The 98,236-nt window shown below is 73.6% G+C and carries 79 protein-coding genes and 2 pseudogenes; 24 read left to right on the top strand and 57 right to left on the bottom strand.

All coding sequences use genetic code 11. The features are described from left to right. The 16 genes and pseudogenes from AC4MBH_RS23330 to AC4MBH_RS23255 form a co-directional block, all read right to left on the bottom strand. Nucleotides 1-186: pseudogene (locus AC4MBH_RS23330) on the bottom strand (sugar ABC transporter ATP-binding protein); the annotation flags it as partial. Between the two features lie 148 nt (nucleotides 187-334). After that, entirely contained in the window at nucleotides 335-1,342 is a 1,008-nt protein-coding gene (locus AC4MBH_RS23325) for a sugar phosphate isomerase/epimerase family protein (RefSeq protein WP_491797806.1), read from the bottom strand. 11 nt (nucleotides 1,343-1,353) lie between these two features. Next, nucleotides 1,354-2,763, bottom strand: a complete 1,410-nt coding sequence (locus tag AC4MBH_RS23320; protein WP_491797805.1) for an alkaline phosphatase family protein — start codon at nucleotides 2,761-2,763, stop codon at nucleotides 1,354-1,356. After that, a complete protein-coding gene (gene eboE, locus AC4MBH_RS23315; protein WP_491797804.1) occupies nucleotides 2,760-3,968 on the bottom strand; it encodes a metabolite traffic protein EboE in 1,209 nt (402 codons plus the stop codon). Before eboE ends, AC4MBH_RS23320 begins: the two co-directional genes overlap by 4 nt. Further along, the gene (locus tag AC4MBH_RS23310; protein WP_491797803.1) at nucleotides 3,965-4,825 is read right to left on the bottom strand and encodes a TatD family hydrolase; all 861 of its coding nucleotides are present in this window, start codon (nucleotides 4,823-4,825) and stop codon (nucleotides 3,965-3,967) included. The genes eboE and AC4MBH_RS23310 overlap by 4 nt, the downstream gene beginning before the upstream one ends. Next, on the bottom strand, nucleotides 4,825-5,448 hold the full coding sequence (locus AC4MBH_RS23305; protein ID WP_491797802.1) for an EboA domain-containing protein: 624 nt from the start codon (nucleotides 5,446-5,448) through the stop codon (nucleotides 4,825-4,827). The genes AC4MBH_RS23310 and AC4MBH_RS23305 overlap by 1 nt, the downstream gene beginning before the upstream one ends. Nucleotides 5,449-5,450: 2 nt before the next feature. Beyond that, nucleotides 5,451-6,314, bottom strand: a complete 864-nt coding sequence (locus AC4MBH_RS23300; protein ID WP_491797801.1) for a sugar phosphate isomerase/epimerase family protein — start codon at nucleotides 6,312-6,314, stop codon at nucleotides 5,451-5,453. Next, nucleotides 6,311-7,183: an SCO3242 family prenyltransferase gene (locus tag AC4MBH_RS23295; protein WP_491797800.1), complete on the bottom strand. Its 873-nt coding sequence runs from the start codon at nucleotides 7,181-7,183 to the stop codon at nucleotides 6,311-6,313. Before AC4MBH_RS23295 ends, AC4MBH_RS23300 begins: the two co-directional genes overlap by 4 nt. Next, on the bottom strand, nucleotides 7,180-8,358 hold the full coding sequence (locus tag AC4MBH_RS23290) for an inositol-3-phosphate synthase (protein ID WP_491797799.1): 1,179 nt from the start codon (nucleotides 8,356-8,358) through the stop codon (nucleotides 7,180-7,182). Before AC4MBH_RS23290 ends, AC4MBH_RS23295 begins: the two co-directional genes overlap by 4 nt. Before the next feature lie 180 nt (nucleotides 8,359-8,538). Next, nucleotides 8,539-10,845, bottom strand: a complete 2,307-nt coding sequence (locus AC4MBH_RS23285) for an MMPL family transporter (RefSeq protein ID WP_491797798.1) — start codon at nucleotides 10,843-10,845, stop codon at nucleotides 8,539-8,541. Continuing rightward, nucleotides 10,835-11,869: a hypothetical protein gene (locus tag AC4MBH_RS23280; RefSeq protein ID WP_491797797.1), complete on the bottom strand. Its 1,035-nt coding sequence runs from the start codon at nucleotides 11,867-11,869 to the stop codon at nucleotides 10,835-10,837. Before AC4MBH_RS23280 ends, AC4MBH_RS23285 begins: the two co-directional genes overlap by 11 nt. Then, nucleotides 11,859-12,773, bottom strand: coding sequence for an NAD-dependent epimerase/dehydratase family protein (locus AC4MBH_RS23275; RefSeq protein ID WP_491797796.1), 915 nt, complete (start codon nucleotides 12,771-12,773; stop codon nucleotides 11,859-11,861). Before AC4MBH_RS23275 ends, AC4MBH_RS23280 begins: the two co-directional genes overlap by 11 nt. 22 nt (nucleotides 12,774-12,795) lie before the next feature. Continuing rightward, nucleotides 12,796-13,905, bottom strand: coding sequence for a pyridoxal-phosphate-dependent aminotransferase family protein (locus AC4MBH_RS23270; RefSeq protein WP_491797795.1), 1,110 nt, complete (start codon nucleotides 13,903-13,905; stop codon nucleotides 12,796-12,798). A gap of 9 nt (nucleotides 13,906-13,914) precedes the next feature. Next, nucleotides 13,915-14,436 carry a DUF2243 domain-containing protein gene (locus AC4MBH_RS23265; protein WP_491797794.1) on the bottom strand — a complete coding sequence of 174 codons (522 nt, stop codon included), beginning with the start codon at nucleotides 14,434-14,436 and terminating at the stop codon, nucleotides 13,915-13,917. 18 nt (nucleotides 14,437-14,454) lie between these two features. Continuing rightward, entirely contained in the window at nucleotides 14,455-15,018 is a 564-nt protein-coding gene (locus AC4MBH_RS23260; protein WP_491797793.1) for a TetR/AcrR family transcriptional regulator, read from the bottom strand. 120 nt (nucleotides 15,019-15,138) lie between these two features. Continuing rightward, complete coding sequence (locus tag AC4MBH_RS23255) at nucleotides 15,139-16,809, bottom strand: hypothetical protein (protein ID WP_491797792.1); 1,671 nt, start codon at nucleotides 16,807-16,809, stop codon at nucleotides 15,139-15,141. A gap of 158 nt (nucleotides 16,810-16,967) precedes the next feature. Between AC4MBH_RS23255 and AC4MBH_RS23250 the strand changes: the two genes are divergently transcribed. The 3 genes from AC4MBH_RS23250 (at nucleotide 16,968) to AC4MBH_RS23240 (ending at nucleotide 20,712) form a co-directional block, all read left to right on the top strand. Then, nucleotides 16,968-17,171, top strand: coding sequence for a hypothetical protein (locus tag AC4MBH_RS23250; RefSeq protein WP_491797791.1), 204 nt, complete (start codon nucleotides 16,968-16,970; stop codon nucleotides 17,169-17,171). Between the two features lie 7 nt (nucleotides 17,172-17,178). After that, nucleotides 17,179-17,661, top strand: coding sequence for a Clp protease N-terminal domain-containing protein (locus AC4MBH_RS23245; RefSeq protein ID WP_491797790.1), 483 nt, complete (start codon nucleotides 17,179-17,181; stop codon nucleotides 17,659-17,661). A gap of 129 nt (nucleotides 17,662-17,790) precedes the next feature. Further along, nucleotides 17,791-20,712 carry a PKD domain-containing protein gene (locus AC4MBH_RS23240; protein WP_491797789.1) on the top strand — a complete coding sequence of 974 codons (2,922 nt, stop codon included), beginning with the start codon at nucleotides 17,791-17,793 and terminating at the stop codon, nucleotides 20,710-20,712. Between the two features lie 6 nt (nucleotides 20,713-20,718). Here AC4MBH_RS23240 and AC4MBH_RS23235 read toward each other — a convergent pair whose 3' ends face one another. Next, nucleotides 20,719-21,861, bottom strand: coding sequence for an ROK family protein (locus AC4MBH_RS23235; RefSeq protein WP_491797788.1), 1,143 nt, complete (start codon nucleotides 21,859-21,861; stop codon nucleotides 20,719-20,721). A 76-nt stretch (nucleotides 21,862-21,937) separates the two neighbouring features. Between AC4MBH_RS23235 and zwf the strand changes: the two genes are divergently transcribed. Genes zwf through eda form a run of 3 tightly spaced genes read left to right on the top strand, consistent with a single transcriptional unit; the run spans nucleotide 21,938 to nucleotide 25,923 of the window. After that, nucleotides 21,938-23,428: a glucose-6-phosphate dehydrogenase gene (gene zwf / locus AC4MBH_RS23230; RefSeq protein ID WP_491797787.1), complete on the top strand. Its 1,491-nt coding sequence runs from the start codon at nucleotides 21,938-21,940 to the stop codon at nucleotides 23,426-23,428. Further along, nucleotides 23,421-25,301 carry a phosphogluconate dehydratase gene (gene edd, locus AC4MBH_RS23225; RefSeq protein WP_491797786.1) on the top strand — a complete coding sequence of 627 codons (1,881 nt, stop codon included), beginning with the start codon at nucleotides 23,421-23,423 and terminating at the stop codon, nucleotides 25,299-25,301. Before zwf ends, edd begins: the two co-directional genes overlap by 8 nt. Next, on the top strand, nucleotides 25,288-25,923 hold the full coding sequence (gene eda / locus AC4MBH_RS23220) for a bifunctional 4-hydroxy-2-oxoglutarate aldolase/2-dehydro-3-deoxy-phosphogluconate aldolase (RefSeq protein ID WP_491797785.1): 636 nt from the start codon (nucleotides 25,288-25,290) through the stop codon (nucleotides 25,921-25,923). Before edd ends, eda begins: the two co-directional genes overlap by 14 nt. 10 nt (nucleotides 25,924-25,933) lie before the next feature. Here eda and AC4MBH_RS23215 read toward each other — a convergent pair whose 3' ends face one another. From AC4MBH_RS23215 to AC4MBH_RS23200, 4 genes are all read right to left on the bottom strand, one after another. After that, entirely contained in the window at nucleotides 25,934-27,040 is a 1,107-nt protein-coding gene (locus tag AC4MBH_RS23215) for an alpha/beta hydrolase family protein (protein WP_491797784.1), read from the bottom strand. Nucleotides 27,041-27,090: 50 nt separating this feature from the next. Beyond that, nucleotides 27,091-28,464: an FAD-binding oxidoreductase gene (locus AC4MBH_RS23210; RefSeq protein WP_491797783.1), complete on the bottom strand. Its 1,374-nt coding sequence runs from the start codon at nucleotides 28,462-28,464 to the stop codon at nucleotides 27,091-27,093. A gap of 68 nt (nucleotides 28,465-28,532) precedes the next feature. Then, on the bottom strand, nucleotides 28,533-29,960 hold the full coding sequence (locus AC4MBH_RS23205) for a sulfatase-like hydrolase/transferase (protein WP_491797782.1): 1,428 nt from the start codon (nucleotides 29,958-29,960) through the stop codon (nucleotides 28,533-28,535). Between the two features lie 75 nt (nucleotides 29,961-30,035). After that, nucleotides 30,036-30,431 (bottom strand): RidA family protein, encoded by a 396-nt coding sequence (locus AC4MBH_RS23200; protein WP_491797809.1) that lies wholly within the window; start codon nucleotides 30,429-30,431, stop codon nucleotides 30,036-30,038. A 128-nt stretch (nucleotides 30,432-30,559) separates the two neighbouring features. Between AC4MBH_RS23200 and AC4MBH_RS23195 the strand changes: the two genes are divergently transcribed. After that, entirely contained in the window at nucleotides 30,560-31,531 is a 972-nt protein-coding gene (locus tag AC4MBH_RS23195) for a helix-turn-helix transcriptional regulator (RefSeq protein WP_491797781.1), read from the top strand. 394 nt (nucleotides 31,532-31,925) lie between these two features. On the opposite strand, the gene AC4MBH_RS23190 is transcribed toward AC4MBH_RS23195, so the two are convergent. After that, nucleotides 31,926-32,183: a WhiB family transcriptional regulator gene (locus AC4MBH_RS23190; RefSeq protein ID WP_491797780.1), complete on the bottom strand. Its 258-nt coding sequence runs from the start codon at nucleotides 32,181-32,183 to the stop codon at nucleotides 31,926-31,928. Nucleotides 32,184-32,331: 148 nt separating this feature from the next. Here AC4MBH_RS23190 and AC4MBH_RS23185 point away from each other — a divergent pair, with 148 nt between their 5' ends. Beyond that, nucleotides 32,332-35,244, top strand: a complete 2,913-nt coding sequence (locus tag AC4MBH_RS23185) for an AfsR/SARP family transcriptional regulator (RefSeq protein ID WP_491797779.1) — start codon at nucleotides 32,332-32,334, stop codon at nucleotides 35,242-35,244. Here the strand turns inward: AC4MBH_RS23185 and AC4MBH_RS23180 are convergent. Next, a complete protein-coding gene (locus AC4MBH_RS23180; RefSeq protein ID WP_491797778.1) occupies nucleotides 35,216-35,602 on the bottom strand; it encodes a hypothetical protein in 387 nt (128 codons plus the stop codon). The two genes, AC4MBH_RS23185 and AC4MBH_RS23180, sit on opposite strands and share 29 nt — an antisense overlap. Before the next feature lie 154 nt (nucleotides 35,603-35,756). Between AC4MBH_RS23180 and AC4MBH_RS23175 the strand changes: the two genes are divergently transcribed. After that, nucleotides 35,757-36,755 carry an Ig-like domain-containing protein gene (locus tag AC4MBH_RS23175; protein ID WP_491797777.1) on the top strand — a complete coding sequence of 333 codons (999 nt, stop codon included), beginning with the start codon at nucleotides 35,757-35,759 and terminating at the stop codon, nucleotides 36,753-36,755. Next, entirely contained in the window at nucleotides 36,752-38,353 is a 1,602-nt protein-coding gene (locus AC4MBH_RS23170; RefSeq protein WP_491797776.1) for a thermonuclease family protein, read from the top strand. Before AC4MBH_RS23175 ends, AC4MBH_RS23170 begins: the two co-directional genes overlap by 4 nt. A 103-nt stretch (nucleotides 38,354-38,456) precedes the next feature. Here the strand turns inward: AC4MBH_RS23170 and AC4MBH_RS23165 are convergent, their stop codons facing one another. Beyond that, a complete protein-coding gene (locus AC4MBH_RS23165) occupies nucleotides 38,457-38,615 on the bottom strand; it encodes a hypothetical protein (RefSeq protein WP_491797775.1) in 159 nt (52 codons plus the stop codon). A 138-nt stretch (nucleotides 38,616-38,753) separates the two neighbouring features. Between AC4MBH_RS23165 and AC4MBH_RS23160 the strand changes: the two genes are divergently transcribed. After that, entirely contained in the window at nucleotides 38,754-38,981 is a 228-nt protein-coding gene (locus tag AC4MBH_RS23160; protein ID WP_491797774.1) for a hypothetical protein, read from the top strand. Nucleotides 38,982-39,006: 25 nt separating this feature from the next. On the opposite strand, the gene AC4MBH_RS23155 is transcribed toward AC4MBH_RS23160, so the two are convergent. The 3 genes from AC4MBH_RS23155 to AC4MBH_RS23145 are packed head-to-tail and all read right to left on the bottom strand — an operon-like array spanning nucleotide 39,007 to nucleotide 41,892. Beyond that, complete coding sequence (locus tag AC4MBH_RS23155) at nucleotides 39,007-39,171, bottom strand: hypothetical protein (RefSeq protein WP_491797773.1); 165 nt, start codon at nucleotides 39,169-39,171, stop codon at nucleotides 39,007-39,009. A gap of 9 nt (nucleotides 39,172-39,180) precedes the next feature. After that, the gene (locus AC4MBH_RS23150) at nucleotides 39,181-40,500 is read right to left on the bottom strand and encodes a PP2C family protein-serine/threonine phosphatase (protein ID WP_491797772.1); all 1,320 of its coding nucleotides are present in this window, start codon (nucleotides 40,498-40,500) and stop codon (nucleotides 39,181-39,183) included. A gap of 21 nt (nucleotides 40,501-40,521) precedes the next feature. After that, on the bottom strand, nucleotides 40,522-41,892 hold the full coding sequence (locus AC4MBH_RS23145) for a GntP family permease (RefSeq protein WP_491797771.1): 1,371 nt from the start codon (nucleotides 41,890-41,892) through the stop codon (nucleotides 40,522-40,524). Nucleotides 41,893-42,416: 524 nt separating this feature from the next. Between AC4MBH_RS23145 and AC4MBH_RS23140 the strand changes: the two genes are divergently transcribed. After that, nucleotides 42,417-45,455 carry an amidase family protein gene (locus AC4MBH_RS23140; protein WP_491797770.1) on the top strand — a complete coding sequence of 1,013 codons (3,039 nt, stop codon included), beginning with the start codon at nucleotides 42,417-42,419 and terminating at the stop codon, nucleotides 45,453-45,455. Between the two features lie 56 nt (nucleotides 45,456-45,511). On the opposite strand, the gene AC4MBH_RS23135 is transcribed toward AC4MBH_RS23140, so the two are convergent. The 3 genes from AC4MBH_RS23135 to AC4MBH_RS23125 all read right to left on the bottom strand — a co-directional run bounded on the left by AC4MBH_RS23135 (nucleotide 45,512) and on the right by AC4MBH_RS23125 (nucleotide 47,779). Continuing rightward, nucleotides 45,512-45,931 carry a nitroreductase/quinone reductase family protein gene (locus AC4MBH_RS23135; RefSeq protein ID WP_491797769.1) on the bottom strand — a complete coding sequence of 140 codons (420 nt, stop codon included), beginning with the start codon at nucleotides 45,929-45,931 and terminating at the stop codon, nucleotides 45,512-45,514. Nucleotides 45,932-45,995: 64 nt separating this feature from the next. Continuing rightward, nucleotides 45,996-46,844: an ABC transporter permease gene (locus AC4MBH_RS23130; RefSeq protein ID WP_491797768.1), complete on the bottom strand. Its 849-nt coding sequence runs from the start codon at nucleotides 46,842-46,844 to the stop codon at nucleotides 45,996-45,998. Beyond that, nucleotides 46,844-47,779, bottom strand: coding sequence for an ABC transporter ATP-binding protein (locus tag AC4MBH_RS23125; RefSeq protein ID WP_491797767.1), 936 nt, complete (start codon nucleotides 47,777-47,779; stop codon nucleotides 46,844-46,846). Before AC4MBH_RS23125 ends, AC4MBH_RS23130 begins: the two co-directional genes overlap by 1 nt. 211 nt (nucleotides 47,780-47,990) lie before the next feature. Between AC4MBH_RS23125 and AC4MBH_RS23120 the strand changes: the two genes are divergently transcribed. Further along, nucleotides 47,991-49,178, top strand: coding sequence for a sensor histidine kinase (locus AC4MBH_RS23120; protein WP_491797766.1), 1,188 nt, complete (start codon nucleotides 47,991-47,993; stop codon nucleotides 49,176-49,178). Beyond that, entirely contained in the window at nucleotides 49,175-49,855 is a 681-nt protein-coding gene (locus AC4MBH_RS23115) for a response regulator transcription factor (RefSeq protein ID WP_491797765.1), read from the top strand. The genes AC4MBH_RS23120 and AC4MBH_RS23115 overlap by 4 nt, the downstream gene beginning before the upstream one ends. A gap of 33 nt (nucleotides 49,856-49,888) precedes the next feature. Here the strand turns inward: AC4MBH_RS23115 and AC4MBH_RS23110 are convergent, their stop codons facing one another. Together AC4MBH_RS23110 and AC4MBH_RS23105 are read right to left on the bottom strand one after the other, a co-directional pair. Continuing rightward, a complete protein-coding gene (locus AC4MBH_RS23110; RefSeq protein WP_491797764.1) occupies nucleotides 49,889-50,926 on the bottom strand; it encodes an alcohol dehydrogenase catalytic domain-containing protein in 1,038 nt (345 codons plus the stop codon). Nucleotides 50,927-50,964: 38 nt separating this feature from the next. Beyond that, nucleotides 50,965-53,055, bottom strand: coding sequence for a hypothetical protein (locus tag AC4MBH_RS23105; protein ID WP_491797763.1), 2,091 nt, complete (start codon nucleotides 53,053-53,055; stop codon nucleotides 50,965-50,967). Nucleotides 53,056-53,131: 76 nt separating this feature from the next. On the opposite strand from AC4MBH_RS23105, the gene AC4MBH_RS23100 reads away from it, so the two are divergent. Continuing rightward, nucleotides 53,132-53,527, top strand: a complete 396-nt coding sequence (locus tag AC4MBH_RS23100; protein ID WP_491797762.1) for a cupin domain-containing protein — start codon at nucleotides 53,132-53,134, stop codon at nucleotides 53,525-53,527. A gap of 57 nt (nucleotides 53,528-53,584) precedes the next feature. On the opposite strand, the gene AC4MBH_RS23095 is transcribed toward AC4MBH_RS23100, so the two are convergent. From AC4MBH_RS23095 to AC4MBH_RS23075, 5 genes are all read right to left on the bottom strand, one after another. Beyond that, nucleotides 53,585-54,637, bottom strand: coding sequence for an aldo/keto reductase (locus AC4MBH_RS23095; RefSeq protein WP_491797761.1), 1,053 nt, complete (start codon nucleotides 54,635-54,637; stop codon nucleotides 53,585-53,587). 67 nt (nucleotides 54,638-54,704) lie between these two features. Beyond that, nucleotides 54,705-56,063, bottom strand: coding sequence for an LLM class flavin-dependent oxidoreductase (locus AC4MBH_RS23090; RefSeq protein WP_491797760.1), 1,359 nt, complete (start codon nucleotides 56,061-56,063; stop codon nucleotides 54,705-54,707). Beyond that, nucleotides 56,060-56,902, bottom strand: a complete 843-nt coding sequence (locus AC4MBH_RS23085) for an ABC transporter ATP-binding protein (RefSeq protein WP_491797759.1) — start codon at nucleotides 56,900-56,902, stop codon at nucleotides 56,060-56,062. Before AC4MBH_RS23085 ends, AC4MBH_RS23090 begins: the two co-directional genes overlap by 4 nt. Then, nucleotides 56,878-57,735, bottom strand: coding sequence for an ABC transporter permease (locus AC4MBH_RS23080; RefSeq protein WP_491797758.1), 858 nt, complete (start codon nucleotides 57,733-57,735; stop codon nucleotides 56,878-56,880). The genes AC4MBH_RS23085 and AC4MBH_RS23080 overlap by 25 nt, the downstream gene beginning before the upstream one ends. After that, on the bottom strand, nucleotides 57,732-58,814 hold the full coding sequence (locus AC4MBH_RS23075) for an ABC transporter substrate-binding protein (protein ID WP_491797757.1): 1,083 nt from the start codon (nucleotides 58,812-58,814) through the stop codon (nucleotides 57,732-57,734). Before AC4MBH_RS23075 ends, AC4MBH_RS23080 begins: the two co-directional genes overlap by 4 nt. Nucleotides 58,815-58,923: 109 nt before the next feature. On the opposite strand from AC4MBH_RS23075, the gene AC4MBH_RS23070 reads away from it, so the two are divergent. The 4 genes from AC4MBH_RS23070 to AC4MBH_RS23055 all read left to right on the top strand — a co-directional run bounded on the left by AC4MBH_RS23070 (nucleotide 58,924) and on the right by AC4MBH_RS23055 (nucleotide 62,038). Next, on the top strand, nucleotides 58,924-59,667 hold the full coding sequence (locus AC4MBH_RS23070; protein WP_491797756.1) for a hypothetical protein: 744 nt from the start codon (nucleotides 58,924-58,926) through the stop codon (nucleotides 59,665-59,667). Nucleotides 59,668-59,671: 4 nt separating this feature from the next. Then, complete coding sequence (locus AC4MBH_RS23065) at nucleotides 59,672-60,454, top strand: ABC transporter permease (RefSeq protein WP_491797755.1); 783 nt, start codon at nucleotides 59,672-59,674, stop codon at nucleotides 60,452-60,454. 278 nt (nucleotides 60,455-60,732) lie between these two features. Continuing rightward, nucleotides 60,733-61,440, top strand: a complete 708-nt coding sequence (locus AC4MBH_RS23060) for a hypothetical protein (RefSeq protein WP_491797754.1) — start codon at nucleotides 60,733-60,735, stop codon at nucleotides 61,438-61,440. Nucleotides 61,441-61,537: 97 nt separating this feature from the next. Next, nucleotides 61,538-62,038: a hemerythrin domain-containing protein gene (locus AC4MBH_RS23055; RefSeq protein WP_491797753.1), complete on the top strand. Its 501-nt coding sequence runs from the start codon at nucleotides 61,538-61,540 to the stop codon at nucleotides 62,036-62,038. Between the two features lie 19 nt (nucleotides 62,039-62,057). Here the strand turns inward: AC4MBH_RS23055 and AC4MBH_RS23050 are convergent, their stop codons facing one another. From AC4MBH_RS23050 to AC4MBH_RS22990, 13 genes are all read right to left on the bottom strand, one after another. Then, nucleotides 62,058-63,515 (bottom strand): GntP family permease, encoded by a 1,458-nt coding sequence (locus tag AC4MBH_RS23050; protein WP_491797752.1) that lies wholly within the window; start codon nucleotides 63,513-63,515, stop codon nucleotides 62,058-62,060. Between the two features lie 111 nt (nucleotides 63,516-63,626). Beyond that, nucleotides 63,627-65,258, bottom strand: coding sequence for a helix-turn-helix domain-containing protein (locus AC4MBH_RS23045; protein WP_491797751.1), 1,632 nt, complete (start codon nucleotides 65,256-65,258; stop codon nucleotides 63,627-63,629). A 71-nt stretch (nucleotides 65,259-65,329) separates the two neighbouring features. Beyond that, nucleotides 65,330-66,436, bottom strand: coding sequence for an o-succinylbenzoate synthase (gene menC / locus AC4MBH_RS23040; protein WP_491797750.1), 1,107 nt, complete (start codon nucleotides 66,434-66,436; stop codon nucleotides 65,330-65,332). Next, the gene (locus AC4MBH_RS23035; RefSeq protein WP_491797749.1) at nucleotides 66,433-67,329 is read right to left on the bottom strand and encodes a GNAT family N-acetyltransferase; all 897 of its coding nucleotides are present in this window, start codon (nucleotides 67,327-67,329) and stop codon (nucleotides 66,433-66,435) included. Before AC4MBH_RS23035 ends, menC begins: the two co-directional genes overlap by 4 nt. Next, nucleotides 67,326-68,450: a M20 family metallopeptidase gene (locus AC4MBH_RS23030; RefSeq protein ID WP_491797748.1), complete on the bottom strand. Its 1,125-nt coding sequence runs from the start codon at nucleotides 68,448-68,450 to the stop codon at nucleotides 67,326-67,328. Before AC4MBH_RS23030 ends, AC4MBH_RS23035 begins: the two co-directional genes overlap by 4 nt. Next, entirely contained in the window at nucleotides 68,450-71,767 is a 3,318-nt protein-coding gene (locus AC4MBH_RS23025; RefSeq protein WP_491797747.1) for a serine hydrolase, read from the bottom strand. Before AC4MBH_RS23025 ends, AC4MBH_RS23030 begins: the two co-directional genes overlap by 1 nt. Further along, nucleotides 71,764-72,510 carry an ABC transporter ATP-binding protein gene (locus AC4MBH_RS23020; RefSeq protein WP_491797746.1) on the bottom strand — a complete coding sequence of 249 codons (747 nt, stop codon included), beginning with the start codon at nucleotides 72,508-72,510 and terminating at the stop codon, nucleotides 71,764-71,766. The genes AC4MBH_RS23025 and AC4MBH_RS23020 overlap by 4 nt, the downstream gene beginning before the upstream one ends. After that, a complete protein-coding gene (locus AC4MBH_RS23015) occupies nucleotides 72,507-74,465 on the bottom strand; it encodes a dipeptide/oligopeptide/nickel ABC transporter permease/ATP-binding protein (protein WP_491797745.1) in 1,959 nt (652 codons plus the stop codon). Before AC4MBH_RS23015 ends, AC4MBH_RS23020 begins: the two co-directional genes overlap by 4 nt. Before the next feature lies 1 nt (nucleotide 74,466). Next, the gene (locus AC4MBH_RS23010) at nucleotides 74,467-75,465 is read right to left on the bottom strand and encodes an ABC transporter permease (protein WP_491797744.1); all 999 of its coding nucleotides are present in this window, start codon (nucleotides 75,463-75,465) and stop codon (nucleotides 74,467-74,469) included. A 3-nt stretch (nucleotides 75,466-75,468) separates the two neighbouring features. Continuing rightward, entirely contained in the window at nucleotides 75,469-77,031 is a 1,563-nt protein-coding gene (locus tag AC4MBH_RS23005) for an ABC transporter substrate-binding protein (RefSeq protein WP_491797743.1), read from the bottom strand. A 28-nt stretch (nucleotides 77,032-77,059) separates the two neighbouring features. Beyond that, nucleotides 77,060-78,442 (bottom strand): serine hydrolase domain-containing protein, encoded by a 1,383-nt coding sequence (locus AC4MBH_RS23000; protein WP_491797742.1) that lies wholly within the window; start codon nucleotides 78,440-78,442, stop codon nucleotides 77,060-77,062. Nucleotides 78,443-78,549: 107 nt separating this feature from the next. After that, a complete protein-coding gene (locus AC4MBH_RS22995) occupies nucleotides 78,550-78,708 on the bottom strand; it encodes a hypothetical protein (protein ID WP_491797741.1) in 159 nt (52 codons plus the stop codon). Between the two features lie 122 nt (nucleotides 78,709-78,830). Further along, nucleotides 78,831-78,995 carry a hypothetical protein gene (locus AC4MBH_RS22990; protein WP_491797740.1) on the bottom strand — a complete coding sequence of 55 codons (165 nt, stop codon included), beginning with the start codon at nucleotides 78,993-78,995 and terminating at the stop codon, nucleotides 78,831-78,833. A gap of 109 nt (nucleotides 78,996-79,104) precedes the next feature. Here AC4MBH_RS22990 and AC4MBH_RS22985 point away from each other — a divergent pair, with 109 nt between their 5' ends. The 5 genes from AC4MBH_RS22985 (at nucleotide 79,105) to AC4MBH_RS22965 (ending at nucleotide 85,003) form a co-directional block, all read left to right on the top strand. Further along, the gene (locus tag AC4MBH_RS22985; RefSeq protein WP_491797739.1) at nucleotides 79,105-80,337 is read left to right on the top strand and encodes a sensor histidine kinase; all 1,233 of its coding nucleotides are present in this window, start codon (nucleotides 79,105-79,107) and stop codon (nucleotides 80,335-80,337) included. Beyond that, nucleotides 80,334-81,008, top strand: a complete 675-nt coding sequence (locus tag AC4MBH_RS22980; RefSeq protein WP_491797738.1) for a response regulator — start codon at nucleotides 80,334-80,336, stop codon at nucleotides 81,006-81,008. Before AC4MBH_RS22985 ends, AC4MBH_RS22980 begins: the two co-directional genes overlap by 4 nt. Before the next feature lie 105 nt (nucleotides 81,009-81,113). Next, the gene (locus tag AC4MBH_RS22975; protein ID WP_491797737.1) at nucleotides 81,114-81,869 is read left to right on the top strand and encodes an ABC transporter ATP-binding protein; all 756 of its coding nucleotides are present in this window, start codon (nucleotides 81,114-81,116) and stop codon (nucleotides 81,867-81,869) included. A 1-nt stretch (nucleotide 81,870) separates the two neighbouring features. Next, a complete protein-coding gene (locus AC4MBH_RS22970) occupies nucleotides 81,871-83,775 on the top strand; it encodes an FtsX-like permease family protein (protein WP_491797808.1) in 1,905 nt (634 codons plus the stop codon). Then, nucleotides 83,768-85,003 carry a serine hydrolase domain-containing protein gene (locus AC4MBH_RS22965; protein WP_491797736.1) on the top strand — a complete coding sequence of 412 codons (1,236 nt, stop codon included), beginning with the start codon at nucleotides 83,768-83,770 and terminating at the stop codon, nucleotides 85,001-85,003. Before AC4MBH_RS22970 ends, AC4MBH_RS22965 begins: the two co-directional genes overlap by 8 nt. 103 nt (nucleotides 85,004-85,106) lie before the next feature. On the opposite strand, the gene AC4MBH_RS22960 is transcribed toward AC4MBH_RS22965, so the two are convergent. From AC4MBH_RS22960 to AC4MBH_RS22930, 7 genes and pseudogenes are all read right to left on the bottom strand, one after another. Further along, nucleotides 85,107-85,346: a DUF6458 family protein gene (locus AC4MBH_RS22960; RefSeq protein ID WP_491797735.1), complete on the bottom strand. Its 240-nt coding sequence runs from the start codon at nucleotides 85,344-85,346 to the stop codon at nucleotides 85,107-85,109. A gap of 95 nt (nucleotides 85,347-85,441) precedes the next feature. Then, nucleotides 85,442-86,848 (bottom strand): xylulokinase, encoded by a 1,407-nt coding sequence (gene xylB / locus AC4MBH_RS22955; protein ID WP_491797734.1) that lies wholly within the window; start codon nucleotides 86,846-86,848, stop codon nucleotides 85,442-85,444. After that, nucleotides 86,845-87,852 (bottom strand): sugar phosphate isomerase/epimerase family protein, encoded by a 1,008-nt coding sequence (locus tag AC4MBH_RS22950; protein WP_491797733.1) that lies wholly within the window; start codon nucleotides 87,850-87,852, stop codon nucleotides 86,845-86,847. Before AC4MBH_RS22950 ends, xylB begins: the two co-directional genes overlap by 4 nt. A gap of 77 nt (nucleotides 87,853-87,929) precedes the next feature. Beyond that, on the bottom strand, nucleotides 87,930-89,138 hold the full coding sequence (locus tag AC4MBH_RS22945; protein ID WP_491797807.1) for an inositol-3-phosphate synthase: 1,209 nt from the start codon (nucleotides 89,136-89,138) through the stop codon (nucleotides 87,930-87,932). Between the two features lie 256 nt (nucleotides 89,139-89,394). Further along, nucleotides 89,395-96,690: an OmpL47-type beta-barrel domain-containing protein gene (locus tag AC4MBH_RS22940; RefSeq protein ID WP_491797732.1), complete on the bottom strand. Its 7,296-nt coding sequence runs from the start codon at nucleotides 96,688-96,690 to the stop codon at nucleotides 89,395-89,397. 202 nt (nucleotides 96,691-96,892) lie between these two features. Beyond that, on the bottom strand, nucleotides 96,893-98,059 hold the full coding sequence (gene xylA, locus AC4MBH_RS22935; RefSeq protein WP_491797730.1) for a xylose isomerase: 1,167 nt from the start codon (nucleotides 98,057-98,059) through the stop codon (nucleotides 96,893-96,895). Continuing rightward, nucleotides 98,056-98,236 (bottom strand): annotated as a pseudogene (locus AC4MBH_RS22930) (gfo/Idh/MocA family oxidoreductase); the annotation flags it as partial. The gene xylA and the pseudogene AC4MBH_RS22930, both read right to left, overlap by 4 nt.

Below are 98,236 nucleotides of genomic sequence, written 5' to 3'. Positions count from 1 at the left end.
GTTCTGACCCAACAGACAATGCACCTCACCACGACGCACATCCAGGTCCACCCCACCCAACGCACGCACCGAGGAGAACTCCTTCACGATGCCCGTCATCTGGAGCAGCTCACCACCCGGAACGGCGTCCTTGGCCGGTACGGTCGGCTCGTTCACCGTCGCGTCGGTCTTGCCGAGATCGGGCATCTCGTCCCCTCGTGATGTGCTGTGACTGCGCTCACAGATTTGGGCGCGAGCACAAAGTAGACCGTCTTCTGTCATCAGGGCAAGTAGTTCTGACTAACAACTGTGCAAATGTCCGTTTTGGTTCGTCCAAAAGGGGGTGGTGGGACGCTCAGTCGCTGGTGGAGAACGCTGCGTCGAACGCCGCCGACGGCGGGTCGAACGCCAACCGACGCACGAACTCCAACGCCTCCGGAGCACCCACCAACCGATCCATCCCCGCGTCCTCCCACTCCACCGAGATCGGACCGTCATACCCGATCGTGTTCAACATCCGGAAGCACGCCTCCCACGGCACGTCCCCGTGCCCGGTGGAGACGAAGTCCCACCCCCGACGCGGATCCGCCCACGGCAGGTGCGACCCCAACCGACCATTACGACCATTACCCACCTGACGCTTCGCGTCCTTGCAGTCCACGTGGTAGATCCGGTCCTTGAAGTCCCAGATGAACGAGACCGGATCCAGGTCCTGCCACACGAAGTGCGACGGGTCCCAGTTCAACCCGAACGCCTCCCGATGCCCGATCGCCTCCATCGTCGCCACCGTCGTCCAGTAGTCATAGGCGATCTCCGAGGGATGCACCTCATGAGCGAACCGCACCCCACACTCATCGAACACGTCCAGGATCGGGTTCCACCGATCAGCAAAATCCCGGTAGCCGGCCGCGACCATCTCCTCAGACGCCGGCGGGAACATCGCCACGTACTTCCAGATCGCCGACCCCGTGAACCCCACCACCGTGTCCACCCCCAGACGCTGCGCAGTCCGCGCAGTCAGCTTCATCTCCTCCGCGGCGCGCTGGCGCACGCCCTCCGGGTCCCCATCACCCCACACCCGGCTCGAGAGGATCGCCTCGTGGCGGGCATCGATCGGGTCATCACACACCGCCTGACCCTTCAGGTGGTTCGAGATCGCGTACACCTTCAAGTTGTACTTCTCCAACACGTCCAGCTTGCCCTGCACGTACGCGTCGTCCTCCGCCGCCTGCCACGGATCCAGGTGATCACCCCAGCACGCGATCTCCAGACCGTCATACCCCCACCCCGACGCCAGACGCGCCACCTCCTCGAACGGCAGATCGGCCCACTGACCGGTGAACAGGGTGATCGGACGCGGCATGACGACTCTCCTCAGGACTCGGTGTCGGTGTTGGTACTGGTGTCGGTGGCACCGCCGGTGGCGAGGCGCACCAGCAGGTCGCGGACGTCGGTCGCGGCGATGCGCTCGGCCTTGACCGACGGGTCGGAGCAGATCAGCACCGGCCCCTCCTCGGGGCGCGCAGGCAGCCGGCCGTGGCTGCCGCTGACCGGCGCGGGGTCGAGGGGGACGACGCTCATCGCGTAGCGCAGGCCGACCTTCTTGCGCACCAGGGTCAGCCCCGCCTTGGCCTTGACCAGCTTGTCGTCGGGGTCCAGGAAGAGCTCGGCCGGGTCGTAGCCGGGCTTCTTGTGGATCTCGACGGCCTTGGCGAAGTCGGGCGCGTTGGCGTCGTCGAGCCAGTAGTAGTAGGTGAACCACGCGTCGGGCTCGGCGACCAGCACCAGCTCGCCGGCGCGCTCGTGGTCGAGGCCGTGCTCGGCCTGCGCCTCGCGGTCGAGCACCTGGTCGACGCCGTCGAGGCCCTCGCAGAGCGCGCGCACCCGCGGCAGGTCGGCGGGGTCCTTGACGTAGACGTGGGCCACCTGGTGGTCGGCGACGGCGAAGGCACGCGACGTCCAGGGGTCGAGCAGCTCGCCGGTGGCGTTGTGGTGCACGTGCAGCAGGCCCTCGCGGCGCAGCAGCCGGTTGACGTCGACCGGCCGGGAGGCGTTGGTGATGCCGTACTCGCTGAGCAGGACGACGGTGGTCCCGGTGCGCTCGGCGTCGTCGAGCAGCGGGGCGAGCACGCCGTCGACCTCGCGGGCGGCGGCGACGGCCTGCTCGCTGTCGGGGCCGAAGCGCTGCAGGTCGTAGTCGAGGTGCGGCACGTAGACCAGCGTCAGGTCGTGCTCGGGCATGACCTCGCGGGCGGCGGCGACGATCCACCGCGAGCTGGCGATGCCGGCGGTGGGACCCCAGTAGGTGAACAGGGGGAAGTCGCCGAGCTTGTCGGTGAGGCGGTCGTGCAGCTCGGGCGGCCACGTCCAGCAGTCGGGGGACTTGCGGCCGTCGGCGTGGTAGACGGGGCGTGGCGTGACCGTGGAGTCGACGTCGGCACCCATGGCGTACCACCAGCACACGTTGGCGACCTTGTAGCCCGGTCGCTCGCGGCGGATCACGTCCCAGAGCTTCTCGCCCTGCACGAGCGCGTTGTGCTGGCGCCACAGCAGGACCTCGCCGAGGTCGCGGAAGTACCAGCCGTTGCCCACGATGCCGTGGTCGCGCGGGAGCTTGCCGGTCAGGAACGTCGACTGCACCGAGCAGGTGACCGCCGGCAGCACGGTGCCCAGCTCGGCGGAGAAGCCGGACGCCGCGACGCGCTGCACGCGCGGCATGTGCCGCAACAGGTCGGGGGTCAGGCCGACGACGTCGACGACGAGGAGTCGGTCGGGAACGGTCACGGGGTGGTGGCTCCTTCCATCACGGGCAGCCCCAGCGCGACCAGGCGGTCGCGGGCCCAGGCGATCTCTGCGGCGATCCCGGCCACGAGGCCGGCGTCGTCGCGGGGGCGCAGCTCGGGCGGCAGGACGCCCCAGGTGTAGGTCTCGACCTCGAGGTGGTCGACGACCGGGTGGTCGCCGCCGACCAGCGCCGCGAGGCCGGCCTCGAGGTGCGGGCGGGTGCTCCGCAGCGGCGGCTCGGGGTCGGCGTGCACCGGCACGTGCACGTGGACCCGCCACGGACGGCGTCCGGGCAGCGGCTCGCCGCCGGCGCCGTCCAGGCCGAGTGCCTCGTCGAGGTCGTCGCGGCCGGTCACCCGGGCCCCGACCACCTCGCGGGTCTGGTGCAGGAACCGGCCCTCGGACCAGCCCTCCAGGGCCGTGCGGGTCTCGGTGTCGCCGGGCCGTGCGGCGTGCAGCGCCGCGGAGGCCTGCACCTTGACCACGCGCAGACCGGCCTCGTCAAGTGCCGCGAGCGCCTCGGCGACCTCCTCGAAGCCGACGGCGAGGTGGCAGGTGTCGACGCAGACACCGACCAGCCCGGGGTCGAGGTCGGCCAGCCACGCCAGCCGCCCGGCCGCGTCGGCGGCGGTCTCGACGAGGCAGCCGGGCTCGGGCTCGAGTCCAACCCGGACCGGGCGGCCGACCTCGTCGGCCAGTGCGGCGAGCCCGTCGGAGAGGCGGCGGAGGTGGTCGGCGGCGACGCGGTCGCGGTCGTCGGGCCACGGGGTGCGCCAGGCGAGCGGCAGCGTGGAGACGCTCCCCCGGGCGGCGTCGTCGGGCATCAGGTCGGCCAGCACGCGGGCGCAGTCGAGGGTGAAGTCGAGACGCGCGGCCTCGGCCCAGTCGGGGTGGTAGACGGCCTTCTTGACGACGTCGTCGTGGAAGCCGCGGTAGGGGAAGGCGTTGACGGTGACGACCTCGAGCCGCTCGGCACGGAGCACGGCACGGACCCGGTCGCGCGCGCCGGCGTCGGAGACCAGCTCGTGGGCCACCGCGGCCGGCAGCCAGAGGCCGACGCCGAGGACGTCGGCGTCGAGGGCCGAGCGGACGCCGCCGGCGTAGGTGCGCAGCTGGGCGAGGATGCCGTCGACGGTCTCGGCGGGGTGGACGTTGCTGCCGTAGGAGAGGTGGACGACGCTGCCGTCGGGGTGGCGGAACCTCACGACGTGCGCTCGCCGCGGAGCACCGAGCTCCCCTCGAACGTGTCGGTGGCCTCCACCTGCGGTGCCTCGAGCAGCAACCGGCCGCTCTGGCCGTAGAACTCGACGGGGTTGCGCCACAGGACGCGGTCGACGTCGTCGTCGGAGAAGCCGGCCGCCAGCATCGCCTCGCCGGTCTTGAGCGTGGTGAGCGGGTCGCTGCGGCCCCAGTCGGCGGCGCTGTTGACCAGCACCCGGTCGAGGCCGCGGCGCTCGAGGATGGCGACCATGCGGTGGGGGTCCATCTTGGTGTCGGGGTAGATCGAGAAGCCCATCCACGACCCGGCGTCGTCGACGACGTCGACGGTCACCTCGTTGAGGTGGTCGACCAGGACGTGCTCGGGCGGCAGGCCCACGGCGGCGACGAGGTCGAGGGTGCGGCGGGTGCCGGCCAGCTTGTCGCGGTGGGGGGTGTGCACCATCGCGGGCAGCGCGTGCTCGCCGGCCAGCTCGAGCTGGCGGGTGAACACCGTCTCCTCGGCCTCGGTCATCGAGTCGAAGCCGACCTCGCCGACGGCGACGACGCCGTCCTTGGCGAGGTAGCGCGGCAGGAGGTCGAGCACCGGCAGGCAGCGCGGGTCGTTGGCCTCCTTGGGGTTGAGCGCGATCGTGCAGTGGTGGCTGATGCCGAACTGGGCGGCCCGGAACCGCTCCCAGCCCAGGAGGGCGTCGAAGTAGTCGATGAAGGAGTCGACGCCCGTGCGGGGCTGCCCGAGCCAGAACGCCGGCTCGACGACGGCGCGCACGCCGGCGGCGTACATCGCCTCGTAGTCGTCGGTGGTGCGCGAGGTCATGTGGATGTGCGGGTCGAAGATGCGCATCAGGACTCCTGGGGGTGGCTGCGGTCGAGCAGGGCCTGCGCGTCGTCGGGCACGGCCCGGCCGGCGGCCCGGCGCTCGGTTGCGTAGGACTCGACCATGGTGAGCAGGGCGGGGTCGGTGCGCTCGCCGAGCCCGGAGACCAGGTGGAGCGGGACCCCGACGAACAGGCACTTGAGGACGGCCTGGCGGAACGCGTCGGTGTCGAGGAGCCCGGCCCCGGCGGGCGCGAGGGCCGCGGCGACGAGGCGGACGTCGTTGGTGCGCAGCGCGTCGTGGACCAGCGCCTCGGCCGGGCCGGCACGGTCGGCGTCGACCAGCACGCCGAGGCCGAGCAGGACCGCGCGGCGCTCGGCGGCGTCGCCGAAGCGGTAGAGGTCGGCGACCTCCTGCGCGAGCCGGTCGGGGTCGTCGGCCAGCGCCTCACCGAGCGCGGCCAGCAGCCGCACGCGGACGACGTCCTCGATGCGCTGGTCGCCGGGTGCGGCGTCGGCGGACGGGGCGGCCGGGGTGCGGCCGATCTCGCGGGCGGCGGCGGGGAAGCGGGTGCGGATGCGGGCCGGGTCGGCGCGCACCTCCTCCAGCGCGGCGTCGAGCCGGGCCTGCACCTCGTCGTCGATGGACACGGTCACCGGCTCACCAGCTCTCGGGAGTTGTCCTCGGCCTCGCGCAGCAGGCGCAGGGACCGCTCGGCCACGACGGGGGCGGCGTGCGCCTGCCGCGGCAGCTCGAGCGCGGCCAGGCCGGCGTAGCCGACGTCGAGGAGCGCGCCCAGCGCCTCCACGAAGTCGACCTCGCCGGTGCCGATCTCGAGGTGCTCGTGGACGCCCTCGACCATGTCGTCGACCTGGACGTTGGCGATCAGGTCGCCGGCACGGTGGATGGTCTCGGCCAGCCCGCGCGGCTCGTTGCAGACGACGTGGCCGAGGTCGAGGGTGACCCGCAGCGAGTCGGGGTCGCCGAGGCGGCGGCGCAGCTCGAGCACACCGTCGAGGGTATCGACCAGCATCCCGGGCTCGGGCTCGAACGCGCACACGACGCCGCGCTCGGTCGCGAGCGCGAGGACGGCGGCGACGCCCTCGACCAGGCGGTCCCAGCCGGTGTCGTCGTCGACGCCGGCCGGCAGCACGCCCGACCAGAACGACACGGCCTCGGCGCCCAGGTCGGCGGCGACCTCGACCGCGCGGTGGAGGTAGTCGACGCGGCGGTCGCGGCCGTCGTCGGAGACGAACGTCGGCTCGTGCTTGTGCCGGGGGTCGAGCAGGTAGCGGGCGCCGGTCTCGACGACGACGGCCAGCCCGCGCCGCTGGAGGTGGTCGGCGACCGCGGCGGTGCGCGCCGGCAGCTCGGGGGCGAACGGGTCGAGGTGGAGGTGGTCGAGGGTGAGCGCGATGCCGTCGTAGTCGAGGTCGGCGAGCAGGTCGATCGCGTCGCCGAGGCGGTGGCTGGTCAGCCCGTTGGTGCCGTAGCCGTAGCGCAGGCCGGGGCTCATGTCGGCGAGAGCTTCTTGGACGCCAGCGACGCGGCGGGGGCGGCGGCCAGCAGTGCGACGGCCGTGCGCGGGGCGTCGGAGCCGGCCAGCAGGCCGGCCTGGAGAGGCACGAGGCCGCGGATGCCGGCGCCGGTGGCGGCCCGGACCGTGCCGGCGCTGGGGTCGGAGATCGCCTTGGCCTGCGCCCGGCCCACCGCCACGGCGTACGCCGCCGCGAGGGCGGCCGGCAGCAGCCCGCGCACGCCGCGTCCCTTGCCACGGGCGCGCAGGGCGGTGAGGCCGGCGACGGCGCTGGTGGCGGCGGTGACGGCGGCGGCCGTCGAGGCGCGGGTGCCGTGCACCTCGCCCCGGCTGAGCGCGGTCACGCCGGCGGTGTGGGCGGCGACCAGCAGCGCCGGCGCGGCGGCGGCGCGTGCCGACCCGCCGGCGCCGAGGACGACGTCGAGCCCGCGGGACGCGGCCATCGCGGCCGGTCCGGCGGGACCCTCCTTGAGCACGAGGTCGTAGGACCAGACGACGGCGGTGAGCAGGGCCGCGGTGCGGGCGGCCGGGCGGCCGCCGGCCAGCGCCGCGGTGGCGATGCCGGCGACGGAGAGGCCGCCGGCGATGCCGAGCGCGGTGGACGGCGCGACCCGGCCCGACGGGATGGGCCGCTCGGGCCGCTCGACGGCGTCGAGGTCGCGGTCGGCGTAGTCGTTGAGGGCCATGCCGGCCCAGTAGAGGCAGATCGAGGCGACCGGCATCAGCGCGGCGCGGGGCGTCAGGGCCCCGAGGGCGGCCGCCCCGGCAAGGGTGTCGCCCGGGACGCTCAGCGCCGCGGGGGCGCGGACCAGCTCGGCGAGGTCGGCCAGGCTGGGTCGAGGGGTCACCGGGCGAGTCCTGCGCACCAGGAGACCAGGGCGTCCCACTGGGCACCCAACCGGTGCTCCCCGGTACCCGCAGGATCCTTGAAGAAGAACCCCAACGCACCCTGGGGACCACTCCGCCCCGCCTCGTGGGCCCGAGCGGTCAACCGCGCCAGGTCCAGCACCAACGGAGCCGCCAACGCCGAGTCACACCCCGACCACGTGAACTGCAGACTCATCCGCACCCCCAAGAACCCCTCGAAGGACACGTGGTCCATCGCGGTCTTCCAGTCGCCCAGGTCGGCGACGTAGTCGATGTGCATCGGCCCGTCGACCGGATGACCCAGCATCGCCTCCAGACCACCCCGCTTCGAGGCCGTCTTGCTGGCAGCGGCGGCGGGGTCGGCCAGTGTCGCTCCGTCCCCGCCGCCGAGCATGTTGTACGACGCCCACGACCGCACCCGCAGCGCGCGGGTGGCGAACATCGGTGCCAGCGCCGACTTCACCAACGTCTCACCCGTCTTGCCGTCACTACCGGCCCACGGCACCCCAGCCCGCTCCGCGGCCTGCGCCAACGCCGGCAGCCGCGACCCCGGGCTCGGCGTGAACGACACATAGGAACACCCCGCACGAAACGCCGCCAGCGCATAGACCGACGACACCGGCAACGGCGAGTCCCCCGCGGCCAGGGCCGCGTCCAGGACATCCAGATCAGCCAACGCACCCACCGGCGCAGCCGGAGCCTCGGTACTGGCCACGTCGACCACCACCACCCGGTCCAGGCCCTCGGCCTCACCGAACGCCACCAGGTCCGCGACCAGCCGGTCCACCTCACCACCCTGGGTGGTGCCCTGGGTCGCACTAGCGCTGGTCTCGATGCCCGGACGGATCCGCCGATCAACGGCCTCCAGCTCCTCGGCCACCAACGGCAACAACCCCGCCGGCAGCACCCCACCATGAGCCAGCTGCTCAGCCCGCTTGGTCAACGAACCGTCCGCCACGTCATGGCCACCGAAGACCAGGCCACCCACCGCGGGCAACCCGGCCCGGGCCACCTCCGGCAGCTGGGAGACCAGCCCCACGCTGTCGGTCAACCCTGCGCGCAGCGCCAGGGCGCCGACGATCGTGGTCGTCGCCACCGAGCCGCGAGCACCCACCAGCCAGATCCCGGTCCGGGCGACCCGGTCCTCGGTCGTCAACGTGATCGCCCCTGCATCGTGGTCTCGTGGTGGCGCAGCTCAGTCCCGGGCCGCGACGGCCGGTGACGCCCGTCACTACCGAAGTTAGGAGTCTTTCGCTCCTGCGTCAAGCAAAAGTAGGTCACATCCCGACGTTAACTCCGGGGCGGGGTGTGGCTCCCAGGATGGCACAGCCGGCGGTCACCGGGCCCGGGGTCGTCCCCTGCCCTGGCTCTTCCCGGCCGGTCGGCCCGCCGGCTTCCCCGCCGACCTCCCCGCCGGCTTCCTGGCTGGGGGGCGCGGCGGCTTCCCCGACCGGCTCGCGACCCGTGCCGCCGGCGGCCCGGCCGGGACCGGCTCCGGGCCGGGGCCGCGGAACGGGCGCCACCAGTTCCACTTGCCGAGCAGCGCCATCACGGCGGGCAGCAGCAGGCCGCGGGCCACGGTCACGTCGAGCACGACGGCGACGACCATGCCCACGCCGACCTCCTTGACCGCGATCAGCTCGCCCAGCACGAAGCCGCCGAAGACGATGCCGATGCACACCGCGGCCGCGGTCACGACCGGTCCGGTGGCGGTGATCCCGGCCAGCACCGCCTGGTTGTTGGCATCGCGGCTGTCGTCGCGCCGCCGGTCCCACTCCTCCTTGATCCGGGAGAGCAGGAAGACCTCGTAGTCCATCGACAGGCCGAAGATGAAGACGAACAGCAGCAGCGGGGTGGTGATGTCGAGGGCACCCCAGGGCTCGATCCCGAGCAGCCCGGCGCCCCAGCCCCACTGGAAGACCGCGACCATCACGCCCAGGGTCGCGGCGAGCGTGAGCAGGTTGAGCACCAGGGCCTTGAGCGGGACGACGACCGACCCGGTCAGCGCCAGGAGCAGCACGAACGTCGCCACCAGCACCAGGCCGAGCGCGACGGGCAGCCGGTCGCGGGTGGAGTCCTTGGCGTCGACGAGCTCCGCGGCCGGACCGGCCACCTGCAGCGGCGGCCCGTCGAGGGCCCGGAGGTCGCGGACGAGCTGCTGGGCGCGCGGCCCGGCTGCCGGCCCCTCGGGGATGACCTCGATCCAGGTGACCTCGGCCGCGGCGGGGATGTAGTCGAGGTGGGCGGCCGAGTCCGCGTCGGGCAGGTCGCCGTAGGTGTCGAGCAGCGCGCGCACCTCGTCGTAGGTGCGCTCGCCGTCGACGAGCACGTCGAGCGGCTGGATGCTGCCCTCGTCGAACTTCTCCCGGAGCAGCTCGTAGGACCGGCGCTCCTCGCTGTCGGCGGGGAGGGTCCGGGCATCGGAGTTGGCGAGCTCGACCTGGGTCAGCGGGACGCTGAGCACCAGCAGGCCCGAGGCCACGGCGACGGCCACCAGCCAGGGCCAGCGCTGGGCGAAGCGGGTCGTGGTCGCCAGGACGCCCGGCCCGCGGCGGCGACGGATCCGCCACACCCAGGTCTGCTGGCCCCGGGCGGGGATGTGGCGGTGGCCGATCGCGACCAGCGCCGGCACCAGGGTCAGTCCGGCGACGGTCGCGAGCGCCACCACCAGCAGGCCGCCGAGCGCCATCGCGCCCAGGAGCGGGTCGGCGAAGACGAACAGCCCGGCCATGGCGGTGGTGACCGCGAGCCCGGAGACGAGGACCGCCCGTCCGGCGGTGGCGGTCGTGCGCCGCAGCAGCACCTCGAGCACGGCGTCCGGGTCGGCCGCCGCCTCCTCGCGGAAGCGGAAGATCATCAGCAGGCTGTAGTCGACGGCGAGGCCGACGCCGAGCAGGGTGACGACGTTGACGGCGTACTCGTTGATCGAGACGACGTCGGCCAGCACCGTCAGCGCGAGCAGGGTCGTGGCGATCACCGACAGGGCGGCGACGAGCGGGAGCGCCGCGGCCCGGAGCCCGCCCAGGATGAGCACCAGCACGACGCACAGGACCACCAGCGCGATCGACTCCCCGCGGACGGTGTCGGCGATGGCCTGGTCGGCAAAGGTGCGCTCGGCCAGCAGCTCACCTCCGACGAGCACCTGGGGCGCGTCCACGGCGTGCAGCGCGTCGGCTACCTGGTCGGCGACGCGGAGCGCCTCCTCGTCGTCGAGCGCCCGGTCGAGCTCGACGATCACCAGCGAGCTCTGGGAGTCCTTGCCGATGACGCCGCCGGCGGTGTAGGCGTCGAAGACCGTGTCGACGCCGTCGATCTCGCGGATCTGGTACATGATCTCGCTGGCCTGGTCGACCAGGTCGATCGAGAAGTAGTCGCGGCCGGCGATGACGGCCACCACCTTCTCGCCCTCGGGATCGAGCTCGGCGAGCCGCGCCTCGGCGACCGACGACTCGGCGTCGGGCCGCAGCCCGTCGAGCGTCTCGGTCTTGTCGTAGACCGCGCCGCCGAGGACGGCGCCAGCGATCGCGATCGCGACCCAGGTGCCGATGACCGCCAGGCGCCACCGGGCCAGCCAGCCGCCCAGCCGGGCCAGCACCCCGCCCCCGCTCTCGGGCGGGCCGGTGCGCGGGCGGTCAGCGCTCATCGAGCAGCGCGGTGACGGCGTCGGAGTGGAAGAACGGCTCGAGCTCGGCGCGCAGCCAGCGCTCGAGGACGCCGGACTCGCGCAGCCGCGCGACCACGGGCGGCGCCACCCGGAGGGCCGCGGCCACCAGGTCGGCGCGCCCGAGCCCGCGCTCGGCGAGCACGTCGTCGGGCGTGTAGCCGCCGTACTGCTCGAGGAACGTGTCGACCACCTTGTGGACGAAGGAGACGGTGTGCGGGTGGGCGAGCGTCGTGGTCACGAGGTCCTGGACGGCGCCCGCGACGGCGACGAGCTCGTCGGCCGGGCCGCGCTCGCCGAGCCCCCGCACGGGTTCGGCGGCGACGAGGTCCCAGACCTGCAGGGCGGCCGCGCGGGTGGTGGGGTCGCGCAGGGTCTCGACCAGGATCGCGTTGAGACGGCGCACGGCGAGCGTGCCGCCCTTGCCGACCGTGTCGCCCAGCATCCCGCCGAGCAGGCCGTCGAGCTGCTTGTCGGCTGCGCCGGCGACCCCGGTGGCGGCGGACAGGCCGAGGGAGAACAGGGACCCGAGCCCCGGCACCCGGTTGGCGACGGCCTGGTTGGCCTGGACGAGCTCGGCGACGACGCGACCCATGAACTGGGTCGCCATCGCACCGACCAGCGGGTTGTCCGTCAGCCGCTCGAGCGCGCGCTCGAGCGCCGGGGTGAGGTCGTCCAGCGCGTCGAGCAGGGCCTCGACCTGCTCGCGCTCGACGACGTCGCTCAGCGGGAACGGCTTCGCCGGGCCCTCGCGCAGCACGTCGCGCACGACCTCGCGCAGGGCCGCGGCGCCGGCGCCGCCGGGGGAGGTGGTCAGGGCGCGGGTGACGGCGTCCTTGACCCGGTCGGCGTCGACGAGGTCGGCGACCTGCTGGTCGCCGACGGCGTCGAGGACCAGGCCGGCCAGGTGGGCCACGAAGCCCTCGGGGCCGGTGTCCTCGAAGCGCGCGAGGTGGTGGGCGACCTGGGCGTCGAGGAGGCGCCCGGCCAGGGAGTCAGCGGACAAGGCCGGCCTCCAGCTCGGCGAGACCGTCGGCCAGCGACACCGCGGGCGTCCAGCCCCAGCGCCGCGCCCGGTCGGCCAGCACCTGGCCGGTCCACGCCGGCTCGTCGACCCAGACCGGCTCGACGCCGACCGCACGGGCGACGGCGCCGAGGTAGTCGCCCCAGGTCGCGGGCTCGCCGGCCACGTTGACCGGCGTGCAGGCACCTGCGACCGGGCCGGTCTCGGGGTCGTCGGTGGTCACGACCCGCCCGCAGGCGAGGTCGGCGGCCAGCGCGGCCAGGTCGGTCACGTGGACCCAGGCGAACGACTTCCGGGGCGAGGCGTGCCGCTCGCGCTCGTCGTCGCGGACGGCGGCCGGGCGCAGGGTGTTCCAGATCGAGCTCTCGCCGGCCCCGAGGATCGCCGGCGGCCGGAGCAGCACCCGGGTGGGGCCGTCGACGGCGGCCAGCGCCAGGTCGAGGTCGCGCTTGGTGGCGGCGTAGTCGCCGGCCTCGTCGGGCGCGAGCGGACCAGACTCGTCGACGTCGCCCTGCCCCGGGGATCGGTCGTAGACGGCCGCGGTGGAGACGTGCACCACCCAGGTGACGCCGGCGTCGGCCGCGGCCCGGGCGAGCGTCGTGGTGCCCTCCACGCCGACGCGCTGCTGGGTCGCGCGGTCCTCGCCCATCGGGTGCACGGTGGTGACGACGGCGTCGGCACCGGCCACCACGTCGGCCGCGAAGTCGGGGTCGGTGAAGTCACCGACGCGCTCGTCGACGTCGCCGGTGGTCGGCGCGGTGCCGGCGCGGCGTACGACGGCGCGCACGGTGGCACCGCGCTCGGCCAGCGCCGCGCAGACGTGGGCGCCGACGAGCCCGTTGGCGCCCGTCACGACGACCACGGGGGTGGGAGCGAGGGAGGTCATGCGGTCAACCCTGGCACGGCGGTCAGCGGCCCAGCACCTCGCGCAGCGCCGCGAGCACCAGCAGCGCCGCGTCGGGCCGGGCGTTGTGGCCCATCAGCCCGATCCGCCAGACCGTGTCGGCGTACGGCCCGGCCCCGGCGCCGATCTCGATGCCGTGCCGCTCCAGCAGCTCTCGTCGTACGCCGGCGGCGTCGACGCCGTCAGGGACCTCGACCGTCGTCAGCTCGGGCAGCCGGCTGCCCTCCTGGGCGAACAGCTCGAGCCCGAGCTCCTCCAGGCCGTCCTGCAGCTGGCGACCGGCGGCCTCGTGGCGCGCCCAGACCGCCGGCAGGCCCTCGTCGAGGATGCGGGCCAGGCCCGCGTGCAGGCTCACGACCATCGCGACCGGGGCGGTGTGGTGGTAGGTGCGCTTGGCGGTGCCCTTGCTGCTGGCCTCGCCGACGTAGCCGCCGAGCAGGCCCAGGTCGAGGTACCACGAGCGCGGCCTCTCGACCCGCCGTTCCCACGCGCGCTCGCCGATGGTGAACGGCGCCAGGCCAGGCGCGACGCCGAGGCACTTCTGGGTGCCGGCGTAGCCGAGGTCGACGCCCCAGTCGTCGGCGCGCAGCTCGATGCCCCCGATCGAGGTGACGGCGTCGACCAGCAGGCACGCGTCGGGGAGGGACGAGCGCAGGGCCGCACCCAGGGCGGCGATGTCGGAGCGGGCCCCGGTGGAGGTCTCGGCGTGCACGGCCGCGACGACCTTCGGCGACGGGTGCGCCGCGACCACGCGGTCGACGTCGACCGGCGTGCCCCAGTCGTGCTCGACCGGCACCACCTCGGCGCCGCACCGCGACGCCACCTCGACCATCCGCTGGCCGAAGAGCCCGTTGACCGCGACCACCACGACGTCGCCGTCGGAGACGGTGTTGACGAACGCCGCCTCCATCCCGGCCGACCCGGTGGCCGACAGCGGCAGCGTGCGCGCGTTGTCGGTGCCCCAGACCTGGCGCAGCATCGCGCAGGTCTGGTCCATCAGCTCCACGAAGGCCGGGTCGAGGTGGCCCAGCAGCGGGAGGCCGAGGGCCGACGTCGCCTCGGGGTAGGGGTTGGACGGGCCGGGTCCGAAGAGCTTGCGCTCGAGCACGGTCATGCCGGAAACCTACCGACCCGCGCGGTGCGCCAGGGCCCGCGCGCCGCTGCGGTGCACCACCCACCCGGCGACCACCAGCAGCGCGCCGAACGCGAGGAACGCGAGGTCCCACGACAGGGGTGCGCCGAGGTCGTCGCGCAGGTGGTGCACCCCGAGGAGCTGGTGGTTGACCAGGCCCTCGACGAGGTTGAACAGCCCCCACCCCGCGAGGACCAGTCCCACGTGGAAGCGCCACGTGGGCGCGAGCCTGCCCCGCTGCCACGCCGACAGCGCCAGGAGCGACGCGGCCAGCAGACAGACCCACGTGGCGACGTGGAACAGCCCGTCGGCCAGGGTGTTGGCCTCCAGGCCCGCCAGCGTCGTCGTCGGGTAGTCGTCGACGTCGCTGACCATGTGGTGCCACTGCAGCACCTGGTGCAGCACGATCCCGTCGACGAACCCGCCGAACCCCACGCCGTACAGGAGCCCGAACGTCTTGGTGGGTGGGGCGCCGCTGGTCCCGGTGGTGCGGCTCTGGAGAGGGGTGGCCATGCCGGGCGGTACCCAACCTCAGGACGCCGGCGCCACCGACCTGACCCACATCGAGGCGATCTGGTCGACGCTGGACTCGTCGAGACGGTAGAGCGTGAGCGAGAAGATCACGGCGGTGCCGAGCGCGGTGCGGGCGACGACGTAGTCGAGGCCGGGGTCGATCTCGCCCCGCTCGACGCCGCGCTCCCAGATCGGGCGCATGTAGACGTCGGACGACCCGCCGACGGTCTCCTGGAAGACCCGGTTGGCGGCGTCGTCGGCGATGGCCCGGCCCAGCTGCGGCCCGAGCGTGGCACGCTGGGACGGCGTGTTGACGGTGGGCACCACCCCGCGCACCACGGCCCGGACGTCGCCGAGCAGGGTGCCGGTGTCGACCGGCTCGACCGGGATCGAGGCCCGGGCGTTGACCGCCATCACCACCTCGTCGCGGTTGCGGAACCGTCGGTAGACGGTCGGCTTGCCCACCCCCGCGCGCTCGGCGATCGCATCCATCGTGAGCTCGGCGTAGCCGTGCTCGGTGATCAGCTCCTCGGTGGCGTCGAGGATGCGCTCCTCGATGCGTGGATCACGCGGGCGGGCCATCGTCGTCCTCCTGGTGGTCGCGGCCATCGTCTCGTGCCGCCGGTGCCGTGCTGGATCCGGGTACGCCGACAGCGGCCGGGCCGTGGAGGCCCGGCCGCTGCCGGCGGTGCTCGTCGATGATCAGGCCTTCCCGACCTTGCCGGTGAAGGGCGAGTAGCGGACCACGCTGTTGTGGCCGGCGAGCGAGCCGGTCACGCGCACCCGGATCCGGTCGCCCTTGTCGGCCTTCTTCAGCTTGTAGGTCTTGGCGGTCGCACCGGCGATCGGCTTGCCGTTGCGCATCCAGCGGTAGGCGAGCTTGGCGCCCGGCTCCCAGCTGCCGGCCTTGGCGGTGAGCTTCGTGCCGACCTTGAGCTTGCCCTTCTTGGCGATCGACGGCTTGCCCGCGTCGACGGTGAACCAGCGCTGGACGTCGACCGCGAACAGGGTCGGCTTGCCCTCGACCACGGTGCGGTAGATGACCTTGGAGCCGACCGAGAGCAGCGCCTGGGCCAGCCCCTGGTTGGCCGGGACCACGTCGCGGACCCGGTCGGTGCCGGCGGCGTTGCCGTTGCTGACCCACGGCTCGGTGCCGCTCACGCCGTCGTTGGCGCCGAAAGCCACGAACCGGCCGTTGGCCACGAGCCGGCCGGTGACGCCGCTGTCCGAGCCGGGACCGACCTCCTCCACCTTGACGGTGCCGGCCGCGGTGCCGTTGGAGCGGTAGAGCTCGCGCCCACTGAAGGGCACGTTGGCGGTGAAGTAGGCGGTGCCGGCGACGTCGACGATGGAGGCGGGGCCGCTGCCGCCCTGGCCGGCGAGGTCCTTGACGATGCCGGTGGTGGCCGCGGTGCCGCCGGTGGCGAAGAGCTCCTCGCCGGTGCCGGCGGCCGAACCTGAGTAGAAGACCTTGCCTCCCACTCGGACCAGGTCCTCGATCGAGCTGCTGCCGTTGCCGATGATGGCGTCCTCGACCAGCGTGGTGCTGTCGGCGGTGCCGTTGCTGCGGAAGAGCTCGTAGCCGGTGGCCGGCGTGGTCGCGGCGAAGACGACCGTGCTGCCGGACAGGTGGGTGATGTGCCCGGGCTGGCTCGAGGGGGCGCCGTTGACGATGTCGATGATCTGCGTCCCGCCGTCGGTGCCGTCGGTGCGCACGAGCTCGGTCCCCAGGCCCTGGACGAACGCGCTGAAGTAGGCGACGCCGTTCGCGGCCGTCAGGTCGGTGACGGTGGTGTCGGTGGCGCCGGGCGCGAGGTCCTCGACCATCGACGTGGTCGCTGCCGTGCCCCGGCTGACCCACAGCTCCTTGCCGTGTCCGCCGTCGTCGGCCGCGAAGAGGAGCTTGTCGCCCAGGGCCGTGAGCTCGGTGGGGAGCGAGCTGAGGTCGTTGCCGGGGAGGATGTCCTCGACGAGCTTGGTCCCGGCGGTGGTGCCGTCGGTGACGTAGAGCTCGCGGCCGGTCGGGAAGACGTCGGCGGAGAAGAAGACCTTGTTGCCGACCCGGGTGAACTCGGTCGGCACGCTCCCGGTCGCACCCGGGACGAGGTCGCGCAGGATCTTCGTCCCGGCCGCGGTCCCGTCGGAGACGAAGGGCTCGAGCCCGCCGGTCTCGGCCTGGGCGGCGAAGAAGAAGCGGTTGCCGAGGACGGCGACCTGCTGGTCGGCACTGACGCCGGTGAAGGACTTGAGGATGACGGGCGCGGCGTTGCCGTGGGCCTGGGCCGGCGCGACGCCGGCCGAGACGGCCAGCGTCGCCAGCCCGAGGGTGGCGGCCGAGACGGCGGCCGCGGTGCGGAGGTGCTTGGCGTTCATGGTGAGGCTCCTGAGTTCCGAGTGGGTTTCTTTACGTGTCGTAACGTAACGGAATGGAACCGCCAGGGGCAAGGGGGTATCCATCGCGGTCTAGACCGGTCACGGCATGGCGTCAACCAAAGTTGACGCGGCAGCGGACATCAACCTAGGTTGATGGCATGTCGTTCACCGTCCCCTCCCCCGAGGAGCCGGAGGAGGCGCTGGCCGCCGTGATCGCCCTGCGGCGCCTGGCGGCCGACCTCGAGGCGAGCGCTGTCGACCACGCCCTGGAGCTCGGCTGGACGTGGCACCAGATCGGGCAGGCACTCGGCATGTCCGCCCAGGCGGCCCACAAGCGGCTCGCCCCGAACAAGCGAAGGTAGGTCGACCATGTGGTTCAGGAACCTTGCCGCCAACAGCCGTGCGCTCAAGGCCCTGCTCGAGACGGCGGAGGCCCGGTCCCACGAGCTGGGCGACGCCCGACCCGGGCCCGAGCACCTCCTCCTGGCCGCCCTCGAGCTCGAGGACGGGTCAGCCCGCGCGGCGCTGGCCGCGTACGACGTCGCCCCGGCCGACGTACGCGCGGCTGTCGCGCGATCCCACCTCGAAGCCCTGGGCGTCCAGGGCGCCACGGACTCGCCACCCACGCGTGCCGTGACCAGGCGGGGTGCGGTCTACCAGGGCACCGACACCTTCCAGCAGACGTTCCGACGGACCACCGAGCTGGCCAAGCCGGCCGGCCGGCTCCGGGGCGCCCACGTCGTGCTGGCCGTGGCCGAGCTCGAGCACGGCACGGCGGCCCGCGTGCTCGACTCCCTCGGCCTCCCACGCGCCGGGCTCGTCGACGCGGCCCGCGCGGCGCTCCGCGACTGAGTCGCGCCGCCGCCCGTCATCAACCTGGGGGATCTTCGCCGCCGCGCCCGCCATCGCGGTCCCGACGTTCCTAGGGTGCGAGCGTGGGACCCGTCCGGGCTCCGCTCTGCGTACTCGGGTGAGGCTCCCTTGCGATCCATCGTCGTCGTGCTCGTCACCAGCGCTCTCCTCTGGTGCGGACTGACGACCCCTGGAACCGGGGCGACCGCCGTCGCCGACACCCCGGCCGGACGTCTGGTCGAGGACAAGGCAGCAGCGGCAACCCCGCACGTCCTCGACGGTCGGGTGCTCACGGTCGCGCAGGTGGGCAACACCGTCGTGCTGGGCGGGACGTTCACCCGGGCCCGAAACGACAGCGGGGACACCACGCCCCAGGTGCGCGACGGGCTGGTGGCCTTCGACGCCACGACCGGCAAGATCCTGCCCGGCTTCGCGCCCGACCCCGACGGCGACGTCCACGCCGTGGTCCCGGCCGGCGACGGCGCCTCGGTCTACGTCGGTGGCACGTTCACCACGATCGGGGGCGTCGCCCGCCAGCGGGTGGCCCGGATCCGCGTGTCCGACGGCGCGGTGGTCCAGGGCTTCGACGCCGGCGCCGTCACCGGCGCGGTCAAGGACCTACGCCTGCGTGACGGCCGCCTGTGGGTCGCGGGGGCGTTCACCCACCTCGGCGGTCGGGCCCAGAAGGCCCTGGCGACGCTCGACCCCGCGACCGGTGCGCTCCTGCCCTACATGTCGCTGGCCGTCGACGGCGTCCACAACGGTGGTGTCACGCAGGTCCTGAAGGTCGACGTCGACCCGTCCGGCGACCGGCTCGTGGCGATCGGCAACTTCGACACCCTCGCGGGCGTGCGCAACCGCCAGCTGCTCACGCTCGACCTCTCCGGCTCGACCGCGAGGCCGGGCCCGCTGCGCACCGACTTCTACCTCACCCCGTGCTCGCGGTCCTTCGACACCTACCTGCGCGACGTCGACTACTCACCCGACGGCCGCTACTTCGTGGTCGGCACCACCGGCGCCTACGGCACCGCCACCAACGCCTGCGACACCGTGGTCCGCTTCGAGGCCACGGCCGCCGGCACGGCCGTCCGGCCGTCGTGGATCGCCACCACGGGCGGCGACACCACGCACAGCGTCGAGGCCACCGACAGCGCCGTCTACGTCGGCGGCCACCAGCGCTGGTGGAACAACCCGTTGGCCGCCAACAAGGCGGGGCAGGGCGCCGTCTCGCGGGAGGGCATCGCTGCCCTCGACCCGCTCAACGGCCTGCCGCTGAGCTGGAACCCCGGGCGCGAAAAGGGCGTCGGTGTCTTCGACTTCCTCCACACCTCGCAGGGCCTGTGGGTCACCTCCGACACGGACCGGATCGCCGGCGGCCAGTACAAGGCGCGCGTCGCCCGCTTCGACCCCGACGGCGTCTCGCTGCCGGCCGTCCGCACGACGACGCTGCCCAACGACGTGTACGCCGCCGGCGGGACACCCACGCGCGCCACCAACACCCTCTCCCGGCGCAGCGTCTCGGAGACCTCGGCGGGCGCGCAACGGGCCGCCCCCACGGGCGGGGTCGACTGGAGCCAGGTGCGGGGCGCCTTCATGGTCAACGGCGCCCTGTACGTCGCCCACGCCAGCGGCTCGTTCACCAGGCGCACCTTCGACGGCTCGACGTACGGCCCCGCCTCGGCGGTGAACGCCGCCGACAGGCTGGTCCCGCTCGCGGACTGGAAGGCCGACGTGCGCGCCGCGACCGGGATGTTCTTCGACGACGGCCGGATCTACTTCACCCGCGGCGACAGCGACGACCTGTACTACCGCTACTTCAGCCCCCAGAGCGGTGTCGTCGGCGCCCTGCGCCTGGTGGCCTCGCCCGACGTCGCCGGCTTCGCGCCGCGCTCGGTGCGCGGCATGTTCGTGACGCCGTCCCACCTGTACTGGGCGGCCCCGGACGGCACGCTGCGCCGTACCGGCTGGGCGCGGCGGGGCGCCTCCGGCGTGCCGCTGGCGGACACCACCGAGGTCGTCTCGGGACCGGCCGTCGACGGCGCCACCTGGGCTGCGCCGGCCCTGTTCGTCTTCCAGGGCCCGGGAGGCGCCGCGGCCCCGCCCGCGTCGTTGTCCTTCGTGGGCGCGGCTCGCGCCGGCGCCAACGCCACCACCCACGAGGTGGCCGTGCCACCGGGCGTGCGCGCCGGCGACACGCTGCTGCTCACCCTCACCCTCAACGACTCCGCCGCGACCCCGACGACCCCCGCCGGGTGGAGCGCGCTCGACTCGGTCGCCGGTGACGGCGTCCTCGGCCGCAGCTGGACCCGCACCGCCACGGCGGCCGACGCCGGCAGCACCGTTGCGGTCACCACCGCGGCCCAGGCGAAGGGCGACCTGGCGGTGCAGGCCTACCGCGGCACCGGCGGGGCCACCCGGGTGACGGCGCACGCGGCGTCGGTGGACGAGACGGTGGGCACCAGCCACACCGCGCCCGCGGCGACGGCCCCGACCGGGTCCCAGGTCGTCATGCAGTGGGTCTCGAAGTCCTCCGTCGACCACACCTGGTCCACCCCGCCCGGTGCCCTCCGCCGCAGCGCCGCCACCGGCACCGGGGGCGGGCGGCTCACCTCGGTCGGCGTCGACACCGACGCCCCCGCCGCCGCGCCCGCCGCTCGCACCGCGGTGTCGAGCGCCGGCGTGGGCGCGACCGTCATGTTCACCACCGTGGTGGGCTTCGCCGGCCCGCCGAAGGTCGACCCGCCGACGCCGCCCGTCAAGCGCCGGACCACGGTCCGCATCGCCAGCGCGCGGCTGCCCGTGCGCAAGCCGGCCGCGGTGGCGGTCCGGGCCTCGGTCCGCGGCACGGTCCGGGTCTCGGTCCGGCTCGGCGGACGGACCACCACCAGGACCGTCCGGGTCGGCGCCGGCACGCCCACCCGGGTCCGGCTCGGCCCGATCGCCCGCAAGGCCGGTCAGCGGGCCCGGATCCGGGCCGTCCTCACCCCCCGCGCGACCGCGTCGTTCCGCCCCAGCGCGGTGGTGCGGCACGTCCGGGTCACCCGACGCTGAGGCGCCTCAGGCCAGCAGGCGCGCGTCGACCGCGGCAGGGCTGAGCACCTGGTCGAGGGCCATCGCGGCGCAGCCGACCAGACCCGCGCGGTCGCCGTACGTCGAGGGCAGCAGCCGCAGGTCGCGGGTGGCGAGGGCGGCGGCGCGGGCGTAGACGGTCTCGCGGACGCCGGCGGCGTAGGAGTCGAAGGCGGCGGCCATGTCGCCGCCGATCACCACGGCCTGCGGGTTGAGCAGGTTGATGGCGACGGCGAGCACCTCGCCGAGGCGACGGCCGCTCTCGCGCAGGTGCCGCTTGGCGTCGGGGTCGCCGGCGACGGCGAGCGCGGCGAGGTCGCGGACGTGGCCGACCGGCAGGCCGGCCGCCTGCAGCTCGGCGACCAGCGCCCAGCCGCCCGCGATCGTCTCCAGGCACCCCACGTCGCCGCAGCGGCACCGGCGGCCGGCGGCGGCGTCGACCTTGGTGTGCCCGATCTCACCGGCGGCGCCGAGGTGGCCCGTGACGACCCGTCCCTCGGCGATGATGCCGAGGCCGAGGCCCGTGGAGGCCTTGACCACGACCAGGTCGCGGTAGGTCGCGGCGTGGCCGAGCCGTTCGGAGCGGGCGAGGACATCGGCGTCGTTGGCGACGTACGTCGGCCCGGGGCTGTCGAGGTAGCCGACGAGGTCGACGCCGTCCCAGCCGGCCATCGCCGGGGAGTCGATGCTGACGCCGCGGACCGGGTCGACGGTGCCGGGGAGGCTGATGCCGGTGCCGAGCACCGGGCGGTCACCGACCCCGGCCACGAGCCCCGCGAGCCGGTCGGCCACCTGGGGCATCACGTCGTCGGGCGCCGCGCCGACCTCGTGCTCGGCCGCGCTGGTCGCGAGCTGGAGGCCCTGCAGGTCGAAGACCCCGACCTGCGACCGGGACCGCCCGACGGCCGCGGCCAGGACGACGCCGGCGGCGGCGTTGAACGCCAGCCCGCTCGCGGGACGGCCCCCGGTGGAGGCCAGCTCGTCGCCGGCGACGACGAGCCCGGCGTCCTCGAGCGCCGCGAGGCGGGTGTTGACCGCCGTGCGCGAGAGCCCGGTGAGCCGACCGAGGTCGGACCGGCTGCCGGCCTCACCACGGCGCACCAGCTGCAGCAGGTCGCCCGCGGTCGTCATGCGTTCATCGTACTTATGTTTGTCGAATACGGAAGTTCGCTTGCGAAGGACACACATCGGCCTTACCGTCGATGAGGTGACGACTTCCACCACCGACCCCGCTGCGGTCCCGCCCTGCGACTTCACCATCGTGGGTGCCACCGGCGACCTGGCGCTGCGCAAGCTGGTGCCCGCGCTCTACCACCGTGAGGTCGAGGGCCAGCTGGCCGAGACGACCCGCGTCATCGGCGTCTCCCGCTCCGACCACGACGACGACGCCTACCGCGCGATCGTCCGCGACGCCCTCGAGCAGTACGTGCCCGGCCACGACGGCGCGGCCGTCGAGCGGCTCCTCGCCCGCATCCACTACCTGTCCCTCGACGCCTCCGTCCCCGACGACTGGCACCTGCTCCACGGCCTGCTCAAGGAGAGCCGCGACCCGGCGACCGTCCGGGTCTTCTACCTCGCCGTCGCGCCCGCGATGTTCGGCCCGATCTGCGAGCGGCTCGACCAGGCCGGCTGCGTCGACAGCACCTCGCGGGTCGTGATGGAGAAGCCCATCGGCACCGACCTGGCCTCCGCCCATGCCGTCAACGACGCGGTCGGGGCGGTCTTCGAGGAGCACCAGATCTACCGGATCGACCACTACCTCGGGAAGGAGAGCGTGCAGAACCTCCTGGTCACGCGCTTCGCCAACACCTTCCTCGAGCCGCTGTGGAACTCCCGCTGGGTCGACCACGTGCAGATCACGGTCGCCGAGACGCTCGGCGTCGGCGGCCGCGGCGGCTACTACGACACCTCCGGCGCCCTGCGCGACATGGTGCAGAACCACCTGCTCCAGCTGCTCTGCCTGACCGCCATGGAGCCCCCGACGTACGTCGGCAGCGAGAGCGTGCGCGACGAGAAGCTCAAGGTGCTCCAGGCCCTCAAGCCGATGACCCCCGACGACGTCGACCGCGACACCGTGCGCGGGCGCTACGGCCAGGGCCTGATCGACGGCGTCGCCGTGCCGTCGTACACCGAGGACCTCGGGCGGCCCGGCAGCTCGACCGAGACCTACGTCGCCATCCGCGCCGAGGTCCAGAACTGGCGCTGGGCCGGCGTGCCGTTCTACCTGCGCACGGGCAAGCGGATGGACCGCAAGCTGTCCGAGATCGTGGTGGTCTTCAAGGAGCCGCCGCACGCGATGTTCCCCCACCACGAGGGCGTGCAGACGCCCAACCGGCTGCACATCCAGGTCCAGCCCGACGAGGGCATGCGGCTGCACATGACGGCCAAGGAGCCGGGCCCCGGCGGGTTCCGGTTCAAGCCGGTCTCGCTCGACCTGAGCTACGCCTCGGCGTTCGACGCCCGGATGCCCGACGCCTACGAGCGGCTGCTGATGGACGTCGTCCGCGGCAACCCGACGTTGTTCATGCGCCGCGACGAGGTCGAGGCCGCCTGGACCTGGGTCGAGCCGATCCTCCAGCGCTGGGCGGTCTCCGCCGAGCGTCCCAAGCGCTACCCCGCCGGCACCAGCGGGCCGACCGCCGCCGCCTCGCTCATCGAGCGCGACGGCCGCACCTGGCAGGAGTCCGACAATGACTGACCACCGACCCGGCATGCACCCGGTCGTCGCCGAGGTGACCGACCGGATCATCACGCGCAGCGCGGACACCCGTGCGGCGTACGTCGCCCGCATCCGCGCGGCCTCGGCCACCGGCCCCGCGCGCGGCGACCTCGGCTGCGCCAACCTGGCCCACGGCTTCGCGGCGTCCGCGCCGTCGGACAAGCTCGCGCTGCGCGGGCGGGTCAAGCCCAACCTGGCCATCGTCACCAGCTACAACGACATGCTCTCGGCCCACCAGCCGTACGCCGCCTACCCGCCGGTCCTCAAGCGGGCCGCGGCCCGCGCCGGCGGCCTGGCCCAGGTGGCGGGCGGCGTGCCGGCGATGTGCGACGGGATCACCCAGGGTCGCGACGGCATGCAGCTGAGCCTCTACAGCCGCGACGTGATCGCCATGTCGACCGCGATCGCGCTCAGCCACGACATGTTCGACGGCGCGCTGATGCTCGGCGTGTGCGACAAGATCGTGCCCGGCCTGCTGATCGGCGCCCTGTCGTTCGGCCACCTGCCGACGGTGTTCGTGCCGGCCGGGCCGATGGCCTCGGGCCTGCCCAACTCCGAGAAGGCCAAGGTGCGCCAGCTGCACGCCGAGGGCAAGGTCGGCCGCGACGAGCTGCTCGAGGCCGAGGCGGCGTCGTACCACTCGGCCGGCACCTGCACGTTCTACGGCACCGCCAACTCCAACCAGCTGCTGATGGAGATCCTCGGCCTGCACCTGCCGGGCTCGTCCTTCGTCAACCCCGGTACCCCGCTGCGCGAGGCGCTGACCCGCGCCGCGGCCGAGCGCGCCGTGGCCATCACCCGCCAGGGCGGCGAGCCCACGCCGGTCGGCGACATCGTCGACGAGCGCGCGATCGTCAACGCCTGCGTGGCGCTGCTGGCCAGCGGCGGCTCGACCAACCACACGATGCACCTGGTCGCCATCGCCCGCGCGGCCGGGATCCACCTCACCTGGGACGACCTCGCCGACCTGTCGGCCGTGGTGCCGTCGCTGTGCCGGATCTACCCCAACGGCCAGGCCGACGTGAACCACTTCCACGCCGCCGGCGGCATCGCGTTCCTCGTGCACACCCTGCTGCGCGCGGGCCTGCTGCACGGCGACGTGCTCACCATCATGGGCCGCGGGCTCGAGCACTACACCCGCGAGCCGCGGCTCCACGGCGAGACCGTGACCTGGGAGGAGGGGCCCAAGACCAGCGGCGACCTCGACGTGCTGCGGCCCGCCACCGACCCGTTCGCCCCCGACGGCGGCGTCAAGGTGCTGCACGGCCCGCTCGGCGCCGCCGTGCTCAAGACCTCCGCGGTCAAGCCCGAGCACCGCGTCGTGACGGCGCCCGCGCTGGTCTTCGACGACCAGAGCGACTTCCTCACCGCGTTCGGCGAGGGCCGTCTCGACGGCCGCGACCTGGTGGCCGTGATCCGCTACCAGGGCCCCGCCGCCAACGGGATGCCCGAGCTGCACAAGCTCACGCCCGCGCTCGGCGTCCTGCAGGACCGCGGCCAGCGGGTCGCGATCGTCACCGACGGCCGGATGTCCGGTGCGTCGGGCAAGGTGCCGGCCGCCATCCACGTCACCCCCGAGGCTGCCGTCGGCGGCCTGCTCTCGCGGGTGCGCGACGGCGACGTGATCACCGTCGACGCCGAGCGCGGCGTCCTCGACATCGACGACGCGTACGCCGTCCAGCAGCGCCAGCCCACCGGCCGCGCCCCCGAGGGCCCCGAGTGGGCCGGCACCGGCCGCGAGCTGTTCGCGGCCTTCCGGGCCACCGTCGGCGCAGCTGACGCCGGCGCCTCGGTCTTCGCCACCCACCCCGCTCCCGCCGCACCCTCGGAGGTCTCCGTTGCCCACGCCTGACGCCACCGTCACGTCCCTGCTCGACGTCGTCCCGGTGCTGCCGGTCGTCGTCGTGCACCGCGTCGAGGACGCCGTCCCGATCGCGCGCGCCCTGGTCGCGGGCGGCCTGCCGGCCATCGAGCTGACCCTGCGCACGCCGGTCGCCCTCGACGCCATCGCCGCGGTCGCGGCCGAGGTGCCCGAGATCCTGGTCGGCGCCGGCACCATCACCAACCCGGGCCAGGCCAAGCAGGCCCACGACGCCGGCGCCCGCTTCCTGGTCTCCCCCGGCTCGACGCCCGGCCTCCTCGCGGCGATGGCCGAGACCGGCCTGCCGTTCCTGCCCGGCGTCGCCACGGTCTCGGAGGTGCTCGCCGCGCTCGAGGCCGGCGTTACCGAGATGAAGCTGTTCCCGGCCGAGGCCTCCGGCGGCCGCGCGTTCCTCTCGTCGATCTCCTCCCCCGTGCCGGCCGCGCGCTTCTGCCCCACGGGCGGCGTCACCCCCACCACGGCCCCGGACTACCTCGCGCTGCCCAACGTCGGCTGCGTCGGCGGGTCCTGGCTCACCCCCGGCGACCTGGTCGCGACCCGCGACTGGGAGGCGATCTCGGTGCTGGCGCGCGACGCCGCCGCCCTGCGCTGACCCCGGCGGGTCAGACGCCCTGGTTGCCGAAGAACTCGATGGTGCGGTCCATGGCCGCGAAGAACGCCGGCCCGAAGGCGTGGCCGTCGTCGTACCACTCGAGTCGTGAGTCGACGCCCGCGGCGACCAGCGCCCCCTGCGTGGCCTCGGCCCACGGTGGCGGGCAGGTGTCGTCGAAGCGTCCGTGCACCATCAGGACCGGCTCGGTGATCCGGTCGAAGTAGGGCCGCGAGGAGTTCTGCCGCCAGAACCTCGGGTTGTCCTCCGGCAGGCCCCAGCGCCGGGCGAGCTCGCCGGTGTCACGGCCGTCGGTGGGGTCGTCGCGCTGGAACTGGTCGAAGTTCTGCGCCTCCAGCGACGACACCGAGGCCCACGGCGCCGCGGCGCGCACGAGCCCCGGCTCGGCCACCAGCGCCTTGAGGATCACCCCGCCGCCCATCGACCGTCCGAAGAGGGCGATGCGGTCGTCGGCGACCGGCACGTCGCGCGAGGCACGCAGGGCCTTGACCGCGTTGATCACGTCGGCGGTGTAGCCCAGGCGCATCCGCACCTGGTAGTCCGGGTCGTCGGTCGACTCGGCGTGGTTGCGGTAGTCGACGTGCAGCGCGACGTAGCCGCGCTCGGCGAGGTAGCCGCGCTCGCGGGTCATCCCCTGCCCGCGCACGTAGACCGCCGGGTCGATGTAGCCGTGCGCCAGCACCACCGCCGGGAACGGCCCCCGCCCCGTGGGCACGTTGAGGACCCCCGAGATCGTGTACGTCTCGGTCCCGCCGCGCGCGAGCGTGCTGCGGCTGCGGTAGGTGACGTCGTACGACGTGTACGACGCGGTCTCCTCCCGCACCGCCCCCAGCCGCAACCGGTCGCCGGTGTGCTCCTGCTCGGCCAGGCCGAGGACCGAGACCGCCGGGGCGGGGGGCTCGGGGTCCGGCTCCTGGGTGGGGGGCTCGGAGGGCGCCTCGGACGGCGCCTCGGTCTCGGACGGCGGCGCCGGCTCGGTCGGGTCGGACGTCGTCGAGGCGGACGACGGCGACGGTGCGGCGTCCGGCTCGGGGTCCTCCCCCGAGCACGCGGTCAGGACGAGGACGGTCGCGACCAGCGCCACCAGCGAGCGAGCCATGCCGCCACGGTACGGAGGCACTGCAACGGCGGGCGGGGCCGGCGCGAGGCCTACAACCCCAGCGCCCCCGGATTCAGGATCCCCGCGGGGTCGAGCGCGGCCTTGACCCGCCGGGTCAGCGCCATCACGTCGGGGCCGAGCTGGTCGGGCAGCGCGGCGGCCTTGGCGCGGCCGACGCCGTGCTCGCCGGTGATGGTGCCGCCGAGCTCGATCGCGGCGCGCATCACGGCGGCGAAGGCGGCTCGCGCACGGTCCTCGGAGTCGGGCGTGTAGACGATGATCGGGTGGGTGTTGCCGTCGCCCGCGTGAGCGACGACGGGGATCTCGACGTCGTGCTCGGCGGCGATCGCGGCGACCCGGGCCAGCAGCTCGGGGAGCAGCGGGATCGGGACGCCGACGTCCTCGAGCAGCAGCGAGCCGCGGGCCTCGATCGCGGGGAACGCCATCCGCCGGGCGGCGACGAACATCTCGCCCTCGTCCGGGTCGTCGGTCACGAAGACCGCGGTCGCGCCGGCCGCCTCGCACGCCGCCTGCATCACCGCGATCTCCTCGGCGCGCGCGGCGCCGGGGGCGTCGGACTGGGCCACCAGCAGCGCGGCCGTGGAGCGGTCGAGGCCCATCGGCTGGTGGTCCTCGACGGCGTTGATCGAGGCCTGGTCCATCAGCTCCATCATCGACGGACGCAGGGTGCGGCCCACCGCGACGACGGCGTCGGCGGCCCCGACCACCGTGCCGAACGACGCGACCAGCGTCGACCGCGCGGCCTGCGCCGGCACCAGCCGCAGGATCGCGCGGGTGACCACGCCGAGCGTCCCCTCGCTGCCGACGAACAGCTTGAGCAGCGACAGCCCGGCGACGTCCTTGATCCGCTTGCCGCCCAGCGTGATCAGCGTGCCGTCGGCCAGCACGACGTCGAGGCCGAGCACGTAGTCGGTGGTGACGCCGTACTTCACGCAGCACAGCCCGCCGGCGTTGGTCGCGACGTTGCCGCCGATCGAGCAGATCTCGTACGACGACGGGTCGGGCGGGTACCACAGGCCGTGCCGGCCGGCGGCGGCCTTGACGTCGATGTTGAGCGCGCCGGGCTCGACGACCGCGACCCGGCATGCGGTGTCGATCTCGATCGCCCGCATCCGCTCCAGGCTGAGCACGATGCCGCCGTCGACCGCCGACGACCCGCCCGACAGCCCGCTGCCGGCGCCGCGCGGGACCACCGGCACCCCGTGCTCGGCCGCCCACCGCACCGCCGCCTGCACCTGCTCGGCCGTCTCGGCCCGCACCACCGCCACCGGCGTACCGGCCGCGACGTCGTGGGACCAGTCCCAGCGGTAGGGCTCGACCACGTCGGGGTCGGTGGTCACGACCCCCTCGGGCAGGGCGGCGACGAGCTGGTCGAGGGGGGCGGCGACGGCGTGGTCGGACACGCCGGTCATCACACCACGCCGCGCCGCCCCTGACAGCCCTCGTCGTCACCGGCCGAGGGGACGGCGCCTCAGGCCGGGTACGGCAGCAGCGTCCGGTCGACGGCCTCCCAGGCCGAGCGGAGCGCGGCCAGGTCGTCGGGACGCTTGCGGGCGAGGTCCGCCTGCTCGCGGACGTCGGCGTCGAGGTCGTAGAGGCGGTCGACGCCGTTGATCCGGGCGTACTTGAGGTTGCCACGGCGCAGGGCGCGGCCGCCCCGGGTGCGCCAGAACAGGTCACGCTCGGGCACGCGTCGGCCGCGGAACAGGTGCGGGACCAGGCTGGTGCCGTCGAGCGGGTACGCCGGGTCGGGCCGGGCGCCGCCGAGCTCGAGGAACGTCGCCATCCAGTCGGTGGTGTAGACGGGGGTGTCGTCGACCTGGCGGCCGCCGAGCCGGCCGGGCCACGACACGATCATCGGGACCCGGATGCCGCCCTCGTTGACGCCGGCCTTGTTGCCCGACAGCGGCCAGTTGTAGGAGAACCGCTCACCCCCGTTGTCGCTCTGGAACAGCACGATCGTGTCGCGGTCCTGACCGGTGCGGCGCAGCTCGTCGAGGACGCGTCCGATCGACCGGTCGAGGTCCTCGACCATCTCGACGTACTTCTCGATCGAGCCACCGTCCTCGTGGAAGAGGACGCGTTGCTCGCCGGCCTGGAGCCGCGCGGTGAGCTCGTCGCTGACGGCCTTGTCGCCGCGGCCCTCCCACGGCCAGTGCGGGGTGGTGAAGTTGAGGTTGAGCAGCCACGGCTGCGACTGACGGGCACCGCGGCGGACCACCCCGACGGCCTTCTCGGTGATGATGTCGGTGTAGTAGCGCGGGTCCTGGACCTGCTGCTCGCCCTCCCAGAGGTCGTAGCTGTCCTTGGCCTGGTACTTGCTGAAGTAGTCGATGCCGCCGGAGTAGTTGCCGTAGAAGTAGTCCCACCCCGACTTCAGCGGCGAGAAGTGCGGCAGGAAGCCGCCGTGCCACTTGCCGACCATCGACGTCGAATAGCCGGCCGAGCGCAGCAGCGACCCCAGGGTCGGGTGCTCCGGCGGGATGCCCTGCGTCGGACCGACGGCCGTGATCGGCTCGGCCAGGCCGCCGGGCGTGCGCCCCGGGTGTCGGCCGGTGTAGAGCGCGACCCGGGTCGGCGAGCAGACCGCACCCGCCGAGTAGCCCTGCGTGAACCGCACCCCCGACTTGGCCAGCCGGTCCAGGTGGGGTGTGCGGATGTTCGGCGAGCCGTAGACGCCGAGGTCACCCCAGCCGAGGTCGTCGGCCAGGATCACCAGGATGTTGGGCCGGGGTGTGCGGCCGTTGCGGGCGATCGCCCGGAACGGCTCCTCGGCGTACGCCGGGCCGGCACCGGCCGCGGCGGCCGCGCCGAGGGCGCCGACCGCCCCGACGGCCGCGCCGGCGATCGTGCGGCGCGTGATGCCGGTGGCGGGAGAGGCGGAGGGACGGTCGGGCATGCGGACTCCTGGTCGTCTAAGTCGAGTGAATCACTCGACACAATAGTGCAGGAGGTCTTGCCGCGGACGACCGCCTCAGGCGACGGCGGTCCCCTCGAGCTCGACCAGCTGTCCGGGAACCGCCAACCGGGTCACGCCGAGCATTGTGGTGGTCGGTGCCACCCGGGCCGCCCCCAGCCGGGCCGCCAGGACGCCGTAGTGCTGGAAGAGCAGGTCGACGTCGGTGGTGTAGACGTTGAGCCGGACGAGGTCGGCCAGCGTCATGCCGGCCGCGCCGAGCACCGCCTCCAGGTTGTCCAGGCTCAGGGCGAGCTGCGCTGCCAGGTCACCCGCGTGCTGCGGGGTGCCGTCGGCGCCCATCGCGGTCTGCCCGGAGCAGTACAGGGTCCGGGTCTGACCGGTGACCACCTCACCCTGGTTGAACCCCATCTCCACCGACCACGTCACCGGGTTCACGGCCGTTCGTTCGATCGCCACATCAGCTCCCCTCGTCGCGTGGGCACACCCACGACCTGCACCATCGCCGCCGGCCGGCGACGCACCCGAAGCCTCTCGACCTTTCACGACACCCTGTGTCAGGTATTCGCTAGGTTCGTCGGGTGCGCGCCGACCGGTTGGTCTCCCTGGTGCTGCTCCTGCGCCAGCGCGGTCGGCTGACCGCGGACGCACTGGCCGGCGAGCTCGAGGTCTCCACCCGCACGGTCCTGCGCGACATCGAGGCACTCTCGGCGGCAGGCGTCCCGGTCTACGCCGAGCGCGGGCGGCACGGCGGGTTCGCGCTGCTGCCCGGGTTCCGGACCGAGCTCACCGGGCTCAACCACGACGAGGCCCTCGCCCTGCTCACCGCGGGGTCGGGTCGCGGCGACCAGGTCTTCGGGCTCGGCTCCGCTCTCGCCTCGGCCATGCGCAAGGTCGTCGACGCGCTCCCCGAGGGCCACCAGGTGGCGGCGAGCAACGCGACCCAGCGGTTCCTCGTCGACCCCGAGACCGACCTGCTCTCGCGGCCGCTGTCCACCAGCGAGGTCCCCGACGCCACCATGGTCGAGGTCCGCCGTGCGGTCCTCGACGGGCACCGGCTCCGGATCCACTACGCGTCCAGGGGCCAGGACCCGCAGTGGCAGACCGTCGACCCGATCGGCCTGGTCACCGTCCGCGACCGGGGATACCTCCTCGCGACGCAGGCCGGCACCGACCGCACCTTCCGGATGTCGCGCATCCTCGCCGCCGAGGGGCTTCCCGAACCTGCCGCGCGTCCCGACCAGGTCGACCTCCGGCGGATCTGGGCCGAGCGTTGCGCCCGGTTCCTCTCCGAGGGCCACCTCGCCGTCCAGGTACGGGTCGACCCCGCCCGCCGGGACGACCTGCTGGACCTGGCGGAAGCCGTCCGCGCCGAGGAGCCCGAACCGGACGGCTGGCTACGCCTCGACGTCACCTTCCAGGACCAGTGGCACGCGGAGTGGGCCCTCTGGCAGCTCGGCACCCACGCCGAGGCCCTCGCCCCGCCCGAGCTCCGCGCCTCGCTGCACGACCGCGCCCGGAGGGTCGCCGACCGCTACCGAGACCCCTCCTGAGCCAGCAGCCCGGCCCGGTCGGTGGCGGCGCGGCCCACGCCGGTCGGTTCGAGTCGGCCACCGCACCGGGTGCCGCCGCCCTGGTCGAGCAGCTCCACACGGCCCATCGGACCGTCATGGTCCAGCCCTACCTCGACGGCATCGAGACGCACGGCGAGACCAGCCTGATCTACCTCGGCGACCGGTTCTCCCACGCCGTGCGACGCGAACCGCTGCTAGCGCCGTCGTCGTCGCGGACGTGCTGGCCACCGTCCGGCCCGTCAGCACGACCGCCGAGCAGCTCGCGACCGCCGACGCCGCGCTCGACGCCGTCCCCGGCGGACGACGGCGAGAGGCTGGCCCGAGGAACATCGCGTTCCAGTCGGCCGCCTGGACGTCGCGGTCGACCTCGAGGTCAGCGGTCGGTACGACGCGGACGGCCGCGCCCGCGCTTGCTCGCGACGACCTGACCGTCGACCAGGATCCGGCCGCCCCACACGCCCCATGGCTCACGGCGCTCGAGAGCGCCCTGGAGGCAGCCGTCGCGGCGCGGGCAACCGCCGCACCGCGCCTGGGCGACGGCGAGCGGCTCGGGCTTCTCGGCGAACCACAGGTGCAGGTCGGTGCTGCAGGGGAGCGTCTCGACGACGGGCTTGGCGGTGGTGGTGGTCATGGCGGACTCCGCGGTGACAGTGGGGACGACACCACCGTGGCGCGACGGGCTTGCGGCCGGCTGACACCCGGCTGGGACTCCTCTGCCAGCGGGCACCAGGCGGAAAAAGCCCGGCGCGCACCCGCTGTGTCTTCCTACACTCCAGCACGTGAGCCACGATCTCGCCGTCACGGTCCTCGGACCCGTCGAGGTCGTCTCCGGCGGCGACGCGTCGCCGCTGATGCCGGCCCTGCGCGCCCTCCTGGCCGCCCTGGCCGTCGACGCGCCCCGCGTGGTCTCGGCCGACGCCCTGCTCACCCGCCTGTGGGACGGCGACGCCGGCGAGGGCTCGATGGCCACCCTGCACAGCTACGTCTCGCGGCTGCGTCGCCGCCTCGGTCCCGACGTGCTGATCACCCAGGCGCCGGGCTACCGGCTCGACCTGGCGCCCGGCGCGGTCGACGCCGTCCGCTTCACCTCCCTGGTGCGGGCCGCCCGCGAGGAACCCGACGCGGCGCTCGCGCGACCGTTGGTCGCCGAGGCGATCGGGCTGTGGCGGGGCGAGGCGTACGCCGACGTGCCGCAGCGCTTCGCCCGGGTCGAGGCTGCCCGGCTCGGCGAGCAGCTGCTCGAGGCGCACGAGCTGACCGCCGCGATCGACCTGCGCCTGGGCCGCCACCGAGACGTCGCCGAGGACCTCACACCGCTCGTCGAGCGAGAGCCGTTGCGCGAGGGACTGCGCGGCGCACTGATGGTCGCGCACTACCGCTGCGGGCGGCAGGCGGCGGCGCTCGAGGTCTACGAGGAGGGCCGGCACCGCCTCGCTGACGAGCTCGGCGTGGATCCCGGACCGGCGCTGCGTCGGCTGCACGAGCAGGTGCTGCGCCAGGACCCCGCCCTCGACGCGCCGGAGGTGCCGGCGCCGGCAGCGCCCGCCGCCCCTGGCCGGGCGACCCCGCCGGCGGGCAGCGCGACCCTGGTCGAGCCGCCGACCGCCCTGGTCGGGCGCGAGCGGCACGTCGACGACGTCGTCGCGGCGCTCGACGACGGCGCCCGCCTGGTGACCCTCACCGGCGCGGGCGGCGTGGGCAAGACCCGTCTGGCCCTGGCGGTGGCCGGCCGCGTCCGGCAGCAGTACGCCGACGGCGTCGCGCTCGTCCCGCTGGCGACGTTGCACGACCCGCAGCTCTTGCTGCCGACGATCGCCCACGCCCTCCAGCGCGTGCTGCCGGCCGTGGCGACCGACCCCGGCACCGACCTGCACGACGAGCTCGCCGCGCTGCTCGCCGACCGCCGGCTGCTGCTGGTGCTCGACAACATGGAGCAGCTGCTCGACGCCGCACCCGAGGTGTCCCGGCTGGTCGCCCGCTGCCCGGGGCTGGTGGTGCTGGCGACGAGCCGGGCGCCGTTGCGGGTGGCCGGGGAGGAGGAGCGGCTCGTCGAGCCGCTCGCCGTCCCGGCCGGGCGCCGCGACGTACCGATGACGCCCGAGGAAGCGGCGCTCTCGCCCGCGGTGTCGCTGTTCGTGACCCGGGCGCGGTCGGTGGCGCGCGGGTTCGTCCTCGACGAGCTCAACGCCGAGGCAGTCGCCGAGATCTGCCGTCGGCTCGGCGGCATCCCGCTCGCCCTCGAGCTCGCGGCGGCCCGGATCCGGTTGCTCAAGCCGTCCGTCCTGCTCGATCGGCTCGACGAGGCACTCGCCTCCGGTCCGCGCGACCTGCCCGAGCGGCAGCGCACGATGCAGGCCACCCTCGACTGGAGCTACCGACTCCTCGACGAGCCCGCGCGGCGGCTGTTCCGCGCGCTCTCGGTGTTCTCGGGCGGCTGGACCCTCGACCTGCTCCTCGACGTCCTCGGTCCCGAGGCGGTCGGCCCCCTGGAGGACCTCGTCGAGCACTCGCTCGTGACCGTCACCTGGTCGGTGGAGGGGCGGCCGCGCTACGCGATGCTCGAGCCGGTCCACCAGCACGCGAGCCGGCTGGCCGGCTCGGAGGAGCACGGCGACGCCGCGCGCGCCCACGCCGTCGCGTGCGTCGCGCTGGCCGAGCGCGCCGCCCGCGGCTACCGCGACGGCGAGCAGGTGCACTGGCTGCAGGTGGTCGACGACGAGCACCCCAACCTGCTCGCGGCGATCGAGCGCTCGATCGTCTCGGGCGACCACGACGCTGCGGCGCGGATCACCTGGTCGCTGTGGCTCTACTGGTGGTTCCGCGGCTACTTCGCCCTCGGCCGGCGGACAGCGACCACGGTCGTGTCCCTGCCCCGTGCCTCCGAGGCGGCCCGCACGCGCGCCACCATCGGCCTGGCCGCGATGGCCTTCGCCCAGGCCGACCACGTCGCGGCGGGCGAGGCGTGGCTGTCCTCGCGCGACGCGGCGGCCCGGATCGGTGACGTCGAGGCCGAGGCGCACTCCGAGGCCGGGCTCGGCATCGTCGCCCTCACCCGAGGCGATCTCGCCGGCGCCGAGACCCACCAACGCCGCGCAATCGCGCTGGCCGAGATGCTCGGCGCCCACACCGACGGTCCGTGGATCCTGGCGATCAACCACGTGTGGCTCGGCACGGCGCTGCTGGAGCAGGGGCACCGTGACGAGGCGCTCGGCCACTTCCGCCTCGGCCAGCGACTGGCCGACGAGCGCGGTGACCGACTCGGCGCGTTCGTGGCGCTGTGGAACCGGGCCCGTGCCGAGGCCGGCACCGACGACGACGCGGCCCACCGCCACCTGAGCGAGGGCATCCGGCTCTCCTGCGAGGTCGGCGACCTCGCCAACCTGTCCTACTACCTCGACGCGCTGGTCGTCCTGGAGCACCGGCGCGAGGTCGGCCGTGACCCGCTGCGCCTCGCCACCCTGCTCGGCGCAGCCGAGGCCTGCCGCGACCTCGGCAACGGCCAGTCCTACGGCGGTTACTACCTGCCCGACGACGCCGCCCGCGACGCCGCCGCGCTCGAGCTCGAGCGCGAGCTGGGCGCCGCGGCGTACGCCGAGCGGGCGCGGGCCGGCCGGGTTCTGGGGCTCGACGGCAGCGTGGCCCTGGCACTGGGGGACGAGGGCCTCAGGATCGCCGGATCAGCGGCTGGGTGAAGGGCCACTCGCGGTCGAGCCAGCCGGGCAGGTGGCCGACCAGCGCGGCCTCGACCGAGGGACAGTCGGGCACCGACCACGCCACGACCACGTCGTACGACGGATCGGTCCCGGGCCCCAGCACCACGGTGCCCAGCACCCGGCGCTCCTCGTCGTCGAAGACCCCGTAGACATACGCCGTCCGGGCACGCGTCGCAGCCGCCGCGGCGGCCAGGTCGAGCCCGTCCGGCAGCCCGGGCAGGCCGTCGTCGGCCTGCCGCAGCGGCCGCAGGTGGTGCCCGCTGGCGAGCTCGGTCCGGCCCGGGTGCTGGAACCAGGAGGCCAGCCACGGGCTGGTCGTGTCGTTGCTGGGGTCCACCTCGCCACCGTGCCTGGCAGTCCCGGCACCGGCCTTGCACTCCGCTGGCAGCGACCCCTCGACACCCCAAGCCGTGGGCAACCGGCGGGCAAGCGGGGGCCACCAGGCTGCGCCACGGCCCCGAGATGCGGGTCCCGTCCCGAGGAGAACAGACATGCACCTCCCCCGCGCCCGCGGCCTCCTGATCGGCCTGCTGGTCCTGCTCGTCCTGCCCGCCCTCGTCGCCTCCGCCTCCGCCCGGGGCGTGGCGGCCGAGTGGCAGAACGGCAAGCACGACGAGGACACCATCTACGACTGCTGGCTCGAGCGGCCACGCACCGGCGTGAGCGCCGACGCCGGCTGGCTGCCGCCCGGCGGTGAGGTGCCGGCGGTCGGCGAGACCTTCTACATCCGCGGCTACGCCGGCCTGGTCGGCCTGCCCTGCAGCGGCACCGTCGCCGTGATCCCGGAGATCCTGCTGCCCACCGGCGTCGAGTGGGCCGACGACGCGGCCCACCCGGTCCGGTGGGCGCTGACCGAGCCAGGTGAAGCCCAGGAGCTGAGCACCGAGCAGCTCGGCTACTTCCAGGGCCGCAACGGCGGGGTCACCTTCGAGGTGCCCGGCGGCGGTCCCTGGACCCTGCGCCAGGGCTACGTCCTGGAGATCCAGGTACCGGTGCGGGCCACCCGCGAGCTCAAGGGACCCGCGACCCAGCAGCCCGAGTGCGACGACCGTCGCGAGGGCGACGCCCCGTGCAAGGTCACCGAGGCCGGCGATCACGTGCAGGTCGCGTTCACCGTCGGGGGGCACGGCGGCGACAAGTACTACGTGACGCCCTACGTCGCACTGTTCGCCGCCAAGCGGGGCACGACGCCGACCGACCCCGCCCCCAAGACGGCGTCGACCACGACCGCCACCTACACCGTGAGCCGACGGGCCGCCGGCCGCGCCGTCGTCACCGTCCGCAGCGCCCACCGCCCGACCGGCCGGGCCGTGGTGCTCGACCGCGGGCGCCGGGTCGGCACCGCCGTCCTCACCGCGGCCGCCCGCGGCCGGGTCACCGTCGTGCTCCCCCGGATGGCCCGGGGCCGGCACGTCCTGGTCGCCAGGTACGCCGGCTCGACGCGCGTGAAGCCGTCGCAGTCGGCCCCCCGCACGGTGCGTGTCCGATGAGGCGCGACCGCACCCGCGGCCTGCTCGCGCTGGCCCTCGGCGTCCTGACCGCCCTCGCCGGGCTGCAGGTCGTCGCCGCCGGGTCCGCCTCGGCCGGCCAGCTCGGCCTGACCATCGAGATCAAGGGTGCCGCCAAGGTCACCGTCATCGAGGGCACCGTCGAGGACGGCGCCTCCACGGTCTGCGACTTCCGGCACTCCCTCGACGACCGCGTCGTCAACACCTGCCCGCGGATCCGCAGCTCCGCGGTGTTCAGCGCCGTCGTGTGGCTGCGCATCGAGGTCGCGCAGTCCGACACCGACGTGTGGGTGCCTGACAACTGGTCGGGTTGCACCACCGTGCGCCACGTCAGCGGCGACCAGTACGACTGCAAGGTCGAGTCGGAGGCGTTCAGCAGCACCGAGAAGACCGTGCGCGCCGAGGCGTACGACTCCACCTCACCGGAGATGACCTCGTGGACGCAGCGGCGCTCGACGACGCAGGACCGGACCTCCACCTACGAGTTCGCCGCGACCCAGGGCGAGCTCGAGTGCAGCGTCGACCGCGCCGCGTCCTTCTTCCCGTGCACCAGCCCCTACACCCACACCTGGCCGTCGCCCGGCGAGCACGTGCTCCTCGTGCGCGCCTACGACCTCTCGCGCCACACCACGGGTGTCGAGAACCTGACCGACACCCACCTCGACACCTCCGTGCGCACCGCCCCACCCGCCGAGTCGGCGTCGCGGACGGCCGGGTTCGTCGTCGACGCCCCGCTCGCCACCGGGCTCCGGTGCTCACTCGACGGTGCGGCGTACGACCCCTGCGGCGGGCCGGGTCAGCCCTTCGAGCTCACCGGTCTCGCCAACGGTCCGCACGAGCTGCGGGTCTACGCGGTCAGCCCGGTCTCGCGCGACGAGGTCCCCGCGGTGCACCGCTGGAACGTCGGCGTCTTCCCGGAGACCGTGCTCGAGGGCACCTCGTTGCTCGGCCGGACCGCGCAGTTCTTCTTCGGCTCACCCGACGGCGTGTCCTTCACCTGCAAGGTGACCGGCCCGAGCCACTCCTCGGACTGGCTGGGGTGCCAGTCGCCGGTCGCCCTGGAGGGCCTGGCCGACGGCGACTTCACCTTCGAGGTGCGCGCCCACGACGCCGTCGGCAGCGTCGACCCGACGCCTGCGAGCCACGCCTTCACGGTCGTCGGCCCCACCGACCCGGGGCCCGACCCGGTCACCCCGCTCCCCCGCACCGCCAGGGTGGTCAAGGTCGTCGACGCCGACACCCTCGTGCTGCGTGCCGACACCCGCACCTTCCGCGCCGACCTCGCGGGCCTGACCCCGCCGACCAGGCCACGGTGCACCGTCACCCGTGCCCGCGCCGCCCTGGCCAAGGCCACGAGTCCCGGCACGGCCGTGCGGCTCGTCGCCCGACCGGCCTCCCGCGCGACCGGCTCCAGCCCCTGGACCGTGATCGTCGGCAAGCGCGACCTGGCCCGCCAGCAGCTCTCCGCCGGTCACGCCCGCCTCGACCGCCGCGAGGCCCCCGCCTCGCGTCGTGCGGCGTACGCCGGAGCGCAGCGGCAGGCGCGGAAGGCGCACCGCGGGTTGTGGGGCCGCTGCTGATCCCCTCGCGGTCGACCGAGCGTCCCCGGTGCGGAGCCATCCGTGCCGGGGACGCCCGCGTCCGGGAGACCCGGGCCCCGCGCCCGGCACACCGCCGGCGCAGCTAGCCCTCGTCGCGGACGCCCTTGTGGGGCTTCTTGCTCACGCTCATGATGCGGCCCGTCTTGGTGTTCCGCTTCACGAACGTGCCGTTCGGGTGCTTGAGCTCGCTGCGGCTCCTCACGGCGCCGCGTCGCGATCCCTTGCCTGTGTTGGTGGCCATGTCGTCACCTCCTCCACCGGCATCGAGACCACCGTAGGTTCGACCACCGACAATCTGCTCGTCGATCCCCCGGGAGTGCTGCGCCGACGTGCTGGATGTACATGGGCGCCGGTGGGAGGGTGGCCCGAGGAGGTCGCCATGAACCAGTCGCACGTCTTCGACCCGGAGCTCCACGAGGCCGGGTCCCCCGCCGCACAGGGCCGGTGCTCCCACCACGCAGAGGGCGGTGCGGGCAGCGGCTCCTGCGCGGGCGAGGCCATCGTCTCGTTCCAGACCGGCGACGGGCAGTGGGAGTCGGGCTGCTCGCTCGCGCTGGAGCAGCTCGTCGAGCAGGGTGAGATCGAGCCGCTCGGGCAGGGCGGCTGACGGGGCCGACAGCTCTGGCGGGCGCTCAGGCGCCGTTCGTGGCCTCGTGCCAGTCCCAGTGCGCCTTCGGGTACTCCCCCGACGCCGCCACCAGCGACCCGCACACCCGGCACACCAGGCCGCGGTCGGTCTCGGTGTCGAACATGTCCATCACGTCCGGCCCGGCTGCGTCCATGCTCTCGTCGGCCATCGACCCACCCTAGCCCCGGCTCGCGCGCGCCGGCTCGGCGCCGGAGACGGCGTCCCGCGGCTCGTCGTGCATCCCGTGCCAGTCCAGGCACAGCATCGTCGCGTCGTCCTGGAGGGCGTGGCCGGCGGCGGCGAGGGCGTGGTCGGCGAGGGCGCGGACGACCTCGCGCGGGTGCAGGTCGGCAGTGCTGCGGATCGCGCTGGGCAGGTCGACCGACGCCACGTTGCGCTCGAGCATGCCGTCGGTGACCAGGACGAGCCGGTCGCCGGGCTCGAGCGGCACGACGGTGCCGGCGTACGTGCTGTCGGCGAACATGCCGAACGGAAGGTCGGCGCGCAGCTCGAGAGCGGTGAGCTCGTCACCGCGCAACAGGTACGGCGCCACGTGACCGGCGTTGACGACGTCGAGGTGGCCCGAGCGCAGGTCGAGGCGACCGACCAGTCCGGTGACGAACTCCTCGTCGAGGGAGCGTGCGGCGTGCTCGCGCACCGCGGCGTTGGCCTCGTGCGCCTGGGCGAGCAGCGACACCCCGCGACGGCGTCCGCCGCGCAGCCCCGCGAGGCACACGCTGGCGGTCAGCGCGGCGTCGACGCCGTGGCCCATCGCGTCGGTGAGCGAGAGGTGCAGCGCGTCCCGGGCCAGGCTGTAGTCGAACGTGTCGCCGCCGATGCTCGCGGCCGGCTCCAGCCACCCCGCCAGCGTGAAGGCCGCGGCCTCGCAGGTGCGGGCCGAGGGGAGCAGTCGCTGCTGGATCTCGGCTGAGAGGCTGAAGGACCGGGTGCGCTGCCCCCACTCGAAGAGGTCGGTGTGCCGGCGGTTGGCGATCAGCACGAACGCCAGCAGGTGGGCGACCCGTCCGATCTGGGCCACCACGTCGGGGTCCGGCTCGTCCGGGACGTAGAGCTCGAGCACCCCGATGGACTCGCCGCGCTCGGTGACCGGCGCCAGCACCGCCCACTTCCCGGCTCCGGCGCCGTCGCCATCGCCGTCGACGTGCGGCTGCGGCCGCACCACCTGGGCGGTCTGGGTGCGCACGGTCTGCTCGTGCGGGCCGCCGTCGAACGGTTGAACCGTCGCCGACTCCTCGTCGTCGCGCCGCTCGCCCGCCACGGGTACGTCGGCGCCGGCGGCCGCGGCGGGCGCCAGCGGCACGTGGGCCAGGCGCACGAGGGCCCGCCCGGACAGGTCGGTGACCAGGAACGACACCGCGACCGCGCCGAACGCCGTACCGAGCTCGCGGGCGACCGCCTCCACCGCCTCGACCGGGGACGCCGCCTCGGCCGCCGCCAGGACGCTCTCGACGTCCACGACCGTCCTCGACCTCGCCACGGCAGGAGCCTAGGGGTCGGCTCAGGTGGCTGCCGCCACCAGGCTCGCCAGGAGGACCAGCGGGAGGGAGACGACGGCGCCGAGCGACGTCGCCAGCGTCAGCGTCTTCAGGCTGCCCTTGGTGGAGAGGTCGAGCAGCGTGGTGAACATCCAGAAGAAGTTGCTGTTGACGTGCAGGGCGAACATCGCGCCCGAGGCGATCGCCAGCGCGATGACGACCGGGTCGACCCCGAGCGAGCCGACCACGGGAGCGATGATGCCGGCGGCGGTGATCGCGGCGACCGAGACCGACCCGATGGCGAAGTGCAGCAGCGCGGCCACGAACCACGCGAGCAGGATGCTGAGGATCACCGGGGCGCCCTCCTCCACGGAGAAGAGGTCCTCGAGGACCTCCTTCATCCCGCTCTCGGAGATGACCGCGCCGAGCGACCCGCCGACGCCGGTGACGAGGAGGATCTCGCCGGTCGTGTGGAACCCGGCCCCGAGGACGTTGCCGACCGTCTCGGCACCCGACGCCGCCCGGACCATGGCGAAGGCGATGAGCAGCCCGAGGAACAGGGCGATGTTGGCGTCACCGAGGAAGTCGAAGACCGGGTTGGTGGCGTCGGCCACGTCGAGGATGGCCCCGGTGGCGATCAGCACCAGCGGCACCAGGATCGGCAGCAGCCGCACCCCCAGGCTCAGCCGGGCCGCGCCCTCGACGACGGGTACCGCCTCGGCCTCACCGTGGCGGTGGCCCTCCTCGTCGACGACCGCGTCGGGGTCGAGGTCGGTCTTCTCGTTCCAGAGGCCCCGGCCGAGCAGCAGTCGGAAGAGGAACGTGGTGATCAGCGCGGTCGCCAACCCGATCGGCAGCCCGTACAGCAGGTAGGTGCCGAGGGGGACGTCCATCAACCCGGCGATGGCGACCGCTGCGAGGCCCGGCACCACGAAGACGTAGCCGGCGAAGATGCCGATGCCCATCGCGCCGGCCAGCCACGGCAGGCCGTGGCGGCGGTCGACGGCGGACGCGGACTCCTTGGCCATCGGCGCCGCCAGGACCACCTGCACGTCGACGTAGATGGAGGGGAAGATCGTGGCGAGCGCCGCGGCCATCGCGTACGGCAGGCGGCCGCCCACGCTGCGCGCGAGGATCGCCACCAGGTCGTCGAAGGTGCCCATCGCGTGCAGCAGCGCCCCGATGAGCACGCCGAACCCGATGAGCAGGCCGACCTCGGCCATGATCTCGCCGAACCCCCCGGTGATCAGCGAGACCGTGCCCTCGGCACCCTGCGACGTGGCGAGGCCGAGGTAGATGCACGCCAGGAGCAGCGAGATCACCGGGTCGATCTTGAACCTGATGATCAGCACGATCGCAGCCAGGATTGCGACGGCTGAGTGCACGATCTCCATGGGCATCCCGATCTGTCGTGTGACGAGCGGCACCACCGTAGGGGATGCCGTCGGCGAACGGGCTCAGGAGACCAGGGCGTAGAGACCGGGTCGCCGTTCGGCGTAGTGGTCCCGGGGTCGCTGCCGGGTGGCGCGGGCGCGCGGGAGCGGTGGCGGTGGCCGGTCGGGGCCCTGGTCTCGACCTGGTGGGCGGCGACGACGTCGGCGCTGGCCCAGGCTCCGGTGGCTGACGCCAGGCTGGAGGTCGGCGACGCGGGCGACGAGCCTGGCCTGCCGCGCGCTCAGCGCAGCCTTGAGGCGTTCGACCTCCGCGATCTCGTCGATGCACGCGGCTGCGGCACCGGGGTGGTCGTCGGGTGGGAACAGGTGCTCGATAATTGGACAGATCCGCACACCGTGCCAGACCTCGACACGAGGTGGTTGAAACGTCACACAGCGGAAACGCGACCGAACGCGGCCGGTGACGCGGCGTACCTAGAACGGAGGACGACACACCCACCTGCCCGAAAGGCGCTGCTACCTCCATGCCCACTCGTCCCTCCGGGCGCCGTACCGCCCGCCTCGTCGCCGTCCCGGCGGCCCTGGCGGTCGGCCTCAGCGCGCTCGCGGTCACGCCGTCCTCCCAGGCGCTGACCTCCGTCACCACCGCCAACGCCGCGACCATCTCGATCAACGACGCCCGCCGCCCCGGCCTCGACACCGGCTCGATCCGCAACGTCAGCGGCTCCCGGTTGGAGGGCTTCGGCAACGTGTTCGTGCACGTCGACGCGTCCTCGGGCGAGGCGCCGCGGATGAACGGCCAGATGCTGCGCGGGTTCGGCCTGACGCCCGCCGCACCGGGGTCCTACCGGTCGACGCGATCGGTCCGCCTCGGCGGCGTGCTGGTCTCCCGCAAGGTCCAGGTGGCGACGGCCAGCAGCACCACCAGCTTCTTCGACACCTTCACCAACACCGCGACCGAGCCCGTCACCGTCGAGGTCTCCTTCGGCGGGTCGCTCGGGTCGGGCTTCTCGACGCCGGCGACCGGCACGGCGAGCCCCAACAAGGCCACGATCAGCGCGACCAGCAGTGGCGACACCGCCGTCGACCCCGTCGACACCTGGGTCGCGGCGACGACGCCCGGCAACACCCGGCCCACCGGCGTCGTGGTCGGCGCCGACGTCGACGCGATCGGCGACCAGCAGTCCGACCCGTTCACCACGGCGTACGTGCCGACCGGGAGCCGGGCCAACGACCTCGGTTTCGTCCGCGAGCTGACGATCGAGCCGGGCGAGACCGAGTCGCTCGTGCAGTACGTCGTCGTCGGCGACCTGCCGGCCACGACCGGCGCCCCGGCTATCGACGCCACGACCGCCGCGCTGGCCGCCGACCCGGACTTCACCGGCCTCACCGTCGACGAGATCTGCACCCTGCAGAACTGGGACCTCGCGTCGTACACCGCCGCCTGCGCCGGCGCCGAGCCGCTGCAGCTAACGGCGGCGGAGCCCGAGGCGGAGCACACCACCGACGTCGCCTACGACGTGACCGGCAAGACGATCGCCGACCTGCAGGCCGACCTCGTCGCCGGCGAGGTGACCTCGGTGCAGGTCACCAAGGCCTACCTCGACCGGATCGAGGCCTACGACGGCGGCGCGATGGGCTTCCAGTCGTTCATCACCGTCGCCAAGGACGCCGTCGCGCAGGCGATGGCCGCCGACGAGGCCCGCGCAGCGGGCCGCACCGGTGACCTGCTCGGCATCCCGATCGCGCTCAAGGACCTCTACGACACCAAGGACATGCCCACCTCCGGCGGCACCCTGGCGTTGCAGGACTGGGAGCCCGGCGCCGACGCCTGGCAGGTCGCCCGGCTGCGCGACGCCGGCGCCGTGATCATCGGCAAGACCAACCTCTCGGAGTTCGCCAACTCGGGCTCGTTCAGCGAGAGCGGGTTCAAGCAGACCTGGAACGCGCTCTACCCGTCGAAGACCTCCTTCGGCTCCAGCGGCGGCTCGGCCACCGCCGTCGCGGCCGACCTCGCCCCCGCGGCGATGGGCACCCAGACCGGCGTCTCCCTCTACGCCCCGGCCACCGGGGCCGGCCTGACGACGTTCCGTGGCACCGACGGCCTGACCAGCACCAACGGCGTGATGCCGCTGACCTGGGCCACCGACTACGCCGGCCCGATCGCCAAGTCGGTCACCGACGTCGCCTCGATCCTCGACGCGACCGCCACCCGCACCACCGGCAACGACCCCGCCGACCTGCTCACCTCGCGGGTCGACAACGCCCTGCGCCCGGCGGAGTGGAAGTCGTCGCTCGACGCGGATGCCCTGCAAGGCAAGGTGATCGGCTTCGTGCCCACGGCGTTCCGGTCGACGGCGATCGCCGACGACGACGCCGGGGCCGTCGCCCTCACCCAGGCCACCGCGGCGATCGAGGCCGCCGGCGGCCGGCTCGTGCCGCTCGCCGACGGCCCGACTGCTCCGCCCGCGCCCACCGGCAGCTTCCCGACGACCGGCAGCGCCGGCGCCGAGGGCTGGGAGCGCTACCTCGCCGAGCCGCGGCCGGCGACCTTCCCGCTGACCACCGAGCAGCTGATGGAGAGCCCGCGCAACCTGCCCTACAACGTCTCCGGCAACTACACCGCGCAGCCGATGGACGACGCCAGCGTCACCAACCTGCTCGCCCGCCGCGACGCCTACAAGCAGACCGCCTCGGCGTGGATGGACACGGCGTTCGGCGACGAGCCGGTCGACGCCGTCCTCTACCCGGGGTTCCTCACCAGCGTGGGCAACAACGACGCCGCCTCGGCGATCTTCAGCTCCGACCGCGCCTCCGGCGTCATCACCCAGACCGTCGGACTCCCCACCGCGATCCTGCCGATCGGCACCAGCGGCGAGGGCTACTCCAACAACGTCCAGATCGTCGGGCGCGCCTGGGACGACGCCGAGGTGCTCGGCATGGGCTACGCCCTGGAGCAGCAGGCCGACGCCGCCGTGCACACCGAGTTCGCCCCGCCGCTGGCCTGGAGCGGGCCCGCGGCGTCGGTGACGTCGCTGGAGCTGGGCACGACCGCGACGACGTATGGCAAGCCGGCCACGGCGACGGTCGCCGTCGCCGCCGACCCGGCCGCCACCGGCACGGTCTCGGTGGAGGTGGCGGGCTCCTCGGTCACCGGGACGCTCGCCGACGGTGCCGTCACGCTGCGCCTGCCGGCGTCGGTGCCGGTGGGCACCCACCTGGTGACGGCGACGTACGCCGGCTCCTCGACGGTGGCTCCGAGTGCGGCGACGGCGACCCTGAAGGTCACCCGCGCCGCCCCGAGCATCGCCGTCGGCCTGGTCAGGGCCACGGTGCGCCAGGGCCAGAAGGCGGCGATGACGGTGCGGGTCGGTGCGCCGGCCACCGTGCTCGTCCACGACGGCGCGAAGGTGCTGCGCACGGTCAAGGTCGGCTCGGCCAAGACGGTGGTGCTGCCGGTGCTGAAGCCGGGCGTGCACAAGATCCGCGCCTACGTCGTCGCCGGTGAGCAGTACGACGCGACGTGGAGCAGGACGCTGACCCTGCGGGTGCGGAAGAGGTAACCCCTCCCCTTCCCCATCGCGAGCGGCGCCGCGGACCTGACGGTCCGCGGCGCCGTTCAGCGTGGGGACAGCCGCACCACCGGGATGGTCCGACTGGTGCGCTCCTCGTACTGCTTGAACCCGTCGCTCGCCGCCTTGAACCGCTCCCACGCCGCGTCGCGCTCGCCGCCCTGCAGGTCGGTGGCCCGCACCTCCACCGTGCGCAGCTGCGTGCCGTCGCCGGTCTCGAGCGTGGCGTCGGGGTGGGCGAGGAGGTTGTGGTACCACGCCGGGTGGTCCGGCGCCCCGGCCTTCGAGGCGGCGACCAGCCACCCGTCGCCGTCCGGCAACCCCATCACCGGGTGCATCCGTGGCTGGCCGGACCTCGCGCCCGTGGTGTGCAGCACCACGAGCGAGTCGCCGAACGGCGCCACCTCGGTGACGACCCCGTGGCGGCGGTGGAACTCGTCGAGGACCTTCTGGTTGAAGTCGTTCATGTCGACAGTTTCCCCCGCGAGGTCGGCACCGAGGCAGTGACGTCCTCGGGCTCGGGTGGTGCGGTCAGACAGGTCGCCGCTTGAGCAGGACGGCGGCGGCCACGAGCGGCACGACGATCCAGGCGGCGAAGACGGCCGCACCGACGGCCGGGCTGAGCAGGGAGGCCTCCGGCGCCACCGAGGTGAACGAGCTGCCGGCCATGGACGGCAGGTACTGCAGGACGTCGTTCCGCAGGCTCTCGGGGAGGAGGATCATGCCAAGGCCCGGGACGACGAAGACGAGGCCGAACAGCGCCGAGATCGCCCCCGCCGTGCTGCGCAGGATGATGCCCAGCGCGAGACCGATCAGGGCCGTGCCCGTCAGGAAGGCAGCGACACCGATCACGGCGCGCAGGACGCCGGGATCACCCAGCGTCGCCGTGTCGTACCCGCCGCTGCCGATCAGGGCCTGACCGGCGAAGAACGCGACGAACGCGCTCAGCCCGAGCACGGACAGCGTCGTGACGGCCAGGACCGCGACCTTCGCCCGGAGCACGGGCAGCCGGGACGGCACCGCCGTCAGGGTGGTCCGGATCGTCCCGGTGCTGTACTCGCTGGTGATCGCGAGGACACCGAGCACGCCGATGATGAGCTGCGCGACCTGGACCCCGGCGAGGGCTGCTCCCGCCGAGTCACCCTCGGCATCCATGGGTGACCTGCCGAGCACCCCGCCGACCATGGCGGAGAAGATGAGGCCGATGAACAGGACGGCGCCTGCCGCCGCAGCGAGCGTGACGATGTTGCTCCGCACCGACCTGAGCTTGGTCCATTCCGAGCGCATGACGTGGCGCATCGCGGTGTGGCTGGCAACGGCGTGGGGGCGGGTGCCTGGCGCAGCGGCCACGGTCCGCCCAGGGAGGGTCCGGGTGGTCATCAGGCTGCCTTCTCGTCTGTGGGGTGGACGGTGGTGGTGTCGCCGGCGTACTCGACGGCGTCGCGGGTGAGCTCCATGAAGGCCTCCTCGAGCGAGGCCTGGTTGCTGCTCAGCTCGTGCACGGGGATGGCGGCGGCGCTGGCTCGGGCGGCGATCTGCTCGGTCGTGAGGCCGATGACGTCGAGTGATCCGTCCGGCTCCGTCGTCACGGTGACGCCGTCACCGGTGAGGAGCGGCTGCAGGTCGGCTGCTCGGGGGCTGCGGACGCGGACGCTGCGGACGGACCTGCTCATCAGCTCGGCCACCGGCAGGTCCGCGATCAGCTTGCCGCGGCCCACGATCACGAGGTGCTCCGCGGTCATGGCCATCTCCGTCATCAGGTGGGAGGAGACGAAGACCGTCCGGCCCTCGGAGGCGAGGCTGCGGAGCAGCTCGCGGATCCACCGGATGCCCTCGGGGTCGAGCCCGTTGACCGGCTCGTCCAGCATGACCGTCTGGGGGTCTCCGAGCAGGGCGCCGGCGATCCCGAGGCGCTGACCCATGCCGAGCGAGAACCCGCCGACCCGGTCCTTGCGGACCTCGGTGAGTCCGACCAGCTCCAGCATGTCGTCGACCCGGCGCGCGGGCAGGCCGTGGGTGTGCGCCTGGGCCAGGAGGTGGTCGCGGGCCGAACGGCCGGGGTGCGTCGCCCCGGCGTCCAGCAGGACCCCGAGCTCGTGGATCGGCAGGGCGTGCTCGCGGTAGGGGCGGCCGTTGACGGTGGCGCGACCGCTGGTGGGCTCCTCGAGGCCGACCAGCATCCTCATGGTGGTCGACTTCCCCGCGCCGTTGGGCCCGAGGAAGCCGGTGACGACACCGGGCCTCACCGTGAAGGTGAGGTCGTTCACCACCGTCTTGGAGCCGTACTGCTTCGTCAGGTGCTGCAGCTCGATCATGATGTTCTCCTCGTGTGGCCGGAGCTTCCGGCGTCGAGGAAACCCTGGCCGTCCGGGGTGCCTCCGGGCATCGTGCTGCCGCAGACACCTCTGCCTGCCACGGGCGCAGCAGGGCACGGCTCGCGAGCGCCGCGGGTACTGCGCCGGCAGTACGCACGGCGTACTGCGGCCGAGCGACGCCTCGGGCCCGGATCGTCCATAGGCTCCGGGCATGACGCTGCTCAGTGACCTACGCGCACTCCAGCGGCGGCACCCAGCGGTGTTCGATGCGCTGCTGGTGCTGGGTCTGGCGCCGATCGTGATCCTCCTACCCGACCCCGACCGACCGGACGGGTCGGCGTTGTCCGGCGCGGCTGCCGTCGTCGCGATCCTGACGTGCGCGCTCCTGGGTGTGCGTCGCCGTCGACCCGGCGCCGTGCTGGCCGGCACCGTCGTGGGTGCCGTCACCGTCATCCTGCTCGCCGACGGGGCGTCGTGGGTCGTCCTCGCGCCGTTCGTGGCGTTGTACACGTTCGCGGTCGCCCACGACCGACTCAGCACGGTAGTGGCCTTCGTGGCGTCGCTCGCGGCGGTGACGGTGTCCGTCGCGCTGGTGACGACGCCGTGGCCGCCCGATCCGACGTCGTTCCAGTACATCTCCTCGTTCGCCGTCGCGGCCGCGGTCGGCGCGGCGGTCCGTTCTCGTCGTGCCTACGTCGTGGCCGTCGAGGAGCGTGCCGAACGGGCTGAGCGCGGCCGCGAGCAGGAGGCCGCCCGGCGGGTGGCGGAGGAACGGCTGCGCATCGCCCGCGAGCTCCACGACGTGGTCGCGCACCGGGTGGCGATCGTCAACGTCCAGGCCTCGGTGGCTCGTCATCTCGTGCTCGCCGACCCGCACGCGGCCCTGACGGCGATCGAGCACGTCCGGGACGCCGGGCGGGCGATCCTCGACGAGCTGGGCGACGTGCTGAACGTCCTGCGTCAGCCGGACGAAGCGGTGGACCCTCACTCGCCTGCGCCCGGTCTGGACGACGTGCACCGCCTGGTGGCATCCTTCCAGGCCGCCGGCCTGCGCATCAGGCAGTCGGTGTCCGGCAGTCCTCGCGCTGTGGCGGGGGGAGCAGACCTCGTGGCGTACCGGGTCCTCCAGGAGGCCCTCACCAACGCCCACAAGCACGGAACCGGGACGGCGACCATGACCATCCGCTACGGGCCGACCGGAGTCGGCCTCGAGGTCACCAATCCGGCTGCCGGGGTGTCGGGATCGCCGGAGGACGCGCCCAGCAACGCCGGCTTCGGACTCGTCGGGATGCGCGAGCGCGTCGCGGCGGTGGGCGGGGAGATGGAGGCGCGCGACGACCCGGACGGGCGCTTCCGCGTGTCGGTCCGACTGCCCGACCGGTCAGGGGTGGAGGCGTGAGCATCCGCGTCGTCATCGCGGACGACCAGGGGCTCATCCGTGCCGGCTTCAAGGCGTTGATCGACTCCGCCCCGGACATGTGCGTGGTGGGGGAGGCCGCCAACGGGCGGGAGGCGGTCGACCTGGTCCGCGAGACCCGCGCCGACGTCGTCGTCATGGACATCCGGATGCCCGAGATGGATGGGCTGGGGGCGACGCGCCTGATCAGCGCCGACGAGGACATGGCCGGGGTCCGCGTCCTCATCCTGACCACCTTCGAGCTCGACGAGTACGTCCTGGACGCGGTCGAGGCCGGCGCCAGCGGGTTCCTCGGCAAGAGCGTCGATCCCGAGGAGCTGGTGCAGGCGATCAGGACGTTGGCGGCGGGCGACGCCCTCCTCTCGCCCAAGGCGACCAGGGCCCTCATCAGCCGCTACGCGAGGGTGGGCGGGACCGAGGCTGCCGGAGCCCTGGACCCGGCACTCCTGCCCGGGTTGACCGACCGGGAGCGCGAGGTCGTCGCCCTGGTGGCTCACGGGTTGACCAACGACGACATCGCCGAGCGCCTCTTCGTCTCACCGCTGACGGCCAAGACCCATGTGAACCGCGCGATGATGAAGGTCGGCGCACGTGATCGGGCGCAGCTGGTCGTCGCCGCCTACCAGAGCGGTCTCATCCGGCCGGCGCCGAAGCCCTGAGGGACCAGGCTCGGAGCGACGCAGAGCGGGCGCTCAGCGCAGGGGGTCGATCATCGTCATGCCGGCAACGGTGGCCTGGTCGAACCCCGGCAGCAGGACCGCGGCGTCGTCCAGACCGATGGTCCGCTCGATGAGCCGGTGCGGCTGCAGCGACCCGTCCTCGATCAGCGCCAGCATGTCGGGGTAGTCGGCCGCGGCCATCCCGTGGCTGCCCAGGACGTCGAGCTCCCAGGCGATCACGCGGTCCATCGGCACCCTCGGGTGCCCGCCGACCGGCGGGAGCAGGCCGACCTGGACGAGGCGGCCGCGACGACGGAGGCTCAGGATGGCGTCGGCGGAGGTCTGCTCGCTGCCGACGGCGTCGATCGCGACGTCGGTGCCGCCCACGACGAGGTCCCCGACGGCCGCGGGGACGTCCGTGCCGTCGGCAAGGAGGGTGTGGTCGGCGCCGAGGTCGGCGGCCACCGCCAACGCCGCCCGGTTGCGGTCGACCACGACGACGTGGGCGCCGAGGGCGCGGGCGATCATCACCGTGCTGAGGCCGACGCCGCCGGCACCGATGACCGTGACCCACTCGCCCTCGGTGACCCGTGCTCGCCCGACGAGCGCGCGGTACGCCGTGGCGAACCGGCAGCCGAGACCGGCCGCCGTCGCGAAGCCGACCGACCCGGGGACGGCGACCAGGTTGGTGTCGGCGGCGTGCAGGGCGACGTACTCGGCGAACGAGCCCCAGTGGGTGAACCCCGGCTGCTGCTGGTCGGGACAGACCTGGGCGTTGCCGCTGCGGCACCAGGAGCAGCGACCGCAGCCGCAGACGAACGGGACGGTGACCCGGTCCCCGACCTGCCACAGGTCGACGCCGGTGCCGACCTCGACGACCTCGCCGGCGAGCTCGTGGCCGGGTACGTGCGGGAACGCGATCTCGTCGTGCCCTGCCCACGCGTGCCAGTCGCTACGGCACATCCCCGTGGCGACGACCCGGACGACGACGCCGCCGGCGGGGGCGGAGGGCTGCGGCACGTCTCGGACCTCGGGCCGCGAGCGGGCTGCGTCGACCACGACTGCGCGCATGCGCCCATCCTCGCAAGCGCCCCGCGGCACCCGCGACGTCAGTGCAGCGCGACCTCGCCGCCGAGCTCCCAGCGCACCGGGGCGAGGGGGTCCGGCTCGTAGCTGCAGTAGGTCCCGGTGCGCACCGTGCGGTCCAGGTGGGTGCCGAGGTCGGGGTGCGACTCCCCGAGCTTGCGCAGGGCGTAGCGCAGCGCGCGAGCCACGCTCGTGCGGGCTCGCTCCGACGTACCCCCGACCGTGCGGGCGCGGCCGCCGAGGCCCACGGCTCGGGTCAGCTCCGCGACCAGGTAGTCACGGTCGCGCTGCGCCAGCGACAGCCGCGCCAGGTCGTGCATCTCCTCCGCCTCGGCGATGTCGTCGTCGACCTCGTCCAGGCGTCGGCGGTAGGCCGCCCGGGCCTCGTCGTCGAGCACCGGCAGGCCGACGTCGGGCACGGTCACGTCGCCGTGCGTCTGCGTCCCGGCGCGCGGCGCACGCAGCGTGCCGTGCTCGACGGCGACCAGGTCGAGGACGTGGAACTCGCGACCCGGCTCGGCCAGGAGCCGCTCCAGGTAGCGCAGGCCCTTGAGGTCGGGCACCAGCACCTCCCGACCCCGGAAGCACACCGAGCGACCCTGCCCCGCCCGGCGGAACGTGGCGGTCACCGCTGCCGCCCGCTCGGTCGCGACGGCGGCCACGACCGGCGTCCCGGCCGCCAGGAGGCCGCGCGTCTCGGCCGCGCGACCAGCTGCGCCGAACCCGACGAACCCGGCCAGCGCGGCCTCCCACTCCAGGCGCGCGCGAGCAGTGCTCCCACTGCGTTCGTGGGCCTGGCCGAGCACGACCCGGGCCGCCGCCGTCTCGTACGGCGCACCCATGTCCGCCCACGCCGCCACGGCCCCGGAGGAGGCGTCGATCGCAGCATCGGTGTCGCCCGCGAGCAGCGCCTCGCGGGCGGTCGCCAGCGCGGCTGCCGCCGCGAGTCCCGGGCTCGGGTAGCGGTCGGCGACGTCGCGCAGCGCCGCCGCAGCGACCGCCAGGGTCGCCGCATCGCCCACCACGCCGGCGATCTCGGCCTGGGCGTCGTACAGCGGTGCCAGACGCAGGTCGCCGAACGGCGGCCGCTCCTTCCACGGCACCTCGACGGGGTGCTCGATCGCGTTCGCGACCAGGTCGGCGGCCGCCGCCGCGTCTCCCTGCCTCAGGCGCAGGAGAGCCAGGCCCGGGTGCGGGCTCCAGGCGTGCTCGTGGGCGGCGAGGAAGGCCTCCTCCGCGCCGTCCAGGTCACCCTTGCGCAGTCGGATGTTGCCCAGCTCGACCAGCGGCCAGCCGAACTCGCGCCTCATCCAGGGCCGCAGCTCCTCGCAGGCGCCGAGCGCCTCTGCCTCGGCCAGGTCGCACGGGCCGGTCACCCTCAGGATCTCGGCGCGGTGCACCCGGCAGCGGCCGTGGATCCCGCCGTACGCCGAACCGTGGCGCCACCGCTCCATGACCTCGGTCCACTCGCGGGCGCGGTCGTGCAGGGCCAGGCCCTGCGCGGCGCAGATGAGCTCGCAGTACATCATCCCGGTCGTCAACGGATCGACGTCGTCGGACATCAGCTGCACCGCGACCTCGTCGAGGAGGTCCAGCCCCTCGGCGACCTGTCCCTCCGCGATCAGCACGCGGCCCGTCGCGGTCTGGCCGATCGTGACCGCGGCGGGGACGGCGAGGCGCCGGCCCAGCTCGATCGACCGGGCCGCGGCGGCCATCGCACCCACGGGGTCACCGCACATCACGCGCTCGTAGGTACGGGTCATCGCGACGACGGCGTGGGCGGGTGCCTCCGGGTGGTCCGCGAGGAGCCGCTCGGCCCGGCGCAGCCAGCCGCGCACCGGTGCCATCAGGCCGGTGTCGATCATCAGGAACATCGCCACCATGCCGGCCGCCCACGCCGCCTCCGCCTGCGCACCCTCGCCGAGGCGGAGGGTGTAGAGGTCCTCCCAGGAGCCGATCGACAGCTCGAGCTCACCCACGCCGTACGCCGCCTGCGCGCGCACCTGCAGCGCCTCCGGGCCGTCGGACGGCGAGCGGTCGCGCCCGACCGCCTCGAGGGCGGCGGGCCAGTCGCCGTGCTCGAGTGCCGCTCGCGCGGCCCTCAGGTCGGTCACCGTCGCATTGTGACACCGCTTGTCACGCCCTGGTCGTCGACGGACGCCTCGTCCGTCCCGACGAGAGGACCGACCCATGCACCTCCCCAAGAACCAGATCCCCACCCGCATCGACGTGCCCGGTGCGGTCGCCCGCCAGCTGCCCGACTTCGGCTCGACCGCCGCGGACGAGGCCATCGGGGCGGAGTACTTCTCCCTCGCCGCCGGCACCGACATCGCGCCCCTGCTCGTGGGTCTGGAGGGCGACCTGTGCCAGTCACCGCACTGGGGCTACCTGATCGCGGGCGAGGTCGTCGTCAGCTACCGCGACGGCGAGGTGGAGCAGGTCACCGGGGGAGACGTCTTCTTCTGGCCCGCGGGACACAGCGTCGCGGTCCGGACGGACGCCGAGATCGTCCTGTTCTCTCCCCAGGTCGCGCACGGACGCGTGATCGACCACCTGCGCGGGCAGCTCGTGCCGGCCGGCTCCTGAACCGACACCTCCTCGACCACCGCCGGTCGACGCTGACCGACGGTGGCCGGGGAGCGACTACCGGCCGTGACCGCCGCGGCGGAGCGTCGCGTCGGTCAGCCACGGCGGTGCGTAACCGCGGTCGGCGTCGTTGAGGGTGGTGCCGGGCGGGACGATCTCGTCGATGGCGTCGAGCACGTCGCGCGAGAGGGTCACCTTCTCCACGCCGAGCTGCGACTCGAGCTGCTCGAGGGTGCGGGGGCCGATGATGGCCGAGGAGACCGCGGGGTGCTCGAGGACGAACGCCAGCGCCAGGTGGACCAGCGACAGGCCGGCCTCGTCGGCGAGGTCGGTGAGGCGGTGGACGGTGTCGAGCTTGGCGGCGTTCTCGGGGCTCGACGGGTCGTGCCGGGCGGGCTGGCGCTGCAGGCGGCTCGACGTGACGGCCGGCGCCTCGCCGCGGCGGTAGCGGCCGGAGAGCCAGCCGCCGGCGAGCGGGCTCCAGGGCAGGACGCCGATGCCGTGCTTCTGGGCGGTCGGCAGCACGTCGCGCTCGACCTCGCGGGCGAGGATCGAGTACGGCGGCTGCTCGGTGACGGGCCGCTCCCGCTGGCGCTTCTCGGCCACCCACTGCGCCTCGACGAGCTGCGAGGGCAGGAACGTGGAGGTGCCGACGTAGCGGACCTTGCCCTGGCGGACCAGGTCGGTCAGCGCACCGAGGGTCTCGTCGATCGCGACCTCGGGCCGGGGGCGGTGCACCTGGTAGAGGTCGATGTGGTCGGTCTGCAGGCGCCGCAGCGAGGCCTCGACCTCGCGCACGATCCAGCGCCGTGAGCTGCCGGCCTGGTTGGGGTCGTCGTCGTGCATGGCGCCGTGGAACTTGGTGGCCAGCACGACGTCGTCGCGGCGTCCCTTGATCGCCTTGCCGACGATCTCCTCGGACTCACCGCGCGAGTAGACGTCGGCGGTGTCGATGACGTTGATGCCGGCGTCGAGCGCACGGTGGATGATCCGGGTGCTCTCGTCGTGGTCGGGGTTGCCCCAGGCGCCGAACATCATCGCGCCGAGGGTCAGCGGGCTGACCCGGACGCCGGTGGTGCCGAGCGGGCGGTACGTCGTGAAGTCGGTCATGCGGGGTCCCCTCGGCGTTGCTCGGCGGAGGAGCGAAGCGGGGGAGGCGAGGAACGTCGTGGGGTGCTCATGCGATCTCCTGGTCGGTGGCAAGAGTGGAGCGGACAGGGGCGGGGCGGTCGAGCCCGTAGTGGTCACGCAGGGTGCGGCCGGCGTACTCGCGCCGGAACAGACCGCGCTCCTGCAGCACCGGCACCACGTGGTCGACGAAGACCTCGAGGCCCGAGGGCAGGACCGCCGGCATCACGTTGAAGCCGTCGGCGGCGCCGGCCGATGACCATTCCTCCAGCGCGTCGGCGACCTGCTCGGGCGTGCCCGAGAAGGTGCGGTGGCCGCGGCCGCCGCCGAGCCGGCCGATGAGCTGGCGCACGGTGAGCCGTTCGCGCCGGGCGAGGGTGACGATCAGCGTGTAGCGCGACTTGGCGCCCTCGATCTCGTCCTCGTCGGGCAGGTCGGCGGGCAGCTCCTGGTCGAGCGCCAGGTCGACCGGGTCGACGCGCAGGGTGCGCGCGAGCTGGTCGCGGGCGTACTCCGGCCGGATCAGCTCGTCGAGCTGCCGCTCCAGCGCGATCGCCTCGGCCTCGGTGCTGCCGATGACCGGGACGATGCCCGGCAGCACCCTGAGGGTGCCGGGGTCGCGGCCGTGGCGGCGGGCGCGGGCCTTGACGTCGGCGTAGAACGCCTGCGCGTCGGCGAGCGTCTGCTGCGCGGTGAAGATGGCCTCGGCGTGCCGGGCGGCGAAGTCGCGACCGTCCTCCGACGACCCGGCCTGCACCAGCACCGGGCGGCCCTGCGGAGAGCGCGGCACGTTGAGGGGCCCGGCGACGCCGAAGTACTGGCCGCGGTGGGCGGCGGGGTGCACCCGGTCGCCGTCGCCCCAGCGCCCGGCCGCCTTGTCGGCGAGCACCGCGTCGTCGTCCCAGCTGTCCCAGAGCTTGGCGCTCACCTCGACGAACTCCTCGGCCCGGCGGTAGCGCTCGCGGTGGCCGGGCAGCTCCTCGAGGTTGAAGTTGCGCGCCGCGTCGAGGGTGGCGGTGGTGACGATGTTCCACCCCGCGCGCCCACCGCTGAGGTGGTCGAGCGAGGCGAAGCGCCGCGCCAGGTTGAACGGCTCGTTGTACGTCGTCGACGCCGTCGCGATCAGGCCGACCCGCTCGGTGGCCATCGCCATCGCGGCCAGCAGGACCGTCGGCTCGAGCGAGCCGGCGGGACGGCGTCCGACGTCGCTGAACAACGCCGGGGAGTCGGCGAAGAACACCGAGTCCATCAGGCCGCGCTCGGCGGTGCGGGCCATCGCGACGTAGTGGTGCACGTCGGTGTTGGCGGTCGGGTCGCTCTCGGGCAGCCGCCACGACGCCTCGTGGTGGCCGGTGCTCATCAGGAACGCGTTGAGGTGCAGCTGCGTCCTGCGGGTCGCGTCGCTCATGAGGCCTCCTTGCGGTCGACGCCGTGGCTGCGGTCGGGACGGTTGCCGGCGAGGTCGTCGGGGTCGGGGTCGTGCACCAGCCCGTCGTCGTCGACGTCGACGCCCAGGGCGTTGAGGAGACGGCGGCGCAGCGCCGCGAACCCGGGGGCGGCCGGGTCGCGCCGCGACCCGAGCTCGACCGGTACGTCGCTCTGCACGACGCCGCCGTCGAGCACGATCACCCGGTCGGCCAGCACGATCGCCTCGTCGACGTCGTGGGTGACCAGCAGCACCGCGGGCCGGTGCCGCTCGCACAGGGCGCGCAGCAGGGTGTGCATGTTGAGCCGGGTCAGGGCGTCCAGCGCCCCGAACGGCTCGTCGGCCAGCAGCAGCTGCGGGTCGCGCACCAACGACCGTGCGAGCGCCGCGCGCTGGGCCTCGCCGCCGGACAGCTCGTGCGGCCAGGCCCGCTCACGCCCGGCCAGGCCGACCTCGGCCAGCGCCGTGCGGCCGCGCTTCCTCACGTCGGCGCCGTCGAGGCCGAGGACGACGTTGTCGAGCACCCGGCGCCAGGGCAGCAGCCGCGAGTCCTGGAAGACCATCGACGCCTTCTCCGGCACCCGCACGGTGCCCCAGCCGTCGACGCCGCGGTCGAGCCCGGCCAGTGCACGCAGCAACGTGCTCTTGCCGCTGCCGCTGCGCCCGATGAGGGCGACGAACTCGCCCTCCGCGATCTGCAGGTCGAGGCCGTTGAGCACGCCCCCGGCCTTGTTGAAGCTGCGGTGGAGCCCGGTGACCTCGACGGCCGGCGCCGTCGCCGACCCGCCGAGCCCGGTCAGCTCTCGAGTGTCCGTCGCCATGTCAGCGCCTTCCTTCCGATGAGGCGTACGACGCCGTCGGCCAGCAGGCCGAGGACGGCGTACACGACGAGGCCGACGATGATCACGTCGGTCTGTCCGTAGCTGGAGGCCAGCGTGATCATGTAGCCGATCCCGCTGGTCGCGTTGATCTGCTCGACCACGACGAGCGCCAGCAGCGCCGAGGTGACCGCGAAGCGCAACCCGAGGAGGAACCCCGGCATCGCGCCGGGGATGACCACGTGCCGCACGAACGCCACCCGGCCGACGCCGGTCGTCTCGGCGAGCTCGGCGTAGCGGCTGTCGATGCTGCGCAGCCCGTTGTGGGTGTGGATGTAGATCGGCACCAGGACGCCGAGGGCGATCGTGTAGACCTTCATCTCCTCGCCGATCCCGAACCACAGGATCAGCAGCGGGATGAGCGCCAGGCTGGGGATCGACCGCTTGATCTGCACGGGCCCGTCGATGACGCTCTCGCCGAGCCGGGACAGCCCGGCCACCAGCGCGAGGACCAGGCCGACCGCGATGCCGAGGCCGAGACCCAGGAAGGCGCGGGTAGCGGAGGTGACCAGCCCGTCCTGCAGGCGGCCGTCGGCCCACAGGTCGCGCGCCGTGGACACCACGGTCCACGGCGCCGACAGGGTGCGCTCGTCGAGCAGGCCGGTGGCGGAGCCGATGATCCAGGCCCCGAGCAGCAGCACCGGGCCCAGCAGGATGCCGCCGGGGACGCCGTTGCCGGGGCCGAGCCGCCGGAGCCGGACGCGGTCGTCCGCGCCGGGCGACGTCGGGGGCGACCCGGGTGCGGTACCCGGGGCGTCGAGGGTGGGGACACTCATGCGGCGTCCTCCTCGGCCGGGGCCTCGGCGCCCGGCTCGAAGCGCCGGTCGTAGAGGTCGTTCAGGTCGAGCGGCTCGTGGCCCTGCTCGGTGGCGAGCAGGTCGGCGACGGCCTGGTGCTCGGTGATCACGGCGTCCCAGTCGGTGGGGATCTCCTTGTCCCCGAGCGCGTCGACGAGGAAGGCGGCGTCCTCCTCGGAGAGGCCCTCGTGCTCGACGTAGTAGCCCTGGGCGTACTCCTCGGGGTTCTCGTTGACCCAGTCGACGGCCTCGGCCCAGACCTCGGTGTACTTCTTCAGCGCCGCGGCCTTGTTTGCGTCCTCGAGCACCTCGGTGGGCACGTAGAGGTGCCAGAAGTCGTCGCGGACGCCGGGCGAGATGGTCGTGGCGCCGTCCTGCTCGTACTTGGCCAGGAACGGCGGCACCAGCGTCTGGCCCAGCGGCGCGACGTCGACCTGTCCGCTGCCGAGGGCGTTGACGTAGACGTCGTCGACGCTGGCCATCTCGACCAGCTCGACGTCGTCCTGGGTCAGGCCGGCCTCCTGCAGGACCTTGAGGACGATCGCGCCCTGCGCCTGGCCGGGGCTGTAGGCGATCTTCTTGCCCTCGAGGTCGGCGAGGTCGGCCACCTCGACGCCCGGCGCGATGCCCAGCTCGTACGTCGGGTGCTCGAGCGGGTCGACCGTGTAGCGGGCCGCGATGATCTTGACGTCGGTGCCGGTCCACTGCGCGAACAGCGGCGGGATGTCGGCCACGGCACCGACGTCGATGGCGTCGGCGCGGAACGCCTCCAGGGTCTTGGGTCCGCCGCTGATGTTGGCCCACTCGACCTCGAACGGCAGCTCGTCCTCCAGGCCCGAGAGCTCGAGGGCGACCTGCGTCGCCGGGTCACCGACGCGGAGCACGACGTCGTCGGGCACGTCGTCGGGGATCGCGGCGGTCAGCTCCAGCCGGGGACCCTCGTCCTCGGAGCCGCAGCCGGAGAGCAGGAAGGGCAGGGCGGTCGCGAACGTGGCGGCCAGGGCCAGGACGCGTGGTCGGCGGCGCGGCCGGCGCAGGGTCGTGCGGTGCTCGGGCACGGGGTCTCCTCGGGGAACGGAATCGAAGTCAGGTAACTGTATAAACCCACTTGAGTTACTTATCAAGTCACCGTGCCGAGGGTCACCAGGTCCCTGCCAGCATGTGCGGGTGACGTACGCCGTCCGCGTGGCGAACCTGTCGGTGCGCAACCGGCAACCCCAGGCCGATGCCGTCACGCTGGTCGCCGGGCGGCCGGACCTGGTGGCGGTGTGCGAGGTCTCGCGCAGCTGGGAGCCGGTGGTGCGGTCGGTGCCGGGCTACACCTACGTCGGCCGCGACGGCCCCACCCACGGCAGCCGCGAGGTCGGGCTGCTGGTGCGCGACGACGTCGAGGTCGTCGACAGCGACGTCGTCCAGATGTCGGCCGCCGTGCCTCGCTCGGTGATGGCGCACGACCGGTGGGGTGCGTGGGCGCGGGTGGTGCTGCCCGGCGGGGTGCGGGCCCTGGCCTACTCGACGCACCGCAACGCCTGGGTGCAGGGGCCCCGCGGCGGCGTGCGGCCGCTGGCGCGCGGCACCCGCGAGTACCGCGCCCACGTGCGCGCCGAGCGCGCCCTGCTCATCCGGCACGGGGCCGCGGGCTGGCCGCTCCTGGGCGGCGGCGACTTCAACTTCCGCGTGCCGCGCGGCTCGGTGACGACGGTGGCGCAGGCGTGGGGGCACTCCCCGCACCGGGCGTTCGCCGCGATGGGCCTGACCTACGTGCCGCACGGCTGGGACGGCGCCTGCTTCGACCCGGCCGCCTTCACCGCCGTCGGCGGGCTCGAGGTCATCCGCCGCGAGACCACCGGCTCCGACCACGACTGGGTCACGCTGTCCGTCGAGCGGCGCCGGCCGCCCGTGGGACCCTGACCGGGTGCCGTACCCGCCGCCCCTGGCCGTGGCGCCCGACGTCGACGTGCGGCTCGCCGTCGTGCTCGTCGTCCTGCTCGTGCTCGCGGTCGGCGCGTCGTGGCTCGGCGGGCTCGGCACCGGGCGGCAGCAGGTCACCGCGGTGGCGCGGGCGGTGGCGCAGCTGGCCGTGGTCTCGCTGCTGCTGGCCGCCGCGCTCGAGTCGGTCGCCGGCGCGCTCGCGTTCGTCGCGGTGATGCTCGTCGTCGCGACGCTCACGGCGGGCCGGCGGCTCGGGGTGACCCGGGCGCAGACGGCGTGGGTGGGGCTCGCGATCGTGGCCGGCGCGGCGCCGGTCATCGCCCTCGCGGTCGGGTCGGGGGTCCTCCCCCGCAACGGCGTCGGCATCGTGCCCTTCGCCGGCATCGTCATCGGCGGTGCGATGACCGCCGCCACCCTGACCGGACGCCGGGCCGCCGACGACCTGCTGGCCCAGCGCGGCGCCTACGAGGCCGCGCTCGCGCTCGGCATGAGCGGCGCGGACGCCGTCCTCCTGCTCGTGCAGCGCACCGCCCGGGAGGCCCTGCTGCCCGGGCTCGACCAGACCCGCACCGTCGGGCTGGTGACGCTGCCCGGTGCGTTCGTCGGGGTGCTCCTGGGCGGCGGCAGCGCCGCGCAGGCCGGCGCCGCCCAGGTGCTGGTGCTGGTCGGGCTGGTCGCGACGCAGGCCGTCACCTGCGCGCTGGTGCTCCACCTGGTCGCGACGGCGCGAGTACGCCGCCGCGACCTGGTCGACCTGCCGGCCTGACGGCGGTGCGCACCTCACCGGGTCTCGACTCGGGCTCGCTGGCGCTCGCCCGGCTCGACCAGCGTCAGTCGCCGACGGGGCCGTCGTACGGCGGCCGATCACCGACGGTGGTCGAGCCGCGGGGACGAAGTCTCCACGAGTCGAGACCCCCGCAGGGCGGTCACCTCGCCGGGTCTCGACCCAGGCTCGCTGGCGCTCGCCCGGCTCGACCAGCCCCGATCGAGGCTTCACCCCGTCGAGGGCCGTCAGGAGGCGCCCATCTGGGTACGGGTAGTGGCATGAGACCGCTCCGGGAGACCCAGGAGGCCGTCGACGAGTTCGGACCGTTCGGGGTGGACGAGGACCTCGTCGAGCAGCTGACCCGGTCGGCCGACGAGGTGCGCCAGATCGTGCCCACCTGCACCGGCATCACGCTGGCGATGGTGCGCGAGGGCGTGGCCTTCACCCTGGTCGCGACCGACGACGAGGTCGCCGCGCTCGACGGCGTGCAGTACGTCGACGACGGACCCTGCGTCGCCGCGGCCGCGGAGGCGCACCGCATCACCTTCGACGCCGGCGACCCGACCGACGAGCAGCGCTGGGACCTCTTCGCCCGGGCCACCGCCGCCCGCGCGGTGGCCAGCACGCTGACGCTGCCGATCACCGACCACGACGTCGTCACCGGCAGCGTCAACCTCTACGCCGCCGTCCCGCACGCCTTCGACGGCCACCACGACGAGGTCGCCAACGTGTTCGGCGCCTGGGCCGGCGGCGCGGTGACCAACGCCGACCTCGACTTCACGTCTCGCCGAGAGGCGGAGCGGGCGCCCGAGGTCCTGCGTCGCCAGCTCCGGATCAGCCAGGCGGTGGGCCAGCTGGCCGCGACGCGCCGCCTCGACCCCGACGCGGCGCTCGCGCTGATCGAGGACGCGGCGACGCGCGCCGGCGTCGACGCCGTGATGATCGCCGACCTGGTCATGGAGACCTGGGGCACCGGCGGGATCTAGCGTGCTGGGTCCGTGCGGGTGTATCAGGCCCGCCGCCCGGCTCCCTAGCGTCGAGGCACCAGCTTGCCGCGAACGACCGAGACGGGACGGAGACACCATGTCGACCGACGCCATCGTGCTGCTCAAGAACGACCACAAGGAGATCCTCAAGACCTTCAAGGACTTCGAGAAGCTCGGCCCCGACGCCCACGTCCGCAAGGGACAGCTCGTCGACAAGATGATCGAGCTGCTCACCGTGCACACCTACATCGAGAACGAGGTCATGTACCCGCGGGTGCGTGAGCTGCTGCCCGACCTCGAGGACGACGTGCTCGAGTCCTACGAGGAGCACCACGTCGCCGACGTGATCGTGATGGAGCTCGCCGCGATGGCGCCGGACGCCGAGCGGTTCACGGCCAAGACCACCGTCCTCATCGAGAACGTGCGCCACCACATCGAGGAGGAGGAGGACGAGTGGTTCCCGGAGGTCCGGGAGGGGCTCAGCCGCAAGGTGCTGCAGGAGATCGGCCAGGAGATGCTGGACGCCAGGAAGAAGGCGCCGACCCGGCCCTCGCAGCCGAGCGCGCTGAAGAAGACTGTCGACGCCGTCATCAAGTAGCCCGCTCGGGCCGGTCCGATCAGACCACCAGCCACACCGCCAGCGCCAGCACGAACACCGTGGTGCCGAGGGTGGTCTCCAGGACCGTCCAGGTCTTCAGCGTCGTCTTGACGTCGAGGCCGAGGAACTTCCCGACCAGCCAGAACCCCGAGTCGTTGACGTGGGACAGCACCGTCGCACCCGCCGCGATGGCGCACACGACCAGCGCGACCTCGACGCTGCTCAGCCCGGCGCCGCCGACCGGTCCGGCGATCAGGCCGGCGGTCGTGGTGATGGCGACGGTGGCCGACCCCTGCGCCACGCGCAGCAGGGCGGAGATCACGAACGCCTGGACGATCAGCGAGAACCCGAGGTCGCTCAGCGAGGAGCTGAGCGCCGCACCGATGCCGCTGAGCTCGAGCACGCCGCCGAACATGCCACCGGCACCGGTGATCAGGATGATCGCGCAGATCGGGGCGAGGGCGTCGTCGAGCAGGTCGGAGACGCGGCCCATCGAGGCGCGGGGCCGCCCGAGCACCGCGACCGCGAGGAGCACGGTGATCAGCAGCGCGATCGGGGTCTGACCCAGCAGCGAGAGCACCTCGACCCAGAGCGCGCCCTCGTCGAGGGTGCCGGCCGTGACCAGCGTGTCGGTGATCGTGTCGCCGGCGATCAGCACCAGCGGCACCAGCAGCAGCCCGAGCACGACGCCGAACGCCGGCGGGCGGCCGTCGAACCCGGCCCCGGGGTCGTCGGGGTCGCCGGCCGGGTCGTCGAGGCCCCCGGAGGCCCCGCCGGTGGCGTCGTCGCCGCCACCACCGGTGCGCACCCGGCCGAAGACGGCGTCGGTCACGGGGACGTCGATGCGGGCGCCGATCACCCGCGAGGGCAGCATCACGCCGACGTACCAACCGATCACCGCGATCGGGACGCCGACCAGCAGGACGACCCCGATGTCGGCGTCGAGGGCGCCGGCGGCCGCGACGGGGCCGGGGTGGGGCGGCACGATGGCGTGCATCGCGGCGAACGCGCCCGCGGCCGGCAGCGCGTAGAGCAGCAGCGAGCCGCCGAAGCGGCGCGCGACGGTGAGGATGATCGGCAGGAACACGACCAGGCCGGCGTCGAAGAAGATCGGGAAGCCGAAGAGCAGGGCCGCGACGCCGAGGGCCAGCGGGGCACGCTTCTCCCCGAAGCCCCCGATCAGGCGGTCGGCCAGCACCTGCGCACCGCCGGTCACCTCGAGCAGCCGCCCCAGCATCACCCCGAAGGCCACCAGCAGGGCCACCTCGCCCAGGGTGCCCGCGAAGCCGAACAGCAGCACGTCGGGGATCTCGGTGAGGTCGAAGCCGGCCGCGATCGCGGTGATCACGCTGACCAGCACCAGCGAGACGAACGCGTGCAGCTTGACGACGATGATCAGCACGAGCAGCACGGCGACCGCGGCGGCGGCGATCAGCAGCAGGACCGCTGTGCCGTGCACGGGATCGATGGGTTCCACGAGACCTCCCAGGTGTCCGGGCACGGGACGGTCACGGCCCGGTTTCGCCCCACACCCTCGCGGCGGGCCGCGCGCCGAGACCTCACCTGATCGGGCGTAGCGGCAAGCGGGCTAGGAACCCTCTGCGGGAGTGGGACGGGACGGGACGACGCCCGGCCAGAGGTTGAGCTGGAGCGTCAGCGCGAACCGCTGGGTGGCGTCGAGCAGGTCGATCCCGCCGACCTCGCGGACCCGGCGCAGCCGGTAGCGGAACGTGTTGGGGTGCACGATGAGCACCTCGGCGGCGCGGTTGACGTCGCCGAACGCCTCGAGCCACGCGTGCAGGGTCGCCACCAGCTGGCCGTCGTGCTCGCGGTCGTAGTCGAGGAGCCGGGCCAGGGGGCCGGCGACCGGCTCACCGCGCGCGAGCACCCGGTCGCGCAGCTCGAGCAGCAGCGACTCCGCCTGCACGTCGACCAGGCGGGCGACCGAGGAGCGGGCCTGGCCGTCGCGGAGCACCCGGAGGATCCGGTCGGTCGTCGCCCGGGCCTGGGCGATCTCGGCGAGGTCGGAGACCGCCGGCCCGATCGCGACCACGGTGCGGAGCCGCCCGCTGATCCGGGCCAGGAAGTCGGTCGCGATCCGGTGCGCGCTCGCCTCGCCGTCCTCGGCCGACCCGGCGAAGGCCACCAGCCCGTAGGCCACGCCGCCGACGAGGGCGGAGGCCGAGCGCGGGTTGACGGCGCTGAGGTGCATCGCGAAGGCGTCGCTGAGCCGCTGCCGCTCCTGCGCCGCCGCGAGGTCGGCGCCGGCGTCGGGCCGGGGGTCGGGGACGGCGAGCGCCAGCACCACCAGCGGCGTGTCGGCCAGGCCGAGCCGCTCGAGCGCCTCACGCGCACCGGTCCCGCCCTCGAGGACCGACCCCACGAGGTCGGCCCGCACCCGTCGCTCGACGTCGGCCCCGGCGCGCACCCGGAGCATGTGCAGCGCCACCAGCTTGGACGCGTCGCGCAGCGCCTCGGTGCGCTCGGCACCCAGCGGACCCGGGACGGCGGCCCAGATCGACCCCAGCACCTCGTCGCCGGCCCGGACCACGACGGCGACGCGGGGCAGGGCGATCACACCGTCGTCCTCGGGCATCGGCTCGACGTAGATCGGGTCGTCGCTGCGGTGCAGGTCGCGGAAGACCCCGCGCTCGTTGAGGATCCGCGCGTAGCGCTCCGGCACCTGGCGACCCAGGATCGTCTCGACCCGAGGCGGGTCGGCCTCGTCCTGGCGTCCGGAGAACGCCACCACCCGGGAGCTGCGGTCCTCGATCGTGATCGGCGCGTCGAGGAGGGAGGAGATGGCGTTGGCGACCGCGAAGAGGTCGCCCGAGGGCAGCCCCCCGAGCGACTCCGGCGTGGTGGCGCCGACGTCGCCCTCGGAGAGCACCGATCGCAGCATCGCCGCGAGGTGGGCCCACGGCGCTCCCCTGCTCAGGCCGAGCAGCGGCACCCCGGCCTCGGTCGCGGCGGTCCGGACCTCCGGGGTGAGCGGCACGGGCGCGCGCAGCACCAGCGCCGCCGCGCCCTGGCGTCCCAGGTCGGCCAGCAGGGCCGCCACGTCGTGCGGGGCGTCGAGCCCGACACCCAGCACGAGCGCGTGGCGGGGCAGCACCGGCACGTCGACGGGGTCGTGGATGACCACGCCGCCGATGTCGGTGGCGCCCCCGGGGTCGCCGTGGACCAGCTCGAGCAGCGTCGTGCCCAGGTCGTCGAGCACCCGCGCCAGGCTGGCCCGGGCCCGTTCGGGGGCGCCGTGGACTGCACAGCCGGACAGTAGCCGGACCGGCCTCAGCCGGTGAGCCACTCCGTCCGGGTGGTGACGGCCGCGAGCCGGTCGGGGTCGGGCGTCACGCCGAGGCCGGGCCCGTCGGGCACGACGAGGTGGCCGTCCTCGAGCACGAACGGCTCGGTGACGTCGGTGCGGTAGTAGCGGTCGGAGGCCGAGGTGTCACCGGGCAGCGTGAACCCCGGCAGCGCGGCGAGCGCGACGTTGGCCGCCCGCCCGACGCCGGTCTCGAGCATGCCGCCGCACCAGACCGGGACGCCGTGCGCGCGGCACACGTCGTGGATCCGGCGGGCCTCGAGGTAGCCGCCGACCCGGCCCGGCTTGACGTTGACGACCGAGCAGGCACCCAGCTCGATGGCGGCGGCCGCCGACTGGGCCGAGGTGATCGACTCGTCGAGGCAGACCGGGGTCCGGATGACCTGCGCGAGCCGCGCGTGGCCGAGGAGGTCCTCCTCCTCGAGCGGCTGCTCGATGAGCAGCAGGTCGAAGGCGTCGAGGCCGGCGAGGTGCCGCGCGTCGGCCAGCGTGTACGCCGTGTTGGCGTCGACCTGCAGCAGCAGGTCGTCGCCGAAGCGCTCGCGGACGGCGCGCACCGGCTCGAGGTCCCAGCCGGGCTCGATCTTGAGCTTGATCCGCACGTAGCCCTCGGCGCGGTAGCCCTCGACGGCGTCGAGCAGCGCCGGGATGCTGTCCATGATGCCGACCGAGACGCCGGCCGGCACCCGGTCGCGCACCGCGCCGAGCTCGCGCGCGAACGAGCGGCCCTCGACCCGCAGCTCGGCGTCGAGCACGGCCATCTCGAGCGCCGCCTTGGCCATCCGGTGCCCCTTGAACGGCGCCAGCACCTCGGCGACGCGGGGCGCGTCGACCTTGCCGGCCGCCACGAGGGCCGGCACCAGGAAGCGGCGCAGCACGTCGGCGGCGCCGGCGACGTACTCGGAGGAGTAGCGCGGGTCGACCATGGTCACGCACTCCCCCCAGCCGTCGCCGTCGTCGGTGACGGCCCGCAGCAGCAGGAGGTCGCGCGTCACCTGGGTCCCGAAGGACGTGCGGAACGGCGCCACCAGGGGCAGCGACACGTGGTGGAGCTCAATGCCCTTGAACGTCACAGGTCTCTCCGAACGAGGTAGGAACCGGCAGGGTCGAACGCGGTGATCCGGGCGCCGTCGCCGAGCAGCGTGGTCAGCGCCTCGCGCACGCAGGTGCGCCAGCGGTGCGCGAGGTCGGGGTCGGTGGCGCGCAGCCCGGTGATGTCCCGGGGTACGGCGACCCGCGAGACGGCGCCGTCGAGGCGGCCGAGGACCGGGGATCCGTCGGCGGCGAGCCCGACCGCGGTGACCACGTCGCCGCTGGCGCTCGCGAGCGCGGGGCGCCCCCCGGAGGACGCGGCCACCACGGCCGGGTCGAGCAGCGACCAGCGCACCAGCAGCCGGTCGGTCTCGTCAGTGCCGTTGATGGTGTCGGGCATCCGGCCGTAGAAGTTCGTCAGGTACTCGACCGGGCGCGCGCCCAGCTTGGTCAGGTTGAAGTAGGCGTTGCGGCTGACCAGCGGGTCGAAGGTCCAGGCGATCTCGGTCACGCCGTGCAGCAGCGCCCACGCCCGTTGGTGGACCTTGAGCGCGAAGCCGACGCTGCGTCCGCTCATCTCCTGGGCCACCCCGGCGATGTGGCTGTGCAGCGCGTCGTCGCCGGGAGCGGAGAAGAAGCCGACGCAGGCGCCGACCAGCCGGTCGTCGACCAGGGCGCCGCCGACGTAGTTGCCGGCCTTGGTGAACGCCCGGAGCAGCTCGAGGGTGACCGGCGGGCTGGCCGCGCGGCCCCAGATGTCGGCGTAGAGGCCGACGACCTGCTCGAGCTCGGCGAGGTCGCGCAGCTCGCGGACGACGACGCCGGCCGCGACCGCCGCCGCGTCGGCGGCCTCGACCGCACCGTCGACCCCCACCACCCCCACGACCCCCGCGTGGGTAGCGCGCTCGACGCCGGTGCGTCCGGGGACGGTCATGGTCGCGCCCCCACGGGTGCGGGTGCGCGGCCCAGCGGCGAGGCCAGGAGGTCGTCGACCAGGGCGCACAGCAGCAGGGTCCGGTCGGGCAGCGGGTCCAGCAGCACGTGCTCGTCGTCGGCGTGCGCCCCACCGCCGACCGCGCCGAGACCGTCGAGCGTGGGCGTGCCCACGCCGGCGGTGAAGTTGCCGTCGGACGCGCCGCCGACGGCCACGGCAGCCGGCTCGGGCTGCCCGAGGCGGACGGCGACCTGCCGCACCCGCTCGAGCAGGACGGCCGAGGAGTCGGCGTCGAGCGGTGGCCGGTTGGGGCCGCCGCCGACCTCGACGGCGGCGCCGTCGGTGACGGGCCGGAGCGCCCGCACGGCGCGGTCGACGCGCTGCTGCTCGGCGAGCGTGCGCACGCGCACGTCGATCGCGAACGAGCCGGTCGCCGGCACGGTGTTGGTGGTCTGGCCCGAGCGCGCCACGGTCGGGGTGACGGTGGTGCCGAGCCCCGGGTCGCCGAGCGCCGCCACGGCCAGCACCTGGTGGGCCAGCTCGATCGTGGCGTTGACGCCCCGCTCGGGCTCGAGGCCGGCGTGGGCGGCGCGACCGGTGACGCGGACGTCGTAGAGGGAGACGCCCTTGCGCTCGCTCTTCAGGGCTCCCCCGTCTGCCGAGGCCTCCAGGACCAGCACCGCACCGGCGGCGCGGGCCTCCTCCTCGACCAGTCCGCGGGACGACGGCGAGCCGAGCTCCTCGTCGCCGGTGACCAGCAGGGTGACGCCGTCCTGGCCGGCGGCGGCGTGGAAGGCCATCGCCAGCCCGGTCTTCATGTCGAAGCAGCCGGGGCCGCGCAGCACGCCGCCCTCGACGGTGCACGGGTGCGTCGCCAGGGTGCCGACCGGCCAGACCGTGTCGTGGTGGCCGAGCAGCAGGACCCGCGACGGGCCGGCGCCGAGGCGCCAGCGCAGGTGGGTCCGGCCGTCGAGCACGACCCGCTCGGGCTCCTGCCCGAGCCGGCGCGCGCCCACCCGGGCCACGACGTCGGCGGACCGGGCGACGGCCGCGAGGTCGGTCGACGGCGACTCGCACCCCACCAGCTCGCGGACGTCGTGGAGCAGCTCGGCGAGGTCCATCAGCCGACCCTCGGGGTCGCCCGCGCGCCGAAGTGCAGGTAGCGCTCGCCGGTGGGCAGCTCGAAGAACGTCACCGGGAACCAGGTCTCGGCCTCCTCGGGCTTGGTCAGGAACATGCCGTCGGCGTAGGCGACCAGGAGGTGGTCGTCGACCGGGTCGGCCACCATCTCGGCGATCGGGCCGACGACCTCCGTGCGCAGGTGGGGGCCCTCGTCGTCGACGTAGACCTCCATGTTCACGCCGGCCCGCTCGTAGCGACCGACGTACTGCGCGGCATCGACGTCGGCGGGCGGCACCGGCGGCTCGAGGCGCGCCGGCATCTGCACCCCGGCGAGCTCGGCGAGGACCTCGCGGTAGAGGTCCTCGTAGAGGTCGCGGCTGCCGTCGTTGTTGGTCAGCAGGGTCACGGCGAGGCCGGACTCGGGGAGCACCCGCAGGAACGCCGACTCGCCGATGGTGTTGCCGTCGTGGCCGTAGAGCCGCTGGCCGTCCCAGCCGAAGCGGATCCAGCCGAGGCCCCACGAGTCGCCGAGCGAGTAGACGTCGGGCAGGTCGGCCTGGTGGGCGGCCATCTCGCGGGTCGACTCCTCGCTCAGCACGCGGGTGCCGTCGGGAGCCAGGCCGCCGGAGAGGTGCAGGCGGGCGAAGGCCAGCACGTCGGCCGCATTGGCGGTGACCAGTCCGGCGGGGCCGAGCGAGCGCGGCAGCTGCCAGACCGGGGCGACCACCTTGCGGCCGTCGTCGTCGACGTGGCCGACGGCCGCCGCGTGCAGCAGGGCCTCCTCGGGCAGCGTGATCGCGTGCTCCATGCCGAGCGGGGTGAACAGCCGCTCGCGCAGCGCCTCGTCCCAGGTCGAGCCCGTGAGCACCTCGATGACCCGGCCGAGCACCGAGAACCCGGCGTTGCAGTAGGACCAGGTGGCGCCGAGCGGGTGGTTCTGGGTCTGGTCAGCCAGCAGCGCGACGTAGCGCTCGAGGCAGTCGTCGCCACGACCGGTGTCGGTGAAGACGTCGCCGTCGATGCCACTGGTGTGGTTGAGCAGCTGGCGCAGGGTGACCTTGGCGGTGACGACGGGATCGGCGAGTCGCAGCTCGGGGAGCACGTCGACCACCGGCGCGTCCAGGTCGGCCAGGCCCTCGTCGACCAGCTGGAGCACGACGGTGGCGGTCCACACCTTGGTGATCGACCCGATCTGGAAGAGCGCGTCGGGCGTGACCGGTGCTGTGGTGTCCAGGTTGAGCACCCCGTGGGTGGCGACGACCAGCTCGTCGTCGCCGGCCGGGTCGTGACGCAGGATCCCCAGCTGCGCGCCGGGTACGCCGTGCCGCGCGGCCAGCACGGCCAACCGGTGCTGCCAGTGCTCCACGTCGATCGAGGGGCGGCCGGCGTGCAGGACGTGCTGCTCGACCCAGTCGACCAGGCGACGGGCGTAGTCGATGCGCTGGGACGGGCGGCCGAGCAGCACGAAGGCGTGCGAGGCGCCGGGGTAGAGGACGAGCTCGGTGGGCACGCCGCGGTGGCGCAGCGAGGTGTGCCACTGCTGGGCCTGGCCGACCGGGCAGGTGCGGTCCTCGAGGCCGTGCAGGACCAGCGTGGGCGTGCTGACCCGGTCGACGCGGTTGATCGGCGACATCGCGGCGTACTCGTCGGGGCGCTCCCACGGGGTGCCGTCCAGCTCGTAGGAGGCCATGCCGGTGCCGTCGTCGGCGGTGCCGTACATGCTCACCATGTCGCTGACGACGCCCCCGGCCACCCCGGCCTTGAAGCGGTCGTCGAGGGCGGTGAGCCAGCAGGTCATGAAGCCGCCGTAGCTGTAGCCGGTGACGGCGAGCCGGTCGGGGTCGGCGACGCCCTCGGCGACGAGGTCGTCGAGCGGCTCGAGGAAGTCGTGGTGGTCGGCGACGCCCCAGCCGCCGTTGACGCCGTCGTAGAAGGACTCGCCGTAGCCGTCGCTCCCGCGCGGGTTGACCAGCAGCACCACCCAGCCGCGCGAGACCAGCTCCTGGTGGTAGGGGTGCATCTGGTCAGCGGCGCCGTTCCAGGCGTTGTGTGGCCCGCCGTGCACGTCGAGCAGGAGCGGCCGGGGGCCGCTCTCGCCCGGCGCGCGGAGCACCCAGCCGTGCACCTCGGTGCCGTCGGAGATGGTGAAGGTGCGCTCCTCGGGCACCACCAGCTCGACGTCGGCCAGCGGGTCGCCGTGGGTGGTGAGCACCGTCTCGGTGCCCGAGGCGAGGTCGAGCGCCACGACCTCGCCGAAGGACGTGGGGGTGGTCAGCACCACGACCGCGGTGCCGCCGACGACCGAGAGCCCCGACACGACGCGGTCGGCGCCGGCCAGGACCGGCGTCGCGGCGCCGTCGCCGTCGTCAGCGCCGTCGAGGGACCACAGGTGGGTGCAGCCGCGGTCGCGGACGGCGAGCAGCAGGCGCCCGTCGGCGTCCTGGTGGGGCAGGCCGCCGGGGTAGGCCGGGGCGCCCGCCATCACGTTGCGGTCGAGGTGGCCGGTGAGGCTGCGGGCCTCGCCCGCGGTCCCGTCGTCCGACAGTGGCACCCGCAGCAGGTGCTGGTGGCCGATCGGGTCGCCGGGGTGGCCCACGACGAGCAGGCTCGTGCCGTCGGGGGCGAAGGTCACCGCGCCGGCGACCCCGTCGGCCAGCGCGACGACGCGCGGCGTGGCCTTGGGGTCCTCGACGTCGAGGAGGTGCACGGCGGTGCGGAACGCGAGGTCGCTGTCGGCGCCGACGCGGCGCACGAACGCCACGGTGCGTCCGTCGGGCGACCACGCCGGCCCGTCGGCGTGCTCGGGACCGTCGGTGACCTGGCGCCACTCGCCGGAGGCGACGTCGGCCACGTGCAGCTGGCGGCGCACGGCGCCGTGGAGGCCCCGCCCGTCGGCCTGGTAGTCGACCCGGCTCGCGACGAGCGGCTCGCGGCCGCCGGTCGGGTCGACCGGCGCGGAGACGACCAGGCGGGTCCCGTCGGGGCTCCACGAGGGGGCACCGGCGCCCAGCGGCAGGGTGGTGAACGGCTCGACCTCGCCACCGTCGGCGGCGAGGAGGTGCACCTGCCCGCCGCGCACGAACGCGACCCGCGAGCCGTCGGGCGACCAGGTGGGGGCGGCGTCGTCGGGACCGGCCGTGAGCCGGCGGGCGTCGCCGCCCGAGACGCCGACGGTCCAGAGCTGGTCGACGTTGCGGTCGCCGTCGAGGTCGAGGGTGCGCAGGACGTAGAGCACCCGGCTCCCGTCGGGGGAGAGCACGGCGTCGGACGGGACGGCGAGGGCGGTCAGGTCGTCGATGCTCATGGCGCGGGTCATTTCTGGCTCCTAGGTCGGGTGGCTCCGGGGACGGCGGCCAGCAGGTCGCGGGTGTAGGCCTCGGCGGGCCGGGTCAGCACCTCGTCGGTGGGTCCCTGCTCGACGATCCGCCCGTGGTGCATGACGGCGACGTACGACGCGACGTACCTGACGACGGCGAGGTTGTGGGAGATGAAGAGCATCGACAGGCCGAGCTCGGCCTGCAGCTCGCGCACCAGGTTGAGGACGGCGCCCTGCACCGACACGTCGAGCGCGGAGGTGATCTCGTCGGCGACCACGACCGCCGGGCGGGCGGCCAGGGCCCGGGCCAGCGCCACGCGCTGCCGCTGGCCGCCGGAGAGCTGGCCGGGACGCGCGCCGGCGCGGGACGGCTCGAGGTGCACCAGCTCGAGCAGCCGGGCGACCTCGGCGCGCCGCTCGGCACGGCCGATCCGCTCGGGCAGGGCCTCGGCGATGCTCTCGCCGATGCTCATCCGCGGGTCGAGGGAGGAGAACGGGTCCTGGAAGACCATCTGCACCGGGCGGGGCCGACCGCGCAGCGGCACCGGCTCGCCGTCGAGCAGCACGGCGCCGCCGGTCAGCGGCGCGAGGCCGACGGCGGCCCGGGCGAGGGTCGACTTGCCCGAGCCCGACTCGCCGACCAGGCCGACGACCTGACCCGGCCGCACCGCGAGCGAGACGTGGTCGACGACGGTGCTGTGGCCGTAGCGGACCGTGACGTCCTCGAAGCTGAGGCCCTTCACGTCGCGTCCACCTTCGCCGCCGCCACCTGGTGCCCGTGGTCGAGGTGGATCGGCTCGCCGGCGTGCCAGCACGCCACCCGGCGGTCGGCCGCGTCGGTGACCAGCGGCGGGTCCTCGGTCAGGCAGCGGTCGGTGGCCAGGGGGCAGCGGTCGGCGTAGGCGCAGCCCGCGGGCAGGTCGGCGGGGTTGGGCGGACGACCGGGGATGACCACCAGCGGCTCGTCGAGGTCGGTGTCCATCGTCGGGACCGCGGCGACCAGGGCGCGGGTGTAGGGGTGGCGGGCGGCCGTGGCGAGGTCGCAGGCCGGCAGGTCCTCGACGATCCGGCCGGCGTACATCACCAGCACGCGGTCGCACACGTCGCCGACCACCGTCACGTCGTGGCTGATCAGGACCAGCGCCACGTCGTCGGCCGTGCGGATGCTCTGCAGCAGGTCGAGCACCTGCTGCTGCACCGTGACGTCGAGGGCGGTGGTCGGCTCGTCGGCGATGATCAGCGACGGAGAGCCCATCAGGCCCATCGCGATCATGGCGCGCTGCCGCATGCCGCCGGACAGCTCGTGCGGGTACTGCCGGGCGCGCCGCGGCGCGTCGTCGATGCGCACGGCGTCGAGCCGGTCGACGGCGCGATCCATCGCCGCGCGGCGGTCGAGGCCCTGGTGGTGGCGGGCCACCTCGGCCAGCTGCCCGCCGATCCGGCTGGTCGGGTTGAACGACGTCATCGGGTCCTGGAAGACCATCGCCAGCGTGGTCCCGAGGTGGCGCCGCTGGTCGGCGTCGTCGGCGGTCACCAGGTCCTGGCCGAGCAGGTCGATCCGGTCGGCGTCGACCTGGGCGAGGTCGTCGAGCAGCCGGGCGACCGCGAGGGCGGTGACCGACTTGCCCGACCCCGACTCCCCCACGATGCCGACGGCCTCGCCGCGACCGACCGCGAAGCTGACCCCGCGCACGGCGCGCACCTGGCCGGCGTGGCCGGGGAAGGAGACCTCGAGGTCGCGGACGTCGAGCACGAGGTCGGACCGCGGGTCGCGGTCGTCGGGCGCGGGGCGGTCCACGAGCCGCGGACCCGGGCCGCGTCCCCACCTGCGGCGGGGGTTGGACGCCGTCGCGGCGCCGTAGCCGAAGCCCGCGGCCTTGGCGAGCGACTCCCCGAGCAGGTTGAGCGCGAGTCCGGCGAGGAGCACGGCGGCACCGGGCGCGAGCGCGGCCGCGGGGTTGACGTAGAGCGACCCGACGCCCTCGAAGAGCAGCCGGCCCCAGTCGTACTTCGGGGACTGGACACCGATGCCGAGGAACGACAGCCCGGCGAACGCGAGCAGGGCCGACCCGGCCCCGATCGTCGCGTTGACGATCAGCGGCTCGGCGATGTTGGGCAGCACGTGCCGGCGCAGGACGCGGAGCTCGCCGACACCGGCGACCCGGGCCGCGGCGACGTAGTCGCGCGAGGCGACGCCGGCGACGAGGGTCTGGACGAGCCGGGCGAAGCTGGGGGCCCCGGCGAACCCGATGGCGAGCACCGCGCCGGTCGCGCCGACGCCGAAGACGACGGCGAAGAAGAGGGCGAGGAGCAGCCCGGGGAACGCGACGGCGATGCCGACGGCCGCGGTCACCAGCCGGCCCGCGCGGCGCCCGAGCAGGAGGGGCGCGGTGCCGAGGACCAGGCCCATCACCACCGCGATGCCGGTGGCGGCGAGCGCCAGCAGGATCGAGAGCCGGGTCGCGACGAGCGTGCGGAACAGGATGTCGCGCCCGAGGCCGTCGGTTCCGGCCCAGTGCTCGCGCGAGGGCCCGGCGAGGATGTTGCTGGTGTCGTCGGCCGTGGCCTGGTCGCCCCACAGCACGGGGGCGACGACGGCCAGGACCAGCGTGGCCAGGCAGAGCAGCGCCGCGGCCAGCCCCAGCGGGGTGCGGAACACCGCCGTCCACCGCGGCGCGGTCGTGTCGTCCCGGGCCACGTCAGTCCTCCGCGATCATCGAACGGGGGTCGAGCAGCGCCAGCGCCACGTCGACGCCGGTGTTGACCAGCAGCACGCCGACGCCGTACACGAGGACGATGCCCTGGACGACCGGGTAGTCCTTGTTGAGGATCGAGGACGCGATGGTGGTGCCCAGGCCGGGCCAGGCGAAGACGTTCTCGACCAGGACGGTGCCGGCGACCAGCCCGCCGAGCAGCAGGCCGGCGAGGGTCAGGGCGGCGGTGAGGGCGTTGGGCAGCGCGTGCCCGAGGTAGACCCGCATCGGCGGGAGCCGCTTGGCACGAGCGGTGCGCACGTAGTCGGCCTGGAGGACGGTGACCATCTCGACCCGCAGGATCCGCGCGAGGATCGCGGCCGGCCCGATGGACAGCGCGATCACCGGCAGCACGTACGCCGAGAGGGTCTGGTTGCCGGCGACCGGCATCGTGCCGAGCGAGACCCCGAAGACGTAGACCAGGCCGACGCCCACCATGAAGTCCGGGATCGTGCCCAGCACGACGGTGGTGCCGGTGAAGGCGAGCTCGGTACGCCGGCCGCGGCCGCGCCGGGTCAGCACCCCGGCGGCCACGCCGACCGGGACGGCCACCGCGATCGCCAGCAGGAAGCCCGGCACGGCCAGCCAGAGCGTGGCCGGCAGGCGCTGGGAGATCACCTCGGAGACCGGCAGCTGGGAGATCATCGACGTCCCCAGGTCGCCGGTCACGACGCCCTTGAGGTAGTCGAGGTACTGCACGAGCAGCGGGTCGTCCAGACCCAGGGACGCCCGCCGCTCCCGGACCAGGTCAGCGGGGGCGGTGGGCCCCAGCGCCCCGCGGACGGGGTCGCCCGGGATGAGGTGGAGCATCAGGAACGATGCCGTGAGCAGCACCCAGAGCGACACGAGGAGCCGACCCGCCCGGCGGACGGCGAACCGCAGCCAGGGGCGGGACTCCAGCGTGCGCGTCCGCTTGACGGCGTCCGAGGTCGCGGTGGTGGCCATCGGTCACTTGGCCAGCATCCGGATGCTGGTGGGCACCATCTGGCCCGGGTAGTCGAACTCGCTCCCGGCCATGTAGGTCTTGCCCACGGTGTTGGCGAACGGGACGACGTCGGCCTCCTCGACGAGGTGCGACTCGGCCTCGAGCCAGGTGTCGCAGCCCTCCTGGCCCACCAGCGCGGAGGCCTCCTCGACCCCGGCGTCGTAGTCGTCGTTCTGGATGCCGGCGAAGTTGGTGCCGCCGTCGGCGACGCCGGGCCCGGAGAGGAAGGGCACGAGCTGGTCGGGGCTGTTGACGTTGAGCGTCAGCCAGGCGAGGTCCCAGTCACCGGTCCCGAAGAGGGTCTGCTCCAGGGCGGCGCCGTTCTGCGGCTTCGGGGTCACCGTGACCCCGGCGTCCTCCCACTGCTGGACGGCGAGCTCGGCGGCGGCGGCGACGCCGGACCCGCTGCTGGGGTCGAAGAGGAAGGTGAGCTCGGGGAGGTCGGCGGCGGAGAGCGTCGCCCGGGCGGCCTCGACGTCGCGAGCGGGCAGTGCCCCACTCACCGAGTCACCGGGGCAGGCCACCGGGTCGAGGGCCGCGAGCGTCGTCGCCGGCGTCCCCTTGCCGGAGGTGACCACCCGCTGGATCTCCTCCAGGTCGATCGCCTGGGTGAGCGCCAGGCGCACCTCGGGGTCGCTGGTCGCGCGCCCCTCGGCCTGGTTGTAGAACTGCTCGCCCGCCAGGGCGGCCGTGTCGTAGGTCTGCAGTCCGGCGCCCTCGAGGCGCTCCTGGTCGGGCCCGCTCACGATCGCGCCGTTGAGCTGGCCGGACAGGAGCAGGTTGGCGGCGGTCGACTCGTTCTCCACGACCCGCATCACGATCGTGTCGGGCATGCCCTCGGTCTCGGTCGTGTCGCCGTCGGGGCCCCAGGTGTAGCCCTCGCGGATCTGGAACGTGTAGCTGTCGCCGACCGCGGCCTCGGTGAGCTCGTAAGGCCCGGTGCCGCTGCTCTGGTCGGCCAGCGACGCCCGGTCCTCGAGCCCGGCGGCGCAGACGATCGGCAGGTTGGCCAGGCCCTGCAGCACGAACGGCGCGGGCTCGGCGAGGGTGAGCGTGACGGTGCGGGCCTCGTCGTCGGCCTCGGCCGTCGCGCCCACCGGGAAGAAGGTACCGAGGAAGCCGCTCTCGTTCTTGGGGTCCGCGACGTAGTCGAAGTTGGCCACGACGTCGGAGGCGGTCAGCTCCGAGCCGTCGGAGCAGGTGATGCCCTCGGCCAGGGTGAAGGTGACGGTCTCGCCCTCGACCTCCCACTCGGTGGCCAGGCCCGACTGCACCTCGCCGTCGTCGAAGTTGGTGCTCAGCAGCCGGTCGTAGGCCAGCTGGCTCACGCTGAAGTGGGCGCTGGCGACCGAGGAGTGCGGGTCGAGGTTGCCGGGGTCGGCGTTGATCGCCATGGTGAAGGTGCCGCCGTCGACGACGTCGCCACCGCCACCGGGACCGCCGTCGGAGCCGCCGGATCCTCCGGAGCCGCAGCCGGCCAGCAGCACGGTCGTCAGGCAGAGCGCCAGGGGTGTGGCTCGGTTCATCTCGGGTCTCCTCGTCGCGGGCGGGTGGTCAGGCGCGCTGGAAGGCGCGGCCGACGTGCAGGTAGCGGGCGTTTCCCGATCCGTCGTCCCCGAGGAACGAGTAGGGGATGTGCATCCCACGGTCGGCCTCGAGCGGGATCAGGCTGTCGGGGCCGAAGGAGACGAGCTCCTTGGGCTCCTCCTTCTCGCCCAGCTCGGCGAAGATCCCCTTGGGAACGGTGTCGAGCCAGATGCGTCGGTCGTCGTCCTGGGTGACCACGAGGTCCATGACCTCGGCGGAGTAGGTGCCGACGAACCGGCTCGCGTCGATCGACTCCGGCTCGGCCGGCGGGGTCGGGAGCGCGGGGATGGTGGTGGCGCCGAGCTCGCTGAGCACCCGACCGACGACGTCGCGGTAGAGCGAGAAGACGTCGCCGCCGTTGGTGAGCAGGGTGACGGCCAGGTCGGCGCCGGGCACCAGTCGCAGGAAGGCGCTCTGCCCGATGGTGTTGCCGTCGTGGCCGATGACGTCGCCCTCGGGCAGGTCGAACCGCTCGAAGCCCAGGCCCCACGAGGTGCCCATGACGCCGGTGTAGGGCAGGTCGACGGCCCGTGCGTGCATCCGGGCGGCGGTGCCGGGGGCGAGCACCTGGGTGCCGTCGGCGGCCCGACCGTCCTCGAGGTGCATCCGGGCAAAGGTCAGCAGGTCCCGGGGACGCATCGACAGCATCGTCCCGGCCGGGCTGTTCGAGCGGGCCATGGCCCACATCGGGGCCGGCTCGTAGGCGGCGTCCGACGACGGCTGCACGTGGCCGACCGCGGCGCGGAACATGATCGCCTCGCCGGGTCCGGTGGCGGCGTGGGTGAGGCCGAGCGGCGCGAACAGGTGCTCACGCAGGCAGGCGTCGTAGGTCTTCTCGCGCAGCACCTCGACCAGGCGGCCCAGGACGACGTAGCCGGCGTTGTTGTAGGAGAACTGCTCGCCCACCGGGAAGAGCTGCGGCACCTCGCCGAGGGTCGCGACGTACTTCTCGAGGCAGTCGTCGCCCGGTCCGGTGTCGGTGAAGATGTCGCCCTCGAAGCCGGCGGTGTGCATCAGCAGGTGCCGCGCGGTGATCGTCGCGGCGGCGTCCTGGTCGCTCAGCCGCAGCCCGGGCACGTAGCCGTGCACCGGCCGGTCGAGGTCGAGGAGTCCCTCGTCGACCAGCTGCAGCACCAGGGTGCTGGTCCACAGCTTGGTGATCGACCCGATCTGGAAGACCGAGTCGGCGGTGGCCTCGACGCCGGTGGTCGTGCTGAGCAGGCCGGCGGCCCCGTCGACGACCTCCCCGTCGTGGAGGATCCCCCAGGCCGCGCCCGGGACGTCGTACTCGGCCAGCAGCGCCGGCAGCTCGGCGTCGAGCCATCGCTGCACGTCGTGGAGTGAGGTCACGACAGCGACGGTATGAGCCAGGTCACGTCTCGTGTTCGTCCAGCTCGACGAGGCGAACGGTCCCTGCTTGTCGACGTCGACGAACCGACGTCGGCACGACCGACGAGCTACGCGGCGGAGCGGACCCGCGCCTCGGCCTGCGCCAGCTCCGCGGCGTACAGGTCGGCGACCTTGGCCGCGTGCTGGTCGCAGCGACGCGTGTGGATGGCGCGGCGGCAGATGCACAGGGAGGCGCGCTCGTGGGGGGCGATGGCACGGTCGATCATCGGGTGGGGGTCCTCGGTGGTTCTCGGGCAGGCGCGGTCGATCGGTCACGGGACCAACGCGCGGTCCGGGCCGGGGTCACGGCCGGGTCGAGGTGCCGTGCGTCACGCCCGGCGAGGTGTCGTCAGCCGGCGGCGGGGTCGAGGACCGCCGCGGCCGCGCGGTGCACGACGTAGCCGCAGTCGGGGTCGAGGACCCGCACGTCGAGGGTGGGCCGGGAGGCGGCGCCGGCGGCCCTCGTGGCGTTGGGCGACCAGCTGACGACGCAGGTGCAGCGGACCAGGGCCATGTCGCGAGCGTAGTCGCACCTCACCCTTCTGGGTGGGAGAATCGCGGGAACCGGTCGCGGCCACCCTCGCTACCCTCGACCAGCCGGAGCGGCGCGAGGAGGGGTACGGGTGAGCCAGGCGGACCACCGACGCCCGAGCCGCGCCGCCGCGGCGGTGGCGCTCGGTTGCGCCGCGTTCGCCCTCGGCGCCCTGCTGCTCGCCGGCACCGCGAGCGAGGCCTCGGCCTCGGCCCCGGCGGTGGGGGCGACCGCCTGGTGGCTCACGGCCGTCGTGCTGGTGACCCAGTGCGCGGCCCTGCTGTGGCTGTGGCTCCGCCCGCGCACGGTGCTCGTCGCGACCGCGCTGGCGGCGCCCCTGGTCGCGCTGGTGGGGGGTGAGGACGCCACCAGCACCACCGCGGTCGCCATCGTCACCGCCGTCTTCGTCACAGCCCTGTCCCTCCCCCTCGCCGACCTCGCGCCCACGCTGGCCGGGGTTGCCGCGGCGATGGTCGTCGGTGGCGTCGTCGCCGCGCTGGGCAGGGACGTGCCGGCGCCGGAGGCGGTCGGGGCGTCGTTCCTCCAGGCCGTCGGCACGCTCGGCCTGGTCCTCCTCGTCGCGACCTGGGTGCGCGCCACCCGGGAGACCCGGCGCGCGGTCGCCGCCCAGCGGCAGGCCGTGGCCCGCGAGCAGGACGCGCTGGTCCAGGCGGCCGTGGCGCGCGAGCGCTCCGACATGGCCCGCGAGCTGCACGACATCGCGGCCCACCACCTCAGCGGCATCGCCGTGCTGGCCGCCGCGGTGGAGCGGCAGATCGACACCGATCCCGACGGCGCCAAGCAGGCCGTCCGGCTGGTGCGCCGCCAGAGCACGACCGTCCTGCGGGACCTCCGCAGCCTGGTCGGGCTGCTCCGCGAGCACCACCCGGCCTCCGAGACCCGGCCCGAGACGCTGCGCGGGGTGCGCGACCTGGTGGCGCAGGTGGCCGCCACCGGCACCCCCGTCGACCTGACCGTCCTCGGCGACGACGACGACCCGGGCCGCGACGTGGGGCCGCTCGCCCAGCTCGCGGCCTACCGGGCCGTCCAGGAGGCGCTGACCAACGCGACCCGGCACGCGCCCGGCGCGCGGTGCCACGTCAGCATCGACGCCCGCGCCGCGGAGTCCGTGGTCGTCACGGTCCGCAACGAGCCCGCCCCCGGCCCGACGGCGGCGCCGGCCGACGGCGGCGGGTTCGGCCTGATCGGCATGCGCGAGCGGGCCCAGCTGACCAACGCCGTCCTCGAGACCGGGGCGACCGACGACGGCGGCTGGGTCGTGACCATGCGGCTGCCCAAGGAGAAGGAGACCGGTACGCCATGACCCGGACGATCCGCGTCGTCGTCGCCGACGACCAGCCCCTCGTGCGGGCCGGCCTGACCACCCTGCTCGGCGCCGAGCCCGACATCGAGGTCGTCGGCACCGCCGCCGACGGCCACGAGGCCGTCGAGGTGGCCCGTCGGCTGCGGCCCGACGTGGTCTGCATGGACGTCCGGATGCCCGGGATGGACGGCATCGCCGCCACCCGCGAGCTGAGCGGCCCCGACGTCGCCGACCCCATCCCGGTGCTGGTGCTCACCACGTTCGAGATCGACGACTACCTGTTCGGGGCGCTCGAGGCCGGGGCGTCGGGGTTCCAGCTCAAGGACGCCGACCCCGAGATCCTGGTCCGGGCGGTCCGCTCGGTCGCCGCGGGCAACGGCACCCTCGACGACACGCTGACCAAGCGGGTGCTCAGCGAGGTCGTCGGCCGCCGGCGTACGCAGCCGGTCAGCGCGGCCCGCGGGACCGACCTGCTGACCCCGCGCGAGCTCGACATCGTCCTGCTCCTGGCGCAGGGCCTCTCCAACGACGAGATCTCCCAGGAGCTGTTCCTGGAGGTCTCGACGGTCAAGTCCCACCTGGCCCGGATCCTGCCCAAGCTGGGGGTCCGGTCGCGCCTGCAGGCCGCGGTCTGGGCCTACCAGAACCGCATCGTCGAACCCCCCGACTGACCCGGCGCCGGCGCCGGCATCGGACGTTGCATCGAAAGGTGCAAGGGCCGAGGTTCCATCCTTGGCGGCTCGTGGCGAGCGCCCGCGGTTCCTAACGTCGTGGTCATGACCAACGTTCACCTCCAGGACCGTCCGACCGCCACCGCCGTGGGCCTGCACGACGTCCACAAGACCTACCCGGGACCCACGCCGGTCCACGCGCTGCGCGGCGTCACGCTCACCATGTCGCCCGGCTCGTTCACCGCCGTGATGGGCCCGTCGGGGTCGGGCAAGTCGACGCTGCTCAGCACCGCCGCCGGCCTCGACACCCCCACCAGCGGCCGCGTCCTGATCGGCGACCAGGACATCAGCGCGCTGGGGGCCGACGACCTCACCCGCTTCCGCCGCCGCCACGTCGGCTTCGTGTTCCAGGCCTACAACCTGGTGCCCCACCTCTCGGTCGCCGAGAACGTCGAGCTGCCGGTGACGCTGGCCGGCACCCGGCCCGACCGCGCGTGGCGCTCGGAGCTCCTCGAGGCGGTCGGCATGGCCGGGACGGAGCAGCGGCGCCCGACCGAGCTGTCCGGCGGCCAGGCGCAGCGCGTCGCCATCGCGCGGGCGCTGTTCGCCCGGCCGACGGTCGTCTTCGCCGACGAGCCCACGGGCGCCCTCGACTCCCGCACCGGCGCCCAGGTCGTGCAGGTCCTGCGCGGCACCGCGGAGCGCTTCGGCCAGACCGTCGTCGTGGTCACGCACGACCCCCACGTGGCCGCCGCCGCCGACAGCGTCGCCATCCTGGCCGACGGCCGGCTGGTCGACCGCCTCGACCGACCGACGGCCCAGCAGGTCGCCGACCGGATGCTCACGCTGGTGGGTGCCTGAGATGTGGCGCCTCGCTCGTTCCCACGTCCGCGCCCACCTCGGCTCGCTGGTCGGCACCGTCGTCGTGCTCGCCCTTGCCGCAGCCCTCCTGTCGGCCTCGGGGGTGCTCGTCGAGTCCGGCCTGCGCGCCCCCGTCACCGACGGCTCCGGTCCCGACGCCGGTGCCCTGACCGCCCTCGCCGGCTCGTTCATCGGGACGACGGTCGTGGTGGTCGTCCTGGTCGTGGCCGCCACGGTCGGCCTGGCCATGCGTCCGCGCCAGCGCGACCTGGCCGTGCTCCGTGCCGTCGGCGCCACCCGCCAGGACGTACGCCGCATGGTCGCCGTCGAGCTGCTGCTCGTGACCCTCGTCGTCGCGCCCCTGGGCGCCGTGCCCGGGCTCGCCGCCACGCAGCTCGTCACGCCCCTGCTCGTCGACGCCGGGATGGTGCCCGAGGGCTTCACCCCGACGATCTCGCCGCTGCCCGTCGTCGCCGCGGTGCTGCTCCTCGCACCCGTCGCCCTCGCGGCCGCCTACCTGGCCACCCGCGAGACGCTGCGGCAGCCGCCCACGGCGGCCGTGCGCGCCGCCGTGGTCGAGCCGCGCGAGGTGGGACGCACGCGCCGCGTGCTGGCGGTCGTCACCGGCGTCGCCGGCCTCGCCGCGGCCGGCACCCCGCTCGTCGTACCGGGGGTGGCCGGGGGTGCCACCGCCGCCACCTCGGCACTGCTCCTCGTCGGCGCCGCGGCCCTGGCCGGCCCCGTCCTCGTCGCCTGGACGCTCGGCCTGCCCGGCCGCCGCGACGGCGGCCGCAGCGCGGTCGTCCGGCTCGCCCTGGCCGGCACCCGCGGCTCCGCGCGCCGCCTCACCGCGGTCGTCGTCCCGCTCGCGGCCGTGATCGCCGTCGGCACCATCCAGACCAGCACCGGCGACGCGCTCGAACGCGCCGCGACCCAGCAGCTGCGCGACGGGATCGGGTCCGAGCTCGTCGTCACCGCCCCCGACGGCCTCAGCGCCGAGCAGGTCCGGCGCGTCGAGGACGCCCCGGACGTCGACGCGGCCACCGCGCTCTCCACCGCCCCGCTCCGGGTGCGCACCGACGACGAGGAGCTCGGCGCCCTGGAGGCACTGTCGTGGGAGTCGGCCCAGGCGTGGGTGCTGCCCGCCGAGGCCTCCGCGGCGGCGTACGACCCCGACGTCGTCGAGGGCACCCTCGCCGGGCTGACCGAACCCGACAGCCTCGCGCTGAGCAGCGACGCCGCCCTGCTGAACGGTGCGGGCCTGGGCGACACCGTCGCCGTCCGGCTCGGCGACGGTGGGACGAGCGACCTCCGCGTCGTCGCCGTCTACGACCGCGGTCTCGGCTTCGGCGACTACACCCTCGGCCGGTCGACCCTGGTCGAGCACGGCGTCGACCGACCCGTCGACACCGTGCTGGTCTCCTCGGACCGCGCCGACGCCGCGGCCGCCGGGCTGCGCGGCCAGGGGCTCGAGGTGCTCAGCACCGACCGCTACGTCGACCAGGCCACCAGCGCCGGCGCCGCCGAGCAGCGGGTCTCCAGCGTGCTGCTGCTGGCCCTGCTGGGCTTCATGCTGGTCGGCGCCGCGAACGCCCTGGTCATGCTCACCGCCGGACGACGCTCCGAGTGGAGCCTGCTCGGCCGGATCGGCGCCACCCGGCGCCAGCTCGTGGGCGTCGCGACCGTCGAGTCGCTCGTGACCGCCTCGGCCGCCGTGGTCATCGGCACCGTGGCCGTCGTCCCGGCCGTCCTGGGCGTGAGCCTCGGGCTCCTCGGCCCGGCGCTCCCCGCCCTCGACGTCACGACGTACGGCGTCCTGGTGGCGCTGGTCGTCGCGGTCAGCGTCCTGAGCACCGTGCCCGCCGTCGTCGCCCGTACCCACCCCCGATCCGGCGCCCATGCCTGAGCGCCGCACCACCGAGAGGAAGTCGAGCACCATGTCACTTCTCCACCGGGCAGCACTCGCTGTCGCCACCGCCGTCGTGGCCACCACGACGCTGCACACCCCCGTCGCCACCGCGGCACCGCCTCCCACCGCTGCCACCGCGGCCACCGCCGCCACCGCCGAGCGGCCCGACCGCGACGACGTCATCCAGCGTCGGCTCGACCGCCTGGTCGACCGCGTCGGGTTCCCCGGCGTGATCGCCAAGGTCCGCGGGAGCGACGGCAAGGTCCGCACCTACCGCGCCGGCGTCGGCGACCTCAGGACCGGCCGGCCGATCCACCCCGACTCGCGGGTCCGGATCGCCAGCAACACCAAGACCTTCACGGCCACGGTGGCGCTGCAGCTGGTGGCCGAGGGGAAGGTGCGGCTCGACGCCCCGATCGAGCGCTACCTGCCGGGCGTGGTCCGCGGCCACGGCAACGACGGCCGTCGGATCACCGTGCGTCACCTGCTGCAGCAGACCAGCGGGCTCCCCGACTACGACGGCCTCGTCATCGAGGCCGGCGGCAGCCTGCGGGCGGTGGCGCACACCTACTTCGAGCCGCGCCAGCTCGTCGACGCGGCCCTGGCCGAGCCGAGCCACTTCGCGCCCGGGGACCGCTTCGAGTACAGCAACACCAACTACACGCTGCTGGGCCTGATGGTGCAGCGCGTCACCGGCCGGCCGATCGGTGAGGAGATCGAGCGGCGGATCATCGACCGGCTGGGGCTCCAGGACACCTACTGGCCGGGCACCGGCGAGCAGCGCATCCGCGGCCGGCACCCGCACGGCTACACCGCGGACGAGCCGGGCGGCCGGTGGTACGACACCACGCGGATGGACCCCTCGCTCGGCTGGGCCGCCGGTCAGCTGGTGGGGACGCCGCACGACCTGGGCCGCTTCATGCGCGCCCTGCTCGACGGCCGCCTGCTGCCGGCCGAGCAGCTGCGGGAGATGCGGAGGACCGTGCGGGCACCCCAGTTCGACGCCGACCCGGGCTGGCGCTACGGCCTGGGCCTGGCCCGCAAGCGCCTGACGTGCGGCGTACCGGCCTGGGGGCACGGCGGCGACATCCAGGGCTTCGAGACCCGCAACCTGGCGACCGCCGACGGGCGCTGGGCGGTGGTCGCGGTCACCGCGCTGCCGACCGGCCTGGACATGGTCCGGGCCGTGAGCCGCACGGTGGACGCGGCGATCTGCGCGTCCTGAGCGCCTGCGCCTCGAGGGGGAAATGGCCCAGGCCCGGCCGTCCGGTGGGGGGATCGGACGACCGGGCCTGAGGTTCGTGGTGACCGGCGCAGCCGGTCAGGGATCAGATGTCGGTGCGGCTCTCCCGCACCGTCTGGGTCCCGTCGGAGTGAGCCGTGGTCTGCACGCTGCGCGCGTGCCGGCCCCGCGTGAAGGTCAGCGCCGTCAGCGCGATGACCACGATCCCGACGAGCGCCATGATCCAGCCGACCATCGTCAGGTCCACCGCGTCGACGCTGTCCTGGACCGCCAGCGCGAGGACCAGGCCGACGACCAGGAGGAAAGCTCCAAGTCCGTATCCCACTGCATTCTCCGTTCGAGGGGTGGAGGAACCGCAGGAGCGGCCCCCACCCTCCACCTGCCGCGACCGGTGCCCGCTGTTACGCGGCCGTCACGGTTTCACCCCTTCGGGTCAGCGCCCCGGTCGCGCAGCCCGGCGTAGGCGGCACGCACCTCGGCCCCCGCGGCGAGCTCGTCGTCGGTGGGGCCCGGCTGCTCGTCGAGGCCGCGTGGGGCCCAACCGGGCGGCGCCTCGGTGCCGGCGAGCGCCCAGGCCGCCTGACGAGCAGCGCCGAGCGCGACGTACTCACCGGGTGCGGGGAACGCCACCGTGCGCCCGAGCAGGGCCGGTGCGAGGGCGCGCAGGGCCGGGCTGCGGGTCGCGCCGCCGACGATGCGCACCCGGTGGGGCGTCACGCCGGTGGTGGCGACCAGCAGGTCGACCGCGTCGGCCAGCGCGCACAGCAGGGCCTCGAACGACGCCCGCGCCAGGTCGGCACGGGTCGTGTCGGGGGTGAGGCCGTGCCAGGTGCCGACGGCGTCCGGCCGGTTGGGCGTCCGCTCACCGCCGTAGTACGGCAGGATCGCCAGGCCGCGGGAGCCGGACGGCGCCGTGAGGGCGAGCGCGGCGAGCTCGTCGTGGTCGACGCCGAGCCACCGGGCCTGCAGGTCGAGGATGCCGGCGGCGTTCATGGTGGTGACCATCGGCAGGTAGCCGCTCTGGGCGTCGGCGAACCCGGTGACCGTGCCGGTGCCGTCGGCCACGGGGTCGGGGCTCACGGCCGACACGACGCCGCTGGTGCCGATGGAGATGAGCACGTCGCCGGGCTCGAGCGCCATCCCGAGGGCGGCGCCCATGTTGTCGCCGGTCCCGCCGGCGACGACGGCGCCCGACGCGGTGCTGCCGGCGGCGGCCCCGCCGGGGACCACCCGGGGCACCGTCGCCTCGTGCCCCAGCGCCGCGGCGAGGAGGTCGGGGCGCCACGTGCCGCGCGCGGCGTCGTAGTAGCCGGTGCCGGAGGCGTCCCCGCGGTCGGTGAACGCCGGGGTGCCGGGGGCGGCGGCGTGCCGCGACACGTAGTCGTGCGGCAGCAGCACCTGGTCGACCCGCCGGGCGGCGTCGGGCTCGTGGTCGCGCAGCCAGCGCAGCTTGGAGGCGGTGAACGACGCCACCAGCACGCTGCCGAGCACGTCGGCGCAGGCCTGGGGACCCCCCATCTCGGCGATCAGGTCGCGGGCCGCGGCGGCCGAGCGGACGTCGTTCCACAGCAGCGCGTCGCGGACGGGCAGCCCGTCGGTGCCGAGGGCCACCATGCCGTGCTGCTGGCCCGCCACGGACACGGCGTCGGCGCGGTCGAGCAGCGGACCGGTCACCTCGTCGTAGGCGGCGAGCCAGGCGCGCGGGTCGACCTCGGTCCCCCTCGGGTGCGCCGCGGTCCGGGTCTCGAGGACCGTGCCGTCGTCGGCGTCGACGAGGACGGCCTTGCTGGACTGGGTCGAGGAGTCGACCCCGAGCACGAGGGTCACGAGCTGGTGGAGAACGCTGCGTCGAACGCCGCCGACGGCGGGTCGAACGCCAACCGACGCACGAACTCCAACGCCTCCGGAGCACCCACCAACCGATCCATCCCCGCGTCCTCCCACTCCACCGAGATCGGACCGTCATACCCGATCGTGTTCAACATCCGGAAACACGCCTCCCACGGCACGTCCCCGTGCCCGGTGGAGACGAAGTCCCACCCCCGACGCGGATCCGCCCACGGCAGGTGCGACCCCAACCGACCATTACGACCATTGCCCACCTGACGCTTCGCGTCCTTGCAGTCCACGTGGTAGATCCGGTCCTTGAAGTCCCAGATGAACGAGACCGGATCCAGGTCCTGCCACACGAAGTGCGACGGGTCCCAGTTCAACCCGAACGCCTCACGGTGCCCGATCGCCTCCATCGTCGCCACCGTCGTCCAGTAGTCATAGGCGATCTCCGAGGGATGCACCTCATGAGCGAACCGCACCCCACACTCATCGAAGACGTCCAGGATCGGGTTCCACCGATCCGCAAAATCCCGATACCCCGCCGCCACCATCTCCTCAGACGCCGGCGGGAACATCGCCACGTACTTCCAGATCGCCGACCCCGTGAACCCCACCACCGTGTCCACCCCCAGACGCTGCGCGGTCCGCGCGGTCAGCTTCATCTCCTCCGCGGCGCGCTGGCGCACCCCCTCCGGGTCCCCGTCGCCCCACACCCGGCTCGAGAGGATCGCCTCGTGGCGGGCATCGATCGGGTCATCACAGACCGCCTGACCCTTCAGGTGGTTGGAGATCGCGTACACCTTCAAGTTGTACTTCTCCAACACGTCCAGCTTGCCCTGCACGTACGCGTCGTCCTCCGCCGCCTGCCACGGATCCAGGTGATCACCCCAGCACGCGATCTCCAGACCGTCATACCCCCACCCCGACGCCAGACGCGCCACCTCCTCGAACGGCAGATCGGCCCACTGACCGGTGAACAGGGTGATCGGACGCGGCATGTCGGTACTCCTCGGTAGTCGTGTCGTGGAACTGCTGTCGTGCTGTCAGGAACGTCGTGTGGTGGTGCGGGGGCGGGTCAGGGGGCCAGTCCTGCGCACCAGGAGACCAGGGCGTCCCACTGCGCACCCAACCGGTGCTCCCCGGTACCCGCAGGATCCTTGAAGAAGAACCCCAACGCACCCTGAGGACCACTCCGCCCAGCCTCGTGCGCGCGGGCCGTGAGACGGGCCAGGTCCAGCACCAACGGAGCCGCCAACGCCGAGTCACACCCCGACCACGTGAACTGCAGGCTCATCCGCACCCCCAAGAACCCCTCGAAGGACACGTGGTCCATCGCGGTCTTCCAATCCCCCAGGTCGGCGACGTAGTCGATGTGCATCGGCCCGTCGACCGGATGACCCAGCATCGCCTCCAGACCACCCCGCTTCGAGGCCGTCTTGCTGGCAGCGGCGGCGGGGTCGGCCAGTGTCGCTCCGTCCCCGCCGCCGAGCATGTTGTACGACGCCCACGACCGGACCCGCAACGCCCGCGTCGCGAACATCGGCGCCAACGCCGACTTCACCAACGTCTCACCCGTCTTGCCGTCACTACCGGCCCACGGCACCCCAGCCCGCTCCGCGGCCTGTGCCAACGCCGGCAGCCGCGACCCCGGGCTCGGCGTGAACGACACATAGGAACACCCGGCACGAAACGCCGCCAGCGCATAGGCCGACGACACCGGCAACGGCGAGTCCCCCGCGGCCAGGGCCGCGTCGAGGACATCCAGGTCAGCCAACGCACCCACCGGCACCGCCGGCGCCTCGGTACTGGCCACGTCGACCACCACCACCCGGTCCAGGCCCTCGGCCTCACCGAACGCCACCAGGTCCGCGACCAGCCGGTCGATCTCGCCGCCCTGGGTGGTGCCCTGGGAGGAACCGGCGCCGCTGCTGGTGCTGGTGTCGATGCCCGGACGGATCCGCCGATCGACGGCCTCCAGCTCCTCGGCCACCAACGGCAACAACCCCGCCGGCAGCACCCCACCATGGGCGAGCTGCTCGGCCCGCTTGGTCAACGACCCGTCCGCCACGTCATGGCCACCGAAGACCAGGTCACCCACCGCCGGCAACCCGGCCCGGGCCACCTCCGGCAGCTCGGAGACCAACCCCACACTGTCGGTCAACCCCGCCCGCAACGCCAGCGCACCCACGACCGTGGTCGTCGCCACCGACCCACGAGCACCCACCAGCCAGATCCCGGTCCGGGTGGTCCCGCCCTCGGCGGGCGGTGTGGTGGGGCGTGTCATCGGGAGTCCTTCTCGTCGTCTTGATGGGGGCGGTGCCGGGTGGCACGCGCCGGGCACGACCGGTGCCGGAACGGAGCGCGCTGTCCCGACACCGGCCGCGAGGAGCGACACCACGAGGGCGTCACTCCCCCGTCCCGACGGGGGCCCGGCCGCCGGCCGGCTCGCAGGGCCGAACCTGCTGACGGTCGGTCCCCAGCACCTCACGGTGCCGGGTGGCCGGGCCCCCCTCTGCGGACGTTCTCCTCTCCTCCCTCGCCTAGAGCTGAGCCTTCAGCTGGCGGGCGAGGTCGGTGAGTGCAGCCTTCGCCGCGGCGTTCCGGACACCGGAGGCGAGGCCCTGGAACCGCGTAAGGGCCTGACGGGCCTGACGCACGTCACCGCGCCGGTCGGCGCGCTGCGCGGCCTTCAGCTCCTGCTTGAGCTGCTTGCCGAGCGAGGCGCTGACCTTGTTCTCCTGGTCGAGCCGGTTGACCAGCTGCTTGCCACCGGCGTACGACGCGACCACCCGGAAGGTGATCGTGCGCGTCACCTGGTTGCCGGCCTTGTCGGTCACCGTGACCACCAGGCGGTGGGTGCCGGTACGCAGCGACAGGGCGTCGATGCGCGTCGGGGAGCCCACGACCTTGCCGTCGAGCCGGATGACCCGCGAGGCGATGCCCGAGGTCGCGTCCGACGTCGTGACCCGCGCGGTGCGGATCTCGGCCACGTCCAGCTCGGTCCCGTTGGTGATGCCGGTGACGGTCAGCTTCGGCGCCGTGGCGTCGAGCTTGATCGTCTGGGTCACCACCTGCGAGACCGTGCCGGCCGCGTCGGTCACCCGGGCCTGGACCCGGGTGGTGCCGTCCTCGGTCACCCGGACCGGCGTGGTGTACGCCGTCCACGGGCCGTCACCGATGCGGTACTCGACGGTGAGGTCACCCTCGCCGCCGGCCCCCTCGAGGGTGACGATCACCGCGGAGGTGTACCAGCCGCCGCGACCGTTGGGCGCCTCGGGCGCCGTGGTCATGGTGACGGTGGGCGCCTCCGCCGCTTCGATCACCATGGTGGTGGTGCCGACGGCCGAGGTGTTGCCGGCCACGTCGATGGCGCGGTAGCGCACGACGTAGGTGCCGGGCGTGCTGTACGACAGGGGCGCCGTGTAGGCCGTCCACGTCGTGGCGTCGCCGACCTGGTACTCGATGCGAGCGACACCGGAGGTGGCGTCGGCCGCGGTGAGCGTCAGCGTCTTGGTCGCCTCACCCGTGGTGGCGGCGGTGACGGTCGCGGCGACGGTGTCGACCTTGATCGTCTGCGACTTGATCGCCTCGGCGTTGCCCGCCGAGTCGGTCGAGCGGAACTCGATGAGACGCTCGCCCTCGCCCGTCACCGACACCGCAGCGGTGTACGGCGTCCAGGCGCCCCCGGCGATCCGGTACTCGGTCGAGGCGACGCCCGACCCGCCCGTGCCGTCGGTGGCGGCCAGCGTGAACGACGGACGCGTGGTGTACCAGCCGGCCTGGCCGGTGGCCGCCGGGATGGTGAGCGTCGTCGTCGGCGCGGTGGTGTCGGCCGGGCCGGCGACCACGACCGTGGTGGTGCCCACGGCCGAGGTGTTGCCGGCCACGTCGATGGCGCGGTAGCGCACGACGTAGGTGCCGGGCGTGCTGTACGACAGGGGCGCCGTGTAGGCCGTCCACGTCGTGGCGTCGCCGACCTGGTACTCGATGCGAGCGACACCGGAGGTGGCGTCGGCCGCGGTGAGCGTCAGCGTCTTGGTCTCGGTGCCCGCCTCGGTGGCGGTCACCGTCGGGACGACCGTGTCGACCTTGACCGTCTGTGACTTGATCGCCTCGGCGTTGCCCGCCGCGTCGGTCGAGCGGAACTCGACCAGGCGCTCACCCTCACCGGTCACGGAGACCGCTGTGGTGTACGGCGTCCAGGCGCCCCCGGCGATCCGGTACTCGGTCGAGGCGACGCCCGACCCGTCCGTGCCGTCGGTGGCGGCCAGGGTGAACGACGGACGCGTGGTGTACCAGCCGGCCTGGCCGGTGGCCGCCGGGATGGTGAGCGTCGTCGTGGGCGCCGCGGTGTCGGTCGGGCCGCCGTCGCCCGGCTCGCACGAGGCGTCAGCGCCCAGCGTGAACCAGTCGAAGGAGGCCGTGATGCCGGCACCGGTGGCGTTGGCGCCGAGCGACAGCAGGCCGATGCGCGGGTTGGTGATGCCGGTGAGGTCGAAACCGCTCGCCATCGTCGTCCACGTCTCGCCGTCGGTGCTGTAGGACCCGATGACGGCGTTGCCGTCGTCACTGGTGAGCCGCAGCCAGACGGTGCTGCCGAAGGTGGCCCCGAGGCCGTTGCTGTTGGCCTCGACGGCCGTGGCCGCGAGCTCCTTGGTCGTCTGGATGATGTTGGAGGCAGCGTCGGGCTGCTCGCTACGACCCTCGAAGACGTGCTTGATGTAGTTGTCGTCGTCCCCGTAGATCAGCAGACCGGCCTGCTGGTACTGCCGGTTGACCGGTGCGCTGACCTTGGTGGTGGCCACGAACGGGCCGTCGGGGAGGTCGGTCAGGACCAGGTCCCGGGTGGTGTTGACGGTCTGGTAGAGGTCCGTCGCCTCCATCGGGATCTTGACCGAGCCGTTGGAGACCGTGAGGTTCCCGCTGGGTCGGACGGTGGTCCAGCCGGCGCCGAGCGCGGTGCCGCCGAACTGGTCGGCGAGGCACCCGGGCGTGGTCGGCCCGCAGTCGTCGGAGACCAGCTCGAAGGAGTCGAACTGCGCCGAGATGTTCGCGGCGCCCGCCATGTTGGCGAAGGCCGTGACACCCACCCGCGGGTTGGTGATGCCGGAGAGGTCGAAGCCGGTCGGCATCGCCGTCCAGGCCTGGCCGTCGGTGCTGTACTCACCGGTGACGGCGGTGCCGTCGGTGCTGGTGAGGCGCAGCCACACGGTCGAGGGGAAGGTCGCGCCGAGGCCCTGGGTGTTCGCCTCGGTCGCCGTGGCGGCGACCTCCTTGGTGAGCTGGATGATGTTGCTGCCGACGTCGGCGGCCGTGCTGCGGCCCTGCGCCACCAGCTTGATGTAGTTGTCGTCGTTGCCGTAGATGATCAGGCCGGCCTGCTGGTACTGCCGGTCGATCGGGGCGGTGACCTTGGTGGTCACCCGGAACGCACCGGCGGGCAGGTCGCGGAGCACCAGGTCACCAGCGGTGTTGGTGGTCTGGTAGAGGTCCGTGGCCGCCATCGGGATGGTGAGGTTGCCCCCGCCGACCGCGACGTTGCCGGTCGGACGGACGACCTCCCAGGTGTCGCTCAGCGCAGCACCGTCGAAGTTCTCCAGGCACCCGTTGCCGCCGCCGCACGGGGTGGCCGTGTCGTCGGGGGTGAGGGTGAAGTAGTCGAACTGCGCGGTGATGGGCGGCGTCGCCGACGCCGCGGTGCTGCCCAGGGCGAGCAGGCCGACCTTGGGTGCGGTGATGCCGGTGAGGTCGCGCGTCGGCGCCGTCGTCCCGTTGGTCAGGGTGATCGGCAGCCAGGTGGCGCCGTCACTGCTGTAGGACGCCCGGACGACGTTGCCGTCGGTGCTGGACATCCGCAGCCACACGGTGTCGGGGAAGGTCGCGCCGAGGTTGGCGGAGTTGGTCTCCGTGGCGACGGCGTTGACCTCCTTGGCGAACTGGATGACGTTGGCTGCCTTGCTCCCGGCGGCTGCCGTGGAGCGACCCGAGTAGACGAGCTTGAGGTAGTTGTTGTCGTCGCCGTAGATGACCAGGCCGCCCTGCTGGTAGCCCTTGGTCGCGGGCAGCGTGACCTTGGTCGTGACCTCGAACGCCCCGGCCGGCAGGTCCTGCAGGACGATGTTCGGCGCGGTGTTGGTGCCCTGGTGGATGTCGGTCGCCGTGATCGGGACGTTCAGCGTCCCGTCCGCGACGGTGAGCGACTGGTTGACCCGGACGCTGCGGTTCCAGCGCTCGGTGTCGAGGGCGTCACCCACGAAGTCGTCGGAGCGACCGCTGAAGCAGATGTCCACGGCCTGACGGACGACGACCTCCAGCGTGCGGGTCGACTTCGCCCCCCGCGCGTCGGTGACGACGAGCGAGACGACGTAGGTGCCCGGCGTCGTGTAGGTGTGGCTGGGGTTGGCCTCGGTCGAGGTGGTGCTGTCCCCGAAGGACCACGCGTAGGTGACGGGGGTGTCGCCGTCGGCGTCGTTGACCGTGCTGGTGAACTGCACCGGCAGCGGGGCCTCGCCGTTGGACGTGCTGGCACTGATCGCGACCGTGGGCGGCTGGTTGTCGGTGATGCCGCGCCCGATGAAGTCGAGCGAGTTGACGTTGGCCCCACCCGTGGTGGCGACGAAGTACAGCGGACCGCTGGTCGTCGTCGCACCGGTGAACGTGGTCGTCACGTTCTGGTAGGTCTGCGCGCCACCGGTGTTCGGCACCGTGAGGGTCCCGATCGTGGTGCCGGTGGGCGAACCCTGCCGGACGTCGAACGCCGCACCCGCGGTGGTCGAGGCCGCCCGCATCGTGACGCCGGTGATCCCGGTCAGGTTCATGACGTCCCAGCCGAACCAGTCGCCGGTCTCGACGCCGGTGACGTTCTGGCCGCCGCCGGTGTCGGTGGTCGTCTGGACCGTGACGCCCGGGGTGCCGGTGGTGCCGGAGCCGGTGCGACCGGTCTCGTCGAAGAACTCGGCCTCCTTGTGCTTGGTGTGCACGACGATGCCGTCGACGGTCGTCAGCGGACCGGCCGCGCCGGACCCGCTGTCGGTGTAGGTGGCCTTGATGGTGCCGAAGATGTTGGCGCCCACGTGGCCGGCGTCACCGGGCAGGACCAGGGTGCCGCTGCAGCCCCGGTACTGCTCGTAGTCGTGCGAGTGCTCGTCGTGACCCAGGCCGGGCTGGACGACGACACGGTTGCAGTCGATCGTGCCGTCCTCGGCGTCGGTGACCTCCACCTGGTACTTCAGGGAGTCGCCGAACTCGAAGAACCCGCCGTTGGGGGGCAGGACCAGCTTCACCGTCGGGGCGGAGTTGCCGGCCACGATGTCGATGTTGGTCGTGCCGGTCCGGCCACCCTCGTCGGTCACCGTCAGCCGCGCGGTGTAGTTGCCGGCGGCGGTGTAGGTGAAGGAGCCCGTGGGCGTGGTGGCGTCGGGGGTCCCGTCGCCGTTGAAGTCCCAGGAGTAGGTGAGGCCGGTGGCGTCACCGGTGTCGGCGTCGAAGGACGTGCTGCCGTCGAACTGGACGGTCAGCGGCGCCGGGCCGGAGGTCTTGTCGGTGGTGACCCGGGCGACCGGGGCGCGGTTGCCCTCGACGTAGTCGATCCGGTAGATGCCGGAGTCGGTGTTGTTGCCGTTGAACCCGCTGCCCCACTCGATCATGTAGAGGGCGCCGTCGGGGCCGAACTGCAGGGCGTGCGGCCGGACCATCGGCAGGGACGGCAGGAACCGGTTGACGTCGGTGTAGTTGGTGCCGTCCTGGTTCAGCTGCACGGTGAACAGCCGGCTGTTGTTCCAGTCGGCCCAGATCGCCTTGCTGTCGAAGTAGGCGGGCCACTTGCGGTCGGAGACCAGCTCCGGGTCGTAGGAGTAGGTGCCCGAGGTCATCGGCGCGCCGCTGGCCCCGATCTCCGGGGTGCTGGTGATCGAGCCGTTGTTGCTCTGCCAGATGACGGCGGCCTTCGCGGGCGGCAGGTTCGTCAGGCCGGTGTTGTTCGGCGAGTCGTTGACCGGGGCCGCGCAGTCGAAGGCGGCACCGGCGGTGCTGCTGGCGAAGTTGTAGTCGTTGTACGGCGTGTTGTTGCCGACGCAGTAGGGCCAGCCGTAGTTGCCGGGCTGGTCGAGGATGTTCCACTCGACGCGTCCGTTGGGCCCACGGGTGGCGCTGACCGAACCGGCGTCCGGGCCGTAGTCGGCGACGAGGAGGTTGTTGTTCTGCTCGTCCAGGCCGATGCGGAACGGGTTGCGGAAGCCCATGGCGTAGATCTCGGGCCGGGTCTTCTGCTGGGTGTCGGCCGCCTCCGGGAACAGGTTGCCCTCCGGGACGGAGTAGCTGCCGCCGGGGAGGGGCTTGATCCGCAGCACCTTGCCGTTGAGGCTGTTGGTGTTGGCCGAGGTGCGCTGGGCGTCCCAGGCGCCGCGGCCGGGCCGCTCGTCGATCGGGGAGTAGCCGCCGGAGTCGAACGGGTTGGTGTTGTCACCGGTGGCGAGGTAGAGGTTGCCGTCGTTGTCGAACTCCATCGACCCGCCCGCGTGGCAGCACTGGTCGCGCTGGGTCGGGACGTCGAGGATCGTCGTCGCGGTACCCAGCTGCAGCGTGTCGCCCGCCATCGTGTAGCGCGCGATGCGGTCGGTGGGCGTCGAGCCCTGCGGTGCGTAGTAGAGGTAGACCCAGTTGTTGGTCGCGAAGTCCGGGTCCAGGGCGATGCCCAGCAGACCGAACTCCTGGCCGGTGTAGACCGGGATCGTGCCGGCGGTCACCACGGTGCCGTCGGGCTTGATGATGCGCACGGCGCCGTTGCGGTCGACGTAGAAGACCCGACCGTCATCGGCGATGGCGAGCTCCATCGGGTTGGAGGTGTTCTCGTCGAGCGCGACCTTCTCGAAGCTGGGCTCGAGCGTGGCCTTGCAGTCGGAGTCCATCACGCCGGCGGCGGTCTTGATGCCGCCGAGGACGTGGTCGAGGAACTTGGGCTCCACGAAGGACGCCTCGGTGTGGCCCATGCCGGTGTACCAGCTGCGGCCGCCGTCGTAGTCCTGGCACCAGGCGATCGGGTGCTCGGCGCCCATGGCGCCGCTGCCCGGGGTGTAGGTGCTCTCGTCCAGCGAGGCGAGCACGTGCACCTTGCCGCGGGGGTTGGTGCGGAAGTTGTACCACTCGTCCGTCCGCTGCCAGCGCGGCTCGATCCCGGTGGTGGAGGGGTGCGCGGGGTCCTCGACCTTGACGGTCGCGGTCGGGGTGCCCGGCGGGTGGTTGTTGAAGTAGGAGCCGACCAGGTTGCCGTACCAGGGCCAGGAGTACTCGGTGTCGGAGGCCGCGTGGATGCCGGCGTAGCCGCCGCCGCCCTGGATGTAGCGCTCGAAGGCCGCCTGCTGCGACTCGTTGAGCACGTCCCCGGTGGTGGAGAGGAAGATGACGACCTCGAACTGCTCGAGGTTGGCGTCGGTGAAGGCGGCGCCGTCCTCGGTGACCGTCACGTTGAAGTGGTGGTCGACGCCGAGCTTCTGGATCGCGGTGATGCCCTCGTCGATGTTGCTGTGCCGGAAGGCCGCGGTCTTGGAGAAGACCAGGGCGTCGAACTCGTCGTGGCGGCGAGCCGCGACGCCGGGCTCGGCCGTCCACGGGACGGCCTCGCTGACCGGGGCCTCGGTCTCGGAGTCACCGGGGGCGGTGGGCTCGTCGGGGGTGGCGGCGGCCCGGGGAGGCGTCGCGGTTGGCGCCGTGGCCGAGGCCGCCGAGGCGGTCGCGCCGAGGCCGACCGTGGCGCCCAGGGGCAGCAGCACGATCGTGGCCAAGGTCGAGCCGAGCGCGGTGCGCGAGCCCTTCCTCAGCCGCGTGATGAGCTGGTTCATCACGAACTCCTTCGTTGGTAATGGATGTGCGCTCCATTGGTGTCCGGGGCGGGTCCCCGGGCGTTCGGCCCCTGGTCGTGCGGTGCTGCGGTGGTGCGGTGGTGCGGTGGTGCGGTGGTGCGGTGGTGCGGTCGTGCGGCGGTGCGGTGGTGCTGTCGGTGGTGCACGGCGGGGGCGGGCCGAGCGGCCCGCCCCGCCCTCGTCAGCGGGCGCCGAGGAGGTGGTCCATGGCGAGCTGGTCGAGCGCCTCCATGGCGACGCTGCGAGAAGCCAGCGCGTCGAGGTCGTAGTCGGCCTCGCGCAGCGCCGACAGCGGCTCGCCCGCGTCACGGGTCGGCGTGCTGAGCTCACCGACGCCGGCGGCGTCGAGCGCGGCCTGCACCTCGGGGTCGGCGCGGAAGGCCTGCACCCGCTCGCGCAGGACCAGGTAGTTGCGCATGCAGCCGCGGGCGGACTCCCAGACGCCGTCGATGCCCTCGGCGCGCGGCGGCTTGAAGTCGAAGTGGACGTAGCCGTCGTAGGCCTCGTTGACGCCGGCCCCCAGCAGCGTGTCGACGGTCCAGAACGCGCCGCGCAGGTTGCCCGCGCCGAAGCGGAGGTCCTGGTCGAACCGCGGACCGTGCTGGCCGTTGAGGTCGACGTGGAACAGCTTGCCGTGCCACATCGCCTGGGCGATGCCGTGGGCGAAGTTCAGCCCGGCCATCTCCTCGTGCCCGACCTCGGGGTTGAGACCGACCATCTCCGGGTGCTCGAGCTCGTCGATGAGGGCGAGCGCGTGGCCGATGGTGGGCAGCAGGATGTCGCCGCGCGGCTCGTTCGGCTTGGGCTCGATGGCGAACCGCATGTCGTAGCCCTGCTCGAGGACGTAGTCGCAGACGAGGTCGATGGAGTCCTTCATCCGGTCGAGCGCCGCCGCGATGTTCTTGCTGCCGCCGTGCTCGGCGCCCTCGCGGCCGCCCCACATCACGAAGGTCTTGGCGCCCAGGTGGGCGGCGAGGTCGATGTTGCGCAGCACCTTGGCGGTGGCGTAGCGGCGCACCTGCCGGTTGTTGGCGGTGAGGCCACCCTCCTTGAACACCGGGTGGCTGAACAGGTTGGTGGTGACCATCTCGCAGACCACCCCCGTGTCGGCGAGCGCCTGCTCGAACCGCTCGAGGGTCTTCTCACGGGTGCCCTCGTCGGGCAGCAGGTCGTCGTCGTGGAAGGTGACGGCGGCGGCGCCCAGCTCGGCCAGCCGGTGGACGCTCTCGACCGGGTCCAGGGGCGGCCGGCTGGCGGGGCCGAACACGTCGACTCCCTCCCAGCCGACGGTCCAGAGGCCGAAGGAGAACTTGTCCTCGGGGCGGGGGGTGAAGCGGTCGGTGGTCATACGGCGATCTCCTGCCAGGTGCGGTTGTCTGAGCTGGTCTCGACGGCCTGCAGGACCTGCTGGACGCGCAGGCCGTCGGCGAAGGTGGGGGTGGGGGTGGTGTCGGTGGCGATGGCGTTGACGAGGTCGACGACCTGGTGGGTGAACCCGTGCTCGTAGCCCAGGCCGTGGCCCGGT

Source organism: Nocardioides sp. WJ219, assembly GCF_058559815.1.
This window is presented reverse-complemented; position numbering and strand designations above follow the sequence as displayed.

Bases quoted from the DNA above. Each gene is read 5' to 3' on its own strand.
- AC4MBH_RS23325 (WP_491797806.1), bottom strand. From the start codon at position 1,342: ATGCCGCGTCCGATCACCCTGTTCACCGGTCAGTGGGCCGATCTGCCG.
- AC4MBH_RS23310 (WP_491797803.1), bottom strand. From the start codon at position 4,825: ATGCGCATCTTCGACCCGCACATCCACATGACCTCGCGCACCACCGAC.
- AC4MBH_RS23300 (WP_491797801.1), bottom strand. From the start codon at position 6,314: ATGAGCCCCGGCCTGCGCTACGGCTACGGCACCAACGGGCTGACCAGC.
- AC4MBH_RS23285 (WP_491797798.1), bottom strand. From the start codon at position 10,845: ATGAGCGCTGACCGCCCGCGCACCGGCCCGCCCGAGAGCGGGGGCGGG.
- AC4MBH_RS23275 (WP_491797796.1), bottom strand. From the start codon at position 12,773: ATGACCTCCCTCGCTCCCACCCCCGTGGTCGTCGTGACGGGCGCCAAC.
- AC4MBH_RS23270 (WP_491797795.1), bottom strand. From the start codon at position 13,905: ATGACCGTGCTCGAGCGCAAGCTCTTCGGACCCGGCCCGTCCAACCCC.
- AC4MBH_RS23265 (WP_491797794.1), bottom strand. From the start codon at position 14,436: ATGGCCACCCCTCTCCAGAGCCGCACCACCGGGACCAGCGGCGCCCCA.
- AC4MBH_RS23260 (WP_491797793.1), bottom strand. From the start codon at position 15,018: ATGGCCCGCCCGCGTGATCCACGCATCGAGGAGCGCATCCTCGACGCC.
- AC4MBH_RS23255 (WP_491797792.1), bottom strand. From the start codon at position 16,809: ATGAACGCCAAGCACCTCCGCACCGCGGCCGCCGTCTCGGCCGCCACC.
- AC4MBH_RS23250 (WP_491797791.1), top strand. From the start codon at position 16,968: ATGTCGTTCACCGTCCCCTCCCCCGAGGAGCCGGAGGAGGCGCTGGCC.
- AC4MBH_RS23245 (WP_491797790.1), top strand. From the start codon at position 17,179: ATGTGGTTCAGGAACCTTGCCGCCAACAGCCGTGCGCTCAAGGCCCTG.
- AC4MBH_RS23235 (WP_491797788.1), bottom strand. From the start codon at position 21,861: ATGACGACCGCGGGCGACCTGCTGCAGCTGGTGCGCCGTGGTGAGGCC.
- edd (WP_491797786.1), top strand. From the start codon at position 23,421: ATGACTGACCACCGACCCGGCATGCACCCGGTCGTCGCCGAGGTGACC.
- AC4MBH_RS23215 (WP_491797784.1), bottom strand. From the start codon at position 27,040: ATGGCTCGCTCGCTGGTGGCGCTGGTCGCGACCGTCCTCGTCCTGACC.
- AC4MBH_RS23205 (WP_491797782.1), bottom strand. From the start codon at position 29,960: ATGCCCGACCGTCCCTCCGCCTCTCCCGCCACCGGCATCACGCGCCGC.
- AC4MBH_RS23190 (WP_491797780.1), bottom strand. From the start codon at position 32,183: ATGACCACCACCACCGCCAAGCCCGTCGTCGAGACGCTCCCCTGCAGC.
- AC4MBH_RS23175 (WP_491797777.1), top strand. From the start codon at position 35,757: ATGCACCTCCCCCGCGCCCGCGGCCTCCTGATCGGCCTGCTGGTCCTG.
- AC4MBH_RS23170 (WP_491797776.1), top strand. From the start codon at position 36,752: ATGAGGCGCGACCGCACCCGCGGCCTGCTCGCGCTGGCCCTCGGCGTC.
- AC4MBH_RS23165 (WP_491797775.1), bottom strand. From the start codon at position 38,615: ATGGCCACCAACACAGGCAAGGGATCGCGACGCGGCGCCGTGAGGAGC.
- AC4MBH_RS23160 (WP_491797774.1), top strand. From the start codon at position 38,754: ATGAACCAGTCGCACGTCTTCGACCCGGAGCTCCACGAGGCCGGGTCC.
- AC4MBH_RS23155 (WP_491797773.1), bottom strand. From the start codon at position 39,171: ATGGCCGACGAGAGCATGGACGCAGCCGGGCCGGACGTGATGGACATG.
- AC4MBH_RS23145 (WP_491797771.1), bottom strand. From the start codon at position 41,892: ATGGAGATCGTGCACTCAGCCGTCGCAATCCTGGCTGCGATCGTGCTG.
- AC4MBH_RS23140 (WP_491797770.1), top strand. From the start codon at position 42,417: ATGCCCACTCGTCCCTCCGGGCGCCGTACCGCCCGCCTCGTCGCCGTC.
- AC4MBH_RS23135 (WP_491797769.1), bottom strand. From the start codon at position 45,931: ATGAACGACTTCAACCAGAAGGTCCTCGACGAGTTCCACCGCCGCCAC.
- AC4MBH_RS23130 (WP_491797768.1), bottom strand. From the start codon at position 46,844: ATGACCACCCGGACCCTCCCTGGGCGGACCGTGGCCGCTGCGCCAGGC.
- AC4MBH_RS23125 (WP_491797767.1), bottom strand. From the start codon at position 47,779: ATGATCGAGCTGCAGCACCTGACGAAGCAGTACGGCTCCAAGACGGTG.
- AC4MBH_RS23120 (WP_491797766.1), top strand. From the start codon at position 47,991: ATGACGCTGCTCAGTGACCTACGCGCACTCCAGCGGCGGCACCCAGCG.
- AC4MBH_RS23110 (WP_491797764.1), bottom strand. From the start codon at position 50,926: ATGCGCGCAGTCGTGGTCGACGCAGCCCGCTCGCGGCCCGAGGTCCGA.
- AC4MBH_RS23100 (WP_491797762.1), top strand. From the start codon at position 53,132: ATGCACCTCCCCAAGAACCAGATCCCCACCCGCATCGACGTGCCCGGT.
- AC4MBH_RS23095 (WP_491797761.1), bottom strand. From the start codon at position 54,637: ATGACCGACTTCACGACGTACCGCCCGCTCGGCACCACCGGCGTCCGG.
- AC4MBH_RS23090 (WP_491797760.1), bottom strand. From the start codon at position 56,063: ATGAGCGACGCGACCCGCAGGACGCAGCTGCACCTCAACGCGTTCCTG.
- AC4MBH_RS23085 (WP_491797759.1), bottom strand. From the start codon at position 56,902: ATGGCGACGGACACTCGAGAGCTGACCGGGCTCGGCGGGTCGGCGACG.
- AC4MBH_RS23080 (WP_491797758.1), bottom strand. From the start codon at position 57,735: ATGAGTGTCCCCACCCTCGACGCCCCGGGTACCGCACCCGGGTCGCCC.
- AC4MBH_RS23060 (WP_491797754.1), top strand. From the start codon at position 60,733: ATGAGACCGCTCCGGGAGACCCAGGAGGCCGTCGACGAGTTCGGACCG.
- AC4MBH_RS23055 (WP_491797753.1), top strand. From the start codon at position 61,538: ATGTCGACCGACGCCATCGTGCTGCTCAAGAACGACCACAAGGAGATC.
- AC4MBH_RS23035 (WP_491797749.1), bottom strand. From the start codon at position 67,329: ATGACCGTCCCCGGACGCACCGGCGTCGAGCGCGCTACCCACGCGGGG.
- AC4MBH_RS23030 (WP_491797748.1), bottom strand. From the start codon at position 68,450: ATGGACCTCGCCGAGCTGCTCCACGACGTCCGCGAGCTGGTGGGGTGC.
- AC4MBH_RS23025 (WP_491797747.1), bottom strand. From the start codon at position 71,767: ATGACCCGCGCCATGAGCATCGACGACCTGACCGCCCTCGCCGTCCCG.
- AC4MBH_RS23010 (WP_491797744.1), bottom strand. From the start codon at position 75,465: ATGGCCACCACCGCGACCTCGGACGCCGTCAAGCGGACGCGCACGCTG.
- AC4MBH_RS23005 (WP_491797743.1), bottom strand. From the start codon at position 77,031: ATGAACCGAGCCACACCCCTGGCGCTCTGCCTGACGACCGTGCTGCTG.
- AC4MBH_RS22995 (WP_491797741.1), bottom strand. From the start codon at position 78,708: ATGATCGACCGTGCCATCGCCCCCCACGAGCGCGCCTCCCTGTGCATC.
- AC4MBH_RS22990 (WP_491797740.1), bottom strand. From the start codon at position 78,995: ATGGCCCTGGTCCGCTGCACCTGCGTCGTCAGCTGGTCGCCCAACGCC.
- AC4MBH_RS22980 (WP_491797738.1), top strand. From the start codon at position 80,334: ATGACCCGGACGATCCGCGTCGTCGTCGCCGACGACCAGCCCCTCGTG.
- AC4MBH_RS22975 (WP_491797737.1), top strand. From the start codon at position 81,114: ATGACCAACGTTCACCTCCAGGACCGTCCGACCGCCACCGCCGTGGGC.
- AC4MBH_RS22970 (WP_491797808.1), top strand. From the start codon at position 81,871: ATGTGGCGCCTCGCTCGTTCCCACGTCCGCGCCCACCTCGGCTCGCTG.
- AC4MBH_RS22965 (WP_491797736.1), top strand. From the start codon at position 83,768: ATGCCTGAGCGCCGCACCACCGAGAGGAAGTCGAGCACCATGTCACTT.
- AC4MBH_RS22950 (WP_491797733.1), bottom strand. From the start codon at position 87,852: ATGCCGCGTCCGATCACCCTGTTCACCGGTCAGTGGGCCGATCTGCCG.
- AC4MBH_RS22945 (WP_491797807.1), bottom strand. From the start codon at position 89,138: ATGACACGCCCCACCACACCGCCCGCCGAGGGCGGGACCACCCGGACC.
- AC4MBH_RS22940 (WP_491797732.1), bottom strand. From the start codon at position 96,690: ATGAACCAGCTCATCACGCGGCTGAGGAAGGGCTCGCGCACCGCGCTC.
- xylA (WP_491797730.1), bottom strand. From the start codon at position 98,059: ATGACCACCGACCGCTTCACCCCCCGCCCCGAGGACAAGTTCTCCTTC.